The sequence below is a fragment of the Sorangium sp. So ce124 genome (assembly GCF_051525235.1).
In the GTDB taxonomy this organism is placed as follows: domain Bacteria; phylum Myxococcota_A; class Polyangia; order Polyangiales; family Polyangiaceae; genus Sorangium; species Sorangium atrum.
Genome location: NZ_CP150312.1, coordinates 13,831,956 through 13,947,276, shown reverse-complemented (window position 1 = coordinate 13,947,276; position 115,321 = coordinate 13,831,956). Strand labels below are relative to the sequence as shown.

The following is a 115,321-nucleotide window of genomic DNA, read 5'->3' as shown; positions in this document are numbered from 1 at the left end:
CGCTGCTCTGAAGTCCGCTCCACGAAAATAGGTTTCGGGGGCGACCGAAAGAACCGTCGCCCCCAACTTATCCACAGGTCTCACAGCGAGGACTCGCCTCTAACTCCTGGAGATCTCTATGTTATTCTGAATGTAATCGAAGGGCGTGTCGACTTTTCAACAGTCCGCCCACGGCCGCTTCGTCCTCGGGGAATCATCCGCATGCCCCCGCAAGATGCGGGTGGACAGTACAGCCCTCCTGTACCGGGACCCGGCCCGGCCGCAGCCGAGCACGTCGATCGAGGTGGGGGTACAGCCGTCGCGTCGAGGTCCATCGCATTGAAAGACAGATCGGCACAGCCGTCCCCCATACCGCCTCACAGAGCTCGGTAACTCGCAGCGCCCCTTTCGAGGCCACCCTTTGGAGGACCCGGTGCGGCACGGAACCGCCCCGAGGACGAATCGGAGGTAGCACCGGGTGAGTCCGGGCGTCTATCCCCAACTGCGAAACTTGGCTCAAGTATCCGATAGTATTGTTATAAATTCAGTCCCTGACACACTGCGAAGCCGGCTTCGCGTCGACCGAGCTCTGGCTGCCGGACACGAGGCGCCAAAACTCCCGACGCGGGGCGGTGATTTTTACGACGCGCTCACGATTGCAGAGCAAAACCCGCTCATTTCGTCGTCAAGAGGCTCGACGTGGCGGGTTTTCCAGCTTTCTGAGGAAGGCGGAGTTCGTCCAGTACAGAGCGACCGAGGTGCGCCGGTTTTCAGGAGCCAAGAATTTGCCCCCAGGGTCCAGGTGTGCGGTATGGCGAGGCGATGTCGTCGGGGATCCGGTTGACAAGGGGGGCACTCCTGGCGCAGCGGTCGGAGCGGGCGTCTCGCCGGGCGGCGGCCGCCGGGCGGGCCGGGGCCCTCTCGGCGGCAGGCGCGCTCCTGATGGCGTCGGCCGCAGGGCCGGCGGCGGCCGACGAGCTGCCGCCCCAGCTCGCCTACAGCTACGGCGAGAATGAGACGCCCCGCGCCGCGGCCTTCGGGGGTGCGCTGCGCGCCCTCGGGAACGGGACGTCGGCCGTCTTCCTCAACCCGTCCGCCATGGTGGAGACCCGCGTCTATCACCTCCAGGGGCTCTTCCAGGGGAGCCCCGAGGCCGGCCGGCACGCCTATGGCGGCGTCGTCGTCGATTCGGTCACCGGCAAGCTCGCCGGGGCGCTCTCCTTCGTGGGCGGCTTCGTCGACATGGACGGCGGCATCGAGCGCTCCTACCTCGACGCGCGGGCAGGCCTCGCCTACCCCTTGACCGACCGCATCTTCGCCGGGCTCACCGGCCGCTACGCCAAGATCACGCAGGACGGGACGCTCCGCGAGGGCGGCCTCGGCGACAGCCCCGTCTCGGGCGGGCTGCGCGAGTGGGAGAACGGGAAGCTCGTCGGCCGGCACTCCTTCGTCGACACGTTCACGTTCGACGCCGGGCTCACCGTCAAGGCGACCGACAGCCTGCACATCGCGGTCGTCGGACAGAACCTCACCTACCCCGACCACGGGCTGTTGCCCACGACGGTCGGCGGCGGCATCGGGTTCGGCACCGCCGACTTCTCGATCGAGGTCGACGGGCTCGCCGACTTCAACTCTTACCGCGACACCACCTTCCGCTTCATGGCCGGCGGCGAGTACCTCGTCGCCGATCACTTCCCGCTCCGCGCCGGCTACCGCTTCGACCAGGGCGCCGACCAGCACGCGCTGTCGCTCGGCCTCGCCTACGTGGGGACCCAGTTCTCCGTCGAGGGCACCGTGCGGCGGGCCCTCGCCAGCGGAGGACCCACCACGTTCGTGGTCGGGATCGCGTACCACCTCGAGTCGAGCGGGCTGACCCGCGGCTCGTCCGACACCTTCTAGAGCGGCGGTCACCCGCTTCGGAGACGGGCCCACCTCGATGTTTTCGGTGCTCAGCGCACCGGAGTGCGCTTGCGCGCCGAAAACGCCGATCTGGGCCCGTCTCCTGTGCGGGAGACCGCCGCTCTGCGGCGCGTCCGGAGCGAGCTTCGACGGCCGATCGGCGCGCCTGCGCCGAGTTCGGGGCCCGGCTCCCCCTTCTCGCCGCGGCGCGCCTGCTCTAGGTCGGCCCTGCGTGCTGTGCCTGACCCTACCGACCGATCCACGCTGGGCTGACGTGGCGCTCGCCGATCTGCCGGCGCTCCTGACCGACCACGCGCACTGCGAGATGAAGGCGGCGTCGAACGCCCTGTCCCTCGCCGCGCGCTGGCCGTCGCTCCCGCGCCTCGCGCGGGCGCTCGTCGACCTCGCCGAAGAGGAGCTCCGGCACTTCCGCGCGCTGCTCGACGTGATCGAGCAGCGCGGCCTCGCGCTCGGCAAGCCGGAGACCGACGTCTACGCGAGCGAGCTGCGCAAGGCGGCCACGAGCACCTGCGCGCGCAACGCGAAGGCAGCGCTCATCGATCGGCTGCTCGTCGGCGCGATCATCGAGGCCCGCTCCTGCGAGCGCTTCAGGCTGCTCGCCGACGGGCTGGCCGCGCGCGACCACGAGCTCGCGCCGCTCTACGAGGAGCTCTTCGCGTCGGAGGCCCGGCACTACCGGACCCTCGTCGACCTGGCCGTCGAGGTCGCCGGCGACGAGGGCGCCACCCGGAGCCGGCTGGCCGACCTCGCGCGCGCCGAGGGCGAGATCGCCGGGCGGCTCGGGACGGCACCGGCGGTGCACGGGTAACATGCGTAACGTGCGCAACGTGCGTAACGTGCGTCGATGAGCATGGAGATCGATCTGATCCGCCTCGACCGGGACGTCGCCCGCGCGGAGCGCGCGTGGCGCGCGGCGCTCGGTGACCTCGTCAGGCGCGGTCCGGCGCCGCCCGGCACCGACGAGGACGGCCCGAGCGCCGCCGAGGCGAGGGCCAGGCTCGAGAACCCGCTCGATCCCTTCCGGCGCGTCAGCTCGCGGACGACCTACCTCGAGCTCACGGGCAAGACCCCCGGCCTCGGCGCGGAGCTCGGGCTCGCGAGCTCGACGCCGTCCGCCGCGCCTGACCCGACCGGCCTCGCGGCCCCCCTCGCCGACTGGGTCTGCGCGCTCACGCTGGAGCGCGTCGTCTGGGCCGACCGCGTCCGGCTCGCCGCGGCCTGGCACGCGCCGCTGGTCACGATCGACCTGCCCGAGCCGGCGCGGATGTCGCCCCACGAGGCGCGCCTCAGGCTGCTCGCCGACCCGACGAGCGCCGGGCGGCAGATCTTCGCCGAGGCGCTCGCCCGAGGATCCGGCGCGGTCGCCGACGCCGCCCGCGTCCTCGTCGAGCGGAGGCACGAGGCGGCGCGGCGGCTCGCGGAGGAGGGCCTCCGCGCGATCGAGATCCCCTGCGACCCTCCCGGCGCGGCGATCGGCGCCGCGGACGCGCTGCTGCGCCGGACCGAGTCGGTGATCGAGCTCGAGCCGACCTGGCACGCCGCGCTCGGGCGCGCCGTCGGCCGCGACGCGGCGTCGGGGTGGCCAGCGCGGCTCGGCCCGCGGTGGATCGAGGAGCTGTTCCGCGCGACGAAGCTGACCGACGGCGTCGCGATCGATCTCGGACCGCTGCCGCCGCCGCTCGGCGCGGCGTCGTTCGCGCGCGCGCTCGCCCGCTTCGGCGCGGCGCTCGCGCGTGGTGATGGAGCGCGCGGGCCGTTCGCGCTCTCCCGCGCGCCGTTCGATCTCCGGCAGGCGCGCCGCGCCGCGCTGTTCGGCGGCCTCGTCGCCGATCCCGTCTTCTGCGCCCGCGCGCTCGGGCTCGGCCGGGGCCGCGCGCTCGATCAGGCGCGCGCCACCGCGCGCAGCCTCCTCCTCTCGCTGCGCCTCGACGCCGCGACCGTGGCGCTCGTGTTCGGCGCCGGCCAGGACGGAGGCGGGCACGTGCTGCTCCGGGCCTCGCGCGATCGGAGCGACCGCTTCGAGGAGACCACCGCGCGCGCGCTCGGCGCGCCGATCCCGGGAGCGCTCGCCGGCGTCATCCCGGCGCTCGATCCCGGCGCGGCGGTCCGGCTCGCCGGGGCGCTCCTCGCAGCGCGCGATCGGCGCAGCCTGATCGAGCGCTTCGACGAGGACTGGTTCCGCAATCCGCGAGCCGCCGAGGCCATCCGCGACGAGGACGGCGCGCGCGCGCCGGCGCCGCGCGCCAGCGAGGGCGATCTCGAGGCCGGCCTCGGAGAGATGATGCGCTCGCTCGCGGACCTGTAGCGCTGGCATCACCCGCGCTCGCACGCCTGGAGCGCGACCGTCACCCGTTGCCGTCACCCGTTAACGAAGCGCGCGATCACGAGCCTGTGGCGCCCGTCACCCGCGAGCGAGGCGCGGGCGCGTCGTCAGGAGACGTGATGTTAAAGAGGGGCTCGTCCGCCCTGCGAGAACCCTTCCAGCTTTGACTGACACGTGCTAGTGCCGGCTCGCGAAATCGCCCCCCCGAGGGGCGTGGGGCAGCGAGCGGCTCGCGCTGCGCCGCCCTCGTCGCCGAACAAGCACCCGTGAACCCGAACGCAATGCACCCACTCCTCGCGTCCGGCGCCAGCCCCATCGCCGTCGACTTCGATCTGACGTTCCTGGCGCAGGTCGTCCTGTTCTCGACGTTCGTCGTCGTGCTCAAGCCGCTCCTGTTCGATCCGCTGCTCCGCGTCTTCGAGGAGCGCGAGCGGCGCACCGACGGCGCCAAGCGGGAAGCGCGCGAGATGGACGAGCGCGCCGGCGAGCTGCTCACCCGCTACGAGGCCGAGATCGAGAAGGTCCGGCGCGAGGCCGGGATCGAGCGAGAGCGGCTCCGCGCCGAGACCGCGAAGATCGAGGCGCAGATCATGGCCGAGGCCCGCGCGGAGACGGCGCGGATCCTCGAGGACAGCAAGGCGAAGATCGCGGCCGAGGTCGCCCGCATGCGCGGCGAGCTCGCCGCCGCCCAGCCCGCGCTCGCCGCGGAGATCGCCGCCAGCATGCTCGGCCGCGAGGTGCGCCAGTGAAGAAGCCGCTCCTCCGCTCCTCGCTCGCGCTCGGCCTTGCCGCGGCGCTCGCCGCCGGCACCGCGCTCGCGCAGCAGCCGGGCTCCGAGCCGGCGCTGCCCCCCGGCCACCCGCCCATCCCGTCGCCTGCCGAAGCGCAGCCGGGCTCGCAGCAGATGCCTCAGCGCCCGCGCGACATGCAGCCCGGCCGGCCGCTCGGGCCGGGCGGCCGCCAGCTCCCGGGCGGCCACGGGATCCGTCCGGCGGGCATGCAGCGCGGGCGCCCCACGCCGCCGCCGCCCGAGCCGGCCTCCCACGGGGAGGAGCACTGCCCCGGGCACGGCCCGACGGATCCGCCGCCGCACGTCAACTGGTGGCACGGCCTCATCGGCGTGAACAACGAGGCCGCCGCGAAGGGCGGCATCAACGCGCTGCTCTGGCGCTACAACAACGAGCAGAACCCCTGCGATCCGAAGAACGAGCCGCCGCCGTTCCTCGCGTCAGTCCTGAACTTCGGGCTGCTCGCGTTCATCGTCGTCCGCTTCGGGAGGAAGCCCATCGCGGAGGCGCTGAAGAAGCGCAAGCAGACGATCACGCAGGAGCTCGACAACGCGTCGCGCCTCAAGCAGGAGGCCGAGCAGCGGCTCGAGGACTACGAGGACAAGCTCACGCGGCTCGAGGAGACGCTCGCCGAGCTCAAGGCCGAGCACGCGGCGCAGGCGGAGGTCGAGAAGGCCCACGTGCTCGCCGAGGCGGAGCAGCGGCGCGTCCGGATGCGGCGCGACGCGGAGTTCCGCGCCGAGCAGGAGCTCAAGGCGGCGCGCGCCATGCTCCTCCAGGAGGCGGTGCAGAACGCCGTCGCCGCGGCCGAGGAGCTGCTCCGGCAGCGCATCGGCCAGCAGGACCTCGACCGGGTCAACGAAGAGTACCTGAAGGCCATCCCCGCGGCCGTCTCCGCCGGCGCCGCCCGCGGACCCCAGACCACCGGAGCAGCGACATGAGCTACGAGTCCGTCGCCCGACGCTACGGGCGCGCGATCTTCGAGATCGGCAAGGAGACCGGGACCCTCGCGGCCCTGGCCAGGGAGATCGGGGACGCCAGCGCGATGTACTCGTCGAGCGAGGAGCTCCGCCTCGTCCTCGACAACCCGCTCATCCCGGAGGCCTCGCGCGAGGAGCTGCTCCGCGAGATCGGCGGCCGCGCCGCCTTCTCGGACGTGGCGAGGAACACCCTCCTCCTGCTGGCGCGGCGCCGGCGGCTCGCGGCGCTGCCCGAGATCGCGCGGCAGCTCGCGCTCCTCGTCGATCAGGACCAGAACGTCGCCCGGGCCGTGGTGACGAGCGCGGGCCCGCTGACCGACGGCTACCTCGACCGGCTCCGGGCCGAGCTCGAGAAGGCGACCGGCAGGAAGATCTCGGTCACCCACAAGCAGGATCCCTCGCTCATCGCGGGCGTGGTGACCCAGATCGACGATCAGGTGATCGACGGCAGCCTCCGGACCCGGCTGTCGAGCTTCCGTGACAACCTGCTCCGAACCTGAGGGGACGCGAGCAAGCACCCCTGTTTCATGATGGGTCTTGGCCCGGCGCTCGCCGCCCCCTCGACCTTGACGACGTTGATTCCGCAGCCCAAGCGTCTCCCCACAGAGGACTCCGCATGCAGCTCCGCGCCGAAGAGATCTCCCAGATCATCAAGAAGCAAATCCAGAATATCGACAAGGCCGCTCAGGTCACCGAGACGGGCACCGTGCTCACGGTGGGCGACGGCATCGCCCGCGTGCACGGCCTGAGCCGCGCGATGGCCGGCGAGCTCGTCGAGTTCACCGGCTCGGAGGGCGGCAGCCTGATGGGGCTCGTGCTGAACCTCGAGCAGGACAACGTGGGCGCCGCCATCTTCGGCGACACGAGCACCATCAAGGAAGGCGACGCCGTCAAGCGGACCGGGCGCATCATGGAGGTGCCCGTCGGCGAGGCGACGCTCGGGCGCGTCGTGAACGCGCTCGGCATGCCGATCGACGGCAAGGGCCCGATCGATACGAAGGAGCGCCGCCGCGTCGAGGTGAAGGCGCCCGGCATCATCCAGCGCCAGCCGGTCACCGAGCCGATGCAGACCGGCATCAAGGCGATCGACGCGATGATCCCGGTCGGCCGCGGCCAGCGCGAGCTCATCATCGGCGACCGGCAGGTGGGCAAGACCGCCGTCGCCGTCGACGCGATCATCAACCAGAAGGGCAAGGGCGTCATCTGCGTCTACGTCGCGATCGGCCAGAAGCTGTCGACGGTGCGCCAGGTCGTGGACAAGCTCGATGCGCACGGCGCGCTGGAGTACACGATCATCGTCGCCGCGACCGCGAGCGAGACCGCGCCGCTCCAGTTCATCTCGCCGTACACCGGCGTGACCATCGGCGAGTACTTCCGCGACAGCGGGCGCCACGCCCTGTGCATCTACGACGACCTCTCGAAGCAGGCGGTCGCGTACCGCCAGCTCTCGCTCCTGCTCCGCCGCCCGCCGGGCCGCGAGGCGTACCCGGGCGACGTCTTCTACCTCCACTCCCGGCTCCTCGAGCGCGCCGCGAAGATGGCCGACATCTTCTACGTCGTGTCGAAGGGGACGAAGATCGAGGGCGGCGACGCCTCGTACCGCGGCGTGGACGGCAAGGCGCACGTCGGGGCGCACGGGATGCACTCGGCGAAGGACTCGCTCTGGAAGACGATCGACGGGGCCCTCTTCGAGAAGCTCGAGCAGGCGCGCAAGGACGAGAAGAAGGACGAGATCAAGAAGCTCGAGCAGCAGCTCTCGGACAAGGCGAAGGCGAGCGACTACGAGATCGTCCGTGATCCGAAGTCGGGCGGCTCGCTCACGGCGCTGCCGGTCATCGAGACGCAGGCGGGCGACGTGTCGGCGTACATCCCGACGAACGTCATCAGCATCACGGACGGGCAGATCTTCCTCGAGGCCGACCTCTTCTACTCCGGCGTCCGCCCGGCCATCAACGTCGGCATCTCGGTCAGCCGGGTCGGCGGCAACGCGCAGATCAAGGCGATGAAGTCGATCTCCGGCACGCTCCGCCTCGATCTCGCGCAGTACCGCGCCATGGCGGCGTTCTCCCAGTTCGCCTCGGACCTCGACGCGAAGACCCGCGCGCAGCTCGAGCGCGGCGCGCGCCTCACCGAGATCCTGAAGCAGGGCCAGTACGTGCCGCTGGCGGTCGAGAAGCAGATCCTCATCATCTACGCCGGCACGCAGGGCCTGCTCGACAGCCTGCCGGTGAGCTCGCTCGGGCGCTTCGAGGAAGAGCTCTACAAGTTCATCGAGGCGAAGCACCCCCAGATCTTCGTGGACATCCGCGAGAAGAAGGTCCTCGACGACGACCTCAAGTCGCGGATGACGAAGGCGATCGACACCTTCAAGAAGCGGTTCGCGGTGGAAGCGGCCGGCGCCTCGACCGCGGCCGACGAGGACGGCGCGGGCGACGACGAGGAGGAGGCGCCGAAGGCCAAGTCGAAGAACGGGAAGAGCGCCTCGAAGGCAAAGGAAAAGTAGGCAGCCGTGCCCAGCCTCAAGTCCATTCGCAAGCGGATCTCCAGCGTCAAGTCGACGCAGAAGATCACCCGCGCCATGAAGATGGTCGCGGGCGCCAAGCTCAACAAGGCGCAGCAGCGCATCACCGAGCTGCGGCCCTACGCCGTGAAGGTGCAGGAGGTGCTCTCGGCGATCACGCGCGACGCGGCTCCCGCGGCCGAGGCGCTCGCGGCGGAGGGGATCGGGGCGGAGGGCGAGGCGGGCGCGCTCGCCGGTGGCGAGAAGGCGCTGCACCCGCTGCTCGTGACCCGCCCGGAGCGGCGCGTGCTGCTCCTGGTGCTCACGAGCGACCGCGGGCTCTGCGGCGGCTTCAACACCAACATCAACAAGCGCGCCGAGCGCGAGTGGAAGAGCCGGACCGAGGCGGGCCAGGAGGTCCAGCTCGCGATCATCGGCCGCAAGGGCCGGGACTACTTCAACCGCCGCGGCGCGCCGATCCTCGAGTACCTGGCCGGGGTCTGGGACAAGCTCAACCTCGAGACGGCCCAGTCCGTCGGCGCGAAGCTCCTCGCCCCGTTCAACAAGGGCGAGGTCGACGCGATCTACCTCGTCTACAACGAGTTCAAGAGCGCGATCACGCAGACGGTCGTCGTCGAGCGGCTCCTGCCGCCCGCCGGCGGTCCGGCGAAGGAGCAGGAGCAGGGAGACGAAGGCGGCCACGGCGCGCCTTCCGCGGCGTCGGAGTTCCTCTACGAGCCGGACAAGGGCGCGCTCCTGGAGCGGCTCGTGCCGATGTACGTGGACATCTCGATCCTGCGCGCGCTCTACGAGTCGATGGCCAGCGAGCTCGGCGCGAAGCTCACGGCGATGGACGCCGCGAACAAGAACGCCAAGGAAGTCATCGACAACCTGACGCTCGAGTACAACAAGGCGCGTCAGGCGGCGATCACCAAGGAGCTCATGGAGATCATCGGCGGCAGCGAGGCGCTCAAGGAGTAGCGAGCCGCGCTGCAACGCCGGGATCTTCGATCTCCGCCTCGGGGCCGGTCGCGCGTGCGACCGGCTCGCGTTTCGGGGGCTTCGCCCCGCCTCTCTTCACCCTCAGCATCGCCCTCCGGCTGCCCCACGCTGGCGGCGCATCCGAGCAGCCAGCACTGGCGAAGTCGGCCGGGCGGCCCCATGGTTGCGTTCCCGTGCTCCAGCCCATCAACCCCGATCACCCGGAACCCCGCAAGATCGCGCGAGCGATCGATCTCATTCAGAAGGGGGAGGTCATCGGCTACCCGACCGATACCGTGTACGGGTTCGGGTGCGACCTGATGAACAAGGCGGCTATCGAGCGGGTGTATCAGATCAAGGGGATGCGCCAGAACAAGAACCTGGCGTTCATCTGCCCGGATCTGAGCGACATCGCGCGCTACGCGATCGTCGAGAACCAGGCGTACCGCATCCTGAAGCGCTTCCTGCCCGGGCCGTACACCTTCATCCTCCCCGCGACGCGCGAGGTGCCGAAGTACGTGCACCTCAAGCAGAAGACGGTCGGCATCCGCGTGCCGAACCACCCGGTCGCGCTCGCGCTGGTCCGAGCGCTCGGGCGGCCGCTCATCAGCACGACCGCGGCGCCTCCCGGGGAGGATCCGATCATCGATCCGGGGGAGATCGACGATCGGTTCCCGGGGCTCGCGCTCGTCCTCGACGCAGGGACCGGCGGGGCCGTGCCCACGACCGTGATCGACCTGAGCCAGGGCGATGTGCAGATCGTCCGGCAGGGCGCGGGGCCGACGGACGATCTCGTCTGAGCGTTACGCCGGCCCTCTCCGCGCCGCGCGAAGAACACGCGCTCCTCGGGCCCGCCCCTTCGCCCTCGCAACCCCGGACGAGCCGGTTGCAACGGTTGATGCAAGCGTCGAAACGGCCCTCTCGGGCGGCGAGTGAGCCATTTCAAGCGCTGAAGTGTGCCACTCGGCGCCCTAGAAGGCCTTTTCAAGCGTTGAAGTGAGCCACTCGGCGACCTGGGAGGCCTTCTCAAGCGTTGAAATGGGCCACTCCGTGACCGAGGAGGCTCTCTCAAGACTTGAAATCGGCCTCTGCTCCACCCAGCACGGCCTTTCAAGGGGAGCGACGCCTCGACAGCACGCGATCCGAGCGGAGTCGCTGAGCGTGGCTGCGCGCAAGCGCCCCGTGGGACCGCGGAGCCACACCGTGTTCCTCGTGCGCGAGCCGCGCTGCCTGGGTCCGCATCTGGCGCACGGGGGCCGAGCAGGTGCTCCGGGGCTCGGTCTGCTAAGGTCGAGCCGTGTCGCGCCGGGCCGTCTGGGAGACCATTTACAAACGATTCGACCCTTTCCGTCCGGCGGACAACCGGGCGTGGCGAGCCGAACGGGTGCGGAGCCCTGCGAGCCGAATCGTCCAGCGTGTGGCCATGCCGTTCGGGGACACGCGGGCGCTCGTCACCGGCACGACGGGCACAGGGAAGTCGACCGAGCTCCTCCGCATCGCAGAGGCGCGCAGTGGCCAGGACTTCGTCATCGTGCTCGACCTGCACCGCCATTTCGCAGAGGTCGTCGGCGACGAGCAGGCCCTGCGCAACGTGGGCGCCTGGGAGGTCGTGTTCCTCGCAGGCCTGGCCCTCGTCCGGGCGGCCGGCGAGCTCCTCCCCTACCCCATCCCCGCCTCGCACATCACCGATCTCTCGGCCGCGTGGGAGAAGGTCGCGCGCGCCACCGAGACGCCCGGGGCGCAGGCCGCCGCCGTGGACGCGGGTGCGCTCGCGAAGGCGATGGTGGTGCTCGCGTCGGCAGGCCTGCCGCTGCTCGGCGCACCCGCCGCGGCGGCCGGCGCGGTCGGGCTCAAGGTGCTCGAAGCCGCGTCCGGCGCGCTCAAGTGGAACCTGCCCATCGGCCAGGCTGCACGACGACGGCGCGATCAGGACGCCGAGATGCAGACGCTGCTCCAGGCGGTCAACGTCCTCATCGGACACGTGCAGTCGAAGGCGATGCGGATCCTGCTGCTCATCGATGGGCTGGACCGGATCGTCGAGCTCGATCGCGCCGAGGCGCTGTTCATCGAGTCGGAGATGATCGCGCAGCTTGAGTGCCGCGTGGTCGTGAGCGGCCCGTTCGCGCTGCGATCGAGCCCAGTGGCGAGCGCGATCCCGCGCTTCAACCTGATCCTGCCGCTCGTCAACGAGCCCGTCATGGATCACCGCGATCCGACGCAGCGCGGGCCCGGGCTCGATTTCTTCTGCGAGCTCTACGAGCGGCGCACCGCCGACCTGGGCGCGCCGGATCTCGTCGCGCGGGCGGAGCTGGAGCGGCTCGCTTACTACTCCGGCGGCAGGGCGCGCGATTTCGTGAAGTTGATCCGGGCGCTCGCCGAGCAGGCCTGGCTCGAGGACGCGCCGCACGCGACGCCGGCGCTCGTCGACGCGGTGCTCGACAGCATGCGCCGGCTGCTCGAGACCGGCCTAGATGAAGGTCATATCGAGGTGCTCGAGGCGGTGATGGCGAACCCGCGGCACCGCATCCCCTCCGACGGGAGGGCGCGCGAGCTCCTCACGTACGGCCACCTCCTGCCCTATCCGAACGAGTCCGAATGGTATTACCCCCATCCGCTCCTGACGATGCACCTGCTCCGGCCGATCGCGCGCTCCACGAGCGGCTCCGCCTGATCCTGCGGCTCGGCGAGGCGGGCGTCCTCGTCCTCATCGACCAGGCGCGACCCGAGCGGCTCGGGTCCCTCGTGCGGGCGCTCGCCGTGAGCGAGCCGGACCTTTTCGTGCACACCGACGCGACTCAGCTCGCCCGTGCGCCGAAGGGTGCCGTGGTCGTGCTCGTGCCGGACGCCGCGCAGGCGGGGTGGCTGAACGTGGAGCGGCCGATCCTGGCGGAGCGGGCGCTCCGGGTGATCCTGTTCAGCGACGCGGCGACCTCGACGGCGCTGGCGAGGAAGGCGCCGGATTTCTTCCACTGGATCTCCCATCGGCTGGAGTGCCCGAGAGGGCCGTGGCCGCCAGTGATCTGGGGGATCCGGGCGGCAGACGAGCGGGGCTGGGGGATGTTCTGGCAAGAAGGAGATCTCGATGAGGCGTTCGCGGCGGCGCTGCCAGCGAGCACGCGGGTGCGCGTGTCCGCGACGGCGCCTTATCCAGCGCTAGTGGAGGCGATCCGGGCGGCGGACGGCGCCTGGATCGAAGCCTGCGAGGTCGACAGCTTCTTTGAGCTGCGCCGCCTGCGCTGGGCGCTCGTGGAAGCTGGGCGGAGAGAGCCGCTCGTGACCGAGCGGGTCGTGGCGCGCGGTCGAGCCGCGATGTCTGGTACCGGCAGCATGGGCCTGCTAGAGGTGGACTCGCGTCCAATGCCGCTCGCGCAGGCGATCAGGGAGCTCGAGGCCGCGGGTGCCGAGGGCGCTGGACGGCTCGCGGCGCTCCTCGATTTCGAGTGCGATGCGGTCACGACGGCGGTCAGGCTGCTCGAGGCAGGCCTCCCGCAGGCGCGGCTTGACGATGTTGCGCGCGCCGCGGGTGATCCGGTGCAGCGGCTATGGCCGCTCTGCAGCGCACATGGCATCTCGCCGGTGCGAGGAGTGGGGACGTCCCTGCTGCGCATCAACATCGCGCCTCGTCGGGATCTCCGTTTCTCCTGCGAGCAGCTCATCGCCGAGCGCCGCTGGATCGGTGCTGCGCGCGGCGCCATCGCGGACGGGGATCCGATCGTGGCCGTCCACTGGGCGCAGCGCGCGCTGGCAGAGGAGCGCGGCAACATGGATGCCGCTCGCACGCTGGGTGTGGCGCTGGCTGACGGAGGGCAGCTGGGCAGGGTCCGGGAAATCCTGCGCGAAGTTTTCGCCGAGAGCGAGCTGAAGGAGCACGCCGAGCTGGTCGATGAGCTGGTCGGTGTGATCCAGTCGATCGACCTCTCGGGAGCCCGTAAGCAGTTGGAAGAGGCGCTGACGCTCGTGGACGATCACGATGTCGAGCCCTCCCTTGAGGGCGCGAACGTGCTTCGCGAGCTGGCTCAACTTCAAATCGCCGCCGGCAATCTGACCGGCGCGCGCACCAAGCTGGAGGAGGCATCGTCGCTCCTGACGAGGACGCACGGGACCGAGGAACACCCGCGCGTCGCCGCCTCGCTGCGCGACCTCGCTCGCGTCCTCTTCGCGCAGGGTGAGGTGCCGCGCGCGCGCGAGCTCCTGGAGCAGGCGCTCCGTATCGAGACGAAGGTGCACGGAGACTGGCACCCGCGCGTCGCCGCCTCGCTGCGCGAGCTCGCCCGCACCCTCTTCGCCCAGTCGGATTCGAGAGGGGCGCGCGAACTCCTCGAGCGGGCGCTTCAGATCCAGCTGCGGGTTTACGGGACGGGAGAGCATCCTGGTGTCGCCGATTCGCTCCACCACCTCGCCCGGGTCCTCTTCGCGCAAGGCGAGCTGCCGTACGCGCGGCAGCTCCTGGAGCAAGAGCTGAGCATCAGGACGAAGATCGAGGGGGCGAACGCTCCCGAGGATATCAGCGCCTCGCTCGAGTCGCTGTCCATGGTGCTCCTGTCCCAGGGCAACCTCGGGGGGGCACGCGAGGCGCTCGAGCGCGCGCTCCCGATACTCGAGCGCGTTCACGGAACCGCCGGGCACCCCGAGGTGGCCGTCATGGAGGGGAACCTGGGAGCTGTGCTCCTGGCCCTGGGCGAAACGGAACGCGGTATCGCTTTGCGCCGTCGAGCGCACGAGACGCTGCGCAGTCAGCTGGGGCCCGATCATCCGTTGACCCGCGACATCGGGAGGAGTCTTCCACGCTCGGCCAGCCAGACGGAGGCTGCGGAGCCTCATGCCATCGAGACCACAGAACGCATGCTGAGAGCACGCGACGCGCCGAGCTCGTGATGGCCCCTTCTACCCGCTGAGCTGCGCTCGGCGGTCCCGTCACGACGCTCGCCCGCTACGGTGCAACCCCATCGCCCTGCGCCGCGGTGACCTCCAGCGCCGTGTACACGATCCCCTCGCGGTCGAGCCGCTCCCGCGCCGTCGCGAAGGCGAGCGGGCTCCGGTCGCCGCCGACGAAGCGGCGGCCGAGGCGCGCGGCCGCGATGAGCGTGGTGCCGCTGCCGCACATGAGATCGGCGACGGTCGCGCCGGGCGCGGAGGACGCGCGGACGATGCGCTCCAGCAGCCGCTCCGGCTTCTGCGTGGGGTAGCCGGTGGCCTCGCGGCGCAGCGGGGTGTTGGCGACCATCCCGGGAATGTCGCTCCACACGCTCCCGAGCCGGCGGCCCTCGTCGGCGTAGTACCGGTACGCTTTGCCGCCGAGGATCCGCTCGCGGTACAGGCGGCCTTCCTCGTCGCGGTGCTTGAAATGCATCGCGAGGCTGGTCTCGGCGTACGGCTCGCGGAGCATCGGATCCGCGACGTTGTAGACCACCTGGCCGCGCTCGCCCGCGGCGCGCGCGTAAAGGAGGATCGTCTGGTGCGTGACGGAGAAGCCGCGCGCGCCCCGGCCGCCGTTGCCGGGCGCCCAGATGATCTCGCCGAGGAAGGCGCCGCGGCCGAACAGGCGATCACACGCGACCTTCGCGTCGTGGACCGCGCGGTGATCGAGGTGCAGGTACAGCGTCGCGCCCTCGGTCATGCGATCGCGGATGGCCGCGAGGCGCGGCTCGAGCATCGCGACGAGCGCGTCGGCGCTCGCGCGATCGTCGTACGCGTCGGGCCCGCTCTCCGGCCGGCGCCGCCCGCGCGCCTGGCCGCGCGCCGCCCGCGCGGTCATCGTCGTCCCGACGCCGAAGGGAGGATCGAGGTAGACGAGATCGAACCGCACGTCCGCGGGGAGCGCCTCGCAGACGTCGGCCGCGTCGCCATGCGCCAGGAGGTGGCTCACAGGGCGCTGTCCGGAGCCGCCACGCGAGAGCCCGCGGCGGCGCTTCCAGGCAGGAGGTCGTCGAGCAACGCGGCGGCGAGGTCGCCATCCGACGGCGCGATGAGCTGCGGCACGGCCGGCAGCCATGGCCACTGCGGGCCGCCGCCGAGGCAGCCGGAGAGGGCTTCGTCGGGCGTGCACGCGACGCGGAGGTGGATGTGATCGGCGTGCGCCGTGCTGTCGCCCGGCTGGAGCAGCACGCTCTCGGCATACCAGATGAGCTCCGGATCCTCGCCGAGCGCGCGGGCGTACTCGATGAGCAGCGCCTCGAGCCAGCGGGCCACGAAGAGCCACTGGACGTGCGCGTCGGGCGAGCGGACGAGCGACTTCACGAGCAGCCACTCCCGCTCGACGTCGAAGCGGACGTACTGCGGCGCGCCCGCGCGCGGCGACGCGGGCTCCTCGGCGCCATCGCTGATCCGCGCGAGCCCGTCCGGCCCGAAGGCGACGAAGCCCGGCGAGCGCACAGGGCGGCCGTCCGGGGTCAGCGCGTAGAGCAAGAGGTCGGCGTCGCGCCCGGTGCGGTGGGACCGGTGCCCCCGCGTGGCGCCGCCGTAGCGCGCGGAGAGGTCGCCGACGACGAGCGGCTCGCCACCCGGCCGCGCCAGCGCTACCTCCGCCGCGGCGCGCTGGACCGCGGCGACCAGCCCCGCCGTCCCCCACCGGATGCCGTTGCTGCGGAGCAGCCGGTAGCCTGGGCCCTGCCTCGGGAGCTCGACGGCGTCGGTGATGACGCCGTGGTGCGGGACGCCGATCGAGCCGCGGAGCGAAGGGGCGAGCGGCGTGGGCGAGGAGCCGACGCAGGCCGCGCAGCAGAGCGCGACGAGCCCGAGGAGGAAGGTGGCGAGGAGAGGACGGCTGGGCATCACGACGAAAGAGAGGAAGGCCGCGGCGCCAGGCACCGGACGGACGAAGCTGACACTGACAGCCGCTCGTTAGCCGCGCGGGCGGCGGAGGGGAAGTTCTCGGCTCACCGGGGTGCCCGAAGCGCGGCGCGCACCGCGATCGTGGGTCCAGCCGGCGAGGCAGATGAGCTCGCCTGCGCGCGTCCGCTCCCCGTGGTTGTTCAGGTCGTTGATCATCCATAGAGGCCCGTCGTGGGGCAGATCGGCCTGGTTCAAACGCACACCGGGCTCGGGAACAACATGGCTGTTTCGGTGATCGCTCGTCCTCCTGGCGGAGGTGATATCGCAGGGTCCTGCGTCCCGAAGTGGTCTCTCGATGGTCGATATCGAGCATCGATGGATATCCGCACGACTCAGCGCGTGCGAACCGGCGTCGCGTCGGGCCACGCAGAGGCGGCCAAACTGCCACACGGATCCGGCGATTCGACGAGAGGAGGTCGCGTCCCGTCGCGAGCTCGCGCGCAGCGGCCACCCTCGCGGCGCTGCGCGGCTTACGCTCCCCCTGCCCTCGCGGAGCGATCAGCGCTAACACCCTCGCGCCATGGATCCCGAGCAGCGCGCCACCCAGCGGAACACCAGCCAGGGGAGCACGGGCGCAGATCGACAGCCGCCGCCGGCGGAGGAGCCCGAGGGCGTCGCCTGGAAGGGCGCGCTGGCCGTCGCCCTCGTCGTCGGTGGCCTCGTTGTGTGGCGCGCCTGCTCCACACCGGGAGGCGCCGCGAGCGACGCGCCCGCGCCGCCCAGCGCGAACCCCGCGGCGTCCGCGCCGAGCGACACCGACGATGCCGGCGCGGCGCAGGAGCCGCCGCCCCCGCGCTGCACGCCCGCGAGCCCGCCGCCGTTCGTCATCGGCGACGCGCCGCCGGCCGCGCGCGGGGCCGAGGAAGGCGCGGGGGGCGGCGGCGCGGACAGCGTTGAAGACATCGCGCCGTTCGCCGTCGAGGTCGGCCGCGGGACGACGTTCTCCGGCGGGTTCGCCGTGGGCGCCCAGCGAGAAGCCGAGGGCGGGACCGTCGCGATGGTGGCCACGCTCTCGGCCGACGGCGCCCAGGGGAAGCTCGTCCGGCTCGCGCGATCGCGCGGGGACATGGATCCTCCGGTCGTCGCAGGCGCCGGGGGCGCCATCCTCGCCGCGATGCTCGAGCCGAACGCGGGCGGGCGCGCGATCAAGGTCGCCAGGGTCGAAGGGGACCACGTCACGTGGGGGGCCGAGCTCGCCGAGGGGCGCGACGAGTCGCTCGCGCTCGACATCGCCGCGTCCGGCGAGCGCGCGGTCATCGTCTGGGACGACGTGACCCGCGACGGCAAGCGCTCGCGGATCATGCTCGCCTCCGCCGACGTGGGCACGCTGCGCTCCGTGACGTCGGCCCGCCCGGTCTCCCAGCCGAGCACCGACGCCGAGACGCCGCGCGTGATCGGCCGGCCGGGCGGCTACTGGCTCGCGTACATCGCGCGCGCCGAGGAGCCGGCGCGAAAGGCCGCGGCGAAGAAGGACGACGGCGACGAGGACACGGCCGCGGCGGGCGAGACGATCGCCCACCAGTGGATCGAGGTGGTCCCCCTCGACGAGACGGGCGCGCTCACCGCGACGCCCCGCGCGGTCACCCCCAAGAACGGACACGTGCTCGCGTACGACCTGACGCTCGGCGAGGACGACGGGCTCATCCTCGCCTTCCGGGACGATGACACCCCGAGCGGCTCGATCGGAGGGCGCATCAGCGCCGTGCTGGTGCGGCTCGGCGGCGCCAGCGAGCCGCGCGTGCTCGTCGGCGGCGATCGCGACCAGGACGCCCCGCCCGAGGCCGCGCTGGGCCTGGGCGCCGGGGTGCCGGCGCTCCTCCCCGGCGCTCGAGGCCCGGGCGCGCAGGACCCGGCGAAGGCCGCGGGCGCCGCGGCGTGGCTGGCGATCGCGAACGCATCCGGCCCGACGCAGCTCGCGGCGCTCACCGCGAGAGGCGAGCTCGAAGGCGGGCTGCACGCCGAGCCGGCCCTCGGGCGCGGCGAGCCGATCGCCGCCTCCGCAGAGGCGCTGCTCGTGGCGCAGCCGGCCGGAAAAGCGATGAAGCTCGCCTTGCTGCGCTGCGCGTCGACAGCACCGTTCAACAAGTAGGTCGCCCCTGTATCGGTAAGCGCGCGACGCCAGCGAGCAGGCGCATCGACTGTAGATTGAGGGCGCGTGGATGTGTAGCATCCGCGGCGGTGGCCCACGGGGACGATCCGCAACACGAAGCGTCGCGCCGGCCTGGTTTGCCGAGCCTGTCCGGATCGCCGGACGAAGCTGGCTGGGAAGCCAACGCCGACAACGCTCAAATGACGCGCGCGAGCGCGCAACCTCAGCCCGGCGCGAAGACGCTGCTCGTCGGCACGAGCACGTCGAGGCTCGACGCGCCGTCGAGCGCGAGCGCGCCGACGGACGGCGAACCGCTGCCGGCGGCTGCGAGCGCGCCGGCAGGCGGCGAACCGCTGCCGGCGGCCGCGAGCGCGCCGGCAGGCGGCGAACCGCTGCCGGCGGCTGCGAGCGCGCCGGCAGGCGGCGAACCGCTGCCGGCTACCTCGAGCCCGCTGCCGCCGCCGAACCCGCTGCCGCCGCCGAACCCGCCGCCGCTGCCGAGCGCGCCGCTGGCCTCGAGCCCACCGCCGCTGCCGAGCGCGCCGCCGCCAGGGCCGAACAAGACGCCGGCACCGAGCGTACCGCCGCCAGTTCCGAGCAGGCCACCGCCGCTGATCCGCCGCAAGGACGGCAGCGCCGCGAGCGCGCCGCCGCCGGCGCCGCCATCGCTTGCGCCGCCGTCGAGGCCACCGCCGCCGATGCCTCCGGGAGGCGCGTCCAAGACGACGGCGGCGCCCCCTGGAGCCAGCCCGACCCGCCCTCCGGCGCGCGGCCCAGGCCAGCGCCCGCCGAGCCCGAACCGCGCCGCAACGCAGCCCGCTCCAGGCTCCGCCGCGAGCGCGGGGAAGCCGGCGCCTGGCTCCCAGCCGGGCGCCCCTGCCCAGGCGATCGCCGCCTTCGACGCAAGCACGACGCCGATGCCCATCTCGGTCGAGCCGACGGCGACGCCGCTGCCCATCTCGGTCGAGCCGACGGCGACGCCGCTGCCCGTCTCGGTCGAGCCGAGCTCGTCGCCGACGCCCATCTCGGTCGAGTCGATCGAGCCGGCGCTCGCGCAGAGCGCCGCGCCGGCATCCACGCGAGGCGCCGCGCCGAGCGCTGCGCCAGCACCGAGCGCTGCGCCGGCGCCCGCACCGAGCGCTGCGCCAGCACCGAGCACTGCGCCGGCGCCCGCACCGAGCGCCACGCGCACGCCTTTGCCAGGCGGCACGCCCGCACCGAGCGCCACGCGCACGCCTTTGCCGGGCGGCGCGCCCGCGCCGGGCGCCACGCGCACGCCTTTGCCGGGCGGCGCGCCCGCGCCAGGCGCCCCACGCGCGCCGATATCGGGCGTCACGCCGAACGCCGCGCATGCGCCCGGCGTCACGCCCGCGCCGAGCACCGCGGCGCCCGCGCAGAGCGCCGCGCATGCGGCGACCGTCCTGCACGCGCCGAACGCCGCGCATGCGGCGACCGTGCTGCACGCGCCGAGCGCCGCTCCTGCGCCCGCGCCGAGCGTCACGCACGCGACCGCCTCGCCCGCCCAGCCGCCTCCGGCCCCGCGCTCGCAGCCGAACGCGCCCGAGGTGCCCGCGCAGAGCCCGCAGCTCGCCGCTCCGGACCTCGCCACCGAGCTCCAGCAGCGCGCTGATCGGCTCAAGGGCAGCGATCCGGTCGGCGCGGCGCGCGCCCTCGTCGAGCTCGGCATCCACGAAGAGCGGGCGCTCAAGAACCCCGCCGCCGCGCGCCGCTCGTACGAGCGCGCGCGACAGCTGTCCCGCACGCTCGAGCCGGCGCTCTCGCGGGTCCACCGCGTGCTCGACGCGCGCACCGAGCTCGCCCTCGCGCTCGAGGTCGTCGAGGACAAGCTCCGCGTCGCCGAGACCGACGCCCTCCGGGCCGACCTCCTCGCCGAGCGGGCGCGCCTGCTCCAGGCGCTCGGGCGGACGCCCGAGAGCTGCGAGGCGTTCACCGAGGCGCTGCGGCTCGTCCCGCTCCACGCCGCGTCGCTGCGCGGGCTCGAGATCGCCCTCCGGCGCGAGAGCGCCCGCGGCGCCGAGCAGGCGGCCAAGGACCTCGCCGCGCACCTCGACCGGCTCTCCGCCGCCTACGCCCCGGGGCGCGGGCGGCCGGACGGCGACGGCCAGCTCACCGCCTGGATCCACGTCGAGCGCGCCGCCGTGCTCGATCGGAAGCTCTACAAGCCGGAGCTCGCCCTCGCGTCCCTCGAGGGCGCGATCGCGTTCGATCCAGGGCCCGGGCCCGTGCGGGAGGCGCTCCGCCGCCACCTCGTGCACCACGACGGCATCGTCGGCCTCGTCAGCGCGCTCTCCCTGGAGGCCGATCACGAGAGCGACGACGACCGCGCGGCGCGGCTGCTCTACACGGCGGCGCGGCTGCTCATCGACAAGATCCGGTCCCCGGCGGACGCGGTGCCCCTCCTCCGGCGCGCGTCGACGCGTGCCCCGGCCGGCTCGCCGACCGCGCGGCGCGTGGTGGGCGAGCTGATCCGCCTGCTCGAGGCGAGCGGCATGCTCGAGCTGGCCGCCAACGTGCGCCAGAAGGAGCTCGCGCTCCTCACCGACAAAGAGGCGATCATCCACGAGCACGTCCGCCTCGCGGAGATCTACGACACCCTCGGGGACGCAGAGCAGGCCGCGCTCCACGCGACGCGCGCGCTCGAGCTCGATCCCGAGGACAGCTCGACGCGGGAGCGGCTCGACCGCGCCCTCCAGCGCCTCGGCCACCACGCCGAGCGCGTGGAGGTGTGGACCGCCGTCGCCAACGCGGACCGGCCCGCGCCCGTCCGGGTCGCGGCGCTCCTCCGCGCCGCTGACATCTCCGAGCGCCACCTGAAGCGGCGCGACGAGGCGCTCGCCATCCTGCGCGCCGCGTGGGCGATTGAGCCGGGCAACAGCTCGGTCTTCGACGCGCTCTCCGCCCTGCTCACGCCGGACGCCCTGGCCGTCGAGGAAGATCCGCGCGGCGTGCAGGCGCGGCTCGATCTCTACACGCAGGCCGCGAGCGCGACGGAGGACCCGACGCGCAAGATCGGGCTGCTCGAGAAGCTCGTCTCCATCTGGGAGGACGAGCTCGCCCAGCCCGCCCGCGCCGTGGAGGAGATCGAGAAGATCCTCGAGATCGACCCGGAGCGGCGCGCCGCGATCCTCGCGCTCCAGCGCAACGCCGCGCGCGCGGGGGACGCGCAGCGGCTCGCGCGCGCGCTCTGCGCCGAGGCCGAGCTCACGAGCAGCCCGCGCGAGCAGCGCAGGCTCCTCCTGCGCGCCGCCGACGTCACCGAGATCAGGCTCGGCGATCGCGACCGGGCCTCGTCGCTGGTCGACCGCGCGCTCGCGATCGATCCGACCGACCCCGACGCGCTGCGCGCGCGCGTCCGCCTCGACGAGCGCGCCGGCCGGTACGAGGAGGCGCGGCGCGCGCTGCTCAAGCTCATCCAGCGCGACCCCGCGGGGGACGCGGCGTTCAGCCTCTGGATCGAGGTCGCGGGGCTCGACGAGCGGCGCCTCAAGCGGCCGCACAGCGCCGTGGAGTCGTACCGCGAGGCGGCGCGGAAGAAGCCCGCTCACCCGCTGCCCCGGATCGAGATCGCGCGGCTCCTCCGCGAGACAGGCAACTACGAGAAGCTCGTCGAGGTCCTCAGCTCGCTCGCCGACGAGGCGCAGCGGCCCGACGACCACGCGCGGCTGCTCTTCCAGGCGGCCGAGGTGCAGGAGCTCGCCCTCGGGCGCGATCAGGACGCCCTCCGCCTCCTCGCCCGCGCCGACGCGGCGCTCGCCTCGGGCCAGCATGACCCGGCGATCCTCGACGCGATGGAGCGCATCTACGTCCGCGCCGGCGGCGCAGGCGTCGGCGTCGGCCTCGGCGCGCCCGTCGCGCAGCGGCCCGCGACCGGCGCCCGCGCGTCCAGCCTGCCGGGGATGTCCGCCTCCATGATCGCGAGCGAGCTCGCGGGGCTGTACGCGCGCTGGATCGAGCGAAAGCCGCCGGCGCTCGTCGATCACGCGCTCCGGATCTCCCTTGCGCTGGTCCTCGCGGACAGCAGCCCGCGCCAGGCCGTCGAGATCCTGGAGGGGCTCGTCGGGGTGGTGCCGAACCACATCCCGGCGCTCCGCATGCTGGAGCAGCTCTACCGGCACCTCGAGGCGCCGACGTCGCTCGCGACCGTCCTGCGCGCGGAGGCCGACGTGTTCACCTCCTCCACCGCGCGCGGCGGCGCCCTCTGGGAGATCGCCTCGCTCGAGGAGCAGCTCGGCCCGAGCGCCGCGCTCGAGGCGCTCGCGCGCATCGTGAAGGAGGCGCCCGACGACGCGGCCGCCCACCTGGCGATCCTCCGCATCGCCGCCAAGGCGAGCCCCGCCGATCCGATCGCGCCGCGGGCGCAGGCCCTCTTCGCCGGCGCCATCCGCGACAGCCGGGAGCTGACGCCCGATCCCATCGCGCGCGCCCTCTACAGCGTCGAGGAGGCGCTCCTCGCGGAGGCGCAGGCCGACGCGGACCCCGCCGCCGCCCGCGCGGCGCTCGCCGGCTTCCGCAACGCCCTCGGGCTGTGGCCCGAGAGCCTCATCGCGGCGCGCGGGCTCGATCGGCTCGCGCAGCGCCTCGGCGACCGCGCGAGCGTGATCGCGGCCCAGCTGGCGCTCGCCGACCTCGTCCTCGGAGCGCCCGCGCGCGCGACGCACCTCGTGCGCGCGGCGGAGCTCACCGCCGAGGACGCGTCCCCCGAGGGCCGCGCGCGCGCGCTCGAGCTGTACGAGAGCGCGCTCCGCGCGGATCCGAGCTGCGTGGCCGCGGCGCGCGCGCTCGCCAGGGAGCTCGCGGGCGAGCCCCAGCGGCTCACCGACCGGCTCGGCGAGGCGCTCGGCAAGGCCGCGAGCCGCGAGGCGATCTCGCTGCTCGGCACGGAGATCGCCCGGTCGGTGCTGCAGCACCACGGGCGCCCGGGCGCGATCGACGCCGGCGTGGGCATCGCGGCCGTCCGGCGGGTCATCGAGGCGCTCCCGAACGACGCGGCGGCGCTGCTCCTGCTCGCGCGGCTGCTCACCGCGCAGCGCGTCTGGCTCGAGGCCCGCGACGCCCTGAAGCGCGCCGTGGCCGCGGCGACGGACGCCGAGACCAAGATCGCGGTGCAGTTCCTCATCGCCGATCTGTACGAGGGGCCGCTCGCGAACCCGGCGCTCGCCCAGGACGCGCTCCAGGCGGTCCTGTCGCTCGACGCGCAGAACCGGCCCGCGCTCGAGCGGCTGCACAAGCTCGGCGTCACGCGCGGCGACCACGCGCTCGCGCTGCGCGCGCTGGGGCGCCTCGTCGAGCTGTCGCCCGACCCGGGCTCCCGCGTCGAGGCCGCCCTGCGCCTCGCGGACGCCTACCGCGACGCCGGCGACACGGCCGGCATGGTCCGCACGCTGTGCGACGCGATCGTGAGCGCGCCCGGCGGCGACACGCGCGGGTGGGTGGCGCTCGCCCGCCTGTACCGCGTCGACACGAGCGAGGGCGCGGCGGCCTACGCCAAGGCGCTCGCGCAGCTGCTCGAGGTCGCCGAGTCGCGCCGCATCCCTGCCGATCCGCGGTGGCTGACCACGCTCGGCCTGCTCGAGTCGACCCTGCTCGTGCGGCCTCGCGACGGGCTCGCGCGCCTCCAGCAGGCCGTCGCGCTCCCGGGCGCGCCGCCCGAGTCGCGCACCGCGCTCGGCCGCGGCCTCGAGGCCGCGGGGCGCAACGCGGAGGCGGTCCAGGTGCTGCGGGACGTGCTGACGCCCGATCCGGAGGTCTTCACCCGGCTCCCGGACCTCGGCCCGGCGCTCGCCGCGCTCGAGGCCGCGCTCGCCAAGGACGGGCGCGCGGAGGAGCGGATCACCGTGGAGGAGGTCCGCGCCTGCCTCGGCGAGGTGTCGCTGGACCGCATGGCCCGGCTCAGGAGCCGGCGCGTCCCGTCGGAGGCGCCGTACGCCGGGGCCTTCGCGGGCCCCGAGATGGGTCGGCTGCTCCTCCCGGAGGCCCGGAGCCCCTGGATCGACGTGGCGCTGGCGATCGCGCCGATCGCGGCGAAGGCGATCCGCTTCGAGCTGAGCAACTTCGGCATCAGCTCGCGCGAGCGGATCAGCCCGCGCGACAACCACCCGACGCGGCAGCTCGCCGAGCGCGTGGGCCGCGCGCTCGGCATCGAGGCGTTCGAGCTCTACCTCGTCCCCTCGTGGCAAGGGGCCGCCCGCGTCTTCCCGGGTGATCCCCCTGCCCTCGTCGCGCCGACGTCGTTCATGGAGCTCCCGGAGCTCGAGCAGACGTTCGCGCTCGCCCGCCTCTTCGCGCGCATCGCGGTCGGCTTCACGTTCCTCGACGAGATCCCGGCCGAGGCCACCGACGGCCTGCTGCTGGCGTCGATCCGCACGATCGATCCCGGGTTCGGGTCGGGCGCCATCTCGCCCCCGCGCGAGCACGCCGCGCAGCAGATGCTCCCCGGCGTGCAGCGGGCGATCGGGCGCCGCCAGCGCAAGATGCTCGAGGAGCTCGCGTCGACCGTCGCGGTGTCGTACGACGCGCGCGCCTTCGTCCTCGGCCTGCGCCGGAGCGAGCACCGCATCGGCTACCTGCTCTGCGGCGACGCGCTCGCCGCGATCGACTACCTCCGCCGGTACGATCGCGACATGGCCCGCTCGACCGAGGAGCCCCGCCTGCTCCTTCAACACCCGGTGTCGAACGAGCTGCTGCGCTACGCGCTCTCGGCCGAGGCCTACGCCGAGCGCCGACGAGCCGGCTCCATCTGGCCCGCCGTCTGAGCGGCACGCGCCCGCTGCGGAGACGGGCCCATCTCGACGTTTTCGGTGCTCGGCGTACGAGAGTCTCAGGATTGATCATAATTTCCCCACCTCCCTCGCGGCGCTCCAGCCCTGGACGAGGGTGAGGAGCTGCTCGTAGCCACGGCCCAAGGTCTGCCAGCCGGGCTCGCCGTTTCGCCGGAGGTGTCCGCCGAGCCCGGCGATGGCCAGGAAGGCATCGCGGGCCGTGGCGTTCTCGGGCAGGGGCTTGCGCGCGAAGACCCGCAGCACCGCGAGCTGGGTGGGCGTGAGCACGGCGGTCGCGGGCTGCTCCGGAGCGCGCCGAGCCTCGCTGCGCAGCAGCAATAGCTGCCAGGCGATGGGCGCGAAGAGCGCCAGCACGTTGCGCAAGCCGTGCAGGTCCTCAATCTGGCGCTTCTCGTAGGCGCATCCGGTCTTCAGGGCCTTGAAGAACTCCTCCACCATCCACCGCGCCCGGTACCAGTCAACCAGCTGCGTCAACTGCTCGACGGACTCGACCGGCTCGCTCGTGAGCAGCACCCACTCGACCGGCGCTTCGCCCGGCGGCGGCTCGAGCTCCCAGACACGCACGACCTGAAGCGAGAGCGTCGCCGGCAGCTCGCGCGGCTGGGATCTCGGTCGCCGCAGGGTCACGCGCGTGCTTCCAAGGGCGAGCTTGGCCAAGCGTCCTGCGCGCGGAGGATGCAGCCGTTTCTGTTGAGGGCTGCGATTGGCTGCCGGCCGCGGCGAAAGCTCTACCTCGCGTACGGCCACCGCTTGAACATGCGCGAGCGCCTGCTCGAGCTTGGCCTGCTCTCCGAGGGCGTCGGCCTCGACGAGGCGATTGTGCGCGAGCCGAATCACGAACCGATGCCCTGCGCTCAACAGCTGCGCGAACAGGCCGTAGTCGTCGCCTTCGCGGTCCATGACATGCACCACGTCGTGCGGAGCTGCGCCCAAGGCCGCGACGCGCTCCACCTGCTCTCCCCAGCGGTCGTGCTCGTTGTCCATCGTGCCGTCGTCGCGCACGTGCGTGCTCAGATCGAGCACGCCGAGCGGGCGGCGCGTTCCATCGCCGCTGACCGCCAGCGTGAAGTGGGCGAAGAACGTCTGCCCCGAGGAGCGCAGCCGTCCGAGCCCCTGCCGCTGGCCGTCCGAGCGGAAGGAGAGGGTCGTGGTGTCATGGATGGCGAGCACCACCGGCTCGGCCTCCATGCGCGCGAGGGTGGCGTGCACATGCGGAGCCAGGATCGCCGCGGGCGTGACGGCGTCGTTGCCGAAAAAACGGTACGCCGCCTCCAGCTCGCTGTCGGACAGCAGCGAGGGGAAGCTCTTGTCCGGCGCCTGCGCCAGCTTCTGCACCAGCTTGGTCTGGCGCTTCGAAAGCCGCGCATCGCCGAAGTGCGCGTCGCTCATCTCCTCGGCGAGTGCCGCTGCGTGCTCTGCTGCAGGTGAACCCATCCGCAGCTTTGATCACGTCGCCCAACACACATCAAGCGAGATCTGTAGGATCCTGAGACGAGAGTACGCCTGCGCGCCGAAAACGCCGATCTGGGCCCGTCTCCTGTGCGGGCGCGCGCCGCTCGGCAGGGCGCGTTCCGGGGGGATGAGCTCGGCGGCGGGGGCGATTCACTACGGATGAGCCTGGTGGGGGCGCGCCGCGATGAACGAGCGGTGGTGACGCTCGTTAGCAAGGTGTGTTTCATGACCGGTGATGTTTGGTATCGAGAAGATATCGGCGCTTCCGCGGTGACACGGACGTACAGTTGACCGGTGATGTTATGTGGCTCCCTAGATCACGGTGGGCAATCGAACATCCGTGTTGAAAAATCACTGCGGTTCTGCGGCGACAGGGACGTACACGCGAATACCCATGTCGTATGGCGCGCCGGGGCGGCGGTGCTGCGTCGAACTCGTAATTGTCCGACCGGAGCGGTGTCGGGGCGTTTGAGGCGCGCGGAGAAGGTCAGGAGGACGGCGCGTGGTATCCTGATCTTTGCGTGAGCAATCCGCTGATGCCAGGCGCCCTGGTGGCGAGTCGCTATCGGGTCGATCGCCAGCTGGCCGAGGGAGGCATGGGGGTCATCTGGGCCGCCACCCACCTCGCGAACGGCGAACGTGTGGCGCTGAAGCTGCTGCGCCCCGGCACGGCGGATGACGCGTCGACTCGGCGGCGCCTCGTCCGGGAAGCGCGCGCGGCGGCGGCGGTCGATCACCCGAACGTGCCATCCATCCACGACGTGCTCGAGCTCGACAACGGGACGCCGTTCCTCGTCATGGATCTGCTCGAGGGGGAGTCGCTCCGCGACAAGCTGCTGCGCGAGGCGCAGATCCCCCTCCCCGAGCTGTCGCGCATCCTGCTGCCGGTCATCTCGGCCGTCGGCACCGCCCACGCGCTGGGCATCGTCCACCGCGACCTGAAGCCCGACAACATCTTCCTGCTCACGCCCGACGCGGCCGCGCCACGCGGCTCGCCCGGCGCAGCGGACGCCGCCGCCGAGGAGCACCCGAGCGCCGCGGCGGCGCCGGGCTCCGCGGATTCGCCGGCGGCCGCGCAGCACGACGCCCGCGTCCGGGTGCTCGACTTCGGCATCGCCAAGGTCACCGCCGCCCCGGGCGAGAGCAGCTGGTCGTGGGGGCGCACCGGGAGCGGCGAGATGCTCGGGACCCCGTACTACATGTCGCCGGAGCAGATCCTCGGCGAGCACGACGTGGATCACCGCGCCGACATCTGGTCGCTCGGCGTCATCCTCTACGAGTGCCTCACCTCGGTGCGGCCCACCGAGGCCGAGAACATGGGCAAGGTGATGAAGCGCGTCCTGACCGGCTCGATCCAGCCGATCGGGCAGAGCGCGCCCACGCTGCCCGCCGACGTCGCGGCCATGATCGATCGCATGCTCAGCCCGGATCGCGCGCAGCGCCCGGCCGATCTGCGCGAGGTCGGCGCGCTCCTCGAGCGCTACGCGGCCGTCGCCCTCCGCCCCTTCGGTCCCCCGGCGGCGCCCAGGGAGCCGGAGAGCGACTCGCTCGTGCCCAGCGCCCGCGCCAGCGACCCGCTCGTGCAGAGCGCCCGCCTCAGCGGCTCGCTCGCGCCCGACGCCCGCATCAGCGACGCGTTCCCGGCCAGCACCGCCGATCTGGACGGGGAGGCGTCGATCGCGACGCTGCGCGCAGGCAGCCTCCTGCCAGCGCCTCCCTCGAGCAACCGGCTGCGCGCGCGCAGCGCCGGAGCGGCCTCGCTGGAGGCGCCGCCCGACGCCGCGGCGCTCTCCACGCCGGAGGCGGCCGACGACGCCGCCGCGCTCGCCGAAGAGGGAGCTGTCGCCCCGTCGGCAGCAGCGCGCCGCGCGAAGCGCGCAGGGCTCAAGCTCGTCGCCGCCGGCGTGCTCCTCGCCGCCGGAGCAGGCTTCTCGCTGCTCCGCTGCTCCGCCTCGTCAGCGCAGGAGTCGCCCCACCACCCCGCCATCGCGCCAGAGACGCGCGCTCCATCGAACGATGAGTGATCAGGGCAACTCCGGATCTGCCGGAGAGCCCTTGAGGGAGCCGCCTGAACGAGCCAGTGTCGAGCTCGCCAAAATCCGGTTGTGACGCGGTACGACCGCGTTCTGCCCGGTCGGATTCCTGTTGCGCCGGGATCTTGAACGCGGCCACGCTCTCTCACCTCAGGAGAGCTTCATGCCCAGCGATGTCACCGTCCGGATCCGTTCGCCCCGAGGGTTCGTCGACCTGCCTGGCACCGTGGACGCCGTCGGGCCAGCCGCGTCCTCCGCCTTCGAAGAGCGAAAGTCCGCGCCGGGCATTCACCTGCTCGCGGACGCGGTGAGCGACAGCGCTTATGCCATCTCGCTCTCGGCGCCGGTCCCCGGGGAGAGCCTCGCGGCGCTCCGGGAGCGCGAGGGCAGGGCGGTGCTCATCGTGTTTCCCGGCCACTCGCCCGTGCGCCGGCGGCTGCGCGCCGTCGCCGTCTCCAACGTCGAGGTCGTGCCTGATCCGGGCGTGGCGTCGCAGGCGGCGCCGCTCGACCTGAACGCGGGGCGCGAGGGCGCCGCGCCGCTCTGGCTCCTGCCCGCAGGGGTGTTCAGCGCGAGCCCGACCCTCGGCCCCGACGGGCCCGCCGCCCGCGATGCCCTCGTCACCGCGGCCCGGTGGATCTCGTCGCGCCGGACGAGCACGCTCACGCAGCTCTTCCCGCCGAGCGCGTTCCACCCAGAGGAGCCTGTGCGCAAGGAGCGGCTCTCGGCGCGCCGGGGCGCGGCGCTGCTGGATCAGGCGCGCGCGGCGCTCGATGTCGCGGCCGTGGGCGGCGACGAGGCGAGGCGCGATCCGATCGCCGCTGCGACCCTCCGCTCGGCGGCGACGACCATCCTCTCGCACCTCATCGCGACGTCGCTGGACGACCGCGGCTTCGCGCCGGTCGCGGAGCGCGCCGCCGAGGAGATCCTCGCGCTCATCGACAGGGAGGCGGGCGACGAGACGGCCCGGCCGGCGCTGCGCGCGCACGCGATCCACCTGCTCCAGCTGCGCGCCCCGGGGCTCACGTCGGCCCAGCAGGAGCGAGCGCGGGCGCTCGTCCGCGGGCTGCTCCGGGAGGCGCCGCCGTACGACGAGCTCACGGGACCGTGGAACCTCGCGATGTGCGGCGGGTCGGAGTTCCACGAGGGCGAGTGCAACATCCTCGTGTCGACCCACGGCTTCAAGGAGATCGCCCTCCCGCCCGAGGCGCCCCCGTCGCCGAACGGCTGGAGCCCTTACCGCGCCTTCGAGGCCCCCTTCAAGACGCCGGCCGGCGAGCCCATCCGCGTCTTCGCCCGCGCCGCCGCCCCGCGCGACGAGAACCTGGAGATGGGGATGGCGTTCTTCATCGGGCTGCTCATCAACCGGCACGCCCAGCTCGGCGCCTTCGACCTCCGCGCGGCCGCGGTGCAGGTGAAGCAGGAAGGGTACAAGCTGATGATGAACTCGCAGTGCGCGGGGCTCACCACGCGCTTTGCCGTCTCCCAGATGTTCCCCGACGCGGACATCTACTCTTCGTGGGACTCGACGTATTTCAGGGCCGGATCGGACGGGGTGGTCACCTCCTCCGAGGGGGTCGACTGCTTCGTCGCCGCGCTGCGCGGGATGAGCGAGCGCGCGTCGCACGCCGAGCTCGACGCGCGCCTCCGGAAGGCGCAGTGGCCCCACCCGCAGGCGCGGGTCCCCGGGTTCTCGCAGTTCGTCGGGCCCTCGCACCCGCTCGTCGTCGCCCGCTACTCCGACGTGAACCGGGACGGGCGCGCGGATTACTACGACGGCTTCCTCGACTTCCAGCTCACGGACATCGCCGAGGACATCGAGGCCTCGATGACGCCGCGCGACCCGGGGGTGAGCGCGTCGCAGATCGGCGGCGACGGCGCGGCGGGCCTCGACTGGGCGGCGGGCAGCCTCAATCGCGTCGCGCAGTACTCGGACATCTGGGCGGGGCTCGCGGGCCAGAGCGAGCTCTACTATGCCTTCCAGTCGGGGGGCTTCTTCAGCCACCGCGAGCCGCCGCTCGACGTACCCACGGGCGACGCCGTGCAGCAGGATCTCGGGCGGCTCCCGGCCGTCACCCGCTTTCAGCAGAGCAAGGAGGCGCTCGGCGGCCTCTCGGTCGAGGTCATGTTCCACAGCCACCTGAGCCACGCGGCAAAGGAGCTGAAGCGCCTGCTCTGCGCGGCCGACGCCATGCGCCGCGCCTTCGATCTCGGCCACCTCGCGGGCGAGGAGGCGCTGTCGACGCCGCGAGGGCAGCGCTGCGCCATGCTGCTCACCATGGCTGGTCTGCTGGAGTTCCCGGCAGACCAGAACCGCATCGACGGCCTGTGGTCGATGGCACTCAAGGCGCTGCGGCTCCCGGAGGTCTCCCGCAGCGCGGTGCGCGCGTGCATCACGGACGAGGACCACGAGCTGTCGAACTACTACGGATCGCGGCGCGGGCTGGGGCAGCTGCTGGCGGCGCTCGAGAAGAGCGACCCCGTCGCCTTCGAGCAGCTCGGCGCCGACGACCCGCTCGTCGGCAGGCTCGCCGAGCTCGACGCCGGCGCCGTGTGACGACGCTATGTTGGCCCAGCGACCCAGCGACCCAGCGAGCCAGCGAGCCGACGAACCAGCGTGACCGCGCCGACCGGCGGGGACACGGGCCTTGCAAAGAGGGCCGTGGAGGGGCTATGCCCGGAATGGGACCTCATGCTGTGCCCTCGTTGCCATCGGCGGTACGCGGATGACCACCGCTTCTGCCCGCACGACGGAGAGAAGCTGGTCGCGAGCCACGACATCCGGCGGATCCGGTCCCAGCCCACCGAGCACGTGGGCACGATCGTCGCCGAGCGCTACCGGGTGCGGGGCCTGATCGGCAGCGGCGCCATGGCGCAGGTGTTCCTGGCGGAGGACACGAAGAGCGGCGCGCCCGTCGCGCTGAAGCTCCTGGAGCAGAGGTTCCGCCGCGAGCCCAAGGTGAAGGCGCGGTTCCTCCTGGAGGCCAAGGCCGCGGCCACGGTCGTTCACCCGAACATCGTCGAGGTCCTCGATATCGGCCTCCATGAAGGGTCGCCTTACCTCGTGCTGGAGTTCCTCTTCGGCGAGTCGCTGAGCTCGCTGCTCCTGCGGGAGAAGCGGCTGTCCCCGGAGGCCGGCGTCCCCTTCCTCCTGCAGGCCGCGGCCGGGCTCGGCGCGGCCCACCGCGCGGGGATCGTCCACCGCGACGTGAAGCCCGCCAACGTGTTCCTCGTCGGGGAGAAGGGCGACGCCTGGGCGGCCAAGGTCGTCGATTTCGGGTTCGCGAAGCTGTACGAGCACTCGGGGCTCACGCAGGCCGGCGTCACCGTCGGCACCCTGGAGTACATGGCGCCGGAGCAGACCGTCAGCGACCCTCCCGACGGGCGCACGGACGTCTACGGCTTCGGCATGCTCATGTACCGGATGTTCACCGGCAGGCTTCCCTTCAGCGTCGCGCGGAGCTCCTCCCCCGCCCTGGCGCCCGCCATGGACGAGGCCGTGGTGCTGGCCAACCAGCTCGTCACGCCGCCCCCGCCGCCCAACCTGGGTGAGGGCCCGGCGTCCCGCGCGCTAGAGGCGGTGATCACGAAGTGCCTGCGCAAGCGGCCGGAGAACCGGTATGCCTCGATGGAGGCGCTCTGCGACGATCTCGCCCGGCTCGGGCGGCCAGGCGCGCTGGCGGCGCACGCGCCGATCGCCTCGCCCGACGTGTACGCGGCGCAGACGCCCTATGGAGAGCACGCGGCGCGGTTCCTCTACAAGCAGCTCGGAAGGGTGTACGGCGCAGCGCCGTAGCCGCGGCATGGCCGGAGCGCGCTCCCTCACGCGACGCACCGGTGCGCGCTCCCTCACGCGACGCCGCGCTTCCGCGCTGGCCGCTTGCGCCGCCGCCCTCGGCTGGCTGCTCTGGCCGCTCGTCGCGGGCGCGTCGCCCGAGGAGCCGCTGCGGGCGGCGCCGGCGGCCGCCGCCACGGAGCCCGACATCCGACCCACGCTGGCGTGGCTCCTCGTCCAGCTCGTGCCGAGCCCCGAGCTGTGGCTCGAGCCGGGCGAGGCGCGCTTCGGGTTCCGGTGGCAGGTGACGCCGCTGCTCTACTCGTTCGGGATCAACCGCAAGCTCTCGCCGTGGCGCACCCTCATCGCGGAGCCGCTCACGCGCCACGCCGGCTCGATCGAGCTCTTCGGCTCGCCGGGGTACGTCGCCCGTCCGGGCGCGTTCGCCGATCGCTGGCTGATCCGGAGCGGCGTCCGCGCTTACTTCCCGCTCCTCTATGGAGGCGACTACCTGTCCTGCTCGCTCGGCGGATCCGCGCTCTTTGCTCGAGGGCACGTGGCGGCCTCGTACGAGGCGGGGGTCTATACCCTGTTCGGCGCCCTGGGCGCGCAGGTGGCGACCACGCCGACCGCCGCCTTGCGATCGACCACGTTCACGCTCAGCATCCGCTACTTCTGACGCCGCGCATGGCCACGCGCCCCTCCTCGTCGCCAGCTCGCCTCCCCGCCGCGGCGCTCCTCGCGCTCGCGGGCCTGTCGTGCAGCGTGCCCGCGCGCATCCTGGAGAGCAACGTGGCGAGGCTGTTCGCGAGCCCGCTGCCCGTGCCGGACAAGGTGCGCGCGCCGTACCGCCCCGAGGCGCGGCTCGCCGCGCTCTGGGTCGGGCACGCGACCGTGCTCGTGCAGATCGACGATCGATGGATCCTGACCGATCCCGTCTTCACGTCGACGGTGGGCCTCATGGTGAAGCGGCTCGTCGAGCCGGGGTTCGCTCCGGAGGATCTGCCGCCCATCGACGCCGTGCTGATCTCGCACATGCACCTCGACCACCTCTCGCTCGGCTCGCTGTCCCTGATCGAGCCGAAGATCCGCGCGCTGCTCGCCCCTCGGGGCGGGCTCGTCTACGTGCCCAACTACAGCTTCGCGTCGTTCGAGGTCCCGACCTGGACGACATGGCGGCAGGGAGATCTGAAGATCACGGCCGTCCCGGTGCGGCACTCCGGCTATCGCTACGGGCTGGACCGTGACTGGATGACGGAGAGCTTCACGGGCTATGTCGTCGAGTACCATGGGATCACGGTCTACTTCGGCGGCGATACCGCCTACGACCGCGATGACTTCGTGAAGACGCGCGCGCGATTCCCCTCGATCGATCTGGCCCTCTTGCCGATCGCGCCGGTGGGGCCGCGCGAGTTCATGGAGAGCAAGCACGTCGATCCGGCGGAGGCGGTGCAGGCCTTCCTCGACCTCGGGGCGCGGCGGATGATGGCCATCCATTTCGACACCTTCATCAACAGCACCGATACGTTCGGAGAGGCGCCCCGTGAGCTCCGGCGCGTCATGGCCGCGCGCGGGCTGGGGCCGGATCGGGTGTTCCTGCCCAGGCACGGCGAGCAGCGGGTCCTCATGGCGAGGGGCGAGCCCGGGGGCGCGGCGGCGGCGAGCAAGCCAGCGGCGCGCGGCGAATAGCCGGGTCAGTCGAGCTCGCGCAGCGCCGCCGCGTAGTCCTCGGGCGTGTTCAGGTTGCGCAGCGATCGCAGCGCCGGATCCGCAGCGCTGAGCCGAGGATCCGAGAGCAGGAGCTCCGGCTCCGCGACCAGGGTGCGCGCCCGCTCGAACAGGGTGGAGAGCCGCAGCCTGCCCTCGGCGAGCAGGGCCGCCACCTCGCCGCGCACCGAGCAGGCGTACACCGCGGCGAGCGGGTGATGGTGCCCCTCCGCCCGCGGCACCGCGATGGCGTGGCCGCCCGCCTGGAGCTCCGCGAGGCGCCGCACGAAGGCGGGGTGCAGGAAGGGCGAGTCGGTCGAGGCGACGTAGGCCCGCTCGGCGAGCGGCGCGACAGCATCGAGCCCGGCCGCGATGCCCTGGAGCGGCCCGCGGCCCTCCACCGGATCGCGCGCGAGCAGCACCCCCTCCGGCAACGGCGGCAGCTCCTGCCCCGGCGCCGCGACCACGACGATCGGCCAGGCCGCCTCGCCGAGGCGCCGCACCACCCGCTGGAGCAGCGGCTCGCCCCCGAACTGCAGCCATGCCTTGGGGCGCCCCATCCGGCGGCTCTGCCCGCCGCACAGCACGACGCCCGCGAGGCCGGCCACGCGGCCCGCGCCGTCACCGTCCTCCGAGGGCACTGTCATGAGCTGCACCGCCGCCCTGCATAATACCACCTCGGCCCGGAACATGCGCTCACTGCGCGCGCCGAGCGTGCCGGCGGTGCCCTCGTGCCACGATACAGACATTCCGTGTTACCGAGCGGGATCCTCGACGCCGCGGCCGGGTACGAGCGTCACCTCGCGGACGGGGCAAGATGCTGGTGTCGCTCGCCCGCTACGCTGCGCGCTTCAGCCCTGGTCGACCTCGGCCGCGGCGCATCGACGAGGAGCCACATCGACCATGAGCAAGGCCTGGATCCTGCCGCGAGGCGAGCAAAGCATCCTCTTTCGGCGCGCCGAAGCGCCGAGCTACCGTGATGGCGCCGCGGCCGTCGTCGAGGTCGGTCCCATCCCCATGCCCGTGCGCGCCGTGCACCGGCTCGACATCGAGGCCGACAGGCTGGTGTATGCACACCACGGCGCGCTCACGGTGGTCCGCGGGCTCTCGGGTGAGCGCGCGGCGAACGTCGTCAACATCCAGGGCAATCCCGACATCCACGCGATCTTCGTCATCGACGACGTCGCCTTCACGGGCGGCGACGCGGGCAAAGGGATGCTCGGCTGGGTGGACCTCCGCGCGCCCCAGAAATGGCGCCCCATCGCGGTGCCGCGCGAGGCGTGCGCGGCTGGCAAGGGAATCGACGGGTTCGCCGTGCACGGCTCGCGCCTCGTCGCCATCGACGACAGGGTACTCCCTCGCTTCATGCTGCTCGTCGACGTGGCGAGCCCGCGCGAGCCGCGGCTCGTCGAGAGCCTGACCCTGATGGACCATGGCTCCTTCGAGCGGGTCGTCTCCGTCGCCTCGACCAGCGACACCGTCGTCTTGCTCTCCCATTCGCCCTCCCGCGTCGGTCCGTGGACGCACGTCGCCTTCATCGATCTACGGACGCTTCAGCAATGGGCGGAGCTCCACGTGAGGCGCCTGGAGGGCGGTCGGCGTTCGGCCGAGCGCTCGTACGATTTCCATGCCATCGCGCTGCACGGCGATCTCCTCTTCGTCGCCGCGGGTGGAGACGGCATCGGCGTCCTCCGCGTCCCGCCTCGCCCGCACGATCTCGCGCCTCGGAGCCCCACGGAGCCGCCTCATCGGATTTCGTGGGACGCGAGCATTCCGATCGAAGCGATGCGCTTCGTGCCGGTCCCCAGAGGCCCGGTGATCGACGTGGTCCCCGTGGACGAAACGCGCGCGTTCGCGGTCGTCGAGGTGCGCGCGGGCGGTATCTTCGGGCGCACGCGGCTCGACAGCGTGCTCGTCTCCGCAGGCGGTTGAGTGGAGGCGCCCTCTCCGGGGCGTGGGTGAGCTATCTCAGGCCGCTCGCCCATCGGTATCAGCTATGCGCGAAGTCCCCATGCTTCCGCAAGAACGGCGACTGAAACCCGAGGTCCTCGCGCGCCGCCCGGCCCAGCTCCGACCAGGGATCCGGAGAAAGATTTCAACGCAAAGTCGCAAAGTCGCAAAGAAGATTCATGCATTTTTGCGCCTTTGGCCTTTGCGCCTTTGCGCCTTTGCGACTTGGCGCCTTTGCGTTAAAATCTCTCTTCGCTCGGGAGACAGATCCCTGGCAGGACAATTCCGCGGGGGCGAACCGTTGCGATCCGTCGGATCCACCGGGATTTCGGGGGGGCGTGGCGACGGATCGCATCCCCTCGGAAAGCGCGGGCCCAAGGTGGGCCCAAGCGGCGAGCCCCGGGCTCGCGGAGCTCGGGTCGGCTGAGCCGTCGCCTCGGGCCGCCGTGGTCGCCTCGCTCGCCGAAGCGCTAACCCGCGCCGTCGCGGTCGGCGACGAGGTGGCGGCCCGGGTGGTCTTCGAGGCGATCGGCCGGCTGCTCGGCCTACCGCTGGCGTCCGGCGTTGGGGTCGAGGCAGCAGCAATGGTCGATCTAGCCCGGGAGCCGGCTCAGCTTCCGCGGCGCTGAGTCCGAGCGTACATGCCCACAAGCTGGCGCAAGCGCTCGCCCCCTCGACCCCGTCGACCGTTCAGGCGCTCGATTATGCGGTCGCGGTAGGGGCGGCCCGGGTCGGCGAGCATGGCGACGGTGGGGAGTCCCTACCGCGACGGACCACTTGCACCCGAGTCGAGCGACGCGATCGTCGGTCCGCGCTATTGCACGGCTGCGTCCTGAGATCCGCCTGCTCATGGATGACCTGGATGCGCCGTGGAACCTTGTGCGGCAGGTTGCGCACGCCCCCGGACCGGCGGCGAGGTGGAAGCGCGCCGAGCAACTGCTGACTCAGTTGATCGAGAAGCGCGCGGCGAAGGATCCGAGCGGCGCACGCGGTGGGCGGACGCGCCTCGAGCGGCTGATCGAGGCCGTCGAGCCTAATGATCCGGTACTGCGCCAGGCCCAGGCGCTCAATGCGCAGCGTCACAAGCCCCGGGCAGGGGCTGTGCCGTCGGCTGCGGGGCATCGCTCGGGCTAACCACGCCGGGGGCCGGCCGTCGGGCATGCCTCGGCCATCCGCCAGAGGTGCCCGAGCTCTTCGCAGGCGCGGGCCAGGCGCCTGTACGCGGTCGAGACCGGGAGGGAGAGCTGCGTTGCGATCTCCTTCATCGGCATCCCAGCCAGGTACCGCGCGAGCACCTCGCGCAGGTCGGGCGAGATCTGGTGCATGAGGGCGCGCGCGTGCTGGCGTTGCGACAGGTCCTCGACGAGCTCAAGGGCCGTCGGGCTCTCGTCGGGCGTCTCGGGATCTGGCTCGACGCCTGGCCGCTCCCAGGGGCGGCCCTTGACTTTCTCGTGATAGTGCAACGCCGTGAAGACCGCGATTCGGTTCTGCCATCGATCGACCGGTCCGATGTTCGCGTCGTACTTGCCCCATGTCTTGAGCAGCTGCTCCAGGACGTCTTGCGCTACGTCACGCACTTCTGATGATGGAACACCTAGGCGTACAAGCCATCGCGCCAGGCGCTGGAGGGCGCGATCCGAAAGAAGCGCATCAATTCCAGGATAGCGTTCATCTCTCGTTGCCATGCCCCATGGTGTCACAAAAGCGACAGTCATTTAAGAACCGCACGCCAATTTTCGTCAGATAGGGAAGAGCGCGCCATTGCGGTGGATGGCGAAATCGCGCAGGGCGTGTGCGGCAATCAGACCGGGGCGCTCACGTGCGCCCTCACGTCCAGCGTGGCGAGGCCGACGGCGCGCACAAGCAAGCAGGCCGCTGCTCAAATGCTCTCACGTCGCCGCAAGAGCCGGAGCCCGGGCGCACGTCTGCGGGCGTCACCTCGCCGGCCTCGGAGGTCCTCGGCAGGATGGCCGGCCGGAACCAGGCTGCCCGCGGTCGATCGCCTCACCGCTACCCCCGCGGTCGAGAGCCCACCCGGCGAGCCGCTCGATCCGCTCAGGCCGAAGTAAGGGCAGGAGATCGAGCGCCCACACCGCGCGAAGGCGCGCCGCACCAGCTCCCAGGAGTTCGTGGAGCACCCCGAGCAGGAGCGCCGTCGCGACCCAGGCCGAGAGCGCCGACCGGCCATCCCTGGCCAGGCGTTCACCCGCGTCTGTTGCGAGCCTCGCCGCGTGGAAGCGCCGCGCATCGCCGCGTCCACCACCGCGCCCGTGGTGCACCTCGGGGAGCAGGCGGACCTGACCTTGCAACATCTCTCGATTTCCCATTTTTGGCCTCCTCATGGTCTCGCAAATATGACACCATGTCCCTGCGGTGTCCAGCTCGCTCGGCTGCGTCCCGGACCGCTTCACTTGGGGGGCAACGTCGACGCGCGGTGCGTCCAAGGCTGGCTGGGCCGCGCCTTGTTCGGAGGTGCCTATGACATGGACACAGATACATGAGACGTTCCGCGCCAACGCCGGTGTGCTCGCTCTCGGTTTGTTTGTCTCTGTGCTCGCAATCGCCGGTCTCGTCGGGGAGCTCGCCCTGGCGAATCGAAAGCTCGGCAGAGCCAGAGGCGAGCGGGATGCCGCCGTCGAGCGCGAGCGCGCGGCGAAAGAAGCTGTCGGGGCGATTCAGAATTGGGACATCGACGAGATGCAGCGCCTCGTTCGGTTGTTCGTGGCGACCGCCGATGCCATGGTCGCCGAGATCGACGAGTTTCGCGGTCGATCCGTGCCGTCTCCGGCGGAAGCCTTTCGGCTGATCTGCCGCGGGAAGGACGATTGGCAGACCAGATTTGCTTATGCGATTGGCCTCTCCCCCGGTGCCGCCGCGGCCGTCATTCACGGGCGTCGCGCCATCAACGAACGGATGGCGCGGCACCTCGCAGACTTTACGGGCGTCCCTGTCAACGCATGGCTCACCCTCTCCCGCATCCATGGCGCCTATCGCCTGATCTCGGAGACGACCATGGTTCGCACGCGCGACGCCCTCACGGCGGCGATCTCGCGTCGTAGCTCCGCGTTCGCCGAGCTGGCCGAGCTCCCCGGCGTCCCCACTCCCGCTGACAGCGCCGAGCCGCCGACGCCCACCCCGGTCGAGCCGCCGGCGCCGCCCCCCGTGCCGACGGTGCCCCCGTGCGAGCCGCCTACCCCGCCGATCGCGCCGCCGCCCACGGTCCCGGCACCGCCGCCGCAGCCGAAAGGACCGGCGCCGGGCCGCTACGTTCACGTCCCGGGGCCCAGCCCGAGCCCGCGCCCGTTGCGTCGTCCCGCCTCTGCGCCCGAGGTGAAGGTGGTCGCCGCGCCGCCCGCTCGTCCAGCCCCGCCCGCTGGCGAGCGGCGCAGGCAGTGGAGGCCGGCCGATGATCGTGAGGCCGCCGCGCGCGCCGCCGCGCTGACCGAGCTCCCCGTGCTGAGCGAGCCGGGCGAGGAGGACGAGCCCACGTCACAGTTCCGGCCCGATCGCACCCTGCCCGGTGCGGGTCTGTCGTAGTGTCGTAAAAGCGACACTGAACCTCCGCTCTTCCGGACAGCGGGCGCGCTCGCGTACCATGCGCCCGTGCCCCCGCTCGCCGACGAGACCCTCCGCAACCGTGTCGAGCTGCTGGCGCGCTCGCCGGTGCTCCGGCGTGCGAGCGCGGACACGTTGACCCAGATCGCCAGCACCACCACGACCGCGCAGGCCGAGGGGCCCGATCCGCTCTACTCCGAGGGGAGCCCCGCGCTCCACGTGCTGTTGCTCGTCCGAGGGGCCGTCCGGCTCGACGCCACCCTCCGGGGGCGCACCGTGCCTACCGGGTGGTATCGCGCGGGCGAGATCATCGCCGAGGAAGCTGCGTATGTGCCCATGTACCGCGCGACGGCGGTCCCGCTCTGCCCGACGTCGCTCGTCCAGCTACCGGCCGGCGTCCTGCGCGCGGCGCTCGCGTCCGATGCTGCGCTCGCGATCGCGTGGGGCCACCTGGAGCACGAGCGCCTGGTCGAGACGCAGCTACGGCTGGGCGCGCTCGCCGCGAAGACGCATGTTCGTCTCGCGGGCTTCCTGCTGGATTATGCGCGCCGGTTCGGCAGCACGGAGCGCGAGACGAACAAGCTCTTGTTGGTCGATCGGCCGACCGCCTCGCAGATCGCCGCGTATCTTGGGGTCGTGAGGCAAACGGTGCAGAAGGACTACGACAAGTTGGAGGAGCTCGGCGGAATCCTGCGCGTGAGCGGTGGCCTGTACCTCCATTCCGAGGTGCTCGAGCGCATCGCCGACCAGGAAGGCCCGCCCTCGAGCAGGTAAATCGAGTCACTGACCCCCGCCCGGTGTCGATCGGAGGCACGACCACAGTCGAGATCGGGCCTTCCACGCACCGGTCGCGGTCGTGTACGGTACGCGCGTGCCGCCGCTCCCCGATGACCCCCTGCGCGACCGCGTCGATCTGCTCGCGCGCTCGCCGGTCCTCAAGCGTGCGAGCCCCGACACGCTGATCCAGATCGCGAGCGCCGGAAGCGCGGCGCAGGCCGAGGGGCCCGACCCGATCTATACCGAGGGGAGCCCCGCGGCCTGCGCGCTGCTCCTCGTCCGCGGCACCGTCCGGCTCGACGCCACGATCGCCGAGCGCACGGTGCCGATCGGGTGGTACCGCGCCAGAGAGATCATCGGCGACGAAGCCGTCTATGAGGTCACGTACCGCACGACGGCAATCGCGCTCAGCCCGGTCACGTTCGTGCAACTGCCGGCTCGTGCCCTTCGAGCCGCGCTCGCCTCGGATGCCGAGCTCAACTTCGCATGGGGGAACGAGCAGTACCGGCGCATGGTCGAGACCCAGCTCCGGCTCGGCTCGCTCGGGGCGACGACCCACGTACGGCTCGCCGCGTTCCTGCTCCATCACGCTCGCCGATTCGGCACCAAGCAGGGCGGCGCGAACCACATCTTCCTTGAGGAGAAGCCCACCGCCTCGCAGATCGCCGCGTACCTCGGCGTGGTGCGGCAGACGGTCCAGAAGGACCTCGACAAGCTCGAGGCGCTCCGCGCGATCGAGCGCGTGAGCGGCGGCGGCCTGCACCTCTTCCCAGAGGTCCTCGCGCGCATCGCCAGCGACGGGGCGCCACCGTCGAGCAGGTAGCGCCAGAAATGATGTGGCGTGGACGGGTTCTGTGCGGGCGCGTGGTTGGATGTCATGGGGAGTTCATAAGGATGGCTCTCCCGTAGGACCTGGGCGCTACGCCGTCCTCTCTGCAATCCAGCTTGCCATTCCATTTGGCGCGGCGAAATTTCCTCGAAATCGAACGTTCAGTCCCGAAGTACGAATGAAGGATCGGGGATGGCCGGCAAAGCCACGGGGGATGGGTACTCCCATCGCCCCCGTGGTTTTTCTCGTCTTCTTGCGGTAGCCTCGCCAACATGCGTTCCCTCGGTGTGTGTCTGGCCGTCCTCCTCGCGTCGGGCGACGTGTGCGCGGCGCCCCCGCGAGCGCCGACCACGCGAGATCGGACGATCGCAGCCGCCAACCGAGCCGTCGAGGAGCGGCGCCTAGGCGAAGCTATCGTGCTCTGGCGTGGGCTCTGGGATGCCGAGCGCAGCCCTGAGGCCGCCTGCAACGTCGGGCAGTTGGCGTCGCGCACGGGGGAGCTCACCACGGCCCGTGAGTTCCTGCAGATTTGCGTGCGTCTCGACCCCCGCGAGGCGCACCGGATCGAACTCGGCCGTGTAGAGGCACAGCTCGGCCGGCTGAGCATCCGTGCAGCCGCCGACTTGGTGGTGCGCGTCGACGGGCGGGAGCTCGATCCCGGCGTGCGCGAGGTGTGGGTCGAGCAGGGCTCCCACATCGCAGAGATCGAGCGTGCCGGGCGCAAGGCCTCGACGCGCGTGCAGGTGGCGCCAGGCGAGCGCCAGACCGTGACGCTCGAGCTCTCCCCGGACCGGCCCGCCCCCCCGCCGCGCCCCGCCCCCCCGCCGTCGCAACGCGGCCCCACGTGGCCGATCTACGCCGGCCTGGCCGGCGCCGGCCTGGCTGCCGTGGCCGGGGGAACCGTGCTCGCCGTGGCGGAGGACCGGGGCGTCGCCGCGAAGCGCCAAGCGTTCCGAATCAACCCGACAAACGGCTGTGACATCCCGCAGCCGGGCTGCGACGAGGTCCGCGAAACGGCGGAGTCATCTTTCACTTTGCGAACGGTGGCCATCGGCGCGTTCATCGGCGCTGCGCTACTTGGTGCAGGGACTGGCATTTACTGGTATGTCCAGCCATCGGTCGCGAGCGTGACGGTGGGGCGCCAGTGGTAGCTTTATCTGACTACTCGATAGGGGTGCAGATTGATGCCCCGCGCCCCATCCGAGGACACGCGTGCACCCGTGGAGATGTGTCCGGCTTCGTTTACATTGGGCCGCCCACGGGTGCAGAGCAGGATTTCGAGCGGCGGCTCGAGCAGCTCAGAGTGCTGGCGTTGCCGTGGACGGCGGCCGCCATTCTCGACGGCGGCGTGACCGATTTCACGCCATGGGTTGTGACCGAACGCGCGGGCCTGCCGGTGGCCCTGCCTGATGGGTGGGAAGGGATCAAAGCTGCCCTAGACTGCGCGCTAAACGTAGCTGGGGCGCTGACCGATGCTCACGAAAAAGGCGTCTATCACGGTGATATCTCGCTTGCGGCGCTCAGCCTGAGCGACGCAGGGGAGCTCCAGATCGCACGCCTGGGCCTTCTGTCGCTCTTCCGCGTGCCGTTGGATGCGAGCGAGCGAAGGGCATGCGCGCCCGAAGTGGTCGAGCTCGGCTATCCGACTGGCCCGCAGGCCGATGTGTACGGCATCGCCGCGATGGTGGATAGGGCGGTGCGCGATCGGTTACTCCCTTGTTCGGCGCTCCCGCCCGAGCTGCGCGAGGTGTCGGCGCGGGGGATGGCGGTAGACCCAGCGGCGCGAGCTACCCTCGAGGAGCTGTTCGATCTCTTGCGTGACGCCGCAGCGGCGGTCTGTGCGATCCAGGCCGGCCGGGATACGCTGCGCGGCGAGGACCCGGGCGGCGACGAGCAGCGCGGGCCCGCGACGCCGCGCTCACCCGAAACGCGCGACACACTACCGGCATCGATAGAGATCAGCGCGCCGCGGCCCGCGCCGCCGCCGCGCCCCGAGCTCCCCGCGGCCCGCGCCGCTGCGGGCCCGCTCGCCTTCGTGGCGCTCGTGCTTGCGGTGCTCGCGCTCGGCGCGGTCGTCGCCCTGGCCGTGCTGCACCGCCCCGCGCCCGTCGTGGTGCAGGTGCCGCCCGCGCCTGCTTCGCCCCCTGCGTTGCCGGCGCCGGCGCCGCAGCCCCGGGAAGCTCCGCCGGCCGCGGCTCCGATGCCTCCGGGCTCGCCGCAACACACGGTTCCCAGCCGCGCCGCGCGTCTCCCCGGCAACGTGCGTGTATGTGACACAGACGACTGGTATTCTTGTTCCGCTCCCAGGAGGTAACATGTCGCCACGTAAGATCGCGTCCGCGGTAGTCGCGGCCGTGTGGTTCTGGCCCGCGTTCGCATGCGAGTCGCCATACACATTCGGCGATTGTGGCGGAACGGATGATTGCTACGAAGGTGCCCAGAATATACCAGGTACCATCTGCAAGGATAGTCAGTGCAAGTGCCAGATCCCAGATCAGGTCATCTGCTGCCACTTTAGCGAAGTGGACAATCCCGATTGCAAGCGAGCATGCCGCTACTGCTGGGAATGTGGCGAGGGCGCGAAGGGCTGCGAGGACATGGAGATCGAGTGCCGCGTTCCTTCCGACTGCCCGGCGAAGCTGGGCGTCTGCGAAATCTGGCCTTCCTGCGAAGTCGGGAAGTGCGCTTATCGAGCTCTAGGTGGAGACGCGAAGACGCAGAAGTTGGGCGATTGCGAGCGGCGATATTGCTTGAGCGGCGGTGGGATCGAGGTAATTCCGGATCTGGGAGACATCGAAGACGACGGCAACGATTGCACTATTGATCAGTGCTGGGAGGCGGGGCCGACGCACGAGGCGCGCCCAGATGGCAGCGGCTGCGCTGGTGGCCGGGGATATTGTATCGCCGGCAAGTGCGTAGAATGCATGTATCAAGGCGACTGCGCGACGACGGGGACCGAGGTGTGCAGCAACCACAGATGCGTTCCCTCGAGTTGCGCCGACAACCGCCTAGGCAGCAACGAGACCGACATCGACTGCGGCGGCCCCTGCGCGCCGTGCGAGAACGGCCAGAAGTGCGTGGAGGACGCGGATTGCGGGTCTGGCGCGTGCACCGGAGGCAAGTGCGCTGCCCCCACAACGCGCGACGGCCGGGCGAACGGCTCCGAATCGGGCGTCGACTGCGGCGGCCCGGACGCGAAGCCCTGCGGCGACGGGGCGCGCTGCGCCATCCACGCCGACTGCTCCAGCGATGTGTGCCTTAACAGCACGTGCCAGGCACCGTCGTGCCGCGACGGCACAAAGAACGGCAAGGAAACGGGCGTCGACTGCGGCGGAGACTGCTCGATCGCATGCGAGTAGGCCGGCGTCGGCGAGCTCGCCCGTGATCTCCTCGCGGCGTGAGCGCCCCCGCCCTCCATCGCCTTATCTTCATTCCTGACGGAGCAGCGCCGGTCGGCTCCGGCGATCAGCGCTTGGTGGTGGCGCTCCTGGTCCGGGGCGTCAGTCGATGAAGTCGTCGAGGAAGATGGCGTTCCGGTCCTCGGGGATGCAGGTCGTCCAGTCGATCTGCGCCTGCGCGAGCGGGTAGTGGTAGGGGACGCCTGTCGCGGCGGCGAAGCCCTCGGCGCCGCCTATGCGCAGGTGCGGCGCGAGCTGGTCGCGGGGCACGTCGAACATCTCCTCGAGAAAGACGAGCTGCGCGGCCGTCGGCGAGGTGGACGCGCGAATGAGCTCCTCGTCACCCTGGAACCGGAAGTAGGGGAAGCGGGGGTCGGTGAACAAGAAGTGGATCTGCCTGCCGTGCAGCGCGAGATCGAGGCTCCAGAGCTCCGGATCGGTGTCGACCTCGATGCGAAGCACCCGCGGGAAGATCGGGGCGAGGCGATCGAGGGTCGCGTCGTCCGTCAGCACGGCGGCCCAGCGGCGGACGGGCGGGAGCGCCTCGTACTCCTGCCAGGTGGGCTTGATGGGCTGGTTCTCGCCGTAGAAGAAGGACGAACCCTCGACCTCTTCCATGAAGACGATGGAGCGGATGCGGTGAGCCTCCAGCGCGCGCCGGAGCGCGTGGAGCGACGGCGCGTGGATGGCAAAATACTGGGTGTACTCGGTGCCCATGATGGACTTCCTCCTCCCTCCGCTCTGTATGCCTCACTTCCCGTCGAAGCGGAAGAGCCAGGCCATGCTGGCCGCCTTGTCCATCCGTCCAGGGCCTCCAAGGTGAAACGGGCGGTGATTCGTGATTTGGATTCTCTTTAGTACCTTCGCCAGCCTAGCATAGTGCCTGGGCCAGCGGTTCGCCTGGACGTCGCCGATCTGTGGCTTGGGGCCCGCTTGGATTACGAGCCCTCCATCGTAAGGATAGAAGACGAAGGTGTCATCCAGTCGGATGCGTAGATAGTCGAGACCGCCCGCCGCCTCGACCCAACGATCGCTGAGGATCGTGAGCCAGTTGACACCCTTGATCCCATCCTTGAGCCAAATCGTGTGCGCCGTGCGGCTCTCTACTTCAATCCCAGGGAACCTTTCGGCAATCAGTCGAACGACTGGTTGATGGCGGTCGCTCGTGGCGAGGTCCAACGCTTCAAGGGCACCAATTCCGCCGTAGCCGCTAAGTGGCCTGAGGCTTCTACTCGCCTCGACCACGAAGTCCTGGAAGGCTCCCGGGTATTCGGCCAGCCATAGCAATGGCAAGTGTATCTGAATGAAGCCCAGATTTCTGGTGACGTTGTTTGAGCCGAAGCCGCTTACCTGGAATTCGCTCGCGTCGTACATGCTGTCTCCCCCATGGAGGCCGAATGACCACGCACGCCCGTCCTCGTGGTTTGGTAGCCACTTTCCGGGAGACGGCACCCTGTTTGCGCTGAGCGGATAGATGCGTGCGGTCTTCGTCTGCATTGTCCACCGCAAGTGCTCGCCAACCATTTTTATGTAGGCTTCTGCCACGTTCGCCACGGCCTCCCGCATGATGCGGGTCCACGGTTCCGCAAAGAACATGGTGGCAAGCAGTCCTACCTTCAGCGCGGCACGCCCATTGTTTCCTCGTATGCACAGAAGGCTTGATAGATCTTGTTCGTCTTCGTCTAGAACATTCATTGGATTTCTCTGGCTCATGGAATCGGCGCGGTCGGTGGGCCGAGGAGCGGCGCAAGAAGCGGTGCCAGCCTTTGAGCGAGGCGTGTCAGTATCGGCGGAATCAGTATGTCATCCGCTTCACCGCCAACAGCGTCGTCGAGGACCAGAACGAGTACTGCCAGTATTAGCAAAGCGGCCTCGGCGATGTCCTTGGCCTGCACGGAATCGGGGGCCGGTACCTGCTCCTCCTTCGCATCGTCACAGCCGCAAGTTGCGGGCGTCCACACCTCGAATGGTGCCTCGCCAGCGATTGTCTCGTACTCGTTCCTCTGCTCGGGCCCGAGCTCATCTGGCGGAAACTTAATCTCGACCACCTTCTTGAGGTTGTCCTGCGTCGGCGGCTTGGTCGGATCCTTCAAGATCACCACGTCCGGCACCTTCGAGCCGCCCGGCTTGCTCTCGGTCGGCCGCCACGGCTCTCTCTTGCTCATGATCGGCGCGGGCGGCCTCTGGCTCATGTCGTACGGCACCTCCGCCTTGATCGTGCTCTGCCCTCCGAGCGCCTTATCATAGGCCCTCAGCCGCTTCGTCACGCAGTCGGACGGCCGCATCCCGCCCCGCCCGGTCCGGCCGGCGCGGACGTTCTTGCAGGTGCAGATCGCCTCGCAGATGACCGCCTGCTCGGCATCGACGCCCGGGCTCATCGGCACCACCGGCCCGAACGCGAGCACCGGCAGGTGCCGCTTCGCCTTCGCCGCCTCCGCTGCGCCCGCGATCCCGGGCCGCTCGGGCGGCGCCGGGGCGCTCCCCGCCCCCGCTCCGGGCCCGCCGCCCTTCTGGATCAGCACCGCGCCGCCATCGATCACTACGCCGCCGGCGGTGACCCGGACGAACCCGCCGGGCGCCTTGAGCGTGATGTCCGGCGCCTCCAACACGATGGGCCCGCCGGCCGCCACGTGGACGGCGCCGCCCACCTCGACCGCGTAGCGCCCTCCGATCTCCTCCTGGCGATCGCCGCCCACCGTGGCCGAGAGCGAGCCGCGGATCTCGGCCCGCTCCTCGTCGTGGACCGTCCGGTGCAGGCTGCCGCCGATCTCCTCGCGGCGGCTGCCGCCGAGCGCGATGTCCTCCTCGCCCCGCACGAGCCGCGATCGGTGGCGGCCCACCGTGAGCCGCTCGTCGTTGCGGACGAGGCTCTCCTTGTCGCGCTCCGCGCGCTCGTAGAACCGCTCCTGCCCGCGTTGATCCTCGAAGCTGATCTCGTTGAAACCGTCCGCGTCGGGTGTGCTCTGGCTGCGCCAGATTGCGCGCGTCGCGTGCTGCGGCAGCGCGTACGGCGGCGGCGTGAGCGCGTTCGGCGCGCGCCCGACGATGATCGGCTCGTCCGGGTTGCCCTCCAGGAAGCCGACCAGTACCTCCTGCCCGACGCGCGGCACCGTCCACAGGCCGAAGCCCGCGCCGGCCCAGCCCTGGCTGACGCGGATCCAGCACGAGCTCTGCTCGTCGCTCGTGCCCTCGCGATCCCAGGGGAAGCGAACGCGCACCCGGCCGTACTCGTCCGTGAAGATCGCACGCCCCGGCGGCCCCGTGACCACGGCGCACTGGAGGCCCGGGATTACGGGTCGCGGCGTCACGCGCGGCGGGTAGTACGGCCGATCGGCCGGGGTGGCCTCCACCCGCGGGCGCCACGGCTGATCGATCTCGGCGTCCAGCGCGACGCGGGTCACGAGCAGCCGACGGCGCTCAGCGATCTGCGGGTGCGGGTGATCCGCGATCGAGACGATCGCCCCGGGGGCGAGATCCAGCGCGCTCGTCTCGAACGCGACACGCGCCCCGCTCGCCTGCTCGCCGCGCAGCCGCTGCTCCGCGATCCGCGCGCCCACCGCGGGGTCGTGGAGGGCATGGCCGTGCCGATCGGCGATGGGCGTCGCGCTCGGCGCGCCGGTGACGACGCGGTACGCCCCGGGCTCGAAGTGGAAGTGCTCGATCCGGAGGTGCGCCGGACCCGAATCTTCGGCGCGCCCGGCGAGCAGGAACGCGGGGTTGCGGAAGTCCAGATCGCGTGTCGCGACCGCCGCGGTGCGCGCCTCGCGCGAGATCGCGACGCGCGTGACGAACTCCACGCCCGGCGCGTCGCCCGGCTCGTTCAGGTACGAAAGCGGAGGGCCGGGCCGCGGCGGCGCCGCGCAAGGCGCGTCGTGCAGCACGAGCACCGAGCCGCGGTGATCGTCGGCCTCGAAGGTGAAGGTGAGCCCGGCCTCCTCGCACAGCCGGCAGAGAAAGCCGTAGCTGGTCTCGTTGTACTGGACCTTGTAGTCGAGCGGCGGGAAGGCGGAGCGCTCGATCCGGAAATCGTGGACGACCGCGAACTCGTCGAGGAGGCGCTCGAGGATCTCCGGGACCGCGGCGCGCTGGAAGATGCGGCAGTCGCGGCGCAGCGTGAGCAGGTGGAGGCGAGGGACGAGGCGGACCGCGTAGGTGCTGAGCCCGGAAGGCTCGACGCCGATCTGCTCGGCGGCCTCGCAAAGGCCCGTGTAGAGGCGCCGGCCTCCGCGGCTCGCAAAGCCCCACCCGGCGCTCAGCATGAACGCCGCCGGCCGGAGGATCATCGCGTCGACATCGAGATCCGGGCTCGGAGAGCAGGCGACGATCGCGAGCGAAAAGAGCCCGGAGACCTGCTCGCCGATGCCGGCGCGCCGCACGGAAAGCTCCGGCGCGACGCCCTCGACCCAGAGCTGCAAAGCAGCCACGTGTGACCCCCCTGCGCGACGACGCGCTCCGCCGTGCCGTACGGCCGAGCGCTGCCGGCGGGGCGCCAACGTAGCGTGAGGGGTGCGCTCGCGCGCTCAGGCGGGTCCGGAGCGCATGCGCAGGGGAGTCCGCCTGTCCTGCGTCAGCGCCGCATGCCCACGTGCCGTGATGGTTCCGCCGAGAGCGGCACTCCACTGCAGGCCGCTCCACGATCGCCACGAGCGGTCCTTAAACCGCCGTTCCGCCCGGGCGGTGAAACAGCCGGCCGTCAGCCATTCCTCGCGATCTCCGGCAAGCTCAGCAGCACATTCACAACGCCTCGGACGGCTGCCCAGGTCCGCTCCCTCCGGAGAAGAAAGATATTGAGATGCGGTAGAGGCCCGCGCGCTCGCGGCGAGGGGGGAGGTTACGCCGCCCTCATCTGAGCCACAACGCGCGTGTTGGCCTCGATCTGCATCTGACACAATGCCGTCTGCGCTTGGAGTTTGAGGCTAAACGATTTCTGTCGACCGATTGACAAGCCGAGTGCACCGCCGAGTAGACCGAGGATCACGGCGCCGATAACGGCCATCATCGCTTCGTTGGTGATGAGTCGGGCCCCGGTGCCGACAAGCGCCCCTAGGACTCCACCTAATAAAGTATGAGTTGCAATGATAGAGTTCGCCTGGCGATAAAGTCCCGATGCGAATTAATGGATGATCTGTGGATCGTATTGGACCTGCGCTGCCATCGCTCCCGCTCCTGGTGCTTATGCACGCGATGCTGCACCAAACCTCATCAAGTGGGCAAATTCCCGTGCTCCTGGAGCGGTCCGGTGCGGGCGATGGGCGAACGGGAGTCTCGGGCGTGGGGGCTCCGGCCACCCGCTAGCCATCAAGCTGGACGAGCTCCGCCCACGCGTACCTCGATGCTCAACGCGGCGCTTCGCCGATGTTTCCTGGCCGGCGACGCCGCCGTTCGAGCGGTCGCCGCCGCTCCTCCGGCGAACCTTCGCGGGGAGCGCCAATCCGACCCCGTCGCACCTACGTTCGCTCACTTGTTTGCTGTGAAGTAATCACGCTGTCAAGGCTCGGCCTCAAGGACCGCGCCGAGCTCACCATCGAGGCCCTTCGTCGTCGACGTCGCGGCTGACGGGGACGCGGGAGCAGTTGTGCTCTTCCTGGAAATTTGGTGGCGTGGTCACAGCTCGGATCCTCAACCCACGGACGAACACGATAGATCGACTGCGATCCAGTTCGCTTTCAGCGACCAGCGTCTTGTCAAGAGAAATCCCGTGGCCTCCTGAGGGGCGTGGGTGGATGTCGCAGTCACGCCAGGCAAGGCCAAATTACCGGGCACTACACGCACCATTGATCCATATGTAGGTCAAGGGAGCCGGGGTCTCCCAGCGGGAGCCCAGGGGTCCATGCATGCGCAGCGGATCGCCCCGTCAACGTGTAGGGATGTTGACGCTCAGGCTGGCTGATGGTCCGCCGAGCAAGCCGCTTGATGGCCATCGCGGGCGTGCACGGTTGCGGTGAAGGAGGGCGATGGCCATCGCTCGGACGCGCGCCTCAGGGCGGCTCGCAATGGCCATCATGGTTCGTGGCCGTCGGCGCCGGCGAGGTGTTCGTTCGCCAGCGCCGAGGGGGGCCCGTCGTGTCGGTCAGCGTCAGCTGCCGTCCGTTGCCAGGTCGCCGACAATGCGCGCCATCACGTCACGCTCGACGAGTTTCTTTTTCCGTCGCGCCGCCTCGCGCAGCGCGGCGGTGGCCATGCGGTCGATCTCGCGCAGGCTCGATCCAGCCGCCTCGTGGAGCAGCATCAGAGCGTCCGCGGTGAAGACGTCGCGGTCGGCGCCGGCGCGGCTCATCCGGAGCCGCACGTACTCTCCAGTATCGTCGGGGACCATCGCACCGATCGACAGACGCCGCTCGATGCGCGAATACAGCGAGCGATTTTTGCGCAGCTCAAGCCGGTCTTGGAGGTCGGAGAGCCCTACCAGAATCAGCGACAACAGGGCGCGGCTATCCCATTCGTAGTTCAACAAGATGTGGAGATGATCAAGCGTGTCTTGGTGGAGCAGGTGCGCTTCGTCCAGCAGGAAAACCGGGTGAATCCGCTCGCGGCCGAGGGTCTCGATATGCGCGCTGACAGCGTAGAAGACGGCCGCCGCGGTCGCAGCGGGGTTGAGGCCGAGTGCATGGCAGAGCTGGCGATAGAAGTCGCGGCGGCCCAGCGTGGCGTTGTGGCAGTAGGTCAGCCGGAAGCCTGCCTGCGGCAACCGATGACGCACTGCCCGCAGCACACACGTCTTGCCGGCGCCGGGCTCGCCGACCAGCAGCACTTGGGCGTGCTCGTGCACGGCCTCGCACACCTCCTCGACGAGCTGCTCTTTGGAGGGCGGCAGCCACAGGTCGCCGTCCTGGATCTCCTTGGAGAAGGGGGCGGCGGACAGGGTGAAGAAGCGGACGTAGGACTCGCTCACGTCTCACCTCCGCGCTCGCTCGTGTCGGCGCCAGTGCCCAGCGAGCGGCCGAGCGTTCGCGCGGGGTTGAAGTCCACGGGTCGTGTCGGCTTGTCCACCACAGGCCCGCCGCACGGCAGCCGCTTGCGCCGCGCGTTGCGCTGCGGGTCGACCGGATGCAGCACCAGGCGCTTGCCCTCGTGCTCGACCCACGGCGGCTCGTCGGGCGCGACGAAGCACCGGGCGACGGAGACGATCTGGCCGGCGAGGTAGCCCTGATCGAGCTGCCAGGCGACACCGTCGACAGAGACGATGTTGTCGCCCGAGACGCGGCGTCGGGTGCGCTCGGTGAGCGCGACGCGCAGCGCTTTTTCGTCGACGACGCCTTCGGCGGCGGGGCGGGCCGCATAGACCTTCGCCGGGGTCTGGCCGAGCAGGCCCGCGTGCGGCGCCGTGTGGTAACGCCTGTCGAGGAAGGCGCGGAGCGTCGTGTTGATGTCGGCGAGCGACGCCACAGCGCCAAGGTAGGTAAGGCACCCTTCGCGCAGCGTGCGCCAGAAACGCTCCATCTTCCCGCGCGCCTCTGGGTCGTACGGCTTGGCGTGCAGGAGCGTGATGCCGAGCCGCGCGCACGCGGTTTTGAGGACGTCGCCGCGGTAGGTGGAGCCGTTGTCGAGATAGAGCGCGTCGGGTTTGCCGTGGCGGCGCAGAGCGTCGACGGTCATGGCGAGCATGTCGACCTCCTTCTCGGTCGTGTGCGCCTCGAGCGCCACGACGTAGCGAGAGGCGTCGTCAAGCAGCCCGTGGATGCGGAGCGGCATCGCTTTGCCGCCGACGGTGCAACCGGTCACGTGGCAGACGTCGCCGTGCCAGAGCGCGCCGGGGCGCTCGGCTTGCCAGCGCAGCCGCGTCTTCGGCTCTTGCTCGGCACGCGCGGCGCGGCGGCGAAGGCCGTGCGCCGCGTACAGTCGCCGTACGGTGGGCTCGGAGACCTGGGTCGCCTCGAGTCGCCCCTCGTCGACAAGCGTCTTGAGGATGAGCGGCACCGAGGCGTCGGGATGCTCGCGCCGAATGTCGAGCAGCAGCGTGCGCAGCTCCTCCGACAGGCCCTGCGCGAAGCCGCGATCGCTGCGTGGCTGTGGGCGCAGGCCGTCGAGGCCAGCGGAGCGATACGCATATAGCCAGCGCTCGAGCGTGGGCACCGAGTAGGTGCGCGTGCTGTGTGCGCCCGGCGGTCGAAACCGCTGCTCGCTCAGCACACGCAGCGCGGCGGCGAGCTGGCCGTGGGTGAGCACGCGGTGCATGAGAGGGCCGATGACCGTGGCGCGATAGATCGCGACGGTCTCGGCGTGGTCGGCGGGGCCGAGGGCCATTCGGACAGGTCCTTTCTGCGCCTTGCTGGCGCGCGGTCCTTGTCCGGGATCGGCGGCGTTTTCGGCAGGGATCCTCTCAGGTGGGCTGGTTGATCGGGGCTCCTCGGGGGCAGGGGCCCTCATGCCGCATGCGCGGCGCCGAAGAAGGCGCGCTGCTCGATCGGCAGCGCTCGGGTCGTCGGATCCGCGCTTGCCGCGAGCGATGTCGCGACGGCGGCTGCCCTCTTTCGGAGCGAGGCGGACGGGCCTGGGTCGGGGGCGTCCGAAAACAGACGTCGCTGCGCGACGTCGCGCGCCCACCGGCGCAGCGTGGCCCAGCCGGCGGCGGCGCTGTCGCCGAGGATCTTCGCCGGGCCCACGCGCCGACGGACCTCGGCCGCCGTCGCGAGCGCCAGACCCCAGAGCGCGAGGGCGAAGCCGATCGCGGCGGCGCTGTACACGCGGAGGCCGAGCACGCCGCGAGGAACGACGAGCAGCACAGCGCGGCAACCGAGGCAGCGGTAGCGGCGGGCCGTCACCGAGAGCACCTCGGGGGGATGGTCTGGGGTAGCGGGGCCCCAGACCTGCCGCTCGCGCCTGCCGTGGCCTTGGAGCCGGATGGCGCCGCCCAGCGGACAGCTCGCAGCGCCGCAGACGGGGCAGCGCGCAGGCCGCGCTTCGACGACCGTGGGCGGCTGCTGCTGCCAGCGCTTGATGTCGATGGCGCTCTGGATAACACTGCGACCGCTTCGATTCCTGGGCACAAGAACCGGAGCACGACGAGGAGACTGTCCGCCAAGATCAGGTCTCCTCGTCACCTATTTTGTGGCCGGCACCGCGCCGCTGCTCCGCTCCTGCGGTGGACCTACCCCGTCGTGAGGCAGGCGTGGGAGCGACGAGGGGTGGTAATTTTCGACCGATGGACGGAAGTGGAGCGCCCGCGCGGGAAGGGCTTCTCCGAGCCGACGCAACCGTGCTCATAGGGGGGCTGCGATGAGAATCTTGAGGGGCCGGATGTAATGCGTCGTGCGCCGCGGCGCTCTGGAGTCGTCCTCTCGGGTCGCGTACGCGGAGCGAGCATTCTCCTTGATGGCCAGCCTCGTTGGGCGGAACCCCTCACCATCAAGCATCGTGCTCGGTGCGGTGGGCTGCCGCATCAGTGAGAGCGCGCGGTAATAAGGGAGCAGCAGCTCGGCGCCGACGTCCGATCAATTTTCATGGGCGTGGAGTGAGAGCTTTCCCAATGGGATGCAGCCAAGGACCGGGCGGCAACGCCCCGCACCCAGCCTCGTCCGTCCCGGAGCGCCGCTTGACTCGCCGGAGGCTCCCTTGGCGCGGGGCGGACCTGGCTTGACTACGCTCGCCAGAGCCGAGGATCGGGCTTACAGAAGCCGCAGATACCTGTAGTATTGTCCCGATGCGGGCAGTTCAGGAGGCGCGGCCGCGACGGGTGGGCGGCACACTAGGCAGACTAGCGGCGGCGGTACTAGGGCGCTACCCCTGGGGGGACTCGGCAGGGTTCAGGCGAACGGGTTCGCCGGGGCCCTCGTTCGTGCGCTGGGCGGAGCTAGGCATAATGGCATCGCTCGAGCTATCCGAAGACCCTTGGGCACACTGGCGGCAGCCTTCGTTCCTGCGTCCGAACTGGGAAGTCCGTGCATGTGATAGTCACGCTTCATCGTCAATTGGAGGTTCGCAGTGATCACGAAGATAAAGATCCACGGTTACCGGATCTACAAGGACTTCACGCTTAAGCCCAACAGGAAGCTCAATCTAATTGCTGGTGCCAACGAGAGTGGCAAATCAACATTGATGGAGGCAATAGCCCTTGTACTAACTGGGCGCATAAATGGCCGCACGGCCTCCGAAGAACTCAATCCGTATTGGTTCAACACCGATTTTGTCGCCGCTTTCGTTCGGCAACGCGCAGCTGGCAATCGCGTCCCATGGCCCGAGATCCGAATTGAACTGTTTCTTGAGAATGGCGACGAACTTCAACAGTTCTGTGGGGCGCACAATACCGACATCCCAACGAATGCGTGCCCAGGGATCGCGATGCGGATTCTGCCTGATCCAGAATATGATGCGGAGCGTGAAGAGTGGGCCAAGGAAGCATCTCCTCTCCTACCGGTTGAGTACTACATGGTGGATTGGCGCTCATTTGACGACGCGGTAATTACAAGCCGCCCAAAGCAGTTGGCAACAGCAATTATCGACTCGCGCACCGTGCGCTCCTCATCAGGGGTCGACTATCATATGCGGAACATTCTCGGCGACGGCTTGCAACCGGCTGAGCGAGCTGCGATCTCCACCGCTTACCGCAAAATGAAAGCCTCAATGTCTGACAGTGCCCTCGCGAACGTTAATGCTCGAATAGCCGATCTGCATGCATCGCTTCACAACAAACCAATCGTTCTCGCGATGGACCAGAGCGCCCGTACATCCTGGGAGGGAGTGGTCACCCCGCACGTCAACAACGTGCCATTCTCAATGTCTGGACAGGGGCAACAGGCGGCGATTAAAATCTCGTTGGCCATGAGCCGCCACTCAGAGCGTGCAGCGTTCGTGATGATCGAGGAGCCGGAAAATCACCTAACTCACACAAGTCTCACGACTCTACTTTCGCGCATGGAGTCGCTTGCTGGCGATAGTCAACAACTGTTCATTGCGACCCATAGCTCGTTCATTATCAATCGCTTGGGTCTAGACAGTCTTCATCTGCTTGGTGGCGGCAACTCTCGCAGATTGTCCGAGTTGAGTGCTGAAACAGTGGCCTATTTTCGAAAACTTCCCGGGTACGATACGCTTCGCATGGTTCTGGCGGAGAAACTCGTGCTCGTCGAAGGCCCCTCCGATGAGATTATCTTCGAGCGGATATTCTGCGATAAATACAAGGTGCGACCCATGGGACTTGGGATTGACGTGCTCAGCATGCGCGGACTGTCGCTCAGTCGTTGCTTGGAGCTGTGCGCCGCGCTTGATAAGACCGTAGCGGTACTTCGCGACAACGACGGTACTGAACCGGACGAATTGCGTCTCCCACTTAAACAGTGGCTCGCGAGCGGCAAGCGTGACGTCTTCATCGGAGCACTAGCTCAAGGGCGTACCCTTGAGCCTCAGTTGATTCATCACAATGATGAGAAGGTACTCAGAGAGATTCTTGGCATTGCAAATAGCGCCGATTTGGAAAAGTGGATGCAGCGCGAGAAGACGGAGGCAGCCATTCGTATCGCCAGCGCGCCGCAGCCGATCAAGCCACCGAAGTACATGCTCGATGCAGCGGTGTTCATCCATGGCTAACTTTCTCACGCTCGCAGTGGCGGGCTCTCGCAAGACCCAGGGACTCGTAGAACACTGTGCCGCGCTGCCGCGTGACCGGCGTGCACTAGTGCTAACGTACACGCAAACGAACCAAGCGGAGCTTCGCAGTCGTCTCGCGAAATACACAGCCGGACATCCTGGAATTACGGTCATGGGCTGGTTCACCTTTCTGTTGCGTGATTTCGCACGGCCCTTTCTGCCATTCAAGTTCCGCGGTGAGAGGGTCTGCGGCTTCAACTTTGATGGACAGCCACATCGTAAGGCCACGGGTCGCAACCGCTTTCTGGATTCGAACGGTGCTGTCTACAAATGCGAACTGGGTCGCTTGGCACATGAGCTGGTTAGAGATAGTCGGGGATCTCTCCTGCGCCGGCTTGAGTGCATCTACGATGAGATCCTTATCGACGAAGTTCAAGACCTCAGTAGTCATGATTGGGAAATCGTCGACGTGCTTCTCGCTTCAGCCATTGATATTAGAATGGTAGGCGATATCCGGCAGTCGGTGCTTGCTACCAACCCACGCAGCAGCAAGAATAAGAGGTATGCGTATGCCGAAGCTGTCAAGTGGTTTCGTGAACGCGAGGCGCGCGGCGTGGTGACAATCTCTGAGAATGCCACCACATGGCGCTGCCATCCCCAAATTGCAGAGTTCTCTGATACGATTTTCGACTCCAGCTGGTCCTTTCCTACAACACGCTCGGTGAATTCCACTGTAACCGGGCATGATGGCGTGTTTCTACTTCGCCGCGAGCACGTCGATAAATATGTGAGTCGGTTCCGACCGCAGTGCCTGCGAGACAGTGCCAATTCGGGTAAGTCTTTCGACCTTGACTACATGAATTTTCGGCTCGCGAAGGGAATGACGTGCGAGCGCGTATTGATCGTGCCGACTAGTGGCATCACGAGTTTCGTGCGGTCAGGTGCCCATTTGGAACCAATTGCGGCTGCAAAATTCTACGTGGCGGTGACCAGAGCTGCGCAGAGCGTGGCCATCATAGTTGACGACCCGGGGAATTCATCGCTACCGTACTGGGAGCCTGACTAAATTTGGCTACCCAACGAGAAATTGAGCTGCAGGCGAGCTTCGTCAGCTGTTCAACCGCCTCGGTCCGGCGCTTGCCCTCATACCAGAGGGAATTTCATCTGCACGGGGGTAGCCAGCGGGTACACCTCGACGAAGCCACGTGCCGAACCTGCTGCGGCCCCTCCCAAGTCTCGCACGCGTGCCGCTGTTAGTCCCTCGGACCTACATGGTCCTACTTTTTTGCTGTCAGGTAATCGTGCCGCACTTGCCGAAGAAGGCGAGAGAAATGATCGGGTCCGTCGTCAAGAACCGTCCGATCCTTGGATCGTAGATCCTGCCCTTCATGTTCACGAGCCCGAGCTCGTCGTCGCTCTCGTGCCCGGTGAACCCCTGCGTCGTCTCGCTCGGAAACGACGCAGGCGGGCGCTCTCCCCACACGGGGTTCCTGCGCTGCCCGAACGGGTCGTAGCTCCGCCGCTCGATCACGTCGCCGTCCTCGTCGGTGAGCGCATCGATCGAGCCGAGGTGATCGACATGCACGTAGCGGGTGCCTTCGTCCGAACCTCCCCGGGTCACGATCGCCACCACGCGCTCCGGCGAGTGGACGTGGTACCGATGCTCCACGGCGCCTGACGCCGCATCGGTGACCCGTTCGTACAGATCGCCAAAGTAGAGCGTCTCCTTTTCCGGCGTGGTCTTGCGGATCCGCTGCTGGTCGCCGTCGTAGCCGAACGTAATCGTGCTCGCACCCTGCGTGATGCGCTCCGGCAGATCGAACGGCGTATAGCGCACCGTCGTGCCGCCGGGCCGCGCCGTCTGATTGCCGACAGCGTCATGCGCGAAGGTGTCCGTACCGGCGCCGGTGATCGCATGCGGGTGCAGCGGGTCGTCATACGAGAGGTCACCGACGTCCGACTTGAAGGTGAGATTGCCGTTCGGGCGGTAGTCGTAGCGGAGCGCGCAGGGCGCCGCCGAGCTCTCGATATCGCCGAAGTACGCGCACGTCAGCCGATGGAGCGAATCGTACCGGAAGCGCTCCGTCGTGTTCTCGGGCTGGAGCGCATCGGTGCGGCGCGTGAGATTCAGGAGATCGTCGAACCCATAGTCCAGGTCTTGCACCTCCCCCGCGCCGCTCTGCGTCGCCATGTGCCTCAGGCGCTGCTTGTCCGCGAAGTAGCTCCGCTCCGTGACAGCGCCGTTGCCGAACACCTCCTTCCGGAAGCGCCCCGCATCGTCCACGTCCGTCAAGCGCCAGTAGGCGAGGTTCGTTCCCCTGTCGCGCACGGCGATCACGTGGCCGTGCGCGTCGTGGCCGTGCGCCACGACGAACGGCGTCGCGCCGGCCGGCGCCGGGTACGCGACCGTCTCGACGCGGCCGAGCTCGTCGTAGCCCAGCCTGGCATCCAGTGGAGAGCGCTCGCCGTCGATGCGGAGCGCGATCGTGTCGAGCTGGCCGCGGCCGGTGTACCCGTACGTCTTCTCCCCGTCGGGGCTCGCGAGCGTGTGGAGCTTGCCGACGCCGTGCGCCGCGGTGTCCCATGTCCACGTGGTCGTCAGGCGCTCGCCGCCGTCCTGGTCCACACGCGAGCGGGGTCGACCGAGCGCGTCGTACGTCCACGTGGCCTTTCGCTCGAGCGCATCGGTCGACGAAATCAGCTCGCCGAAGCCGTCATGGATTGAGACCGTCGTGCCCCGATCGGGATCGTCGAGCTGCCGGACGCGGCCGAATGCGTCGCGCGTCGTGCGCGTCACCGCCTCGCCCGGATCGGTGACCGTATTCAGCAGGCCGAAGGGGCCGTACGCGTAACGGGTGATCCCGTCGGCCGCGTCGGTGATGGTCTTGATGCGCCCCAGCGGGTCCTGCTCGGCCACGGTCACATGGTCGAGCGGGTCGGTGACGCGCACGCGAAGGCCATCGTACGCCGTCGTCGTGACCGCGTTCCACGGCGTCGTATGGCGCACTTCGCGGCCCGCCGCATCGTACTCGTAGCGATCGTACAGGATCGCGCGCTCGGGCGTGTCCTCCCTGACCGGCACCGAGCGCCGCGCGATGTGCTCGCCCGAGGCGCCATTGGCCGTCTATGATGAAGGTGCGGCGAGGAGAGGGCAATCCGAGCGTGAACGCGCGCATGACGGCGCGCACACTGCCTCGACGACCACGAGCGCGGTTCTCGGCTGAGCCTCGCAAGACCCCAGATTGAGTGGATTGCGCCGGTACGGGAGGTCAGCGCGCACGACGGCGTGATCGGGACGCGCCACGGCAGCCCAGGCACGGCGGCGACCCGATCGGCATTGGCTACCTCGACGAGGACCAGCTCACGCTGGAGGGCGTTGGCCATGATCGGGAACCGCCGGACAAGGGCGGCATCGGCTGGAACCACGATGGCCGCATGGTGTTGGGGCAGGACGGCGACCGCGTCGAGGCGATTCGCTCCCCCGATAGGAGCAGCGCACATCAGGCGAAGATGTGCTCGTAGCGGCTGACGAGCCGCCGGCCGGTGCCGGGGCTCCTCAGCCGGACGCACCTCCTCGGGGCGCCATCGCGGCCCGACGCCGACCCTTCGACAGTCTGACCAGCGCCCGCGGTGCTCATCCGCCGCTCCTCGTTCCCGGCCAGCGGGTCGCAACCGTTCTGTGTCCGTTGACCTTGCCCCTGTCTCCGCGCGCCCCGATGGGCCGAGCGAACGTGTGATCCGTCGGCAGTGCATAGTGTGGTAGGTCACCGCCGAAGTGAGCCGAGCTCGCTCGCGGGTGCACGCGGGCCGCGTTCTGCGCGACGCGCCGATCTTGGCGCCCCCCTCCATGTTGCCTCCACGCGCGGCGCCGACGGAGAGCGCAGAATTACCAAATTGACCCTTTCGTTTTCCCCCTTTTTCGGCCCCTCAGCGGCTCTTTCCAGAACACCTAACCCCGCGATGCGACATGGTGTTTCTCCCGGGCGGGTTTCTGGGTAACTCGTGGCGAGTTACCAGCGACGCAGAATTACCGTTTCGTGCCCCTTCCGGCAGCGTCGGTCACGGTTGCGAACGAACCCAACACGGATGGAGGTATATCATGACACGAGCGGCTCTCGCCCGTGTATCGGCACCCCTTGCGCTTCGTCAGGCGGACAACGGCACGCGCATGGTCGAGAGAACATTCCCGGACGTGCCCGCCCGAGGATCGTGCCCCCCGAGGGGGCTTGCCCAGCCCGTCACGGCAACGGCGACGCTCGCGATCCCGCTGGACGGGCTCACGCTCACTGCGCCGCAGCCGGAGATGCTCTCACAGAAGAACGTCGAGTCGGTCACCGGGATCCCGGCACGCGTCTTCCTCGACACGATCCGCGGGCCGGGTTTCCCGCTCCCGGTCACGAGGCTTGGCAAGCTGCGCCTCGTCCAGCGCGAGACGTTCGTCACCTACCTCCAGGCATTGGCCAGTGACCCAGAATCGCGCCGTACCGTAGAGGCCGATGAGCGCACGCGGGTTGCCGCCGTGCTGGCCTCTGCCGGCCTCGAATCTGTCCCATGTCCGCGCACCGGCCGGGCGAGCGTTCCTCCCGCAGGTACATGCCGTGCTAGGCTGCCGCCGAAGTAGAGCGGGCCCGCTCGGCGGTGGCACGCCGGACGGGCCCTTGATCGACCCCCGCATCACCGGAGACCGACCCATGACCGACGTACCCCAGCGACGGGCGCGCGCCAAGCGCTCGGCTTCGTCCCCTGCCTCATCCCTCCCTGCACCAGCGTCGACCGATCGGCGTTTGCGTTCGAGCCGCTCCGGGGGGCGCCCCTCTCCAGTGGCGGAGGCAGCTGCGCCCGTTGCAGACTCACCGGGCTCGGTCAGCACGAGGGAGCGCCCGAAGCTGGCCGTTCGCGCCCCTGGCAGGCCAGCAGGAGAAAAGCGCACCAACGGCTCCGGGTCCGTCCGGCTGCGCGGGAAGACGTGGACCGCGCGCCTCAGCCTCGGCGAGGCCGGTCGACCCACGTTCAAGTTGCCGACGTGCCGGACCGAGCAAGAAGCCAACGCGCGCCTGGAGGTGCTGTCCGAGCTCGCCGGGCCCCTGCTCGCAGCCGGCCAGATCGTGCTCGGCTTGGCGCTGCTGGAGCAGGCTGCTGCGCGCGAGGGCAGCGCACTCCGTGACGTCCGGCTTGCCATTGAGCAGCTCTGCTGGGGCGAAGCGCGTGCTCGCGCGTCCGGGGAAACAACCTTCGCTGAGTTCGCTGAGTTGGTTGTTTCTGGAAGGCTCGCCGAGCAGTACCCGCTTCATGTGAAAGCGCTCCGTCGTCCGGAACCATACCGACACAAGGTGAACCATGTTCTGGGTGTACTCGGTCCTATCCCTCTCCCTCGTTTAACAATTGATCACGCGGATCGGGCGATCTCCATGCTACCGGGGCACCTTGAGGCTTCATCGCGCCAAGGCATCGCAAAAGTCATTCATAGGATACTCGCACTCGCAACCTATCCGGCACGGATCATCGCCAATAATCCGCTACCGCGTGGCTGGATCCCCAAGGCGGACGACAACAAGGCCAAAGGCTCTCTCTACCCCGACGAGGACAGGCGTCTCATGGCGGCGGTCGATATTCCACTGTCCTATCGGATCTATTATGGCTTCCTGATCCGGGAGGGAATGCGGGCAGACGAGGCTGGAAGGCTAGAGCTATCCGATCTCGATCTCGAGCGCGGCGCCGTGGTGCTCGATGAGAACAAGACGGATGATCCACGCGCCTGGGCACTCTCACCCGACGTCGTGCGCGCGCTTCGCGCCTATTTCGCTCTATGTCCACCGAAGGATCGTGTCTTCATTGGACCGAGCGGGCCCCTGCCAGGGCGCAATGGAGCGAAGAACTTTCGAAATCACCTGCGCCGCGCCGGCATCGATTGGCCTGAACTGTTCGAGACCACGGATTCGAGACTGAATATACGCTTACACGATACCCGCGCGACTTTCATCACAATCAAACTCGCGAACGGCCGCACGGAGACGTGGATCTCCGATCGGACCGGACATAAGTCGAGCCGTCAGATCCACAACTACAAGCGCGCGGCGCGCAAGGTCGCTGAGCTCGGCTTGGGGGACTTCGCGCCCCTGGACGAGGCGATCCCCGAGCTGCGGGGCAAGGGTAGCCATGTAGGTGGAGGTGCTCCCACGTCCGGGGGACTGGAGGCGGGCTCGCCGTCGCCGAGAGACGACGCATCCCTTGTCCGCGCGCTGCCCGACCGAGCACCGCGCGCGGTTGATGACGACGCCGGCCAGCCCGCACGGGGCGACGCGACGGCTGCCGGCGGCGCGTTGGGCCCGCGTTGGGCCACGCTGGAGAGTCGCCCGGCTGCGGATCAGCCAGAATCATCTGAAATTATTGAGATTTCGTCCAACCCCACCGCATCGTCTCAGGAATCCTGGCAGGATTTCTGCCCCGCGGAGCTGGCCGCTGGCGCGGCGCTTCCAGCAGCGTCGCGCCCCGCCGGCGGCCGCGCCGCCCAGGTCAAGGCGAGGGCGCTCGCCCCTGCTCCTCCGCGCTCGACAGCGCGACCTCGCCGAGCACGCCGTGGTTCGCCGCGCCGAACACGTTGTCCGGATCGACGGCCTGCTTCACCTGCCGCATGAAGGCGCGCGCGCCGTCCGAGTAGATGTCCTTCACGAAATCCTGCCGGATCTTGCCGATCCCATGATGGTGGGACAGCGACCCTCCGGCGGCGAGGATCTCCTCTCGCGCGGCGTGCTCCATCTCGGCGTAATGGCGCACGGGGTCGTCGACGCCCTTGGCGTAGAAGCCGAGATAGAAATAGATGCAGACCCCCGTGGGGTAGACCTGGGTGATGCGGCCGGTGAAGAACGGCTTGCCAGGCAGGCGCCGCTGCTCGTGCTCGCGCAGGACGCGCTGGCGCACCCGGTCGTAGAGCTCGAGCGCGCGGCTCCACGGGACGCTCGTCTCGAAGCTCTCCGCGATCGCCCAGTGCTCGAACGTGAGATCGCGGATGTACGCGATGCCGAAGGTGAGCTGATAGCCACGCTCGCCGTTGGCCGCGCCCGCCTTCATCCCGCCGTGCTGCGCCGCGATGCGGTAGAGCGTCTTCTCCTGGAAGTCGACCTCCTCCTTCGTCCCCTCGAACACGATGGTGGCGACGGCGAGCTGGTGCGGATCGAAGCCCTTGATCCGGGTCACCACGAGCTTCTCCGCCTCGCTCTTCACCCGGGCGAGCACCCCGGACTTCTTCGGCTTGAGCGCCTGACCGAAGTGAAACTGCGTGTTGTCCATGACGCGCACGCTCGCGGGCAGCGCGCCGGCGCCCTGCAGGTCATAGAGGAACGCGAGCCCGCGCGCGAGGTCGGGGAAGATGACGCTGCCGTAGCGCTGGACCTCGGGCAGGGGGAACAGCTTGACGACAGCGCTGGTCACGATTCCATAGTTGCCCTCGCTGCCGAACATGCAGTTCTTCGGGTTGGCGCCGACGCTCTCGCGCGGGGCGACGTGCGGCCGCTCGACCACGCCATGCGCGGTCACGACCTGCATGTCGAGGACGAGATCCTCGATGTTGCCATAACGGTTCTTCTTCATCCCGCTCGCGTTCGTCGCGATCCAGCCCCCGAGCGTCGAGAACTCGAGGCTGTCGGGCTCGTGCCCCATGGTGAGCCCGTGCTTCTCGAGCTCCGCGACGATGTGCCGCCCTGTCGCGCCCGCCTCGATGCAGGCCATGCGGTTCACGGGATCGAGCCAGAGGATCCTGTTCATGCGCCGCATGTCGACCGCGATCACGGTCCGCTCCTCGTGGATTGACAGGCGCAGGGCGTCCGTGACGTTGGTGCCGCCGCCGAACGGGACGAGGCACGCGCCGTGCTGCTTGGCGATCTCGGTGACGCGCACGACGTCGTCGTGCGACGCGGGGAACACGACGAGATCCGGGACGCGCTCGAGGCGCTCGTAGCGGATCGCCCAGATCTCGGCCCCGGTGTGGCCGTGGCCGCGCCGGAGGCGCACGAGCGGATCCTGCGAGATCTGATCGTCCGCCAGGAAGCCGCGGAGCGCGGCGAGCAGCTCGCTCGCGACCTTGGCGTCGGGGATCCGAGGCGGGTAGTGCGGCTCGTTGCGGTTCTCGTAGGAGAGCGGCGCGGCGAGCGTGGCCGACATCCACGGGAGCAGCGACGGCAGCTCGACGTTGCTGATGCTGTACCGCGTGCCGGTGAGCACGACGCTGCCGCTCGGCTTGACGACGAACCGGGTGTCGGCAAAGCCCCAGCCGTCCTTGCGCTCCTCGTCGCGCGCCTCGTCCGCCGCGCGCGACGCGGGGCCCGGCACGATGCGCGTGCTCGACGGCGTCGCGCCGCGCGAGGAGAGCAGCGTCGAGCCCGAGGGAGTCTCACGTCTTCGATTTACCATGGAGATAAGGCCTTCCAAGCAACCCGCGCACGAGCGCGCGTCCAATCCCGAGTAGGTCGCGCTGGAGCGGGCCGGACGTCCATCGAGAGAGCGCGGCCGCCGATCGACGCCGCGGCTCCCCTGGGCCTGCTCAACGCGCGGCGATGGTGGCACGAACGTCTGCGGGCGTACCACCGGATACTTGGGCGCGGCCGCGGGCCCGTGGATAATGCGCGTAGAGACGCCGCTCGCGATGCGCCCTGCCCCTTTCTTCCTCGCGATGTGCGCAGCGGCCGCGCAAATCGGCTGCGAGCGGCCTGCCAACGTGGGCGCCGGGCTCGCGCCTCCGCCCGTCGTCGCGCCGGCCGCGCCCCGCGACGTCGCGGAGGCGACCCGGGAGGCCCGCGCCGCGCCAGCTGCCGCCGCCGCCGCGCCGGCCGCCACCGCCGCGCCGGCCGCCACCGCCGCGCTGGCAGACGCCACCGCCGCGATCACGTTCCTCGCCGGCGGCGACGTCTGCCTCGGCAAGGCGCTCGGCCAGGAGCTGCTCCGCGATCCGGCGTACGATCCGTTCGCCTCCGTCGCGGCCCTGTTCGCGTCCGCCGACGTTCGCTTCGTCAACCTCGAGAACCAGCTCAGCGACCAGGGCGGAGAGACCCAGCACGCGCGCCAGCCGCTCGTGTTCACGGGCCCTCCGGCCGGCGCGGACGCGCTCGCGCGCGCCGGCATCGGCGTGGTGTCGCTCGCGAACAACCACATGTGGGACTACGGCAAGGGCGCGTTCCTCGAGACGCTCGGCCACCTGGAGCGCGCGGGCGTCGCCTACGTGGGCGCCGGCCGGACGCGGCTCCAGGCGTACGCGCCGGCCGTCGTCGAGCGCCGCGGCTTCCGCGTGGCGCTGCTCGCCGTGACCGGCATTTGGAACCAGGGCTCGCTCTGGCAGCACCCGGCGCGGGAGTTCGTCGCGGGCGCGGAGCGGGACGGGCTCGCCGCCGCGGTGCGCGCCGCGCGCAAGCAGCCCGGCGTGGACGCTGTCGTCGTGAGCTACCACGGCGGCACCGAGTACCTGGACACCCCGCTGCCCCAGGCGCGCGCGCTCGCCGGCGCCGCCATCGACGCGGGCGCCGACGCCTTCCTCGGCCACCACCCGCACGTGCTCCAGGGCATCGAGCTCCGCCGCGGCCGGCCCATCTTCTACAGCCTGGGCAACTTCCTCATGAAGGTGAAGAGGACCGGCCCCGCGGTCGAGCTCGCGATGCTTGCGCGCCTGCGCCTGCGGCGGGGCGCGCCGCCCCTCGCGGAGATCTGCCCCGTGCGCAGCGAGGGCCTCGGGACCGTCCCGCTCGCGGCCGACCCGCGGCGCGCCGAGACCGAGGCGGCGTTCGCCGAGCGGATGCGCCGCATCTCGGCGTTCGTCGAGGGCGAGCCGGCGATCGGCCCCTTCGCCGCCGACGGCTGCGCGCCGCTCGAGCCCGCGGCGAAGGCGGCCCCGGCGCCGCGCCCGGAGATCGCCGGCCCGATCCGCTGAGCGACGCGTCGCGGTCTTGCGGCGGGCACGCGCGCGAATCGCTCGGCACCGTCGGTCGGCGCCGGCTGTTGGGCGGAGGCCGCCCGCGAAGCGGGTCGGAGCGAAGCGGAGAGCCTCGATGGCGTCGAGCACGGCGCCATCGAGGCATTGGATCAGGGCGTCGCGTTCCAGACGCGACCAGACGCAGTTCCATTGCTACCGGGGTTGAACACCTCGACGGCCAGGACCTGATAGGTGGGATCGTCGCTCGCGTCCAGGTTGTTCGTGTTCGGAAGGATCCAGCCGTTGTCGGCCCATGCCTTCACGTGATCGGCGAATACGATCTTGTGATCCTGCCCGAGAGCCTGCGGCTGAGCAGGCTTGCTCCAGTATTGGTAGAAGGTGGAGCGACCATTGATAGAGGGCTGCTGCTGCCGCGTCGAGCGGTACGTGGAATACTGAACTCCATCGCTCGTGAAGGTCTTGCCAGCGGTAGCGCCCTGGCTGGGATCATAACTCCATCGCTGCAGGATGTAATACTCCACCAGGTGTGCCGCGTTGGAAGTGGGCATGGTCTTGTCGTACCCCCAGCCGTACAAAGCGATATAGCTCGCGCCGCTGTCGTTATTGAGGCGGTAGCCGATCACCCTCTTCTCATCTCCGTAATGCCATCCTGGACCACCGACATAGTTATAGCCGCCGCCCTGCCAGGTCACGCTGAATTCGCCATTCGGGTCCACGGTCAAAGACGTAGAGCCGCCGTCTTTCCAGTGAGTGAAGAAGAACTCACCGACGTGGCCCGTCGCGTGATTCGAATTGATCACGGTCTTCTCAGTGTATTGCTGAGTGTAGGCTGAGTACTTGGAGAAATCGGGGAGGGGGTCGGGCGTGACCGTCGTATCCAACTCTCCATCGTTGGAGAAAATGGCAAATCCTGCGATGGTCGGGCTCTCCACACCCTTAATCAGCTCAATCGTGACGCTGCCGTCATTCACCGCAATATCCGCGAAGGTCTCCGTGTAGCCCACGTCATGACCAACCTCGGCATAAATATCCAGATCACTGACAACCGTGTTGCCTTCAACCGCAACGCTAAACTTGCGCGAGCCAGCGCTGGTTTTATCGATTTCCGCAAAATGCAACTTCACGGTGTACCTGCCATTGGCGGTAACCGGGACTTCATACTTGAATGAACCATACCGCTCTGTTTGATAAAGCTGCCCACCAACGACAGAGTCTTGCGTGCTGTTGGTCGAACCACCGCTAGAGTATTTGTCCGCCTGGTACTCTACGCCATCAACCATTGAGCTCGAATTACTACCGGAGTCAATGGCGACCACCAATGCGAGATCGCCGCCAGACGAGCTGGAGCTGCTCGACGACGAGCTGGAGCTGCTCGACGACGAGCTGGAGCTGCTCGACGACGAGCTGGAGCTGCTCGACGACGAGCTGGAGCCGGAGCCGGAGCTGGAGCTGGAGCTGGAGGATGAAGAGCTGCTAGAAGACGATGAGCTGCTCGAGGCCCCTGTGGTGTCGTCATCACCGCCACAGGCTGCCAGCGCGACTGACGCGAACGCCAGTATGAACCAACGAGAGGACTGATTCTGCTTTGAATTTTTCATAGATGTTTCCAATGTTTCCCGAAGATGCACACGAAGCGACTCGCCTGTCAGGGACTCTCTGTCGCGCATTGAGACCAGGGGAGACAACGACATTCGCAACCGATCACACAGGATCACGTAGTGCCATTCGCAGAGTCCGAAACCTTGTCCGGACACCCATGCTATCCCTGGAAAATCATGTGGTCCTTCGACTAGATTTATACGCCATGAAGCGACCGCGACACAACGCCATTTTGCGCGGTTTCATTGCTCGTGTTTCTCACCCAACACTGGCACAGAGAGGGCGGAAAATGCCAACAGGATTGAGACAGGCCGGACGAGAATCCTATGAGTGGATCGCGCAGAGAGGCGCGTTCCGGCTCCAGCCGACGGTCATGCGACTGAGCAGGTCGAGGACGACGTACAGGAAGTAGAAGACCCCAGGCAGCGGCCCGCGCAGCTTGGTGATGTCCCACGTCCAGATCTGGTTGGGGCCGCGGCGGTGAGCGCCGGCTTGGCGTGCTTCATCGGCGCACGCTGGGCGCGCCGCTCGCCTCGCTCGCCGGAGGCGGCGAGCAGCCGGTGCATCGCGCGGATGGAGGCGAGATGGACGCCGCGCGACAGCAGCGTCGCGCAGACCTCCGGCGGGGGCTGGTCGACCTCAGGCCCGCCCGCGCCGCGCGCCGTCCACCTCGTCGACCGCCTCGAGCGCGCTCTCGATCTCGCGGACGAGCTCGTCCGCCGCCTGCTGCTCCCTGCCGGCGCGCGCCTCCACGGCCGACGCGTCGAGGCGCAGCTCCACCCGCCGCAGCACCTCCGCGACCCGCTTGCCCTCCGTCGAGGCGGCGTCCACACGCCGACGCTTCAGCGCGCCCAGCGCGGCCTCCACAGCCGGCACGAGCGGCGCGGCCACGACCGGGTCAGTGGCCCTCAGCTTGGCCCGGGTGCGCTTCGCAAGATCGAGCAGGCGGCCGCGCGGCGATCGGGCGCGCCGGCGCTGCACGACCCACCCGATCGACGCCAGCACGGAGACGCCGAGCAGCACGGCCGCGCCCTGCACGTAAGGAACGGCCGCGGGCGCGACGGGCGGGAGCACGGCGTCCTGCACCTCGACCGTGATGCCCCCGCGAAGGCAGCTGCCCAGCTCCTGCGCCGTCTGGAGCCGCGAGCGCGCGAGCGGCAGGAGCCGGAGCGGAAGGCACGGGGCCTCCACGCCCGCGAGCGCGCACGCGGGGGCCGGATCCCCGGTCGCGATGGCGTGGACCTCGTGGGTCGCGGGGTCGCGGCTCGTCATGTGGAAGCCGCCCTGCTCGAGGTCGATGAGCCCGCCGCTGTCGACCGACGCGCCGCCCGGCGCGCCGGCGGGCCAGGTCGTCGTCGCCGCGTCGATGATCGAGGCGTCGGTCGAGCAGACCAGCTTGCCGCGGAGGACGATCTCGCCGCCCGGCGCGACATCGACGTGCTGCGCCGCCACATCGCGCCGGAGTGTGAATGTCTGGGTCATGTCCGCCCCTCGGCTCCGCCGGTGGATCGCCCTCGCGCCATCGTGCCCCGAGCCCCGCCCTCAGTGAAGGTGCGTCCGCGACGCCGTCTCGAGCAGCATCGCCAGGACGAGCGGATCGCCCAGGCCGCCCGCGGCCCCCGCGTGGCCGCGGAGGCGCGCGAGGCGGGCCGCGTCCTTGAGGAAGAGCGGCTCCCCGAGCGCCTCGGCCGCGGCATGCAGGATCCCCTCCCGCTCGGAGAGCAGCGCGGCGGCGCGGTCGCGATCGCCGAGCGCGATCTGGCGCGCGGCCTCGGCCAGCGTCTCGCCGGCGGCGAAGCCCTGGATCGTGCGGGCGACCGACGGGTCGACGCTCGCCGCGCTGTCCGCGTCGCCGGTCGCGTACGCGACCCGGAGCGGCGCCTCGTCCACGACGTTCTTCTTGGCGACGCGGTCCTTGTACTTGAGCTCGATCGCCGCGATGGCCCGCGTGTCCGCGCCCGCCGGGAGGCCCAGCTTGAAGAGCATCGCGTGGCTGTCGTCGCGCGAGAACGCCGGGATGAAGAACCGCATCCCGCCCTCGGCGTCGTCCTGCCTGTCCCGCTCGATGCCGTCGCGCCGCTGGGACTGCGCGTCCGCCGCGACCTCGATCGTCCGCACGCGCGCCGCCTCCACGTCGTTCAGCCGGCGCGACCCGTAGACCTGGAGCAGCTTCACGTCCGGCTTCAGCCGCACCCGCAGCTCGACCGCGGTCGCGACAGGATCGAGCCGCCTGTCGAGCTCCGTCGCGAGGGCCGGGGCGATCTGATCCGGATCGCGCAGGTAGTAGTACCCGCCCGCGCCGTCGCTCGCGATCGAGCTCATCAGCGCGCCGTCGTAGTCGGCGCCGAGCCCGAACGTGCTCGTCTGGACGCCGCCCTGGAAGGCGTCGAGCGCGAGCCTCGAGAGCCGCTCCGAGCTCGTGATCCCGGAGTTCGCGCGGCCGTCGGAGAGCAGCAGCACGACCTTCACCGCGCCCTCCGGGATGCCCGGCCGGCCGGCCTGCGCGTAGCCGAGCGCGAGGCCCTGGCCGATGTTGGTGCCGCCGCCCTCTCGGATGCCGTCGATCGTGGCCTTGATCTCCGCTCGCCGCGGCCCGACGGGCCCATCGTCGATCCTGACGTCGGCGCCGCTCGAGAAGGTGACAAGGGAGAAGTCGTCGTTCGCGTCGAGCTTGTCGACGAGCGCCCGGGCCGCGTCGCGCGCCCGCGCCATGGGCTCGCCCTGCATGGATCCGCTCACGTCGAGCACGAGGTGCACCGACAGGTGCGGCCGCGCCGCGGGCGCCTGCGCCGTCGAGCGGAGCGCGACGCGCACGTGCACGGGGCCGCCGCCGGGCGGGACCCGCGTGCGCTCGAGGTCCGTGCGCAGGGCGAGCGCCGAGCCCTTCGGGACGTCGATCGACGGGGCGTAGCGGGCGCCGACGTCGCTGACGAGCTCGCGCCCGTCGGGTGGGACGATGCCGCGCGCGACAGCGGACTCGAACGCGGCGAGGTGGCCGCCGCCGGGGCGGTACGTGGTGGCGAAGCGGCCGTTCGGGTCGAGGCCCGCGGCCTCGGCCGCCGCGGCGCGGGCCGCGCCCTCGCCCGGCGCTCCGGTGGCCGACGGGGCGGGGACCACCAGGCCGTCGACGCCCGCGCGCCCCTTCCCGCCCGCCACGTCGAGCCTGGGGGCGGCGGGCTCACGCGCCCTCAGGGGTTCGGCGGCCGACCCCACGGCCTCCCTCTTCGCCTCGGCGGCGTTCCCCAGCGGCATCGACGCCGGGGACGCCTCCGACGTCGCGGGGGCTTCCTTCGTGCTGCACGCGATCCCCGCCCCCGAGAGCCCCAGCACGAGCGCTCCGCCGAGGAGCGCTCGCTTCACCCACGCGATTCCGAGTTCGTTCATGGTCTTCCCCTCCCGCGGACAGAGCGGGTGCTCGGTCTGACGGGTGAGCGCCGCATCTGTTCTGTCGCTCCGCTCCCGAGCGACGGCCTCGGCCGCCGCCCGGCGCTCCAGCCAGAGACAGCGGCGATCGACCATTGTTCGGCAGGAGTCGTCCGTGCGCCGGCATTCGACCTCGGCGTCAGCCGCCCGGCCGCCGCCTGCGTGTGCGACAAGCCCGGGGGCGCTCGGCGTCGCTCCTGCACGGAGCGCGGCTACCGGCCCGGCCCGCCTCCTCGCCTCAGCGGATGTTGACCCTGAGCCTCGTCGGGCGGCCGTCGCGCTCGACGACGACGGACAGGCTCTTGTCGGAGCGCATGCGCGAGTAGGCCAGCATGGCCTTCTGTGGGTCGGTCAGGTCGATGCCGTTGACCGACTTCACGAGATCGCCGCTCTGCAGCCCGAACGACTCGAGCACCGAGCCGGGCTTGATCATCATCTTCAGCCCGACCACCTTGTCGTCCCGCATCTCCGGGACCGCCGCCGAGGTCTGCGTCACGAGCTCGGGCTGCGCGAAGATCTTCTCGGCGGCCGAGCGGTCGATGTCGATCTCCGTGTCGCTCACCCGCTGCATCCGCGAGGCGATCTCGGGCGGGACATCGCTCCTGCTGCTCGGGCGGTACGTCGCGCGGGACGGAGCCGGCGGTGCCGCCTGCGGCTCGGGCTCCTTCTTGCCGCCCTCTCCGCCCTTCTTTCCGAGCTGCATCTGGCAGCGCGCGCCCCCCGAGGTCGAGGTCATCCACACCCGATCCCAGGCGATGTCCTGGACCTTCCGGCCGCCGATCTCCCCGCCTCGCCGCCCGAGCGCCGTGTGTCCACCATCGCTCTCGAAGGCGGCGAACGACCATTCGGGGTCCTCGGACATGGCGATCAGCACGACGCGGCCCGTATCGCAGGGTGGAGCGAGGTAGGGGTCGAGCTGCGAGAGATCCGCCGGGCCGGCGGGCGCGGCGCTCGGCGGGGGTAAGAGCGGCCCTGTCGTCGAGTCGAACGGATTGCGCTCCAGGATCGGCGCCGCGCTCGGCGGGGGATCCTCGGAGAGCGGCGCCTCGACAGGAGCTGCGACCGGGGGGGCGGAGGTCTCGCCGTCCCGCGTGATCTGGTGGGCGATGAGATGAGATACCCCGGAGGCCTGAAAATACGCGGAGACCGCGACCATTCCTCCCAGGATGAATGCGAATCGGCGCTTGACGAACGCGTCCGGGTTCATGGGTAACGCTCCTCCTGGCCGGAGCGCGCCGGGGCTCGCTGCGCGAGTGTCCCTTGCCGCCGCGGCGTTCGCGGCAGTGCACGCCCTCGCCACCGGCAAGACCGCGCCTAGGGACGAGCACCGAGCGTGCCTGCGCGGCGCCGAACGCGACGCGCGTCCCCATGTGGCATGGATTGCCGCTCTGATTGGACCGCTCAGCGCCGATTGACGCTTGTCCGATACGGACGCGGAGCGCGCCCCGCGAGCATCAGGTGCGTCGTCCGGTGGAACAACCGGAAGATCCGTCGATCAGGGCAGAGCTGGCGGGCAACGGGGACGGCGCCACGAGCGTGCTCGCGCGCTCGCTCGGGGGGATGGGGCCAGGAAGGGCGCGCTCGGGGACCGACGAGCGTCCTTCGCGCGGCTCAGCGGAGCGCGTACTCCAGGCCCCAGATGTCCACGGAGCTCCGCGCCGGGTAGTACACGGTGAGCTCGTCCGAGGCCTCGAGTCGGGCGGCGTCGATCAGAGGATCGGAGAAGAACCGGCCCGAGTCGGCGGCATCGAGGAGCGTCCAGGTCGCGTAGCCGTCGCTCGGGGAGGCGCCGGCGATGCGGAGATCGGGGAGGATCGCATAGACGTTCTCGGTGGAAGAGATCGCGAGCTTGCCCCGAAAGTTCTGGACCACCTTCAGGCCGATGCCGTGGCGCGCCCAGGTCCCGTCGGTGTCGCGGAGATAATGGAAGAACTCGCTGCGCGTTCGCGCGCTCGTGAAGTTCGAATTGTCGGCCTCGGCGTCGGGGAGGTGCGAGAGCAGCACATGGACGCGGCCGCTCGCGTCGACCGTCATGTGTTCCTGGTTGATGAGCCCTCGGTTCTGGCCGATGGGCCACACGGAGAGGCCCGTCGTGCTCCGTGTCACGAAGGAGGCGCCGGTCGTCGCGACCGTGGCGCCCGCGTTGTTCTTCCAGGTGCGCCCGTGATCGTCGCTGTAGACGTACAGGAGATCGTGGTTGGTCGTCGCGTCGGGCGTGTCCCGCCAGCACCACGCCGCGTGCAGGCGCGAGCCGCCGCGCGTGTACGACAGCCCGTGAAGGTAGGCGTTCATGCTGGCGTCGGTGCCCTCGATGTACTCGCCGAGCGCGGTCCAGGCGTGCGTCGTCGCGTCGTACTCCCACAGGTGCTCGTCGCCGCTGCCGCTCTCGCCGATCCGGGCGCTCAGGAGGAGCCTGTCTCCGCCAGGCTCGGTGACGAACCGCGGATAGGTCACGAGGGAGATTCGGCTCGATCCGACGAGCGCGCTCGCGACGGCGCCGAAGCTCGAGGCGGCCCAGGCCGCGCCTTCCGGGTCCGTCAGGAAGCCCGTGACCGAGCGGCGGTAGTGCAGGTCGCTGCCATGGTGATCGAACGCGAGGTGCAGCGTGCCGTCGCCTGGCGCGATCCCGAGAGAGATCGTGTTGTGGGCGTCGTCGGCGCTCAGCCGATAATCCTTGAAGTCGAACTTCTCCCAGGCGCCTGCCGCTCCGCCGGGGCTCGTCGACAGCCGCCGTCGCGCGAGGACGACGTTGCGGTTGGTGTTCCAGAAGGCGGTGTACTGGAAGCCGCCGAACGACACGATCGCATCCTGCTGGAACGACTCGCCGTTCAGGTAGCCGCCGTAGGACACCACGGTGAGCCCCGACTCCGCGAGCTTTCCCTCGCCGAGCTTGACGATCGCCGGCGCGACGGGCTCCGCCCCGCCGCCGCCGTTGCCGGTCGTCGAGCCGCCGGCGGTCGTGCCATGGGCGGTCTTGCCGCCGCCCGCGCCGGTGGCTCCAGGGGCCGTCGCTCCCGCCCCGCCGCCTCCGGGGCTCGCGCCGCCCCCGCCGGCGTCCCCGCCCGAGGCCGAGGCCTCGGCCGGCGCGTCGCGCTCGCTGCCGCTCGACAGGCAGCCGGCCAATGCAAGGACGAGCAGGAGGGAGGAGGGAGGGCGGATGGTCATGGGCGCCGCCGGAGGGTACTGCCGCTCCGCGGCGGCACCAAGCGCCGCCAGCGGACGGCGCTTCAGCCCAGGGCGCTGCACCTCGGCTCCCCGGAGGCCTGAGATCTCCGCGCCGTTGCGCCAGAGGACGAGATGCCGCCACACGAGAGGCCGAGCCACGAGCGCCCTTGCGCAGCTTACACCTGCTCGCTCCCGAGCGTGCGCTCGTGCGACACCGGGCCTGCGCCCGGCCGGATCATCAGGAGTCCGGCCGGCCCCGGCTCGACATCAAGGCCATCGAGCCCGGCGAGCGCCCCCGGCGTGGCGCAGAGGCCCTGGACGTCCTCGATGGGCGTCCATTCGACAACGCGGGCCAGCTCGCCGCCGAGGATCTCCCGGTCGAGCGTCGATCGGACCATCACAGGCCCTGCGTGGAGACACACGTTCGCGTGGACGCTCGCGCTCGCGCGCGTCAGCCGCGCGATGTCCGCCTGCAGCGCAGCTGCGAACCTCACGACCTCTCCGCGTGCCGCGCGCATCTCCGCCGCGTCCCCCCAGAGCAGGCGCATCGCCAGGATCTCGTTGCCTGTCATCGAGACCAGCACGAGCCCCGCATGCCGCATCCGCTGCTCGGCGAGATCGAGGATCGCGCCGAGATCGTCGGCGAAGACGTCGTCGAGATCCTCCAAGGTGACGCGCGCGCGGACGTCGACATGGATGGCGATCGCGTTCATGGTCACACCGGACAGCCCGCCGTGAGGTGACGCAGGCTCGCCCACGGCTTCACGCAGCTCCTGCAGGAAGCTCGTCACCGACGGAAACCGTCGCTCGGGTAGCTTCTCGAGGCAGCGGATCACGACGGCGTCGAGCGCCGGCGAGAGCGGGGTGCGCTGGCTGGGCTTGGGCGGCGGTTCCTCGAGGTGCTGCCGCGCGAGCTCGGCGGCGTCCGTCGAATGGAAAGGGAGGGTTCCAGTCAGCATGCGATGGAGCAGGACGCCGAGCGCGTACACATCCACCCGCGCGTCGATGGGACCGCCGAGGATCTGTTCGGGCGCCATGATGCTGGGCGTGCCCGGGGTCCGGCCGGCTGTGGTGAAGCCCGTGGCGGTTTCTTCCAGCGCGAGCAGCTTCGCGATGCCGAAGTCGAGCAGCTTGACGGCGCGGAGACCTGTCTCCGTCACCAGGATGTTGCCGCCCTTGACGTCGCGATGGATGACGCCGGCGCAGTGCGCCGCGTCGAGCGCGGAACAGACCGGCTCGAGCAACTCCAGCGCTCGTTCGGGAGAGAGCCGCCCCTCCCGCCGCATCAGCGCGTCGAGCGTGAGCCCCTCCAAGTACTCCATGACATAGAAGGGTCTGCCGTCCTCCAGCTCTCCCGCGTCGAGGATCTCCACGATACCCGGGTGCTTGAGGAGCCTGACCACCTCGACCTCGCGCAGGAAGCGCTTGACCATCTTCGGCGAGAGCGCCAGCGCGAAGTGGAGCACCTTCAGCGCCACGCGATCACCCGTATGCCCATGCCACGCGCTGTACACCGCTCCGCATCCACCGCTGGCTATCGGAGCGTCGATGACGTAGTCGCCGGCCCGCGCTCCGCGGGCCAGATTGTCACGCGAACGCGGCCGCGCTCGCTGGAACATCGGCAGTGTCTCTTTTTCTTCGTCCATGGCTTCCCCCCGATATGACGCACGCTCTGCTCGACGGATCCGGCAAGCTCCCCGTGAAACGCCCGCTCTCGCAGCGGTCACGCGGCGGCTCCAGCCCGATCCGGATTCGGTCAACACGTACCCGGAAGCATCGAGCTCACCTCGTCCAGCCGGCGGCGGAGACGAGCGCCCATCACGTTCGGGATGCGAGACGCGAGCTCGATGGCTTGCCTCAAGCGACGGTGCGCGTCCTCGAGACGTCCGCGCCGGTAATCCCAGAGCGCCCGCGCCTCGATGACCTCGATCTGCTCCTGACCGACCGAGAGCCGCGCCGACGCGGCCTCGAGGTCATCCCACTCCGCGTCGCTCGCCTCGCGGGTCATGAGGTCGACCATGCACGCGAGCACCTCCTCCGAGGGCATCATGAGCGTGTCCGTGCGACCCTCGCGTATGGCGGCGACCTGGCTCGCCCATATTGCACCGATCGCCGCGCGCGCGCCCGGCACGTCTCCTCGATAGAGCTGCACCCGGGCCGCGAGGAGCGCGACCACCGGGCGGCCCTGAGCGCCGAGCCGGCGCCTCTCCAGCTCGACCGCGCGTTGCACGTGGGGGGCGGCCGCTTCGACGTCGTCCATGAGATAGAGGTACTCGCCGAGGTTGTAGTGGCCGCAGAGCTCGGGCGTGCGGTGCCCGAGGACGCGCGCGAGCTCTATCTGGTGCGAAAAATCGGCGAGCATGCCGGCCTTGTCGCCGAGGCAGGCGAGCAGGAGCGCGCGGTTGTTGATGGCGGCCACGAGGTGGAGCATGTCGCCGTGCTCCTCGCAAAGGCGAACCGCGTGGTCGAGCACTCGCCGCGCGTCGGTGAGCCGGCCTATCGCCGGGTAGATGAAGCCGAGCATCACGAGCGCGATCACCAGCGTCTCGTACTCCGCGTCCCCTAGGCGCTCGGCCGCGGCTGCGGCCCGCTCCATGGTGCTCGCGGCGTCCTCCTCCTGACACGACCGGTGGAGCGAGCGCCCGGAGCCGAGCAACAGGCGCGCCTCGAGCGCTGGTGAGTCGAGCGAGGCATCGATGGCGAGCTGCCTCGCGCGCTGGACGCGATCGCTCGAGCTCGCATACTGCTCCATCCAGTCGAGCGCCGTCGCCTCGTCGAGGAGGATCTCTGCCTCGAGCGCAGCGTCGCCCTGCGCGGCAGCCAGGTCCCGCGCGCGGGCGAGGTCGTGGAGCGCGTCCTGGTACCGCTCGATCCGGTAGCGCATCAGCCCGCGCCCGCGGTAGGCCGCGAGCAGGGGCAGGGCCGGCTGCTCGATGGCTCGGCTGTAGAGCGCCTCGGCCTCGACATAGGCGTGGCGCGCCCGGGCCCGTTCGGCGAGCTCGACGTACAGCGCCTGCGCGGCGTCGCCCAGGCCGGCCTTAGATGCATGATAGGCGAGCTTCGCCAGCCGCCGCGCCTCGGGGATCGACAGGCTCTCGCCGTAGTAGGCGTACGCAGCCCGGTGAACGAGGCACCGCAGCCCCTCCGGCGTCGAATGGGCGATCGCCTCGCCGGTGAGCGCGTGGCGGAAGCCGAGCGTCGCGTCGGCGTGCTGCACGAGGGTGCCCGACACGAGGAGGCGCGCCACGCTGACGCTGGCGTCGAGGGGGAGCGACTCCGCATCGCCCTCCTGCTCGAGGCGAGAGAGCACCCCCTCGACCTCGGACAGGGTAATACCCGCGCCGAGCAGCGCGATCAGGCGCGCGTGGACGCGGAGCGCGGGGGCCATGCCGTCGAGCTCCCCCTCGGCGAGCCATTCGATGCGGGGTGAGCTCGGCAGATGCTCGAGCTCGTCCGTCGCGAGGTACCATCCGCCGCCGGTCGCGCGCCGCCGTACGAGGCCTTGCCGCTTCAACCCGCGGATGAGCTCGACGAGCATGAGCGGGATGGATTGCGCCCGTTCGACCAGGCGCTGAACCGCGGACTCGGACACGTCCTCGACCGGGCGGAGCAGCACACGGCAGAGCGCAATCGCGCTTCGCAGATCGAGCGGCCCCAGGCGATCGACGATGTCCGCATCTCCGCGCGCGCCGCCTGACGGCTCTGGCCGTTCGAACCCCGGGCGCGCGAGCGTGCAGACCCAGATCGGTGCGCCGATGTCCGCGTGCGTCGCGAGCTCGAGCGCCGCGAGCGTCCCCTCGTCGGCGTGGTGAGCGTCGTCGAGCACGACGAACAGCGGAGCTCTCGCGGCCCGGAGCCGGAGCGCCTCGGCCACGCCCACCTTGACCGCTGAATCGAGCGCGCTCGGGGCGACCGTGCGCGCGGCGAGCTCCGGGGCGCTCGGCGCGAGCCAGCCCAGGGCGAGCGCCAGGATCGGGCCGAGCGAGGCGGCGCGCGCGCCGAGCCGCTCGTCGAGCTGCGCGCGACCGGCGCCGGCGTGCGCAGCGTCGGTGAGGTCGAGCGCCTGCACCAGCAACGAGCGCAGCGCCTGGCCGTTGCCGTGGAGCGCCGACTCGCCGGCGCGGACCTCGATGACGGTGCCGGGCTGGTCGAACGCGCGCAGGCGCTCGGCGAGCACGGCGGCGAGGTGGCTCTTGCCGTGGCCAGGCTCCGCCACGACGCGCACGAGCGACGGCTTCCCCTGGGCCGCCTCGCGGGCGCTGGACAGGAGCCGCTCCAGCACCTCGTCGCGCCCGATGAGCGGGCCCTTGTGCGGCTCGACGTCGTCCAGCTGCGGCGGCGAGCCGGGCTGCGGGCTCTCGACGCGGATCCAGCCGCGCTCGTCCTCGACCCTGACGCCGGGCACGTCGGGGAGCAGCGCGGCCACGTCAGGCGTGACGAAGACCCCCGCGGGGTCGCTCTCGGCGGGGAAGCGGTCGGCGCGAGAGAACAGCGAGCTCACATAACGACGTGAGCTGTCGGCCCGGGTCTGGATCGTGACGTAGGCCGTATCGATAGCAGCACGGACGCAGACGCCGCGGTGGATGAGCTCCTGCGATGCGAGCACCGACCAGCGCACCGGGTCTTCTCCCGCCTCGTGGCCGAACATCGCGACGTAGCGGCCATGAACGGCGTGGACGAGCTGCCCGCCGAGCGAGGTCACCTTGCGCCGGAGCGCGATGACGTCCAGAGCCGAAGAGAAGAACACGAGGACGCCGCGGCGGCGCTCGCGCGCGGAGGTAACGGGCGGCTGCGGTGCGCGCGCCGACGGCGGGGCCGAGCGGAAGAGCTCCCTCGAGTCCGCGTGCGCGAGCGCCGCGGCGAACGCCGCCCGCAGCTCGGCGGCGCCCGCGAAGCGATCCAGCGGCTTCTTCGCGAGGCAGCGGAGGATGACGCCCTCGATGGGGGCCGGCACCGGGACGAGCGTCGAGGGGCGCGCCGGGCGCCGCTCGCAGTGCGCCTGCCGTACGACGGCGGGCGCGCCCCAGAACGGCGGGCGGCCCGCGATCATCTCGTACAGGATGACGCCCATGGCGTAAACGTCGGCGCGCGCGTCGACATCCGCCTGATTCGAACACTGCTCAGGAGCCATGTACTCGGGGGTGCCGACGACGCCTCTGTCCCCTGACGACTCGGGCTCACCGCTGGACATGATCACCAGGCCAAAGTCGATGAGCCGAGCCGTCAGCTCGTCGTCGACGAGGATGTTCTCGGGCTTGAGGTCGCCATGGACGAAGCCCGCGGCGTGGACGGCCGCGAGCGCGTCCAGGATGCCCGCCGCCGTGGCGGCCGCCTCGTGCGGGGGCATGGCGCGCGCCACCATCCGTTCGTCCAGGGTGGGCGCCGTGATGTACTCCATCACGAGGTAGGTCGCGCCGTCGCCGAGCTCGCCCCAGCCATGGACCAAAGGGACGTGGGGCGGGCCGATCGCTCGAAGCGGCGTGAGCTCCTTGACGAGGTGCCGCGCGGCATCGAGCCGGTCGTGCCGCGCCAGCTTGATGGCCACCTTCGCTCCCCCCGCTTCGGGCTCCGCCTCGAACACCGTCCCGAAGCCGCCGCGCCCGAGGACGCGCAGGAGGCGATAACCCGGGATGTCGACCTGCAGCCCCTCGGGGGCGCGCAACGAGAAACTCGACACCTCGTCCGCCACCGGCACATTGGCCCGGATCGACACCTGGCCGTGCTCGGGGCACGCCGGATCGTCGCTCGGCACGCGCCGCCCGCAGGCCGAGCAACGGGCTCGCGCCGGTGCCTGCTCGTGCCGGGGGAGCTCGTGGGCCATCGCGCGCGTGCCTACTGGAGAAAGACGGTGACGGTCTCGTGCCAGTTGGAGCCCGCGCTGTCGTAGCAGGAAGGATGAAAACTCAGGCTGTTGAGCGCGGAGCATAGCGTGTTGCACGAGCCGAGCCGTCGGAGCATGCCGCAGTCCTGCAGGACAGACTTCACCAGGTGCCCGGCGGCGCAGTCGCGGTACTGGTCTCGCGAGTAAGCGTCGTTGATGGCGATGTTGCACGAGAAGAGCGCAGGGTTCGAGCCGAACAGATTGCCGTAGAAGGCTCCCTCCTCGTGGGTATAGGCGTTGAGCTCGCCGGGGTCGGTGACGTTCAGCCCGCCAGTACCGCCCCGCGCAGAGATTGTCACCGAGACGCCATACCAGTTGACACGCGACGCCAGGCACGCGGAGACCCACCGCTGGCCCGAGTTGGAGAGGGGCTTGACCGCCCAGCCTGTATCGAGCGCCAGCTGCCCCCAGTAAGTCTCGTTGCGGACCACACCCCTGCTGTCGGTCCAGGAGAAGCTGAACGACTGCGTCGCATCGAACGCGCAACTCACGGCGTACCTGACGAGCTGCCGCGCCAGATCGCCGGTCGACGTCGGGTCCCGGATCGCCGTGAGGTTGCCCGGGGTGAGCGCGGAGATGCTGAGCGCGGCGAACTCGAGCCCGTTCATGTTGAGCGCGTTCATGTTGAGCGCGTTCATGTTGAGCGCGTTCTCCGCTATCAGCGCCTCCCCGTCTGCCCCGCTCTCCTCCGGCCCCGCGACTTCGTCGCCCTGAAGGCTGCACGAGGTCGCAACAAGCGAGACCACGGCGTACACAGCGGCACGTGCGAGACGATCACGTTTCATGTCCACCCCCTCGCCCACAAAATCTCGACTATCGAAAAATCATGACCAGAATAGCTCATAACGCTTATCTGAACAAGGCACATGAAGCGCAGCACGACAGAATTTCCCGACCTGGCCGATACGGGATCCTGCTTGTGCGGCAGACGGAACACCTGCGTCCCTAAAGCAGCTGCCCACGCCGAACCCGTGCGCCGGGATACAGGAAGTCTGCTTGTGCGGCAGACGGAACACCTGGGTCCGTAAGGCAGCTCGCGACGCTGGACCTATCTACAGGAAGTCTGCTTGTCCGGCAGACCGAATGTCTGCCTCACGTCAGGGAGTTGCCTAGCTCTATTGCGGGAAGTTACCCCGGATCAGCAGAAAAACCGCGAAGCCGCCAAGGACGCCAAGGGGAGAGGGGGAAGGGGGCCGTCCCGGCATCTCCCCCCTATTCCCCGGTTTTCTTGGCGCCCTTGGCGGCTTCGCGGTTCGCTTCCCCGGCCGACTTCCCGCAGTAGAGCTGGGCCGGGCCCCTGCCCTCGGCCGGCGTGACTCGCCTCGACCGACAAGGCGGCTTGGCCTCGGACGGCCCCTCGCCCGCCTTGGCGTCGACGAGCTCCCTGCCTCGACCGCCCCTGGCTTACCTCGCCGTGCTCAACTCCGGCCCGGACGAACCGCCTTGCGCCGGTCAGGGACGTACGCGACGGCGGTGTCGTCCGCGCCGTCACCGCGCGCGAGCGCCGGCAGCACCGGGCTGTTCGTGTCGACGATGCACGCCCCGCTCGGCAGGCGTTCATGCTGGCATCGGTGCCCTCGATGTACTCGTCGAGCGCGGTCCAGGCGTGCGGTTCGCTTTCAGCAATCGCATTGCGCTGTCATCGCCCACCGACCGGAGCGGTCCGAAGAAGGCGCTCCACAGGAAGCCCTGGCAGCGCAACGCGGTGTTCGCCGGTGAGGGGGAAGTGCGCGGTCGCTCGGCGTAGATCATGGCAGAAGCAGGCGGCCTTCCCCCCGGGACACCCCCATCCGACGAGAGCGATCCGATGCGACCGGTCCCCGGGAAGCCCATCGGGACGCCGGCGCGAGCGCCGCTCACATGAAAAATTCCATGATTTCGATTACTTGGCCGCCACGCTCTTCTGCACAGCGCCCCGCTCTGGTCCTCGCTGAGCCGCCTCTCCGCGACGCGGCGATGCGCTTCCTCCGGCGATCCACGGCAGCCGCAGCGCTGCTCGCGAGCACGCTCGCGCCGTGCGTCGCCGCCGCCGCGCCCGACACGCCGCTGCCCCATGCAAGGCCGCCCGAGCCGTCCGGCGATGCGCCAGAGGCGGCGCCGCCCCCCGATGCGCCGCCGGCAGCGCTCGTCCCACCGACGCCGCTCACGCCGCTCGGCGCCGATTACCCTGCTGGGGCGCATGGTGACGCCACGGTCCGCCTCGTCCTCACGGTCAACGCCGACGGGACCGTCCGCTCCGCGGTCGCCGAGGATGGCGCGGAGCCGTTCGCGTCGGCCGCCGTGGCCGCCGCAACGTCGTTCCGCTTTGCGCCGGCCACCAGGAACGGCGCGCCGGCCGCCGCCAGGATCCGCGTCGAGGTCCGCTTCACCGAAGCCGCATCACCCGCGCCGCCCGACGCCTCCGCAACCGCGCCGCCCGGCGCCTCCGCGCCCGCGCCGGAGCGCCCGGCCACGGAAGCCGCGCCGGCGTCGAGCGCGCCGCGCGCGATCGAGGTCATCGTGCGCGGCGAGCAGCCGGCGCCCGGCGTCTCCAGCTTGAGCCGCGGCGAGGTCAGGATCGTCCCCGGCGCGTTCGGCGACCCCTTCCGCGCCCTCGAGGTGCTCCCCGGGGTGACCCCCATCGTCTCGGGGCTGCCGTTCTTCTACGTTCGCGGCTCACCGCCGGGGAACGTCGGCTATTTCCTCGATGGCATCCGCGTCCCCTACCTCTATCACCTCGGGCTCGGGCCCTCCGTGGTCCACCCCGGCATCGTCGATCGCGTCGACCTCTACCCGGGCGGCTACCCCGCGCGTCACGGTCGGTATGCCGGCGGCATCGTCGCGGGCGAGACGACGCCGCCGCTCCCGTACTGGCACGGTGAGGGCATGCTCCGGCTCGTCGACGTGGGCGGGCTCGTCGAGGGGCCCTTCGCCGGCGGCCGCGGGGTCGCGCTCGTGGGCGGCCGCTACTCGTACACGGCGTTGCTCCTCTCGCTCGCCGCCCCCGAGGTCGCGCTCGATTACTGGGACTACCAGGCCCGGCTGTCCTACGAAGTCGTCCCGGAAGGCCGGTTGAGCCTCTTCGCGTTCGGCGCCCACGACTTCCTCGCGAGCGACGAAGACGGCGAGAGGACGACCCTCTTCGACACGACATTTCACCGGCTCGATCTCCGGTACGACCAGGCCTATGGCCAGGGCAGCGCGCTGCGCGGCGCGCTGACGCTCGGCCACGACGAGACGGGGATCGGGGACGACCAGAAAGCGCTGACTCGGAGCCTCGGCGCGCGCCTCTCGCTCGCTCACCGGCTGCGCGATGAGACCACGATCCGCGCCGGCATCGACGCCGTGATCGACGACAACGAGATCGATCTCGGGACCGACGCCGGCTCCCCTCCGGGCAGCGTCGCGCCGGACGATGACGACGACGTCCCCGTCGACGATCTCCTCTTGAGCCGCGTCGACCTCACGGTGGGCGGATACATCGAGTCCGACATCGCGATCACCCCGCGCCTGCGCATGACCCCGGGGCTCCGGCTCGATCTCTACCACTCGGACGGCACGGTCGCGCTCGCCGTGGATCCGCGGCTCTCGGCGCGGCTCTCCCTCGGGCGCGGCGTGACGTTCGTGCAGGCGCACGGCATCGCCTCCCAGCTGCCGAGCTTCGTCGTCCCGATCCCCGGCTTCCGCCCGCGCCTCGAGGACGGCCTCCAGCGGAGCTTCCAGTCGAGCGCCGGCCTCGAGCTCGCGCTGCCGGAGGACATCACGGCCACGGTCTCGGTGTTCCACAACGCGTTCTTCAACATGACCGACGCGCTCGGCTCGCTCGGCCTCGATTCGGTCGAGGGCGCCTTCACGCTCCGCGCGCTCGGCGCCGCGACCGGCGTGGAGTTGTCGGCCCACCGGCGGCTCACGCGGCGCGTCGGCGGGTTCGCGTCGTACACGCTGTCGCGCTCCACGCGGAGCATCGGCCGAAGCCGGCAACTGAGCTCGTTCGATCGGACCCACGTGGCGAACGTCGCGCTGACCTACGACCTCGGCCGCGGGTACAGGGCTGGCGGGCGCTTCGTGTTCTACTCCGGGCTCCCCCAGAGGATCGGCGGCGCGACGCTCCCGCCGATCGGCGGCGTCCCCGGAGGCTCCGGATCCCTCGCCGGCGGAGCGCCGCGGTGGGAGCGGCTGCCGCCGTTCTTCCGCCTCGATGTCCGCCTGGAGAAGCGCTGGTCGATCGGGAAGTCGGGCTGGCTGGCGGTCGTCCTCGACGTGCTCAACGCCACGCTGTCGAAGGAGACCCTGCCGGGGAGGTGCGATGCGTTCTCGCCGTGCGAGCCGACGACGTTCGGGCCTGTCACCGTCCCGAACTTCGGCCTGGAGGGCGGGTTCTGACGCCCCGAAGGTACGATCCCAGACGCCGCCAGCGAGGAACCTGAGAGACGAGCTGCTCCGCCGCGCGGCCGCCGTCGGCCGAGCCGCTTCGCTTCAGCCACCCGCCCGATTGGCGAGCAGGACCAAGGCGAGGCCGATGGCCGACGGGACGGTCTGCACGAACAGGATGGATCGCTTTGCCGTCGCGGCGCCGTAGACACCGGCGACGGCCACGCAGAGGAGGAAGAAGGCCTGGATTTGCCATGCAAAGGCCCTGTTCGGATGGATGACGCCCCAGAGCAGGCCCGCGGCGAGGAATCCGTTGTAGAGCCCCTGGTTGGCCGCCAGCGGCGCCGTGATCGCGGCGACCTCGGGGGTCGTACCGAACGCCTTGTACGCTCGTTCGGTGCGCCACAAGAACATCTCCAGGACGAGGATGTAGATGTGAAGGGCTCCGATCAACGCGACGACGATCTGAGAGGCGATCAGCATGCGGCGCACCTTACCACGCGCGCCGCGATGCCGCGGATTATCCCCCAGACTTCGAGGAGATGCTCCATCGTCGACTGACCACAGCAGGCGCAGTTACCGCAGTCCTCCTCGGCGAGGTGAAGATGCGGAGACGCCTCAGATCACCACCCCAAAGCGTCGATCATCTTCTCGCCATAACGCGTGCCCATGAGCACGACGGACGCATGATCGAAGTGGTACTGATCCATGACCTTGGTCCCATCCTGAGAGACCCAGTATCCGTCAGGCAGCATATCGGCCGCTTGGTGCACGAGGTTGTTGTGGCCGCTGCAGCACCCGCCCGCGGGGAGCTCTCCAAGGATGAAGGGAACGTCGTAGTCGACACCCCAGGCTTCTTTCACCTCGTTATAGAGCTGAACGACCTTGCCGGGCCATGAGGTCTGGCCGCTGTCGGACTCACCCTGGTGGAAGATGATGCCCGCGAAGCGCGCGTTCTCGGCCGTCTTCGCCTTGGCGATCTTGTTCAAGATCATCTGGTGATGCGAGCCGCCAGAAATGAACGTGTTGATCGATTCACCGCTCTCGGCCGTGCCGACCAGCCCGATCGTGTCCCCCTCAGGCAGCTTTCCGAGGAGGGTCTTGCCGAACCAGATGCCCGGGTCGACGGAGGTCGACAGGTTCCATCCCTTTTCACCAGGGCAGTCGTTGAGCGGCGGACTGGCCACGTTCCACTGTCCGGCCGGCTGATTGCATCCGCCGAGGACCTTGAGCCGGGCGTCAGAATTTTGGTCACTGGCCTGTTTGTCCGCGACGCCAGCCATGTTCGACTGGCCCATGAGCATGAAGATGTGGAACGTCGGACCTGAGCTCGACCCGCTGCTGGTGCTTGCCCCGCTGCTATCCGATCCGGTCCCTACCGTGGCGCCGCCTCCGGTTCCCGCGGTCGTGCTGGCTGCGGCGCCGCCCCCGGTTCCCGCTGTCGTGCTGGCTGTGGCGCCGCCTCCGGTTCCCGCTGTCGTGCTGGCTGTGGCGCCGCCTCCGGTTCCCGGACCGGCCCCTCCGGTGTTGTCGACCTCACCGGTCGCGCCAGGCGAAGAGGACTCGCCACAACCCGACGCAGCGAGCATGGCGAGAAGTGGGAGGAGCAGGAATCTGGCAGTGCCTCGGAGTGTGCGGTTCATCTGAGTCATGGTCATTACCTCGTCGCGCCCGATCGCGATCAGAACAGAAGAGCGGAATTGGGGGGGCCGGCAGTGCGGTGCCGACAGGACGAACCTCGCCCGCAAAGAGCTCAGCGCCGAGGCCTAACCTATCGCATCTCGGGCGCCTGGCATCCAGGATTCGGCCCAGGAGCGCGCGCAGAGGAGACCGCGGTTGATGGATTCTTTCATCGTCGGCGGCGTTCGTTCTCCCTGCCCCTCAAGCGCGGACCGGCCCTCTCGAAACGAAGCGGTTTCATGGTCCCGGACCTCGGAAATTTGAGACGGACGCGCCGCGCGGGCAACACGCGTACACGGCTCCGCCCGGCGGCAGACCCCGCTGCCCCTCGCCTCACGCGTCCCTCACACGTCGTAGAGCAGCACCTCGACCTCGGCGCCCTCGCCGATCACCGCTTCCTCGGCCTGCACGACGACCACGCCGTCCGCGCGCGTCGTCGACGACAGGACGGACGCGCCGCTCGTCGCGATCGGAAACACCCGATCTCCCTCGACGCGCACCCTCACGTAATCGACGCGCCCGGGCTGGGAGACGATCTCGCTCGCCACAACGCACCGCCGCCGCCGGTGCGGCCACGCGCGCGGCAGGCCGCCGAGGGCGCGGATCGACGGGCCGGCGAAGAACTCGTAGGCGCAGAGGCACGACACCGGGTTGCCCGGCAGAAGGAACACCGCCCGCCCCCCGGGCAAGAAGCCGAACCCGGCCGGCTTCGCCGGGCGCATCGCGACGCCGTGGACCACGACCTCGCCCAGCTCCGCGAGGACGAGCGGCGCATGGTCCTCCGAGCCGACCGACGACCCGCCGGAGACCAGCACCACGTCCCCGCCCGCCCCCTCGAGGGCAGCCCGCACCGCCTCGCGCCGGTCGGGGACGTACGCGACGGCGATGTCCTCCGCGCCGTCGCGGCGCGCGAGCGCCGAGAGCACAAGGCTGTTCGTGTCGACGATGCACGCCCCGCTCGGCGTGCTCCCCGGCGGCAGGAGCTCGTCGCCGGTGATCAGGATCCGCACCGACGGCCTGCGCACAACGCGCACCTCGGCGACCCCTGTCGAGGCGAGCACGCCGACGTCCTGCGGGCGCAGACGGCGCCCCGCCGGCACGACCTCCGCGCCCTCCAGCACGTCCTCGCCGATCGCCGCGACGTGCTTGCCGGACGGCACCGGCTCGCGCGCCCGCACGACCGCCGCCCCGTCGCGGCCCGCGCCCTCCTCCGCGCGCTCCGCCACCAGCACCGCGTCCGCCCCCTCCGGCACCGGCGCGCCGGTCGTGATCCGCACGGCCTCGCCCCGGCGGATCGCGCCGGCGTGCGGGCGCCCGGGGAACGACGCGCCCACGAGCGCGAGCTCCACCGGCGCGAACGCAGCCGCGCCGGCGGTCGCCTCGCCGAGCAGCGCATAGCCGTCCATCGCCGCTCGGACGAAGTGCGGCACGCTGACCCGCGCGCGCACGGGCTCCGCCGCCACCCGCCCGGCCGCCTCGCCGATCGGGGCCAGCTCGTCACCGAGCCGCTGGATCCGCCGCTCCAGGACATCGAGCGCGCGCTCGACCGCCGTTTGCTCGCGAAAACCCCGCATCCGGACGTCGCGCATCGGCTCTCCGTGGAACGACGGCCGCTCAGACCGCCGCGGAGGCCTCGAGCGCGCCCCGGTACACCTCGTCCACATCGAGCAGGGCGTCGATCGACGCGAGCCGCGCGCGCTCGCCGGGCCCGGCCTCGTAGAGCGTCCACAAGCCGTCCTCGTTGCGCCGGAAGACCTCGATCCGCCGGTGCGCCTGGGAGACCAGGACGTACTCCCTCAGCGAGGGGATCCGGCGGTAGTGCGCGAACTTCTCTCCCCGGTCATACGCCTCCGAGGAGTCCGAAAGCACCTCGACAAGCACCAGCGGGTTGACCACCGCGTCCTTGTCCTCTGGATCGCGCGCGATCTGGCCGCAGACGACGCTCACGTCGGGGTAGGTGGCGAGGCCCGTCGCGCGCACGCGCACGCGGAGGTCGGACGAGAACACCTCGCAGGGGCGCCGGCCGAGCTGCGCGCCGAGCGCCACGGTCACCCGCGCAGCGAGCCGCGCGTGCTCCGGCGTGCCACCGGCCATGTCGAAGATCTCGCCGCCGAGGAACTCGTGCTTCGTCGGGCTCGCCCGCTCCTGCTCGAGGTAGTCGGCGTAAGTGAAGGAGAGCCGGCGGGCGGGCGCGTTCACGTCATGACCTCGCCCGGGAGTATGCCACGGGAACCGCCCCTCCGGTGCGCCCCCCTCCCGGAGCGCCGCCGCACGGCCTACCGCCCGCCGTTCTCGCCGCCCTTCCGCGGCCGGCTCGCGCGCCGGAGGGGCGCGATCATCGCGAACATCCCGAGCGCCATCACCGACAGCTTCGGCCCGCGCTTCTTCCGGGCGCTCGGCTGCCGCTCGCGCGCGATCGAGCAGTCCTCCGACTCGGCGTCCTCGGACTCGCTCGTGTCCCCGCTGCAGCCGTCGTCCTCCGCGTAGTACTCGTCCTCGGACTCGCTCGTGTCCCCGCTGCAGCCGTCGTCCTCCGCGTAGTACTCGTCCTCGGATTCGCTCGTGTCTCCGCTGCAGCCGTCGTCCTCCGCGTAGTACTCGTCCTCGGGCGCCGGCTCGCTCGTGTCGCCGCTGCAGCCGTCGTCCTCCGCGTAGTACTCGTCGTCGTCGACGTCCTGCGGTTCGACGTCGTCCACGACCACCGTCTCGGCGGTGCCGGAGCAGCCGCAGCCCACGTCGGCGGCCGGCTCGTCGTAGTAATCATCCGGCGGCGGTTTCCCGGCGCCGGACGAGCCGCTGGCCGGGCCAGATCCGCCGCTGCCCGGGCCGCCGCCCAGGCCGTCGGGCCCGCCGCCCAGGCCGTCGGGTCCGCCCACGCCCGACGAGCCGCCCGCGCCGCCGGCGCCGGCCTCGCCGGAGCACTCGTCCGCGCGGACGCTCCCGGCCCTCACGACCGGCGAGATCGCGGCGCCCTCCCCGAAGGTCAGCGGCCAGTCCGCGCCGGGCTGCCCGGCCGCGAGCCGGAGCGAGACGCGGGTCAGCCACACCGACGACGGCGCGAGCCCGGAGAGCCCGACCGCGAGATCGTCGGCGGCCGGACCGCAACGCAGGAGATCGGGATCGGTCTCGTCCCTCCGGGGCGACTCCGCGCAGTCCAGCGCGCCGTCGACAACGCCGTGCGCGGCGCGCGGGCAGCTCGCGGCGACCTTGAGGCTCGACTCCAGCGCGGCCGCGGCGACCGCGGCGCACGTCCCCGGCGCATCGCCGATGTCACCGTACGCGCTCGCGCGCGCGAAATAGGCATCGATCACGCTGTCAACGCTGTCGCTGCCGAGGGAGATGCGGCGGCTCAGCGCCTCGTGACCCGCGCCCTCGACGAGCGCCCCGCGGAGCCCCGCCTGGCCGAGGGCCCCGGCGCGGAGCTCCGCATAATCGCTGCGCTGCGCGCTCGCGTCCCAGCTGAGCGAGGCCGGCGGGAGCGTCACCGGCGCCGCGCCCGAGAGCGCGCCCCGGCCGTCGCCGAGCAGCCACGCCGTCACCTGCACGTCGCCCGCGCCCGCCGCGGCCAGCGACAGCGGCAGGATCGGCTCACCGCCGCCCATCGCGACGCGCAGCGTCCTCGTGACCGCCGCGCCACCGGGAGCGTCGAAGCGGGCGGCCGCGAACCGCATCCCTTGCAGACTCCCGAGCTGCGCGGCCGTCTCGGAGGACAGCGCGAGCCCGGCCGACGCCGCCCAGCGCGCGACCGCGTCGGCGTCCTCGAGCACCGTCACCTCGACCGGCTCGAGCGTCGCCTCGTGGGCGAGCCGCCCGACCGTCTCGAAGGGGCCCGGCGCGCCCGCCTCCCCGGGGCAGTACGGGTCGACGCCCTGGGGCGGGAGCACCCGGAGCGCCGTCGCCGCCTCGAGCGCCTCGAACCACGCGTCCGAGCTCGTGTCGAGCGCGGCGAGCGGCGGCACCGGAACGACGAGGGCCACGGGCCCGCTCGCGCCCTGGAACCGCAGGCTCGTCCAGAGCGTCGTGCGCTCCGGGCCGGCCGCGACGGCGACGCGCTGCTCGACCGACGCCTGTCCGGCGCCGGGCAGCCAAGCCCCCGTGGCGAGGGCGTCGCCGGAGAGCGAGAGAAGGACCGATGAAGAAAGAGCGACCGCAAGCGACCGTCGGGGCATGCGAGGCCGATTGGCAAGCAGCATGCCCTCCAGCGTACGCCGTGTTCGAGGCCAACTTCCACACGGCCGCGTCCGGCTGAGAACGGCGGTTCACGACGCCCCGGCGCCACACGGGCGCGACGGCCGATCCGCGAGGATCACTCCTCGTGGACGATCACGATGTCGTCGGGGTGGAGGTGGCAGAACACCCGGTCTCCGGCGTGCAGCGCCGCCTGGCCGGAGCTCTCGTTGGCGACCACCGCCGTGAGCACGAGGCCGGCGTCGGTCCGGAGGCGCAGCTGGTCGGTGGCGCCCTTGAACAGCTCGTCCTCGACGCGCGCCTCGAAGCGGTTCTCCGGCGCGCCCTGCGGCTCCCTGCGGAGCGCGATCTTCTCCGGCCGGATGGAGACAAGGGTGCTCCCGGCCCCGCCCGCGAGGTGCTCGGCGTTGACGAGGAGCTCGAGCCCCCCGTCGACGAGCCGGACCCGGGCGTGATCGCCGCTCCGCGAGAGGACGGTCGCGCGGAGGATGTTGGCCTGGCCGATGAAGTTCGCGACGAACGTCGTCTTGGGGCGGTGATAGATCTGCGACGCGTCGCCGAGCTGCTCGATCCGGCCCTTGTTGATCACGGCGATGCGGTCGCTCATGGTGAGCGCCTCTTCCTGGTCGTGGGTCACGAACACGAAGGTGATCCCGAGCTGCTTTTGCAGCTCCTTGAGCTCCACCTGCATGGCGTGCCGGAGCTTCGCGTCCAGCGCGGAGAGGGGCTCGTCGAGCAGCAGGACCTTCGGGCGGCACACGATGGCCCGCGCGAGCGCGACCCGCTGCCGCTGCCCGCCGGACAGCTGCGACGGCTTGCGCTGCTCCATGCCCCCGAGCGACACCATCGCGACCGCGGCCCGGACCCGCTCGGCGATCTCCGCCCGGGGCACCTTCTTCATCCGCAGCCCGAAGCCGATGTTCTCCTGCACGGTCATGTGCGGGAAAAGCGCGTAGCTCTGGAACACCTGGTTCACGTCCCGGCGGTAGGGCGGCTCGTGCGTGACGTCCTTTCCCTCCAGCAAGACGGCGCCGCTCGACGGCGTCTCGAAGCCAGAGATCATCCGGAGCAGCGTCGTCTTGCCGCACCCCGAGGGCCCGAGGAGGGTGATGAACTCGCCCGCCCTGATCTGGAGATCGACCTCGCTCACGGCGTGGAAGGCGCCGAATCGCTTGGTGACCGCGCGGAGCTCGACCATCACATCCATCGATTCACCTCGGAGAGCCGGCGAAGAGCGGGAGAGGGCCGGCGAAGAGCGCGGGAGAAGCGGAGAGGCGCGGCGGTGCGCCCCGCGGGACGGCGCCGCATCAGGCCTCTGGCTCCTTGCGCAGGCCGAGCAGGAAGAAGAGCGAGAACAGGAGCAGGAGCGTCATGCCGAGCGCGGCGCCGAAGGGCCAGTCGCGCGCCTGACCGAACTGGTTCTGGATGACGTTGCCGATCATCGGCACGCGCGATCCCCCCATGAGATCGGTGATCGCGAACATCCCGAGCGCCGGGATGAACACGAGCAGGACGCCCGCGAGGATGCCCGGGCGGGTGAGCGGGACGATGACGTGAGAGAACGCCGACACGGGCCCCGCGCCGAGATCGAACGCCGCCTCGATCAGGGCGTTGTCGAGCTTCTCCACGCTCCCGTAGATGGGCAGGATCATGAACGGCAAATACGAGTAGACGAGGCCGATGACCACCGCCGTCGGCGTGTACATGATGTCGAGGGGGGTCGAGATGATCCGCAGGTAGAGGAGCAGCCCGTTGAGGAGCCCCTCCGACTTGAGGATCGACATCCAGGCATACGTCCGGATGAGGAAGCTCGTCCAGAACGGCACCATCACCAGCATGAGCAGCCGGTTCCTGACGCCCTCCCTGGCCCGCCCGATGAAGTACGCCACCGGATAACCCGCGATGAGGCAGATCACCGTGGTGATGGCGGCGTACTTGATCGAGCTCAGCAGGATCTTGACGTAGGTCGGGTCGAAGACCCGAGAGTAGCTCGACAGCGAGAGCTCGAAGACCACCTGCCCGAGCTCGTCCCGCTCGCAGAAGCTGTAGACGAGCATGATCGCGGTGGGCGCCACGACGAAGGCGAAGAGCCAGATCAAGAGCGGGGCGAGCAGCAGCCACCCTCGGACGCCCGGCCTCCGCCCGGCGCCCTGGAACTCGACGACCTGCCCGGTGGCCGTGTTCATGACGCCCCGCCGCTCACTCCGACGCCTTGAGGTCGGTCACGAGCTTGTCCACGTCCGCGGCCGCCTTGCCGATGTCGTGGAAGGTCTCCAGCCCCGCGATGGGCGGGTAGCTCGCCGGGTTCGCGAGCTGCTCCGGCGTGAGCAGCTTGCGCGCCTCCGCGTTCGGGTTCGTGTAAGGGAACTTGTCCGAGATGAGCTTGCTGACCTCGGGGCGGAGGATGTAGTTCATGAACATCTCCGCGCCGATCTTGTTCTGGGCGCTGTCGGGGATCACCAGGCTGTCGATCGCCTTGTGCGTCCCCTCCTGCGGCAGGACGAACTGGAACTTGTCCTTGTTCTCCTGGTAGAGCAGGGCCGCCTCCCCGCTCCAGACGACGCCGATGTCGACGTCGCCGTTGAGCAGCGCCGTCTTCGGGCTGTCGGAGTCGAACACCTTCACGAGCTTGATCCACTCCGCGAGGGTCGGCTTGACCTTCGCGAGGTTCTCCGGCGTCACGTCGTTGGCGTTCATCCCCATCGTCACCATGACCCACGAGACCATCTCGCGGTTGTCGTTCAGGGCCACGATGCGCCCCTTGTACTTCGGCTGGAACACGTCCTTGAAGCCCTTCACGGGCTCCTTCACCTTCTGGGTGTTGACGACGATGCCCACGACCGTGGCCATCCACGGGACCGAGTACTTGAGCTCCGGGTCGTGCGGCTGGTTCCTGAACGCAGGCGCGATGTTCTTCAGGTTCGGGATGCGCGATTGATCGAGCAGCTGCAGCTTCTTCTGCCGGATGAGCGCCTCGACCGCGTACTCCGAGGGCTGGATGAGGTCGTACCGGGTGCCCCCCGCGAGGAGCTTCGACAGCATCTCCTCGTTCGAGGCGAAGGTCTCGTAGTTGACCTTGATCCCCGTCTCCTTCGTGAAGCCGTCCAGGACCTCCTGCGGGACGTACTCGGACCAGCCGAAGAGGTTGAGCTCGTTGCCGGGCTTCGGCTCGGTCGCCGGGGCGCTCCCCGAGGCGGCCGCCTGCTGCGGCGCCGGGCTCTCCTTCTTCCCGCAGCCGAGGAGGCAGAGGAGCGGGACGAACATCAGTATCAAGAGCGCTGAGATGCGTTTCATTGGCCTTTTCCTTGTCTCGCCTGCGTCGGCGCAGGCGCCCGCGTTCGCGCCGCGCGCCGCTCCCCTTCAGCCCTCGTCGGGGAGCCGCTTCGCGGTGCCCTTCAGCGACTCGGCGACCACGACGAGCATCGCAGTCGCTACGATGAACACCGTCGAGATCGTGTTCAGCATCGGGTTCAGACCCACCTTCGCCATGCCGAACACCTTGATCGGCAGGGTCTCGGACTTGGGCCCGCGGGTGAAGTAGGTGACGATGAGCTCGTCCATCGAGAGCGTGAACGACATCAGCGCACCGGAGATGATCGCGGGCAGAAGGTAAGGCACCATGATCAGGAAGAACGCCTTGAGCGGCGTCGCCCCGAGGTCCAGGGCGGCCTCCTCGAGCGACGGATCGAGCCCCGCGAGCCGCGCCTGGACGGCGATCAGCACGAACGGGAAACAGAAGGTGACGTGCGAGACGATGACGGTCGTGAAGCCGAGATCGAGCTCCACCGTCTTGAAGAAGATGAGCAGGCTGATCCCCATGATGATCTCCGGGATGATCATGGGAATGAAGATCAGCGTCGTGATCGACCGGAGCGCGGGGAACCTGTACCGGTAGAGCAGGAAGGCGCCCGCCGTGCCGAGGGCGACCGAGAACGCCGTCGTGATCGCGGCGATGATCACGCTGTTGCTCAGCGACTCGATGAGCGGCGACCGCCGCTCGTCGCCCAGGTGGGCGACGAGCTCATCGAAGAGCTGCCGATACCATTTGAAGGTGAACCCCTCCCACACCACGCTCATCCGCGAGTCGTTGAAGGAGTAGGCGATGAGGAGCAGGATCGGCAGATACAGGTAGAGGAGGACGAGGCCGCTCCAGCCGCCAAGGAGCACATTCGACAGCTTGATGCCCGATATCGTCCGGAGTCGCATGCGGCGGTCTCGCAACCCGACAGGATCGCCGCGCGAGCTTATCGCTTGCAGAACGCCGCTTGCAACACATTGCCGGGTGGAGGAAGGGCACGACGCAGGTGATCGCGGCCACCCTGGCTGTTGTTCGCGAGGAGGCGCCTGCACCGACCGCACGCCCGCGCGCGCCCACCTCACGCACGCCCGTGCCGACCGCGCCCTCGCCGTGCGCGCTGCTCGCGCCCGCCGCGCCCGCCGCATGCGGCGCGCGACGGCTCCTTCCGTAGAAGCCCTTGACACCGCACTCTCCTCCGCTTACCGGCCCTGCATGACCGGGTCGTCGCGCCGCCCTTCAGGTGAGGTCCCGTGAGCACTTCCCGCATCTGGACCATCGAAGAAGCGAACGCGCTCGTCCCGCGGCTCTCGTCGATGATCGGCCGGCAGCTCGCCCTGGCGAGCGATATCGAGCGCTGCTGGCAGGAGCTCGTGCAGGCCGTGCAGAGCCCGGCGGCGACGCCCGACCAGCTCATCGAGCTGGCGCGCAGCGGCAGCGAGCAGGCGCGGGCCCGCGAGCGCGAGCTCTCCGAGAAGATCGCCTCGTACGAGTCCGGGTGGCAGGAGGTCGAGGAGCTCGGGGTCGTCGTGAAGGACCAGCGGATCGGCCTCTGCGACTTCTACGGGCGCCTCGACGGCGCCCTCGTCTGGCTCTGCTGGCGCTACGGGGAGCCTGCCGTGGAGCACTACCACGGGCTCGAGGCCGGCTACGCCGGGCGCAAACCGATCACCGCCGAGAGGCGCCGGCAGCTGCTCAACTGACGAGGCCCCTGTGATCGATCGAAAGAGAGCGGCGTGGGCGATCGAGGAGTTCCTCCGCGCCCTCGGGCGCGACGTCGAGGGGGACCTCGCGGGCACGGGCGAGCGGGTCGCCGACGCGTGGGCCGACGACCTGATCGAAGGCGAGGCCATCGACGCGGCCGCGGTGCTCCGCGAGGGCGCCATGGAGACAGGCCCCTTCGAGCGCGGCCTCGTCGTCGCGCGCGAGCTCGCCGTGACGACGATGTGCCCGCACCACCTGCTGCCGGGGCACGGCGCCGGCACCATCGTCTACCTGCCGGGCGCGCGGGTCGCCGGCATCGGCACGCTCGCGCACGTCCTCGACGCGCTCGCGCGGCGGCTGACCCTGCAGGAGCGCATCGGCGGGCAGCTCGTCGAGCTCCTCGTCCGCGAGCTCGGCGCGCGCGGCGCGCTGTGCAAGCTCACGCTGACGCACACGTGCCTCATCGCCCGCGGCGAGCGCAAGGCGGGCGCCCTCATCGAGACCGTCGCCGTCGCCGGCGTGTTCGCCGAGCCAGGCCCCGAGCGCGATCTCGCTCTGGCCGCGCTCTCCGGGGGGAGGGCGTGACCGACGTCGCGGTCGTCACCGGACCGAGCCGCGGGATCGGCCGGGCGACGGCGCTCGCGCTCGCGCGCCGCGGCCTCTCCATCGCGCTGCTCGGCCCTCCGAGCCCGCGCCTCGACGCCGTCACCGACGAGGTCCGCCGCCTCGACGTCGCCGCGCTTCCGGTCCCCTGCGACGTCGCCTCCGAGGAGCAGGTGGCGCGCGCCTCCGCCGAGGTGGTGGCGTGGCTCGGCGCGCCCCGCGTCGTCGTGAACAACGCCGGCATCGTGCGCCGCGGCGCGAAGGTCCACGAGACCGCGCCCGCCGCCTGGGACGAGGTGATGGCCGTCAACCTCCGCGGCCCCTTCCTCATCTCGCGCGCGTTCCTCCCGGCCATGCTGAAGCAGGGGCACGGCCGCCTCGTCCACGTCGGCAGCATCTCCTCGACCATCGCGTCCCCCGGCAACGCGTCGTACGCGGCGTCCAAGTGGGGCCTCGTCGGCTTCTCGAAGAGCCTGGCCGAAGAGCTGCGCGGGACGGGGCTCCAGTCCATCGCCGTGCTCCCCGGCTCGGTCGACACCGACATGCTCGTCGGGAGCGGGTTCCCCCCGCAGATGAGCGCCGACGAGGTGGCGCGGCTCATCGTGTACGCCGCGCTCGACGCCCCCGACGCCGTCACCGGCTCGGCCATCGAGATGTTCGGCTGACGGCGCGCCGTCCTCGCCCTCGCAGGACGCGCGCCTGGCGGCGGACCGCCGAGCTCGATGCGCATGGACGTGCGGACCGCCGAGCTCGATGCGCATGTGCGTGGCGCCGCCACACCCGACCCCCCCGCGTGCTACCCTGCGGCCCGTGGACACGACGCCTCCGCGCCCGGGCGACCTCAGTGCGGCATTGCCAGAGCTGCCGCTGTTCCCGCTGCCGCAGACGGTGCTCTTCCCCGGCGCCCTGCTGCCGCTCCACATCTTCGAGCCGCGCTACCGGGCGCTCGTGCGCGACGCCCTCGAGACGCACCGCATCCTCTCGGTCGTCCTCATCACGGACCCCCGGGCGATCGACGCGCACGGCCACCCGGCCATCGCGGGGGTGGCCGGCGCCGGCGAGATCATCGATCACGCCGAGCTGCCCGGGGGCCGCTACAACATCCTGCTCCGGGGTCGCGCCCGCGTCCGCCTGGCGGAGCGGCCGTTCGTGCCGCCGTACCGCACGGCCGCGGCGACGGTCCTCGAGGACGAGCCCGGGGAGGTCTCGGCCCAGGATCACGCCGCGCTCATCTCCACCGCGGCCTCGTTCGCGGCGCTCGTCCGGGATCGGGACAGCAATTTCGAGTTCCGGCTGCCGCGCGACGCGGCCACGTCGCTCGTCGCGGATCTCTGCGCCCACCACCTCATCCTCGACGCGCGGGAGCGGCAGACGGTGCTGGAGACGCTCGACGTCGTCGCGCGGGTGCGCCGCGTGACCGAGGCGCTCGCGCTCCAGCAGCTCGCGCTCGCCTCGGCGGCGCGCGACGTCAACTGAGACCTCTAGCGCCGGCCTGCCCGCATGGGCCGGCGCGGCGCACCTGAACACGGGTCCAGAAGGGGCTCCGGGGCGGGTGCGGTCGCCCCAAGATCGAGTAGGCTGCGCCGCCTATGGCGACCTCTCGTTCAACGGAACCCTCGGCCCCGATCATCGTCAAGCACCCGGGGTGTCCCCAGTGGGGACTCGGATACCTCGTCGAGGAGCGCGACGAAAAGCGCTTCTACGATTTCGAGGATGGCCTCAATCACTCCATCGCCAAGGCTTTCTGGTCGAAGCTCGAGCCGGTGCAGCTCGGCGACGATGAGGCGAGCGCGCTCGAGGCCAGGATCCGCGGTCTCCGTGATCGGCCGTCGGCCGCCGCCAAGAAGCAGCGCGCCCGCGTCGTCGCGCCGCCGGTCACGAGCTTCGACGAGCAGGTCGCGAGCTTCGAGACGCAGTTCGAGGGTGGGTTCGGGGGTCCGCAGTTCATCGCCGAGGAGCGCGGCGCCGCCGGGGGCGAGGGGGCCGAGGGCCCGGCGAGCGGCGCGAAGAAGAAGAGCAAGGCCTTCAAGCAGGGCGCCATCGAGACCGCGCGCGCGCTCCTCGCCAAGGGCGAGCTCGAGGCGCTGCTGGCGGCGGGCAACCTGACCGATTTCATGGAGAGGATCACCAAGGTCCACAAGTCCGCGACCGGCCTCCTGCACCCCCTCGGCGATCTCATCCCCTTCAACAAGATGCCGGCCGAGCACCACCGCGCCTACGCCGAGGCGGTCGTGGATCTCCTCTATGGCGCGGGCGACTACGCCGCGCGCTTCGACCGGCTGGCCGGCGTGCTCGCCGCGGCCAAGGTCGTCACGTGGCCGCTCGTCACGATCCTCGGCGCGCTCGTCTACCCGGGCGAGCACGTCTTCGTGAAGCCCTCCTTCTTCGAGAAGCAGGCCGCCGTGCTCGGCTTCAACCTCGCCTACGATCGCGCGCCGAGCGCCGAGGGGTATGCCCGGATGCAATCGCTGGCGCGCGAGCTCGAGCGGCGCCTGCGCGAGCGCGGCCTCGCCCCGCGCGATCTGATGGACGTCTACGCGTTCCTCTGGCGCACGATCTCCCCGTCCAAGCCGGCCACTAAGTCCTGACATCCCGCGTCAGGCCGCCCTGCGCGACGTCGTGCGACGCTGCGCGAGGCGGTCCCCGGCGGTCCCCGGCGCTGCGCGACGCGGCGCGGGCGCAGCCGGCGGCCCTCGACCCTCGACGCGCGGCCCTGGCCCGCCTATGCGACCTTCCCAAGGAGGGTCTCGCATGAAGGCTGCCGTGCTCGAAGCCGTGAAGAAGATCGCCGTTCACCACGACGTCGCCCCGCCGCAGATCGGCCCGCGCGACGTCCTCGTCCGCGCGAAGGCGTGCGGCATCTGCGGGACCGACGTGCACATCTGGGAGGGCGACTTCTTCCCGACCTTCCCGCTGATCCCCGGGCACGAGCTCGCCGGCGAGGTGGCGGCCGTGGGCGACGAGGTCGAGGGCCTCCGGCCCGGCGATCGGGTGATGGTCGACCCGACGGTGACCTGCGAAGAGTGCCACTTCTGCATGATCAACCGGCAGAACCACTGCCTGAAGTGGAACGCGGTCGGCGTGACGCGCAACGGCGGGTTCGCCGAGCTCGTCCGGGTCCCCGCGAAGAACTGTTATCGCTTCGAGCGCGTCTCGTTCAGCGAGGCCGCCTTCTGCGAGCCGCTCGCGTGCGTCGTCTTCGGGCAGGATCGCGCGCGCATCGAGATCGGCTCGGAGGTCCTGGTCCTCGGCGCCGGCCCGATCGGCCAGCTCCACCTCCAGGCGAGCCTCGCGAACGGCGCCGCCGCGGTCACCGTCGTCGACGTCGTCGAGTCGAAGCTCGACCTCGCCCGCCAGCACGGCGCCACCGAGGTGGTGCTCGCCGACAACGCGCTCCAGGCGAAGCTCAAGAAGATCGCGCCCTACGGCTTCGACGTCGTGATCGACGCGACGGGCATCGCCCGGGTGCTCGGCGACTCGATCCAGTACGTCAAGAACGGCGGCCGGTACCTCGTGTTCGGCGTGTGTGGGCCGCAGGACAAAGTCGAGATCTCGCCGTTCGAGATCTACCGGCGCGATCTCGAGATCATCGGCAGCTTCGCGATCAGGCGGACGTACGACCGGGCATTCAAGCTGATGGAGCGCGGCGCGATCGACGTGAGGAAGCTCCTCTCCGAGGCGATGCCGATCGAGGAGCTCCCGCGCGGCCTCGAGATGATGAAGAAGGGCACCGCGCCCATGAAGCTCCAGGTCGTGTTCTAGCCGCGCGGCTCGCGCGCTTACAAAGCTTACGATTTTCTCTATTAGTTAAGAGTCGTTACGAAGATCACCGAAGTAGACGAAACTGCAAAAAGGACGCTTTCCATGGCCATCGTGATCGGAATCGACGTCGGGACCAGCGGCCTCAAGGCCATCGCAGTCGAAACGGAGCGCGGCGCGGCGGTCGCGTCGGCGCACCGCGAATACCCGCTCTCCACGCCGCACGCCGGGTGGGCCGAGCAGGATCCCGAGGACTTCGCCGCGGCGGCGCTGAGCGCCCTCGGCGAGCTCGCCCGCGCCCTCGGCCCGCGCCGCGACGACGTGCGCGCGATCGGGCTGACGGGGCAGATGCACTCGGCGGTCTTGCTGGACGAGGCGCAGGCGGTCATCCGGCCTGCGATCCTGTGGTGTGACACGCGCACCACGGCCGAGTGTGAGGCCATCCGCGCGAACCCGAAGGTCGGCGACGCGGGGCTCGCGCGCCTGGTCGGCAACCGCGCGCTCGAGGGGTTCACGCTGCCGAAGCTGCTCTGGCTGCGGGCGAACGAGCCCGAGGCGTTCGCCCGCGTCCGCGCGGTGCTCATGCCGAAGGATTTCGTGGGCTTGCGGCTGACGGGCGAGCTCGGGACGGACGACAGCGACGCGAGCGGCACGCTGGCGTTCTCGCCCGGGGATCGCTCCTTCAGCGCCGAGCTCCTCTCGGCGGTCGGCGTCCCGCGCGCGGTGTTCCCGCGGTCTGCGCCCTCGAACGCGCCGCTCGGCCAGCTGACGGCCGAGGTGGCGGCCGCCACGGGGCTGCCGGCGGGCATCCCCGTCGTGCGGGGCGCCGCGGACAACGCGGCGGGCGCTGTGGGGCTCGGCATCGTGCGCCCCGGCCGGGCGATGGCGTCGGTCGGCACGAGCGGCGTGATCCTGGCGCACACCGATTCGTGGATCGTGGAGCCCGAGATGCGGCTCCACAGCTTCTGCCACGCGGTGCCGGGCCGCTTCTACCTGATGGGGGTGATGCTCGCCGCCGGCGGCGCGCTCCGCTGGTACCGCGACGTCCTCGGCGACGGGGAGCGCCTGGCGGCCGAGCTCCGCAAGGTCGATCCGTACGAGATCATCTCGGACACGGCGTCGACGGCGCGCCCGGGCGCGGGCGGCGTCGTCTTCCTGCCCTACCTGATGGGCGAGCGGACGCCGCACAACGACGCGGCGGCGCGCGGCGCGTTCGTGGGGCTGAGCGCCCGGACGACGAAGGCCGATCTCTCGCGCGCTGTGCTGGAGGGCATCACGTTCGGGCTCGCGGACTCGCTGGACCTGATGCGCGGCGTGGGCCAGACGAACGGCGCGGCGGCGGTCTCGATCGACGAGATCCGCCTGACCGGCGGCGGGGCGCGGAGCCCGTTCTGGCGCCAGCTGATGGCCGACGTCTTCGAGGCGCCGGTGGCGATCACGACGTCGACCGAGGGCCCGGCCTACGGCGCGGCGCTGCTCGGCGCGGCGGGCGCGGGGCTGTTCTCGTCGGTCGAGGAGGCGGCGGACGCGTTCGTCCATGTCGTGTCCCGGGTCGCGCCGGACGCGGCGCGCTCGGCGCGGTACCGGGAGATCCATGCGGTGTACCGGGGGCTCTACAACGACCTGCGCGGGCGGTTCCGGGAGCTCGGGAAGCTGGCGTGATGGGGTGAAGGGAGCCGGGGCCACCACGTTGCTTCGCTGGTACGGGGTGGCCCGGGATCGTCTGGTTATATATTAAGGTCGTCCCGGGTCACCCGGCGCGCCTAGTACTACAGTTGCACATGCTCCGGGCCGGACGACTCGTCAATGCGGTTCCAATGCGGTTCCGCGCAAACCTGGTGCGAGCTGCAGAGCCCGGGTGCCCACCGTCCCGCCGAGCCCGACGTCGAGCATCCCGAGGCTTAGATGGTTGCGCCAGTTCGCCAGGCAGCAAACTGCAACTGTAGTACTAGAGCGATTTGCGGTTGAGCTTGGTACAAGCTGAGCACGGTCGGGCGGGACGGTGGCATCGCTGATGCTGTTGCCTACCGCATGGGCCCGTACAGCATCGACCTGCGGCAGCGGATCATCGACGCCTACCAGAACCGTGAAGGAAGTATCCGGGAGCTGGCCGAGCGGTTCGAGGTCGCCCCGAACACGGTGCAGAACTATCTCACGCAGCTGCGCGCCACGGGCGACCTCGCGCCGAGCCCGCACGGCGGCGGCATGCCACGGAAGCTCGACGACACAGACGAGCGGGCACTGATCGCGCTGCTGGAAGAGAAGAACGACCGGACGTTGGCAGAACTGATCGAGCAGATGGAGCAGCGTCACCATGTGCACGTCAGCGTCTCGACGATGAGCCGCACACTGCACCGGATGGGGATCACCCGAAAAAAAGGACGTTGGGTGCCAGCGAGCAAGACCGCCCGGACGTTCAACAGGCCCGCGCGAGTTTTCAAGATTGGGCGGGGACCGCAGATGCGCGCCGCTTGATCTTCGTCGACGAGTTCGGTGCCAACCTGGGCATGACCCGGCTCTATGGCTACGCCCCCAGCGGGCAGCGGGCCTACGGCAAGGCGCCGGCGAACGCGGACCCGAACCTCACGCTGGTGCTCGGGCTGGGGCTGCAGGGGGTGGTGGCGCCGGTGGTCTTCGAAGGCGCCATGAATCGTCCTCGATTTGAGACGTACGCCCAGGAATATCTGGCTCCGGTGCTGCGGCCTGGCGACATCGTGCTCGTGGATCGACTCAAGCCACATCTATACCCCGAGGTCCGCGCGGCCATCGAGGCGACGGGTGCCGACTACCACCCGCTGCCGCCTTACTCGCCTGATTTCTCGCCGGTGGAAGAGTGCGGCAGCAAGATCAAGCAGACCCTCCGCACCGCTGGGCAGCGGACCGTGGTGGGCGTGCTCGACGCGATGGACAGGGCCCTCCACCAGGTGACGCCGAAGGACGCCGAAGGCTGGTTCCGCCATGCGGGCTACCTCGACCGACCCCCTCGTCCCAGACCGCAGCGCAGGGGCACGCCTCGGAGGCGTGCGCCGCGGATTCGCACGCCTCGCAAGCGTCGCGCTCGGGATCCGCCACGCCCCGCCCGAGGGGCGCGGTCTGTACCAAAGCCAATCGCGAACCGCTCTAGAGCGATTTGCGGTTGAGCTTGGTACAAGCTGAGCACGGTCGGGCGGGACGGTGGCATCGCTGATGCTGTTGCCTACCGCATGGGCCCGTACAGCATCGACCTGCGGCAGCGGATCATCGACGCCTACCAGAACCGTGAAGGAAGTATCCGGGAGCTGGCCGAGCGGTTCGAGGTCGCCCCGAACACGGTGCAGAACTATCTCACGCAGCTGCGCGCCACGGGCGACCTCGCGCCGAGCCCGCACGGCGGCGGCATGCCACGGAAGCTCGACGACACAGACGAGCGGGCACTGATCGCGCTGCTGGAAGAGAAGAACGACCGGACGTTGGCAGAACTGATCGAGCAGATGGAGCAGCGTCACCATGTGCACGTCAGCGTCTCGACGATGAGCCGCACACTGCACCGGATGGGGATCACCCGAAAAAAAGGACGTTGGGTGCCAGCGAGCAAGACCGCCCGGACGTTCAACAGGCCCGCGCGAGTTTTCAAGATTGGGCGGGGACCGCAGATGCGCGCCGCTTGATCTTCGTCGACGAGTTCGGTGCCAACCTGGGCATGACCCGGCTCTATGGCTACGCCCCCAGCGGGCAGCGGGCCTACGGCAAGGCGCCGGCGAACGCGGACCCGAACCTCACGCTGGTGCTCGGGCTGGGGCTGCAGGGGGTGGTGGCGCCGGTGGTCTTCGAAGGCGCCATGAATCGTCCTCGATTTGAGACGTACGCCCAGGAATATCTGGCTCCGGTGCTGCGGCCTGGCGACATCGTGCTCGTGGATCGACTCAAGCCACATCTATACCCCGAGGTCCGCGCGGCCATCGAGGCGACGGGTGCCGACTACCACCCGCTGCCGCCTTACTCGCCTGATTTCTCGCCGGTGGAAGAGTGCGGCAGCAAGATCAAGCAGACCCTCCGCACCGCTGGGCAGCGGACCGTGGTGGGCGTGCTCGACGCGATGGACAGGGCCCTCCACCAGGTGACGCCGAAGGACGCCGAAGGCTGGTTCCGCCATGCGGGCTACCTCGACCGACCCCCTCGTCCCAGACCGCAGCGCAGGGGCACGCCTCGGAGGCGTGCGCCGCGGATTCGCACGCCTCGCAAGCGTCGCGCTCGGGATCCGCCACGCCCCGCCCGAGGGGCGCGGTCTGTACCAAAGCCAATCGCGAACCGCTCTAGAGGGCGCTCGCCGAGCCGAGCCGCCTTCGCTTCACCGCCTGCGGAGCTGACGCACGATGTTCGGATCGCGGCTCGCGGGAAGTGTGAAACGAGATCGGAACCCATCGTCGCGTCGCTCCGCGAGCCACCTCAACGCATCATGCGCGCCCGCACCGCTACGCAGCAATGCGCCGTAGAGGTAGGCATATTCGTCCCCCAACGATGTTGCGAAGCTAATCGGATCATCCGTGTTGATCGACAGCTGTATCGGCTCCTCTTCACGACTGAACCGATTCGAGAGGGGCTGGAAGCGAAATGCCGGATGGGTGTCGATGGCCCCCATGTCGTTGATGAGAAGGTTGCTGGTCGGATTGACCTCAATGGTCATCTCTCGACGAGCGATCTCGCTCCGCAGCCACGCGCCCGCACGGACGAGCATCCGAACTTCCCCCTCGCTCGTTCGGATTTTGAGAGGCTCTTGGCCGCGCGCGAACACCTGAGATTCCGTGAGATATCGGTACACGAGCCTGTCGATCGGGTCCTCAGGAATACGCCCATGGACAAACGGGTACCCGAGGTAATGTAAAACGGAGCTCATGTGAAGCCGTTGCCGTGCAGCACCGAGGTGTTCAGGATTCTCGTTGGAGCCGAAAATTTTGTGTGTCAGCCCGAGGGCCTCGGCACGCACCTGCTCGATGCGGGTGGCATCCGCAGGTAAGTCGCCAGCCTTATAGCGGTCGATCTCCCACAAGAGGTCATGGAGTCGCTCCTCGGCAGGCTGAACCGTCACGGGATGATTGCGTGCCCAGAGCTCGGGATCGACTCCAGCGGCGAGCCCGTGGCCAATGCGATCACCCGCCTCGAGGAGGCCGAACTCCAGGAGCTCGTGGATCCGACGGACACCCTCGACGAGGCGCCGGAAATCCTCGCCCGCGTGATAGGTAGCGCGCAAAGGGGTCACTTTCCATCCGGGGCGTGCGCGAGAGAGCCTCGCCGCCGCTCGATGAGCCGCTCGGCGGACTTTCACGAACGGTGAGATGAACACCCAAGCCGGCACGGACAGCTCGTCAGATGCGACGTCAATCCCGCGAAATACGACAAGCAGCTCCGGTTGATGAGCGAGCGCGGCCTCTATCGCCGAGGCCTCTTTCAATCGGGCGAAGGAGAATGAGCCGAATCGGCAGCTGTGGCCGAGCTGGCCTGGGTCGGCGCTCAGCATTTTCCTTCCCGCGTGCGAACATGACCCTTGCTTGAGGAAATGCAATACGAGCCCGACCTCGGGTCGGCCATGGTCGACGAACGATGGGACCGCGGCCTCGCGGATGAGATCGCGCACGCTCGCCCAAGCCGGTTCCGGCGCCGTACGCATCTCCACCGCCGAAAGTCCGACGCCTCGACCCGAGCAACGAGCTGCCGCGTCGAATCGCGCGCCGTCGATGCACGCACGCATAGGCGAAATTCGATCGTAATGATGCTGAAACCAACCAAGCCCTGCGGTACCCGGCTCAACGGTGAGATAGCGAAACGTCAGCGTTCGAATTCTCTGATACTGCCAAAATGCACGTGCAAACCCGACGTCCTTGCGACCTGCGTCGAGGAGATACCGGAGGCCGCGTCGAGCGAAACGCGTCTCGGCCGACGCCATAGCGCCACCTCGGCCGAGCCATGCGGAGACCGGATCGGCACAGAGCAACTCCTCCGTCGTCTTGACCGAAGACCATCTCGATGCACCCAGCAAGTGGCGATGTACCGAGGCCATGACCGCAACGGAGGGCGATGGCTTCGCATTGACAGTCACGCCGAGCGCCTGAACGCACGCACGTATGAAATCATGTGGACCAGCAGGCCAAGCAGCGCGTGGCGCGATCTGGGTCGCAAGCGGACCGTCTGGATCGTCGACAAAGCCGTCAAAAGACGACGCATCGCCGAGGCGATCTCCGCGCCACAAAAAGCTCGCCAGGAGGAGCCGTGTCACGGACGCCGCTTGCAGCATTCTCAGAAACCGATCGACCATGCCGAAGGGCGGCTCTCCGCCACGGGCGAGCTTCTTTCGATCCGGTGGATGACGCGACAGGGCGGTCATCAACCCGATCCAGACGAGATGAAATGACACCGCCGCGCCCACGTGCAGGTGCGTCTCGGCAACGCCTTGCTCGAGCAGCTTCGCAAGGTGTGGGGTCGAGGTGTCGACGTGGTCCGACGCCGGATCCGTCGGCATGTCCACCGAACGAGCCGCCACGAGGAGATCCGGAGGCAAGAGGAGCGAGAGCCAACGGAAGTGCGCGAGCGGCTCGTCGATGCTCGGCTCGGTGCGAAGGGCGACGTGACCACCACGATGCATCAAATGCCGCGCTGCGAGGCGGATGAGGTAATCCGCCATGCCGACAGATCGTGCATCCTCGCCAAACCACACGAGGTCACGCACCTGCCGCAGCGAATCGAGAGAATGGCCACGTGCGCGAAGCCGAATCCACGCCTCGAGTTCGTCGGCGAGCCGTTGCGTCCGCCGCTCGAGGACAAGTGTCGGGGTCTTGCCAAGCTCGAGGACGACTTGTCGGTGCGATGCCTCCGACGCCAGGGGGAAAGCCTCGCAGGCGGCGCGGAGATAGGCAAGATCGACGGGCCCAGGCATCGCTCACGGACCGGAGGAGGTGTCGGAAGGCGTCATGGTGCGGAGCGGCTCCTCGATGATGATGGTCCAGGGATGAGCTGGGAACGCGACTTCGATGTCTCGAAGGAGCGCATTCATGGTTCTTCTCTTTCCGATCGATAGCATGGCCGCCAATCGTTCACGACGTAGCCTAACGAGCGACTCGCGACGCTGCTCCAGATCGGGGATCCCCGCGAGGATGTTCTCGGCGACGCTGCGGCTCAACCCGGATTCAGGGGTCGCAAGGAGGCCGATGGTGTCGAGCCAGCTGTAAAATGCGCGGCGATGCGCGGAAGTCGCATTCTGATCATTTTTCCTCAGGTGGAACCACTCCATGACTCTTGTTCGCCACTGCCTCGGCTCGGATTCGATACTGAATTCTACATGTCCGAGGTCGCATCGGTCCTGGGTCATGTGGTAGTTCGTGGTGATGTACCAGTACGCAGCGGATTCGCCAAAGACCTCGACGCTGCTACCGGTCTCGGCGGCTTCATGGGCGAGCACTTGGACTCTTGGCAGCACCTTGTCGTTCCACGCATCGATGAGGCGCTCCCAGTCGAGAAACGTCGGCCACGCCGGCGCAGGCCAGGGACATCGTTGATCCGGAAAACCTGGCAAAACTCCGCCCGCGAGAGGCCACCACGCGGGCAGGGGCGAGATGTCGCGAAGTTTAATATCGCTCTCAATATCCCACACCATGCGGAGAACAGCAAGAGTGGGCGGGCCGAGTTTCTTGTTTGCCGGCCACAGAAGTTGCCCGCGAGAAAGTCCAAGGCCCATCGCGTCGATGCTGTGCGGATCCAAGCGCAAGGCCCCAATGGGAGCCGCTTGGAGCACCGGACGCCCCGATTCTTTAAAAGCCTTTTCGATACTGAATTCCAACCGCCCGATGTAGGAAACAGCCTCCTGCAAGTCCGCCGCCGCGTCCTGCGTCACGACGCGCCAGAGCCTCTCGACCGCAGGAATGCCTGCATGTCCCCGCTGTTTGGCCAGCTCCTCGAGTGCACTCTGCAGGCGCTCGAGCGTTTCGATCGGCGCACCTTGCAGTTCCTGCCTACGGCTCCGCGGCAGGTAGGAGAGCAGTGTCCCCGCCGAGCGTTCACCCGGCACGGAGATCTGGCCCATTCGCTCCCAAAGCGCTCGGGACGTGACGTCGGCATCGCGTTCTACCATCGTGAGCCAAGTGTGACCATGTGATTTCTTGTCAACTTCGCGCAGATATTGCTCAACGAGCTTCCTCTCGTTGACATTATTGATATAAAGATCAAAATCGACGATTCCAGCAAGCGCTGCTTGAAGCCGATTCCGCCGCCGCTCCATCAACGATGAGCGAAGATTCTTCCAGCGGGCCTCCGAAAAGATCGAGCGCACCGCATTCATCCACTCATTGGCATTCTCGACATCGATTCCCGACTCAGGGGCCGCGAGCAAAGGGGCATCCAGACGCGCCCACCGCTTCATGGCAGCATCGACGGCTGGGTCCATGATGATGTCCTTCAATCGCTCCGCGCGACTGTGCCACGTTCTTCCGCCCTTTCGAGGCTCGACACCGAGCACCGCGTCGAGATAGGTCAGCGCCAGCGCCGCCAAATCTTGTGTCTTCCCCTGCGTCAGCTCATCGAGGTGTCGAGACCAGCGGTCGGCGAATCCAATCCAGTCCGCAAACCTCGTCCAGCGCGGCAACGGCCAGGCGACCCAGGGAAGCGTGTCTTCCAGGCGCACGACGACGACCGCGAACTCCTTCGTTTCGATCGAAGGAGTGACCAGCGAGGTCACGTGTCGGTTTTCCGGATCCGAACCGAGATCGAGCAAGGGGGCCAGGCAAGCCGCAAGGGCTTCCGGCACGGCCGCCCCTTCTGGCCCATACGCATCGAGACTCCATTCGCGTCCCACCTGGACCCGCGTCTCCCCCGGCTTGCCGAACCGACGCTGATGCATCGAGAATCGGAACTTATGAACCCCCAGACGAACGACGATCCGACGCTCGTCGTCCTCCGTCACCCAGGCATCAAGCTGCGGCGTCGGCCATGCCTCGTGGAGCGCAGACATCCACAGGTAGTGCAGGACCCGGGCCTCGACGACTCCATCCTCGATCGATTGGCCGCGATTGTAGATCCCAACGACCCAGAGTTCGAAGTCCTGCAAGGGCCGGAGCCGTCCGGGCAGCGCAGTTTTCAGGGTGGGATATCGCTGAAAGAGCGCCCTCACGCGGGCGATACGCTCCAACTCGACGGGCTTCGTTCTGGCATCGAACCACCGTTCAAGGAGCGAGTGCCGCTCGTGCGCCCGCATCGCCTTCAGTTCGAGGCGATGGAGCGGCGGGACGATCTTGTCGTATATGTCCTTCGGCAACGTTCGAGCCAAGCGCGCCGCAGAAGAAACAACCTTTAGTGAAGAGCCCGAGAGCTCTTTCTCCGTCCGCAACTGGAGCGCGGCCAGGAACAGCTCGGTATGTCCGGTCAACAAGAACACCACGCGCGGGTGCCAGAGCGTGCGCACGATGTCCAGAAGCTCGGCCGACTTCGTCACGTTCATGTCGGCGTCATCAATGCCCATGACGAAGAGCGGTTGCTGGTTTCGAGGCAATCGCCCCACATGCGCGTAGTCCGCTACGAGCGCGTCGATGAACCGCCGAAAGCTGGAGATGACATCAAGCCTTTGCTCCTCGGCTTGTTCCAGCTCCACCGCATACGTCTCGGGGTCTGAGTGCGCTCGCCTCCCCGCGAGCGAGCCGTCCCAGCCCGCCGCAGCGGCCTGCAAGAATCGCCGCCACTCGGCTGCGCTCTTCACGCTCTCCGGCTCAGCCGCGTGCCAGGGCGGGCGCGCGCCGTCATGGCCCGTCGACATCTCGATGGCCTCGACGATGCGCTTGAATCGCGTCGCCACATAGACCAGCAGGTTTGCAGCCTGCGGCAATGGCTGCAGATCGAGCAGGCCCACGGGGACGATCTGGCCGAGCGGCGCTAAAGCCTCCTGAAGATTCTTGTCTGGCGCGTCGTTCGTGCCTTGCCGGGCTCCCTCGCGACGAACGCCGAAGCTCCATACCGCGAGATGGGTGACGAGCAAGGCCGTCTTGCCCGAGCCTCGACCGCCATCCAGAAGAACAACATGATTCCTCCGCGCCGCGTCGATCGGCGGCAGAAATCGTTCGACGCCCGTTTGAGGTATCATGGGCGAGAAGGACCGCTCCCCAAGATCGCGAACGAGTTTCCCGATGCGTTTCGTCGCTTCTCGTTGCTCCTCGGTCATTTCGGCCCATGTGAGTGGCCGGGCTTCGGGACGAGGTTCGATCGAGTCGAGGCTTTCCGGGGGCAACATCGGCGGCAGGGTAGGAGAAATGCCAGAAGCGGGTCAAGGATTTCACTTCATCGAGGGGTGAAGCCGGCGTGAATTACGCCCAGACGCGGAGGTGGAGAGCGCAGTGGACGCCCTCCGTTCGTCGCTGAGATTCGCACGCAGGCGTGCCGCTCGGTCGACGGCGCAAGGCTGTGGCCCGCGACGCCCTACTGCTGGCGCAGGTAGATGGGCGGACCGCCCCGCCCGCAGCCGTGGCCGTTCGGCACCGAAACTTCATCCCTTGGCGAGGAGATACTAGGGATAGCCCGGCAGGTAGCAGAGCTGCATCCACGGCCGGCTCGACGCCCTCTCCTGGTCCACCTCAGCGGCGAGGAGCCGGGTCTGCTGGCCGCTATCCGCGCGGAGCAGGCTCTCGTGATCCTGCGGCGTGCCGCGGAGCCAGCTCACCACGAGCCCGGTCGCTTCGAACGAGAGGACCCTGAGGCGATCACGCTGGCCCCCTGCCTCCACTGCCCCGTGGGAGAAGGAAACGGCGTGGCTTCTCTGAAGATCGCCCATTTCACGTCGCAAGCCTGTCCCGCCCGCTCCACCGCAGGAGTCGGGAGCGCCGAGCCTACGCCGCCCGCACCCAGCCCCGCGCCGTCTCCTCGAAATGCTCCGCGCGCGCGATCCCGAAGACGCTGCTGTCCGGCTCCCAGAAGTTTCGCTCGATATCGATCCTCCGCCCATCGACCCGGATCACGTTGAACGCGTTCCGCTCCCCGCGCTCCCGCGTCGAGGTCGCCGTGCCGGCCTGGATGATGAGCGAGGAGTGGCCGCCTGCCTCGAACCGCTCCGCCGAGTGACCCGTGTGGCTGAGGTGCAGGTGGCCGGACAGGATGACGTCGACGCCGCAGCCCGCGATCGCCGCCATCGCCTGCCTCGCGCGCCCGACGATCGCATGGGGCGAGTTCTCGGGCAGATCGAACGGATGATGCGTGACCACGATCTTCGTGATCTCAGGCCCGAGATCGCACATCCTCGCCTTGATCCCCCGGATCTGCCGCGCGTTGATGCGCCCATCCTTGATGGTCAGCGAGCGCGCGGTGTTGATGCCCAGGACGGCGATCTCCCCGTCGAGGTGGAACGGCGAGAGGTCGTCCGTGATGTGACTCCGGTACCTGTCCAGCGGGCGAAAGAACCGGTCGAACAGGTTGTAGAGCGGGACATCGTGGTTGCCAGGGACCACGATCTGCGGCGAGGGCAGCGCGTCGAGGAAGGCGCGCGCCTCGGCGAACTCGGCGTCGCGCGCCCGCTGCGTCAGATCACCGGAGATCACGACCACGTGCGGCTCGAGCCCCCCTATCCGGTCGATCAGCGGGCGGAGGATGGCCTTGTCGACGCGGCCGAAGTGTAGATCCGACAGGTGCACGAGCGTGCGCACGGCGCCTCATCCCCCCAGCGCCGCGACCGGGCGAGATGGGTCCTCCTGCCGCCGCGGGCCCGCGCGGAGCTCGGACGACAGCGGCACGATGACGCGCAGCGCTGCAGGCCGCACGCGATAGCAGAGCGGCGGCGTCATCCTGAGGACCTCGCCGTCCGCGGCAACGTGGAGGCGGCGGTGGGGCGCCTCCACACGGAGCTCCGTCGTTCGTAGGATACTGAAATCGTTCGATCGATGAACGCGCCCGACGACCGCGCTGGCGATGAGCTTGAGCGTGGCGAGGCGGCTCTCGGCGTGCGCCACGCACACGCCGAGCTCGCCCGAGCACGGCGGGCGCTGGCGGCCGATGTCCACGTCGCCAAGCTTGAAGTCGTTGTTCGCGACGAACACGAACGGCGTCTCCAGCTCGACCTCCTGCCCATCCAGGACGAGCCGGAGACGGACGCGTTCGTGCCGCCGGATCCCCGAGACGGTCGACAGCGCCAGGGCTATCCACTTGTTGAGCCCATGCCGCTTCCGGAGCGCCTCGCGGCCGCGCACGATGCCGGGGTAGATGCCCAGCGTCGAGTTGTTCACGAAGACCCGGCCGTTGACCTCGCCGACATCGACCCGGACGCGCCGCCCCTCGACGAGCGTGCGCACGGCGCCCTCGAGGGTCAGCGGAACGCCGAGGTGCTTGGCAAAATGGTTCACCGTGCCGAGCGGAAGGACGCCCATCGTCTTGTCCGTGCCGGCGATCGCGGCAGCGACGGTGTTCACCGTCCCGTCGCCGCCGCCGGCTACGACGAGGTCGCAAGGCCCCCGCGCCACACGGCGGGCGAGCTCCCCGAGCTGATGCCCCTTCTCGGCGCACAGCACCTCCGCGGCGAGGCCGCTCTCTCTCAGGAGCTCCCCGAGCCGCGCGCGCTGCGCCGCCGCTCGGTTCGACCGGGAGGAGCAGTTCAGGAGGACCGCCATGGATCGATGCTTCACCGTCGCGCTCCCGGCATGGGGCAAGGGCCCATGCCCACCTGACAGAGAGAAGCAGATCGCGCGCCACCGCCCCGCGGCGAGCGGCCGCGGCGCTCGGGCTCCGTCACGCGGCGCGGGGCGTGGCGGATTGCCACGCTCGCCTCGCGCCGCGCCACAGCCGCTCCTCAGCGCATGCCGAGCCCGCCGTCCGTCTCCATCCGAGGCCAGGTGAAGAAGAACGTGGCGCCGGCGCCCCGCTCGGACTCGACCCACACACGCCCCCCCTTGCTGAGCACGATCTTCTGGACGATCGCGAGCCCGATGCCCGTCCCCTCGATGTTGTCGCGCGCGTTCAGGGTCTGGAAGATCTCCCATACCTTCCCGTGGTATCGCGGCTCGATCCCGGGCCCGTTGTCCTTCACCGAGAACTCCCAGACATCGCCCAGCTCCCGCCCCCGCACCTCGACGCGCGTGTCGGGGCGTTCGGCGTACTTCAGCGCATTGCCTATCAGGTTCAGGAAGACCTGCTCCAGCGGGACCCGCTCGGCGAGGAGCGTCGGCATGCCCGTCGCGATATCGATCGACGCGCTCGCAGGGACGGTGAGCAGCGCGACGACGTCCTCGAGGAGCTTCTGGACGTCCACGATCTCGGGCCTGTCGCGGAGCCGTCCAGCGCGCGAGTAGCGCAGGATCCCATCGATGAGCGCCTCCAGCCGGACGACGCGCGAGCGGAGGAGATCCATGTACTGGCGCGTCTCCGGCGTCGCCTTGTCCACGAGATCGTCCTCGATCCACTGCGAGAGGTTCGCGATGGCGCGGAGCGGCGCCTTCAGATCGTGGCTCGCCACGTAGGCGAAGCGGTCGAGCTCCTTGTTGCTCCGCTCGAGCGCCTGGATGAGCTGCTGCGCCTTCCGGAACAGGTGCGCGTTATCCATCGCAATGGCGGCCTGGGCCGCGAGGCCGACCACCAGCTTCTCCGCCCGCTCGGTGAAGACGCCCCGCGCGGAGTGCCCGAAGAACAGCCCGCCGATGACATGCCCAGAACGGGAGACCACCGGCACGGCAAGGTAGCTGACGACAGGCAAGTGGCCCTTCGGCATCCCGTGGTAAGGAGGGCTGTTCCCGTAGCGCGGGTCCTTCGTGACATCGTCGAGCCGCACCACGCCCTCTCCATTGAAGGTCGGCGCGAACACGTCGGTGTTGCGCGGCATCGGGAACCCGGAGAAGTGCTCTCGGGGCACGCCTGAGATGGTGTAGAGCATGTAGCTCTTCCCCTCGGCGTTCGTGACATTGTAGAAGAACGCGCCGAACTGGGCGCCGCTCAGCCGGGTGGCCGCGTCGGTCACCGCCTGCACGAGCTTCTCCAGATCCAGCTCGGCGGCGAGCTGCTTGCCGGCGCGATTGAGCAGCTCGAGCGTCTCCCCTTCTTCCTGGAGCCTGTCCTCCGTCTGCTTGCGCTCGGTGATGTCGAGGACGATCGTCCCCACACCCATGACGCGCCCGTCCTTCGCCCGCACAGGCGCGTAATTGACCAGCCAGGAGCGCGGTCGCTCCGACGCGCGCGTCGTCCCCGTCACCTCGGCGGTGAACGCCTCGCCCGTCGCCAGGACACGCCGGAGATGGGCGACGATCACGTCGCTCATCTCCGGGAGCAGCTCGGGGATCGTCCTGCCGAGGTGCGCATCGAGGGGGATCCCGTTGATGTCCGCCAGCGCCTGGTTGAGCCGCACCACGCGGAGGTCGCGGTCGATCATCCCGAGCCCCGCGGTCGTGGCCTGGAAGAAGGCGTCGACCAGCGCGCCGTCCGCGGAGGACTCGTGCAGCGCAGAGCGCTCCTGATCGAGCGGCGCAGCCCCCGCCTCGCCGCGCTGCAAGGACGCCGCAGCGAGCTCTGCCGCGGCGGGCGAGGCCGGCTCGGAGGGCTCCGCCGTTTCTTGATGCGAATCCGTGTTCTCCATGGACCTCGTGGACACAGGCTGTCCCGACGAGCCTAGCGCTCGAGTGCAAACGCGACATCCGCCGTCTGTTGCCGTCTGTTACAGTTCGTTCCCCGCCGCCAGCGCTGCGATGCGGGCTCAGCAGCCAAATACGGCGATCGCCGCGGCCGACCACATCCCCTGCGCGCCGGCGACGAACGGCTACCCGCCGGCGATGACGGGCCGGGCGAGACGGAAGCCCACGGCGCTGAAGCGATCCTCCGGGCGCGCGGCGAAGCGGCCTGCTGCGCGGCACACCGCGGGGGGCCCGGAGCTCCACGCGCCCCCGCGGATCGAGCGGAGCCCCGGAGCCGCCGCGTCCGCTGGCTGGGGGCGCGCGATGCGGTCGACCACCGTGGGGCCGTCGGGCATCCACAGCTCGGCGCACCAGTCGCGGATGTTGCCCGCGAGGCCACGGGCGCCGTGGGGGCCCTCGTCCGTCGGATGGTCGTCCACCGGCGCCGGGCTCGCGGGGCCGGGGCGGCCCCCCACCATGCAGGCCCACGTCGGCTCGGGCTCGTCTCCCCAGGGGAAGAAGCGCCCGTCGACGCCGCGCGCGGCCTTCTCGCGCTCGAGCTCGCCGACGAGGCGCCACGGCGCGCCGGTGCGCGCCTCCAGCCAGGACGCGTAGGCGACGGCGCTGCGCCAATCCACCGAGGCGACCGGGTGCCGCGCCTGCTCCGCGCGCGCCTGCGGGCCGAGCACGAAGCGCCCGTCCCCGTCGCGCGCGAACAGCGGGATGTCCACGTTGCCGGCGATCGCGCGGGCCGCGCGCGGGCACGCCGCCGCGGCCTCCGACTCGCGCCCGCGCTCGAGCAGGTCGTTCAGGAAGGCGAGGTACTCGGCCTGCGTCACCGGGTGCCGCCGCACCACAAAGCCGTCGACCCAGATCCGGCACGCCGGCAAGCCGTCGCCGGCCTGCGGGTCTCCGCCGGCAGAGAAGAAGCCCGCCGGCACGTAGACGTCCTCTTCGCCGAGCGCCTCCGAGGGCAGGAG

82 protein-coding genes and 2 pseudogenes (1 of these 84 running past the window's edge) are annotated in these 115,321 nt (G+C 69.9%); 45 read left to right on the top strand and 39 right to left on the bottom strand.

Annotation, left to right across the window (positions count from 1 at the left end):
* Positions 1 to 921: 921 nt before the first annotated feature.
* The 11 genes from WMF19_RS52330 to WMF19_RS52280 all read left to right on the top strand — a co-directional run bounded on the left by WMF19_RS52330 (position 922) and on the right by WMF19_RS52280 (position 14,346).
* Positions 922 to 1,878, top strand: a complete 957-nt coding sequence (locus tag WMF19_RS52330) for a hypothetical protein (protein ID WP_437897194.1) — start codon at positions 922 to 924, stop codon at positions 1,876 to 1,878.
* Between the two features lie 232 nt (positions 1,879 to 2,110).
* Entirely contained in the window at positions 2,111 to 2,707 is a 597-nt protein-coding gene (locus tag WMF19_RS52325; RefSeq protein ID WP_437897193.1) for a tRNA-(ms[2]io[6]A)-hydroxylase, read from the top strand.
* 36 nt (positions 2,708 to 2,743) lie between these two features.
* On the top strand, positions 2,744 to 4,204 hold the full coding sequence (locus tag WMF19_RS52320; RefSeq protein ID WP_437897192.1) for a hypothetical protein: 1,461 nt from the start codon (positions 2,744 to 2,746) through the stop codon (positions 4,202 to 4,204).
* Positions 4,205 to 4,488: 284 nt separating this feature from the next.
* Positions 4,489 to 4,971, top strand: a complete 483-nt coding sequence (locus tag WMF19_RS52315) for an ATP synthase F0 subunit B (protein WP_272097039.1) — start codon at positions 4,489 to 4,491, stop codon at positions 4,969 to 4,971.
* Complete coding sequence (locus WMF19_RS52310; protein WP_437897191.1) at positions 4,968 to 5,951, top strand: F0F1 ATP synthase subunit B family protein; 984 nt, start codon at positions 4,968 to 4,970, stop codon at positions 5,949 to 5,951. Before WMF19_RS52315 ends, WMF19_RS52310 begins: the two co-directional genes overlap by 4 nt.
* The gene (atpH, locus tag WMF19_RS52305) at positions 5,948 to 6,490 is read left to right on the top strand and encodes an ATP synthase F1 subunit delta (protein WP_437897190.1); all 543 of its coding nucleotides are present in this window, start codon (positions 5,948 to 5,950) and stop codon (positions 6,488 to 6,490) included. The genes WMF19_RS52310 and atpH overlap by 4 nt, the downstream gene beginning before the upstream one ends.
* Positions 6,491 to 6,606: 116 nt before the next feature.
* On the top strand, positions 6,607 to 8,493 hold the full coding sequence (atpA, locus tag WMF19_RS52300) for a F0F1 ATP synthase subunit alpha (protein ID WP_437897189.1): 1,887 nt from the start codon (positions 6,607 to 6,609) through the stop codon (positions 8,491 to 8,493).
* A gap of 6 nt (positions 8,494 to 8,499) precedes the next feature.
* Entirely contained in the window at positions 8,500 to 9,471 is a 972-nt protein-coding gene (gene atpG, locus WMF19_RS52295; RefSeq protein WP_437897188.1) for an ATP synthase F1 subunit gamma, read from the top strand.
* Between the two features lie 194 nt (positions 9,472 to 9,665).
* Positions 9,666 to 10,271 carry an L-threonylcarbamoyladenylate synthase gene (locus WMF19_RS52290; protein WP_272097034.1) on the top strand — a complete coding sequence of 202 codons (606 nt, stop codon included), beginning with the start codon at positions 9,666 to 9,668 and terminating at the stop codon, positions 10,269 to 10,271.
* A 623-nt stretch (positions 10,272 to 10,894) separates the two neighbouring features.
* The gene (locus WMF19_RS52285) at positions 10,895 to 12,142 is read left to right on the top strand and encodes a hypothetical protein (protein WP_437897187.1); all 1,248 of its coding nucleotides are present in this window, start codon (positions 10,895 to 10,897) and stop codon (positions 12,140 to 12,142) included.
* The gene (locus WMF19_RS52280; RefSeq protein ID WP_437897186.1) at positions 12,067 to 14,346 is read left to right on the top strand and encodes a tetratricopeptide repeat protein; all 2,280 of its coding nucleotides are present in this window, start codon (positions 12,067 to 12,069) and stop codon (positions 14,344 to 14,346) included. Before WMF19_RS52285 ends, WMF19_RS52280 begins: the two co-directional genes overlap by 76 nt.
* A gap of 55 nt (positions 14,347 to 14,401) precedes the next feature.
* On the opposite strand, the gene WMF19_RS52275 is transcribed toward WMF19_RS52280, so the two are convergent.
* Positions 14,402 to 15,337, bottom strand: coding sequence for a DNA-methyltransferase (locus WMF19_RS52275; RefSeq protein ID WP_437897185.1), 936 nt, complete (start codon positions 15,335 to 15,337; stop codon positions 14,402 to 14,404).
* Positions 15,334 to 16,242 carry a penicillin-insensitive murein endopeptidase gene (locus tag WMF19_RS52270; protein WP_437897184.1) on the bottom strand — a complete coding sequence of 303 codons (909 nt, stop codon included), beginning with the start codon at positions 16,240 to 16,242 and terminating at the stop codon, positions 15,334 to 15,336. Before WMF19_RS52270 ends, WMF19_RS52275 begins: the two co-directional genes overlap by 4 nt.
* 580 nt (positions 16,243 to 16,822) lie before the next feature.
* Here WMF19_RS52270 and WMF19_RS52265 point away from each other — a divergent pair.
* Positions 16,823 to 18,391: a hypothetical protein gene (locus WMF19_RS52265; protein ID WP_437897183.1), complete on the top strand. Its 1,569-nt coding sequence runs from the start codon at positions 16,823 to 16,825 to the stop codon at positions 18,389 to 18,391.
* 223 nt (positions 18,392 to 18,614) lie between these two features.
* Here WMF19_RS52265 and WMF19_RS52260 read toward each other — a convergent pair whose 3' ends face one another.
* A complete protein-coding gene (locus WMF19_RS52260) occupies positions 18,615 to 20,000 on the bottom strand; it encodes a hypothetical protein (protein WP_437897182.1) in 1,386 nt (461 codons plus the stop codon).
* Here WMF19_RS52260 and WMF19_RS52255 point away from each other — a divergent pair.
* On the top strand, positions 19,957 to 25,164 hold the full coding sequence (locus WMF19_RS52255; RefSeq protein ID WP_437897181.1) for a tetratricopeptide repeat protein: 5,208 nt from the start codon (positions 19,957 to 19,959) through the stop codon (positions 25,162 to 25,164). The genes WMF19_RS52260 and WMF19_RS52255 overlap by 44 nt on opposite strands.
* A gap of 75 nt (positions 25,165 to 25,239) precedes the next feature.
* Here the strand turns inward: WMF19_RS52255 and WMF19_RS52250 are convergent, their stop codons facing one another.
* On the bottom strand, positions 25,240 to 26,580 hold the full coding sequence (locus WMF19_RS52250; RefSeq protein WP_437893055.1) for an IS4 family transposase: 1,341 nt from the start codon (positions 26,578 to 26,580) through the stop codon (positions 25,240 to 25,242).
* A 584-nt stretch (positions 26,581 to 27,164) separates the two neighbouring features.
* On the opposite strand from WMF19_RS52250, the gene WMF19_RS52245 reads away from it, so the two are divergent.
* The 5 genes from WMF19_RS52245 (at position 27,165) to WMF19_RS52225 (ending at position 34,140) form a co-directional block, all read left to right on the top strand.
* Complete coding sequence (locus WMF19_RS52245; RefSeq protein ID WP_437897180.1) at positions 27,165 to 28,667, top strand: serine/threonine-protein kinase; 1,503 nt, start codon at positions 27,165 to 27,167, stop codon at positions 28,665 to 28,667.
* A 172-nt stretch (positions 28,668 to 28,839) separates the two neighbouring features.
* The gene (locus WMF19_RS52240; protein ID WP_437897179.1) at positions 28,840 to 31,233 is read left to right on the top strand and encodes a hypothetical protein; all 2,394 of its coding nucleotides are present in this window, start codon (positions 28,840 to 28,842) and stop codon (positions 31,231 to 31,233) included.
* 135 nt (positions 31,234 to 31,368) lie between these two features.
* Complete coding sequence (locus WMF19_RS52235; protein WP_437897178.1) at positions 31,369 to 32,472, top strand: serine/threonine-protein kinase; 1,104 nt, start codon at positions 31,369 to 31,371, stop codon at positions 32,470 to 32,472.
* Positions 32,473 to 32,479: 7 nt separating this feature from the next.
* On the top strand, positions 32,480 to 33,130 hold the full coding sequence (locus tag WMF19_RS52230; RefSeq protein WP_437897177.1) for a hypothetical protein: 651 nt from the start codon (positions 32,480 to 32,482) through the stop codon (positions 33,128 to 33,130).
* An 8-nt stretch (positions 33,131 to 33,138) separates the two neighbouring features.
* Positions 33,139 to 34,140 carry an MBL fold metallo-hydrolase gene (locus tag WMF19_RS52225; RefSeq protein ID WP_437897176.1) on the top strand — a complete coding sequence of 334 codons (1,002 nt, stop codon included), beginning with the start codon at positions 33,139 to 33,141 and terminating at the stop codon, positions 34,138 to 34,140.
* A gap of 5 nt (positions 34,141 to 34,145) precedes the next feature.
* On the opposite strand, the gene mobA is transcribed toward WMF19_RS52225, so the two are convergent.
* Positions 34,146 to 34,805, bottom strand: a complete 660-nt coding sequence (mobA, locus tag WMF19_RS52220) for a molybdenum cofactor guanylyltransferase (protein WP_437897175.1) — start codon at positions 34,803 to 34,805, stop codon at positions 34,146 to 34,148.
* Positions 34,806 to 35,061: 256 nt separating this feature from the next.
* On the opposite strand from mobA, the gene WMF19_RS52215 reads away from it, so the two are divergent.
* From WMF19_RS52215 to WMF19_RS52205, 3 genes are all read left to right on the top strand, one after another.
* Positions 35,062 to 36,090, top strand: coding sequence for a hypothetical protein (locus WMF19_RS52215; protein ID WP_437897174.1), 1,029 nt, complete (start codon positions 35,062 to 35,064; stop codon positions 36,088 to 36,090).
* Positions 36,091 to 36,554: 464 nt separating this feature from the next.
* Positions 36,555 to 36,737: a hypothetical protein gene (locus WMF19_RS52210; protein WP_437897173.1), complete on the top strand. Its 183-nt coding sequence runs from the start codon at positions 36,555 to 36,557 to the stop codon at positions 36,735 to 36,737.
* A 220-nt stretch (positions 36,738 to 36,957) separates the two neighbouring features.
* A complete protein-coding gene (locus tag WMF19_RS52205; protein ID WP_437897172.1) occupies positions 36,958 to 37,242 on the top strand; it encodes a hypothetical protein in 285 nt (94 codons plus the stop codon).
* Here WMF19_RS52205 and WMF19_RS52200 read toward each other — a convergent pair.
* Positions 37,239 to 37,793, bottom strand: a complete 555-nt coding sequence (locus tag WMF19_RS52200; RefSeq protein ID WP_437897171.1) for an RNA polymerase sigma factor — start codon at positions 37,791 to 37,793, stop codon at positions 37,239 to 37,241. The two genes, WMF19_RS52205 and WMF19_RS52200, sit on opposite strands and share 4 nt — an antisense overlap.
* Before the next feature lie 688 nt (positions 37,794 to 38,481).
* Between WMF19_RS52200 and WMF19_RS52195 the strand changes: the two genes are divergently transcribed.
* The 6 genes from WMF19_RS52195 to WMF19_RS52170 all read left to right on the top strand — a co-directional run bounded on the left by WMF19_RS52195 (position 38,482) and on the right by WMF19_RS52170 (position 44,628).
* Positions 38,482 to 39,645: a hypothetical protein gene (locus tag WMF19_RS52195; protein ID WP_437897170.1), complete on the top strand. Its 1,164-nt coding sequence runs from the start codon at positions 38,482 to 38,484 to the stop codon at positions 39,643 to 39,645.
* Positions 39,646 to 39,711: 66 nt separating this feature from the next.
* On the top strand, positions 39,712 to 40,437 hold the full coding sequence (locus WMF19_RS52190) for a Crp/Fnr family transcriptional regulator (protein WP_437897169.1): 726 nt from the start codon (positions 39,712 to 39,714) through the stop codon (positions 40,435 to 40,437).
* Between the two features lie 97 nt (positions 40,438 to 40,534).
* Complete coding sequence (locus tag WMF19_RS52185; RefSeq protein ID WP_437897168.1) at positions 40,535 to 41,263, top strand: Crp/Fnr family transcriptional regulator; 729 nt, start codon at positions 40,535 to 40,537, stop codon at positions 41,261 to 41,263.
* Between the two features lie 278 nt (positions 41,264 to 41,541).
* Complete coding sequence (locus tag WMF19_RS52180) at positions 41,542 to 42,420, top strand: tetratricopeptide repeat protein (RefSeq protein ID WP_437897167.1); 879 nt, start codon at positions 41,542 to 41,544, stop codon at positions 42,418 to 42,420.
* Between the two features lie 77 nt (positions 42,421 to 42,497).
* A complete protein-coding gene (locus WMF19_RS52175; protein ID WP_437897166.1) occupies positions 42,498 to 43,583 on the top strand; it encodes a hypothetical protein in 1,086 nt (361 codons plus the stop codon).
* Positions 43,584 to 44,193: 610 nt separating this feature from the next.
* Positions 44,194 to 44,628: a hypothetical protein gene (locus WMF19_RS52170; protein WP_437897165.1), complete on the top strand. Its 435-nt coding sequence runs from the start codon at positions 44,194 to 44,196 to the stop codon at positions 44,626 to 44,628.
* Positions 44,629 to 44,769: 141 nt separating this feature from the next.
* Here the strand turns inward: WMF19_RS52170 and WMF19_RS52165 are convergent, their stop codons facing one another.
* The 6 genes from WMF19_RS52165 to WMF19_RS52140 all read right to left on the bottom strand — a co-directional run bounded on the left by WMF19_RS52165 (position 44,770) and on the right by WMF19_RS52140 (position 53,654).
* Positions 44,770 to 45,384 carry a hypothetical protein gene (locus tag WMF19_RS52165; RefSeq protein WP_437897164.1) on the bottom strand — a complete coding sequence of 205 codons (615 nt, stop codon included), beginning with the start codon at positions 45,382 to 45,384 and terminating at the stop codon, positions 44,770 to 44,772.
* A 33-nt stretch (positions 45,385 to 45,417) separates the two neighbouring features.
* On the bottom strand, positions 45,418 to 46,380 hold the full coding sequence (locus WMF19_RS52160) for a type VI immunity family protein (protein WP_437897163.1): 963 nt from the start codon (positions 46,378 to 46,380) through the stop codon (positions 45,418 to 45,420).
* Positions 46,377 to 49,091 carry a type VI secretion system tip protein TssI/VgrG gene (gene tssI, locus WMF19_RS52155; RefSeq protein WP_437897162.1) on the bottom strand — a complete coding sequence of 905 codons (2,715 nt, stop codon included), beginning with the start codon at positions 49,089 to 49,091 and terminating at the stop codon, positions 46,377 to 46,379. Before tssI ends, WMF19_RS52160 begins: the two co-directional genes overlap by 4 nt.
* 1,652 nt (positions 49,092 to 50,743) lie before the next feature.
* Positions 50,744 to 51,559: an ExeA family protein gene (locus WMF19_RS52150; protein WP_437894233.1), complete on the bottom strand. Its 816-nt coding sequence runs from the start codon at positions 51,557 to 51,559 to the stop codon at positions 50,744 to 50,746.
* Positions 51,556 to 52,911: a DDE-type integrase/transposase/recombinase gene (locus tag WMF19_RS52145; protein WP_437894231.1), complete on the bottom strand. Its 1,356-nt coding sequence runs from the start codon at positions 52,909 to 52,911 to the stop codon at positions 51,556 to 51,558. Before WMF19_RS52145 ends, WMF19_RS52150 begins: the two co-directional genes overlap by 4 nt.
* Before the next feature lie 119 nt (positions 52,912 to 53,030).
* Positions 53,031 to 53,654, bottom strand: coding sequence for a hypothetical protein (locus tag WMF19_RS52140; RefSeq protein WP_437894230.1), 624 nt, complete (start codon positions 53,652 to 53,654; stop codon positions 53,031 to 53,033).
* A gap of 934 nt (positions 53,655 to 54,588) precedes the next feature.
* On the opposite strand from WMF19_RS52140, the gene WMF19_RS52135 reads away from it, so the two are divergent.
* Positions 54,589 to 56,190 (top strand): ATP-dependent nuclease, encoded by a 1,602-nt coding sequence (locus tag WMF19_RS52135; RefSeq protein ID WP_437897161.1) that lies wholly within the window; start codon positions 54,589 to 54,591, stop codon positions 56,188 to 56,190.
* A 172-nt stretch (positions 56,191 to 56,362) separates the two neighbouring features.
* The gene (locus WMF19_RS52130; protein WP_437897160.1) at positions 56,363 to 57,256 is read left to right on the top strand and encodes a UvrD-helicase domain-containing protein; all 894 of its coding nucleotides are present in this window, start codon (positions 56,363 to 56,365) and stop codon (positions 57,254 to 57,256) included.
* A gap of 225 nt (positions 57,257 to 57,481) precedes the next feature.
* Here WMF19_RS52130 and WMF19_RS52125 read toward each other — a convergent pair whose 3' ends face one another.
* Together WMF19_RS52125 and WMF19_RS52120 are read right to left on the bottom strand one after the other, a co-directional pair.
* Positions 57,482 to 59,272 carry an RHS repeat domain-containing protein gene (locus WMF19_RS52125; RefSeq protein WP_437897159.1) on the bottom strand — a complete coding sequence of 597 codons (1,791 nt, stop codon included), beginning with the start codon at positions 59,270 to 59,272 and terminating at the stop codon, positions 57,482 to 57,484.
* Between the two features lie 418 nt (positions 59,273 to 59,690).
* Positions 59,691 to 59,828, bottom strand: coding sequence for a hypothetical protein (locus WMF19_RS52120; protein WP_437897158.1), 138 nt, complete (start codon positions 59,826 to 59,828; stop codon positions 59,691 to 59,693).
* A 461-nt stretch (positions 59,829 to 60,289) separates the two neighbouring features.
* Here WMF19_RS52120 and WMF19_RS52115 point away from each other — a divergent pair, with 461 nt between their 5' ends.
* Both WMF19_RS52115 and WMF19_RS52110 read left to right on the top strand, forming a co-directional pair.
* On the top strand, positions 60,290 to 60,811 hold the full coding sequence (locus tag WMF19_RS52115; RefSeq protein ID WP_437897157.1) for a hypothetical protein: 522 nt from the start codon (positions 60,290 to 60,292) through the stop codon (positions 60,809 to 60,811).
* 70 nt (positions 60,812 to 60,881) lie between these two features.
* Positions 60,882 to 62,255 (top strand): annotated as a pseudogene (locus WMF19_RS52110) (tyrosine-type recombinase/integrase); the annotation flags it as partial.
* Positions 62,256 to 62,703: 448 nt separating this feature from the next.
* On the opposite strand, the gene WMF19_RS52105 reads toward WMF19_RS52110, so the two are convergent.
* A complete protein-coding gene (locus WMF19_RS52105) occupies positions 62,704 to 64,596 on the bottom strand; it encodes an FAD-binding oxidoreductase (RefSeq protein WP_437897156.1) in 1,893 nt (630 codons plus the stop codon).
* Positions 64,597 to 64,828: 232 nt separating this feature from the next.
* Here WMF19_RS52105 and WMF19_RS52100 point away from each other — a divergent pair, with 232 nt between their 5' ends.
* Positions 64,829 to 66,103 carry a CapA family protein gene (locus tag WMF19_RS52100; protein ID WP_437897155.1) on the top strand — a complete coding sequence of 425 codons (1,275 nt, stop codon included), beginning with the start codon at positions 64,829 to 64,831 and terminating at the stop codon, positions 66,101 to 66,103.
* A gap of 152 nt (positions 66,104 to 66,255) precedes the next feature.
* On the opposite strand, the gene WMF19_RS52095 is transcribed toward WMF19_RS52100, so the two are convergent.
* The gene (locus WMF19_RS52095) at positions 66,256 to 67,386 is read right to left on the bottom strand and encodes a glycoside hydrolase family 11 protein (RefSeq protein WP_437897154.1); all 1,131 of its coding nucleotides are present in this window, start codon (positions 67,384 to 67,386) and stop codon (positions 66,256 to 66,258) included.
* Between WMF19_RS52095 and WMF19_RS52090 the strand changes: the two genes are divergently transcribed.
* Positions 67,325 to 67,684 (top strand): hypothetical protein, encoded by a 360-nt coding sequence (locus WMF19_RS52090; protein WP_437901797.1) that lies wholly within the window; start codon positions 67,325 to 67,327, stop codon positions 67,682 to 67,684. The genes WMF19_RS52095 and WMF19_RS52090 overlap by 62 nt on opposite strands.
* 660 nt (positions 67,685 to 68,344) lie before the next feature.
* Here the strand turns inward: WMF19_RS52090 and WMF19_RS52085 are convergent.
* The 7 genes from WMF19_RS52085 to WMF19_RS52055 form a co-directional block, all read right to left on the bottom strand.
* Positions 68,345 to 69,187 carry a hypothetical protein gene (locus WMF19_RS52085; RefSeq protein ID WP_437897153.1) on the bottom strand — a complete coding sequence of 281 codons (843 nt, stop codon included), beginning with the start codon at positions 69,185 to 69,187 and terminating at the stop codon, positions 68,345 to 68,347.
* Positions 69,188 to 69,247: 60 nt separating this feature from the next.
* Entirely contained in the window at positions 69,248 to 71,089 is a 1,842-nt protein-coding gene (locus WMF19_RS52080) for a vWA domain-containing protein (RefSeq protein WP_437897152.1), read from the bottom strand.
* A 277-nt stretch (positions 71,090 to 71,366) separates the two neighbouring features.
* Positions 71,367 to 72,335 (bottom strand): type II secretion system protein GspC, encoded by a 969-nt coding sequence (gene gspC, locus WMF19_RS52075; RefSeq protein ID WP_437897151.1) that lies wholly within the window; start codon positions 72,333 to 72,335, stop codon positions 71,367 to 71,369.
* A 404-nt stretch (positions 72,336 to 72,739) separates the two neighbouring features.
* Positions 72,740 to 74,293 carry a BNR repeat-containing protein gene (locus WMF19_RS52070; protein ID WP_437897150.1) on the bottom strand — a complete coding sequence of 518 codons (1,554 nt, stop codon included), beginning with the start codon at positions 74,291 to 74,293 and terminating at the stop codon, positions 72,740 to 72,742.
* A gap of 176 nt (positions 74,294 to 74,469) precedes the next feature.
* Entirely contained in the window at positions 74,470 to 75,912 is a 1,443-nt protein-coding gene (locus WMF19_RS52065; protein WP_437897149.1) for a serine/threonine-protein kinase, read from the bottom strand.
* A gap of 137 nt (positions 75,913 to 76,049) precedes the next feature.
* Positions 76,050 to 80,114, bottom strand: coding sequence for a serine/threonine-protein kinase (locus tag WMF19_RS52060; protein WP_437897148.1), 4,065 nt, complete (start codon positions 80,112 to 80,114; stop codon positions 76,050 to 76,052).
* Between the two features lie 11 nt (positions 80,115 to 80,125).
* Complete coding sequence (locus WMF19_RS52055) at positions 80,126 to 80,959, bottom strand: hypothetical protein (protein ID WP_437897147.1); 834 nt, start codon at positions 80,957 to 80,959, stop codon at positions 80,126 to 80,128.
* Between the two features lie 1,171 nt (positions 80,960 to 82,130).
* Here WMF19_RS52055 and WMF19_RS52050 point away from each other — a divergent pair.
* Positions 82,131 to 84,536, top strand: a complete 2,406-nt coding sequence (locus WMF19_RS52050) for a TonB-dependent receptor domain-containing protein (RefSeq protein WP_437897146.1) — start codon at positions 82,131 to 82,133, stop codon at positions 84,534 to 84,536.
* A gap of 93 nt (positions 84,537 to 84,629) precedes the next feature.
* Here the strand turns inward: WMF19_RS52050 and WMF19_RS52045 are convergent, their stop codons facing one another.
* The 9 genes from WMF19_RS52045 to WMF19_RS52005 all read right to left on the bottom strand — a co-directional run bounded on the left by WMF19_RS52045 (position 84,630) and on the right by WMF19_RS52005 (position 94,598).
* Positions 84,630 to 85,007, bottom strand: coding sequence for a DUF1304 domain-containing protein (locus WMF19_RS52045; protein WP_437798033.1), 378 nt, complete (start codon positions 85,005 to 85,007; stop codon positions 84,630 to 84,632).
* 140 nt (positions 85,008 to 85,147) lie between these two features.
* A complete protein-coding gene (locus WMF19_RS52040; protein ID WP_437897145.1) occupies positions 85,148 to 85,828 on the bottom strand; it encodes a sialate O-acetylesterase in 681 nt (226 codons plus the stop codon).
* 720 nt (positions 85,829 to 86,548) lie between these two features.
* The gene (locus WMF19_RS52035) at positions 86,549 to 87,793 is read right to left on the bottom strand and encodes a molybdopterin molybdotransferase MoeA (RefSeq protein WP_437897144.1); all 1,245 of its coding nucleotides are present in this window, start codon (positions 87,791 to 87,793) and stop codon (positions 86,549 to 86,551) included.
* Between the two features lie 25 nt (positions 87,794 to 87,818).
* Positions 87,819 to 88,403, bottom strand: coding sequence for a Uma2 family endonuclease (locus tag WMF19_RS52030; RefSeq protein WP_437897143.1), 585 nt, complete (start codon positions 88,401 to 88,403; stop codon positions 87,819 to 87,821).
* Between the two features lie 77 nt (positions 88,404 to 88,480).
* Positions 88,481 to 90,373, bottom strand: a complete 1,893-nt coding sequence (locus tag WMF19_RS52025; RefSeq protein ID WP_437897142.1) for a DUF2330 domain-containing protein — start codon at positions 90,371 to 90,373, stop codon at positions 88,481 to 88,483.
* Positions 90,374 to 90,510: 137 nt separating this feature from the next.
* The gene (locus tag WMF19_RS52020) at positions 90,511 to 91,599 is read right to left on the bottom strand and encodes an ABC transporter ATP-binding protein (protein ID WP_437897141.1); all 1,089 of its coding nucleotides are present in this window, start codon (positions 91,597 to 91,599) and stop codon (positions 90,511 to 90,513) included.
* Positions 91,600 to 91,699: 100 nt separating this feature from the next.
* Positions 91,700 to 92,578, bottom strand: coding sequence for an ABC transporter permease (locus WMF19_RS52015; RefSeq protein WP_437897140.1), 879 nt, complete (start codon positions 92,576 to 92,578; stop codon positions 91,700 to 91,702).
* Positions 92,579 to 92,591: 13 nt separating this feature from the next.
* Positions 92,592 to 93,686: a polyamine ABC transporter substrate-binding protein gene (locus WMF19_RS52010; RefSeq protein WP_272097000.1), complete on the bottom strand. Its 1,095-nt coding sequence runs from the start codon at positions 93,684 to 93,686 to the stop codon at positions 92,592 to 92,594.
* A 66-nt stretch (positions 93,687 to 93,752) separates the two neighbouring features.
* Entirely contained in the window at positions 93,753 to 94,598 is an 846-nt protein-coding gene (locus WMF19_RS52005; RefSeq protein WP_437897139.1) for an ABC transporter permease, read from the bottom strand.
* A gap of 342 nt (positions 94,599 to 94,940) precedes the next feature.
* On the opposite strand from WMF19_RS52005, the gene WMF19_RS52000 reads away from it, so the two are divergent.
* The 11 genes and pseudogenes from WMF19_RS52000 to WMF19_RS51950 all read left to right on the top strand — a co-directional run.
* A complete protein-coding gene (locus WMF19_RS52000) occupies positions 94,941 to 95,390 on the top strand; it encodes a DUF2203 domain-containing protein (protein WP_437326828.1) in 450 nt (149 codons plus the stop codon).
* 10 nt (positions 95,391 to 95,400) lie between these two features.
* Positions 95,401 to 95,976 carry a GTP cyclohydrolase I gene (gene folE / locus WMF19_RS51995; protein WP_272096996.1) on the top strand — a complete coding sequence of 192 codons (576 nt, stop codon included), beginning with the start codon at positions 95,401 to 95,403 and terminating at the stop codon, positions 95,974 to 95,976.
* On the top strand, positions 95,973 to 96,659 hold the full coding sequence (locus WMF19_RS51990) for an SDR family NAD(P)-dependent oxidoreductase (protein ID WP_437897138.1): 687 nt from the start codon (positions 95,973 to 95,975) through the stop codon (positions 96,657 to 96,659). Before folE ends, WMF19_RS51990 begins: the two co-directional genes overlap by 4 nt.
* 145 nt (positions 96,660 to 96,804) lie before the next feature.
* On the top strand, positions 96,805 to 97,470 hold the full coding sequence (locus WMF19_RS51985) for an LON peptidase substrate-binding domain-containing protein (protein ID WP_272096994.1): 666 nt from the start codon (positions 96,805 to 96,807) through the stop codon (positions 97,468 to 97,470).
* A gap of 113 nt (positions 97,471 to 97,583) precedes the next feature.
* A complete protein-coding gene (locus WMF19_RS51980; RefSeq protein ID WP_437897137.1) occupies positions 97,584 to 98,582 on the top strand; it encodes a hypothetical protein in 999 nt (332 codons plus the stop codon).
* Positions 98,583 to 98,745: 163 nt separating this feature from the next.
* Positions 98,746 to 99,756: a zinc-dependent alcohol dehydrogenase family protein gene (locus WMF19_RS51975; protein WP_437897136.1), complete on the top strand. Its 1,011-nt coding sequence runs from the start codon at positions 98,746 to 98,748 to the stop codon at positions 99,754 to 99,756.
* 102 nt (positions 99,757 to 99,858) lie between these two features.
* Positions 99,859 to 101,415, top strand: coding sequence for a xylulokinase (gene xylB, locus WMF19_RS51970; protein ID WP_272096991.1), 1,557 nt, complete (start codon positions 99,859 to 99,861; stop codon positions 101,413 to 101,415).
* 369 nt (positions 101,416 to 101,784) lie between these two features.
* The gene (locus WMF19_RS51965; protein WP_437895630.1) at positions 101,785 to 102,228 is read left to right on the top strand and encodes a helix-turn-helix domain-containing protein; all 444 of its coding nucleotides are present in this window, start codon (positions 101,785 to 101,787) and stop codon (positions 102,226 to 102,228) included.
* Entirely contained in the window at positions 102,225 to 102,893 is a 669-nt protein-coding gene (locus tag WMF19_RS51960; RefSeq protein WP_437897135.1) for a transposase, read from the top strand. The genes WMF19_RS51965 and WMF19_RS51960 overlap by 4 nt, the downstream gene beginning before the upstream one ends.
* 63 nt (positions 102,894 to 102,956) lie before the next feature.
* Positions 102,957 to 103,400 carry a helix-turn-helix domain-containing protein gene (locus WMF19_RS51955; RefSeq protein ID WP_437895630.1) on the top strand — a complete coding sequence of 148 codons (444 nt, stop codon included), beginning with the start codon at positions 102,957 to 102,959 and terminating at the stop codon, positions 103,398 to 103,400.
* Between the two features lie 32 nt (positions 103,401 to 103,432).
* Positions 103,433 to 103,732: pseudogene (locus WMF19_RS51950) on the top strand (transposase); the annotation flags it as partial.
* Between the two features lie 348 nt (positions 103,733 to 104,080).
* Here the strand turns inward: WMF19_RS51950 and WMF19_RS51945 are convergent.
* From WMF19_RS51945 to WMF19_RS51915, 7 genes are all read right to left on the bottom strand, one after another.
* Positions 104,081 to 106,660: a hypothetical protein gene (locus WMF19_RS51945; RefSeq protein ID WP_437901796.1), complete on the bottom strand. Its 2,580-nt coding sequence runs from the start codon at positions 106,658 to 106,660 to the stop codon at positions 104,081 to 104,083.
* A 3-nt stretch (positions 106,661 to 106,663) separates the two neighbouring features.
* Positions 106,664 to 109,927, bottom strand: a complete 3,264-nt coding sequence (locus WMF19_RS51940; RefSeq protein WP_437897134.1) for a hypothetical protein — start codon at positions 109,925 to 109,927, stop codon at positions 106,664 to 106,666.
* A gap of 342 nt (positions 109,928 to 110,269) precedes the next feature.
* The gene (locus tag WMF19_RS51935; RefSeq protein WP_437897133.1) at positions 110,270 to 110,533 is read right to left on the bottom strand and encodes a hypothetical protein; all 264 of its coding nucleotides are present in this window, start codon (positions 110,531 to 110,533) and stop codon (positions 110,270 to 110,272) included.
* 55 nt (positions 110,534 to 110,588) lie between these two features.
* On the bottom strand, positions 110,589 to 111,398 hold the full coding sequence (locus WMF19_RS51930; RefSeq protein ID WP_437897132.1) for a metallophosphoesterase family protein: 810 nt from the start codon (positions 111,396 to 111,398) through the stop codon (positions 110,589 to 110,591).
* Positions 111,399 to 111,404: 6 nt separating this feature from the next.
* Positions 111,405 to 112,355 (bottom strand): diacylglycerol/lipid kinase family protein, encoded by a 951-nt coding sequence (locus WMF19_RS51925; protein WP_437897131.1) that lies wholly within the window; start codon positions 112,353 to 112,355, stop codon positions 111,405 to 111,407.
* A 179-nt stretch (positions 112,356 to 112,534) separates the two neighbouring features.
* Positions 112,535 to 114,307 (bottom strand): sensor histidine kinase, encoded by a 1,773-nt coding sequence (locus WMF19_RS51920; RefSeq protein WP_437897130.1) that lies wholly within the window; start codon positions 114,305 to 114,307, stop codon positions 112,535 to 112,537.
* 180 nt (positions 114,308 to 114,487) lie between these two features.
* On the bottom strand, positions 114,488 to 115,321 hold the 3' portion of the coding sequence (locus WMF19_RS51915) for a protein kinase domain-containing protein (protein ID WP_437897129.1). It continues 1,794 nt past the right edge of the window; only the last 834 of its 2,628 coding nucleotides appear in the window; its start codon lies beyond the right edge, outside the window; it ends in the stop codon at positions 114,488 to 114,490.

Coding starts and splice junctions, on each gene's coding strand:
- WMF19_RS52045 (WP_437798033.1), bottom strand. CDS start 85,007: ATGCTGATCGCCTCTCAGATCGTCGTCGCGTTGATCGGAGCCCTTCAC.
- xylB (WP_272096991.1), top strand. CDS start 99,859: ATGGCCATCGTGATCGGAATCGACGTCGGGACCAGCGGCCTCAAGGCC.
- WMF19_RS52035 (WP_437897144.1), bottom strand. CDS start 87,793: ATGCGCGACGTCCGGATGCGGGGTTTTCGCGAGCAAACGGCGGTCGAG.
- WMF19_RS51955 (WP_437895630.1), top strand. CDS start 102,957: ATGGGCCCGTACAGCATCGACCTGCGGCAGCGGATCATCGACGCCTAC.
- WMF19_RS52205 (WP_437897172.1), top strand. CDS start 36,958: ATGGATGACCTGGATGCGCCGTGGAACCTTGTGCGGCAGGTTGCGCAC.
- WMF19_RS52235 (WP_437897178.1), top strand. CDS start 31,369: ATGCTGTGCCCTCGTTGCCATCGGCGGTACGCGGATGACCACCGCTTC.
- WMF19_RS52095 (WP_437897154.1), bottom strand. CDS start 67,386: ATGGTTGATGGCGTAGAGTACCAGGCGGACAAATACTCTAGCGGTGGT.
- WMF19_RS52070 (WP_437897150.1), bottom strand. CDS start 74,293: ATGACCATCCGCCCTCCCTCCTCCCTCCTGCTCGTCCTTGCATTGGCC.
- WMF19_RS52025 (WP_437897142.1), bottom strand. CDS start 90,373: ATGCCCCGACGGTCGCTTGCGGTCGCTCTTTCTTCATCGGTCCTTCTC.
- gspC (WP_437897151.1), bottom strand. CDS start 72,335: ATGAACCCGGACGCGTTCGTCAAGCGCCGATTCGCATTCATCCTGGGA.
- WMF19_RS52170 (WP_437897165.1), top strand. CDS start 44,194: ATGTATCAAGGCGACTGCGCGACGACGGGGACCGAGGTGTGCAGCAAC.
- WMF19_RS52145 (WP_437894231.1), bottom strand. CDS start 52,911: ATGGCCCTCGGCCCCGCCGACCACGCCGAGACCGTCGCGATCTATCGC.
- WMF19_RS52240 (WP_437897179.1), top strand. CDS start 28,840: ATGCCCAGCGATGTCACCGTCCGGATCCGTTCGCCCCGAGGGTTCGTC.
- WMF19_RS52225 (WP_437897176.1), top strand. CDS start 33,139: ATGGCCACGCGCCCCTCCTCGTCGCCAGCTCGCCTCCCCGCCGCGGCG.
- WMF19_RS51975 (WP_437897136.1), top strand. CDS start 98,746: ATGAAGGCTGCCGTGCTCGAAGCCGTGAAGAAGATCGCCGTTCACCAC.
- WMF19_RS52065 (WP_437897149.1), bottom strand. CDS start 75,912: ATGTTCCAGCGAGCGCGGCCGCGTTCGCGTGACAATCTGGCCCGCGGA.
- mobA (WP_437897175.1), bottom strand. CDS start 34,805: ATGACAGTGCCCTCGGAGGACGGTGACGGCGCGGGCCGCGTGGCCGGC.
- WMF19_RS52320 (WP_437897192.1), top strand. CDS start 2,744: ATGAGCATGGAGATCGATCTGATCCGCCTCGACCGGGACGTCGCCCGC.
- WMF19_RS52285 (WP_437897187.1), top strand. CDS start 10,895: ATGCCGTTCGGGGACACGCGGGCGCTCGTCACCGGCACGACGGGCACA.
- WMF19_RS52180 (WP_437897167.1), top strand. CDS start 41,542: ATGCGTTCCCTCGGTGTGTGTCTGGCCGTCCTCCTCGCGTCGGGCGAC.
- WMF19_RS52015 (WP_437897140.1), bottom strand. CDS start 92,578: ATGAACACGGCCACCGGGCAGGTCGTCGAGTTCCAGGGCGCCGGGCGG.
- WMF19_RS52105 (WP_437897156.1), bottom strand. CDS start 64,596: ATGGTAAATCGAAGACGTGAGACTCCCTCGGGCTCGACGCTGCTCTCC.
- WMF19_RS52230 (WP_437897177.1), top strand. CDS start 32,480: ATGGCCGGAGCGCGCTCCCTCACGCGACGCACCGGTGCGCGCTCCCTC.
- WMF19_RS52020 (WP_437897141.1), bottom strand. CDS start 91,599: ATGGATGTGATGGTCGAGCTCCGCGCGGTCACCAAGCGATTCGGCGCC.
- WMF19_RS52080 (WP_437897152.1), bottom strand. CDS start 71,089: ATGAACGAACTCGGAATCGCGTGGGTGAAGCGAGCGCTCCTCGGCGGA.
- WMF19_RS52005 (WP_437897139.1), bottom strand. CDS start 94,598: ATGCGACTCCGGACGATATCGGGCATCAAGCTGTCGAATGTGCTCCTT.
- WMF19_RS51935 (WP_437897133.1), bottom strand. CDS start 110,533: ATGGGCGATCTTCAGAGAAGCCACGCCGTTTCCTTCTCCCACGGGGCA.
- atpA (WP_437897189.1), top strand. CDS start 6,607: ATGCAGCTCCGCGCCGAAGAGATCTCCCAGATCATCAAGAAGCAAATC.
- WMF19_RS51940 (WP_437897134.1), bottom strand. CDS start 109,927: ATGACCGAGGAGCAACGAGAAGCGACGAAACGCATCGGGAAACTCGTT.
- WMF19_RS52215 (WP_437897174.1), top strand. CDS start 35,062: ATGAGCAAGGCCTGGATCCTGCCGCGAGGCGAGCAAAGCATCCTCTTT.
- WMF19_RS52120 (WP_437897158.1), bottom strand. CDS start 59,828: ATGAGCACCGCGGGCGCTGGTCAGACTGTCGAAGGGTCGGCGTCGGGC.
- WMF19_RS51920 (WP_437897130.1), bottom strand. CDS start 114,307: ATGGAGAACACGGATTCGCATCAAGAAACGGCGGAGCCCTCCGAGCCG.
- WMF19_RS52130 (WP_437897160.1), top strand. CDS start 56,363: ATGGGCTGGTTCACCTTTCTGTTGCGTGATTTCGCACGGCCCTTTCTG.
- WMF19_RS52010 (WP_272097000.1), bottom strand. CDS start 93,686: ATGAAACGCATCTCAGCGCTCTTGATACTGATGTTCGTCCCGCTCCTC.
- WMF19_RS52330 (WP_437897194.1), top strand. CDS start 922: ATGGCGTCGGCCGCAGGGCCGGCGGCGGCCGACGAGCTGCCGCCCCAG.
- WMF19_RS52200 (WP_437897171.1), bottom strand. CDS start 37,793: ATGGCAACGAGAGATGAACGCTATCCTGGAATTGATGCGCTTCTTTCG.
- WMF19_RS51945 (WP_437901796.1), bottom strand. CDS start 106,660: ATGCCTGGGCCCGTCGATCTTGCCTATCTCCGCGCCGCCTGCGAGGCT.
- WMF19_RS52050 (WP_437897146.1), top strand. CDS start 82,131: ATGCGCTTCCTCCGGCGATCCACGGCAGCCGCAGCGCTGCTCGCGAGC.
- WMF19_RS52040 (WP_437897145.1), bottom strand. CDS start 85,828: ATGCTCATGGGCCAGTCGAACATGGCTGGCGTCGCGGACAAACAGGCC.
- WMF19_RS52280 (WP_437897186.1), top strand. CDS start 12,067: ATGGTATTACCCCCATCCGCTCCTGACGATGCACCTGCTCCGGCCGAT.
- WMF19_RS52270 (WP_437897184.1), bottom strand. CDS start 16,242: ATGCCCAGCCGTCCTCTCCTCGCCACCTTCCTCCTCGGGCTCGTCGCG.
- WMF19_RS52250 (WP_437893055.1), bottom strand. CDS start 26,580: ATGAGCGACGCGCACTTCGGCGATGCGCGGCTTTCGAAGCGCCAGACC.
- atpH (WP_437897190.1), top strand. CDS start 5,948: ATGAGCTACGAGTCCGTCGCCCGACGCTACGGGCGCGCGATCTTCGAG.
- WMF19_RS52100 (WP_437897155.1), top strand. CDS start 64,829: ATGCGCCCTGCCCCTTTCTTCCTCGCGATGTGCGCAGCGGCCGCGCAA.
- WMF19_RS51980 (WP_437897137.1), top strand. CDS start 97,584: ATGGCGACCTCTCGTTCAACGGAACCCTCGGCCCCGATCATCGTCAAG.
- WMF19_RS52085 (WP_437897153.1), bottom strand. CDS start 69,187: ATGACCCAGACATTCACACTCCGGCGCGATGTGGCGGCGCAGCACGTC.
- WMF19_RS52165 (WP_437897164.1), bottom strand. CDS start 45,384: ATGGGCACCGAGTACACCCAGTATTTTGCCATCCACGCGCCGTCGCTC.
- WMF19_RS52160 (WP_437897163.1), bottom strand. CDS start 46,380: ATGAGCCAGAGAAATCCAATGAATGTTCTAGACGAAGACGAACAAGAT.
- WMF19_RS52055 (WP_437897147.1), bottom strand. CDS start 80,959: ATGAAACGTGATCGTCTCGCACGTGCCGCTGTGTACGCCGTGGTCTCG.
- WMF19_RS51965 (WP_437895630.1), top strand. CDS start 101,785: ATGGGCCCGTACAGCATCGACCTGCGGCAGCGGATCATCGACGCCTAC.
- WMF19_RS52115 (WP_437897157.1), top strand. CDS start 60,290: ATGACACGAGCGGCTCTCGCCCGTGTATCGGCACCCCTTGCGCTTCGT.
- WMF19_RS52265 (WP_437897183.1), top strand. CDS start 16,823: ATGGATCCCGAGCAGCGCGCCACCCAGCGGAACACCAGCCAGGGGAGC.
- WMF19_RS51925 (WP_437897131.1), bottom strand. CDS start 112,355: ATGGCGGTCCTCCTGAACTGCTCCTCCCGGTCGAACCGAGCGGCGGCG.
- WMF19_RS52060 (WP_437897148.1), bottom strand. CDS start 80,114: ATGGCCCACGAGCTCCCCCGGCACGAGCAGGCACCGGCGCGAGCCCGT.